Source organism: Clavibacter michiganensis (assembly GCF_021216655.1).
In the GTDB taxonomy this organism is placed as follows: Bacteria; Actinomycetota; Actinomycetes; order Actinomycetales; family Microbacteriaceae; genus Clavibacter; species Clavibacter michiganensis.
The window spans coordinates 2,993,531-3,103,697 of the sequence record NZ_CP080437.1 but is presented as its reverse complement, the minus strand read 5'-3'; the positions used below and the strand labels follow the sequence as shown (position 1 = coordinate 3,103,697).

The following is a 110,167-nucleotide window of genomic DNA, read 5'->3' as shown; positions in this document are numbered from 1 at the left end:
CGCCGACCTCTCCGAGGCCGACTACCGCTCTTCGTCGCCGCGCTTCGCGGAGGAGGCGTTCGCGCAGAACATGCGCATCGTCGACGCCGTCAAGGACGTCGCCGGCGAGCTCGACGCGACGCCCGCGCAGGTCGCGCTCGCGTGGATCCTCGCGCAGGGCGACGACATCGCCGTGATCCCCGGCACCAAGCGCGTGACGCGCCTCGACGAGAACGTGGCGGCCGACGCCGTGAGGCTCTCCGCCGACCAGCTCGCGCGCCTGTCCTCGCTGCCGACGCCCGTCGGCGACCGCTACGCGGACATGGGTCCCGTCGGGCGCTGATCCCGTCGCATGAGAGTGCGGGCCCGGTCGCCTCGGCGGCCGGGCCCGCGTCGTGTCAGCGGTGGATGCGGATCAGACCGCCTGCTCGAGCCCCCGGCGCCGGTTCGCGAGCACGGGCAGCGTGCCCCGCGCGGACTCGACCGCCGACGGGTCGATGTCGACGACGAACAGCTCCTCCTCGTCGCCGAGGCGGTGCAGCACCTCGCCGAGCGGGGATATCACCGCGCTGCGGCCGATGCCCGTGGGCGCGCCGCTCGCGGGGTCGTGGCCGCGGGATCCGGCGGGCAGCGTCGCGGGGTCGCCCTGGCCGACCGCGACCACGAAGGTCGTGGAGTCGAGCGCGCGGGCGCGGAGCAGCAGGTCCCACTGGTCGGCCTTGCCGGGGCCGGCGCCCCAGCTCGCGCACACGATGCTGACGGTGGCGCCCCGGTCGGCGCCCGCGAGGAACAGCGCCGGGAAGCGCACGTCGTAGCAGGTGGCGAGGGAGGCGCGGGTGCCGCCGACCTCGATCACGGCGACGCGCTCCCCCGGGTCGACGGCGTCGGACTCGCGGAAGCCGAACGCGTCGAAGAGGTGGATCTTGTCGTACGAGTCGGCGCCCGCGGCCTCCCGCCCGGACGGCCGGGCGACCAGCAGCGTGTTGCGCACGCGGCCGTCGGCACCGGGCGTGAACATCCCGGCGACGATCACCACGCCGAGCCGTTCAGCCACCGCCCGCACGCCCGAGGCCCACGGCCCGTCGAGCGGCTCCGCGACCTCCGGCAGCGGGTTCCCGAACGCGCGCTGCGCCGCCTCCGGGAACACCACGAGCTCGGCGCCCTGCCGCGCGGCGTCCTCCGCGAAGGCGGTGATCCGTGCGAGGTTCTCCGCGGGATCCGGCGAGCTGATGATCTGTGCGAGCGCGATCTTCATGGTCCTCCTCGTGATGTATACATAGCGTATGCGAGAACGGGCGGGCGATCCAGGCACCTCGGCGAGCGCCCTCTCCGGCCGCGAGCGGGCCTACGAGTTCCTGCATGCGCACGTCCTCACCGACCCGGACCAGCAGGGCGCCTTCCTCAACGAGCAGGAGCTCGCGGAGCGCATCGGCGTCTCCCGCACGCCCGTCCGCGAGGCACTGCTGCTGCTCGCCGCCGACGACCTGGTGGAGATGATCCCCAAGCGCGGCGCGCGGATCCCCGTCATCACCGGCCGCCAGATCGCCGAGCTGATGGAGCTGCGCGGCGTGCTCGAGCGGCACGCGGCCACGAGCGCGGTGGAGAACGACCGCACCCCGCTCGACGCGATGCGCGAGGTGCTCGAGCAGCAGCGCGCCATGGTCACGACGCCGCCGCGCGAGAGCGGGCGACAGTTCATCGAGCACGACCGCCGGTTCCACCAGCTCCTCGTCGACGCCGCGGGCAGCGAGCTCATGAGCCGCACCTACGCGAAGCTCCGCGCCCGGCAGATCCTCGTCGGCGTCGAGGCGCTCTACCGCGCGACCGACCGGCAGGACCGCGTGTGCGAGGAGCACGCCGGCATCGTCGACGCGCTGGCCGCGGGCGACGCCGAGGCGGCACGCGACGCGATCGACCGGCACCTCGCCGTCACGCTCGACGTGCTGCTGCGCGCCTGACGCGGACGGCGGACGCGACGACGCCCGGACCCCCGCTGCGGGGATCCGGGCGTCGGCAGGTCGCGGAGGGCGTCAGACGCGCGCCGCCGCCACGCCCTCGGCACCCGTGCGCACGTACTCCTCGTCCTCGGAGACGTCCGAGTCGCGGCCCATCGCGAGGCCCACGAGCGTGAGCACGACGGCGGCCGTGAGGTACAGCGCGATGCCGACCCAGCTGCCGGTCTCCTCGTAGATGATCGTGAACATCAGCGGCGCGATGGCCCCGCCGATCACGCCGGCGATCGTGTACGCGAGCGAGGCGCCCGTGTAGCGGAGCCGGGGCGAGAACTGCTCGATGATGTACGCCGCCTGCGGCCCGTACATGAAGGAGTGGAAGAACAGCCCGAGCACGATGCCCACGCCGAGCACGAAGGTCGACGAGCCGTCGGTGATCGCGAAGAACGCGTACGCCCAGACGGCCGCGCCGACCGCGGCGGCCGCGTAGAGGGCCCGGCGGTTGATCCGGTCGCTCACGGCGCCCGCGAACGGGATCGTGAACAGCTGCACGGCGGATCCCACGAGCACCGCCACGAGCACCTGCGAGCGCTCGAAGCCGAGCGAGTTGACGCCGTAGGTGAGCGTGAAGACCGTGAAGAGCGCGTAGAGGACGTCGGGTCCGACACGGCTGAGGATCGCCGCGACGAGCGGCCGCAGCTGCGTGCGGAACACCTCGGACACGGGCGCGCTCGGCCGGTCGCCGCGCTCCTGCAGCGCCTTGAACACGGGGGTGTCCTCGAGCTTCAGGCGGATCCAGAGGCCGAACGCCACGAGCAGCGCGGAGAGCAGGAAGGCCACGCGCCAGCCCCAGTCGAGGAAGTCGTCCTCGGTGAGCAGCACGGTGAGCAGCGCGAGCGCGCCGTTGGCGAGCAGGTTGCCCGCGGGCGGGCCGACCTGCGCGGCCGACGACCAGAAGCCCCTCTTCCGTGGATCCCCGAACTCGCTCGAGAGCAGCACCGCGCCGCCCCACTCGCCGCCGACGCCCACGCCCTGCGCGAAGCGGAGGAGCACCAGGATGATCGGCGCCGCGAGCCCGATGGTCGCGTACCCCGGGAGCACGCCGATGAGGAAGGTCGCGATGCCGATGAGCAGCAGCGTGAGCACGAGGACGGGCTTGCGGCCGATCTTGTCGCCGAGCCGCCCGAAGACGAAGCCGCCGACGGGACGCGAGACGTAGCCGACGGCGTAGGTGGAGAACGCGAGGATCGTCGCCGTGTACGGATCCGACGACGGGAAGAAGACGACGGGGAACACGACGGCGCTGGCCGCCGAGTAGACGGCGAAGTCGTACCACTCGAGCGAGGTGCCGGTGAGGCTCGCGGTGAACGCCTTGACGAGCTCGCGGCGGGTGGGCTTCTCGGTCGCGGCGGGTGCCGCGTGCGCGCCGGATGCGGGCGCGGTCGTCGCCGCGGAGGCGGTGGGGTCGTCGGCCATGGGGCTCCTCGGGTGAGGGAGCCGGGCCACGGATCCGGCGATCGGATCCCGCCCGGCGTCCGGTCGGTGTGCTGTATACAGTAGGCATACCGGAGACCCGGCACCATGGTCGAGACGCACCGGAACGCATTTCTTCACACGCCCGAAACACCACCGGAGGATCGATGACCACCCTGCGCTTCCAGCTGCCCGACGGATCCACCCCGAGCGTCGAGGTCGTGTCGCTCCTCAACGCCGGCTACGCGGGCCGCGACCAGGCCGAGGTGCAGGCGCACATCGACGAGCTGGCCGAGCTCGGCGTGCCCGGACCCGAGACCACGCCCGCGCTCTACCCCGTCGCGCCGTACCTCGCGTCGCAGGCCGACACGGTGCCCGCGCAGCACGGCCGCACCTCGGGCGAGGCCGAGTGGGCCATCGTGATCACCGACGACGACGTGCTCCTCACGGTCGCGTGCGACCACACCGACCGCGCGCTCGAGGTGCACGGCGTCGCGTGGAGCAAGAACGCCGGACCCGACGTGCTCGGCCGGAAGGCCTGGCGCCTCTCCGACGTGCGCGACCGCCTCGACGCGATCCGCCTGCGCGGCTGGGTCGGCGAGGAGGGCGCCGAGGAGCTCATCCAGGACTCGACGCTCGCCGCGCTCCTCACCCCCGACCACTGGCTCGAGGTGCTCGAGCGGCGCGGCCTCCGGGTCCCCGGCACGGTGCTCATCTCGGGCACGGTGGCGATGGTCCCGGGCGTCGACCAGTTCGCGTCGCGCTGGCGCGTGCAGCTCGAGGATCCCGCCACGGGCGAGACCATCGACGCCGCCTACCGCGTGGAGCTGCTGCCCGAGGCGATCGGCTGATCCCCTCGCACGCCCGTCCCACGACAGACCCGCGCCCGCCCCGCCGGCCCATCCCGGCGGGGCGCGGCCGTCCGGTACGCTGAGCGCATCCACCCGCCTCCAGGAATCCGGAGTCCCATCGTGCCCACGATCGTCGTCGAAGTGATGCCCAAGGCCGAGCTGCTCGACCCCCAGGGGAAGGCCGTGGCCGGCGCCCTGGCCCGCCTCGGCAAGGACCGCTTCACCGGCGTCCGCATCGGCAAGCGCTTCGAGCTCACCGTCGAGGGCGAGGTGGACGACGCGCTGCTCGCCGACGTCCAGTCGCTCGCCGCCGACATGCTCTCCAACTCCGTCATCGAGGACGTCATCAGCGTCCACGTCGCCGGGCTCGACGGCTTCGGCATCAGCGCCGAGGCCGACATGGCCACCGGCAACGTCACGGACGACCACACGGTCGCCGAGGGCGGCACGGCGGAGACGAACGCCGCCGCGCACCCGCTCCCCCACGGTTCCGCCGCGGCGGAGCAGCGCTGATGCGCGTCGGGGTCATCACCTTCCCGGGATCCCTCGACGACCGCGACGCGCAGCGCGCCGTCCGTCTCGCGGGCGCCACGCCCGTCGCGCTCTGGCACGGCGACCACGACCTCCAGGGCGTCGACGCGATCGTGCTCCCCGGCGGCTTCAGCTACGGCGACTACCTCCGCGCGGGCGCCATCGCGGCGTTCGCGCCGATCATGCGCGAGGTCGTGGACGCCGCGGAGCGCGGCGTCCCCGTGCTCGGCATCTGCAACGGCTTCCAGATGCTCACCGAGGCGCACCTGCTGCCCGGCGGGCTGATCCGCAACGAGGCCGGCAACTTCGTCTGCCGCGACCAGCGCCTCCGCGTCGAGGCCACGGGCACCGCATGGACGAACGCGTTCACCGAGGGCGAGGAGATCACCATCCCGCTCAAGAACGGCGAGGGCGGCTTCATCGCCGACGCCGACACGCTCGACCGCCTCGAGGGCGAGGGCCACGTGGCCTTCCGCTACCTCGGCGGCAACCCGAACGGATCCCTCCGCGACATCGCCGGGATCACCAACGCCCGCGGCAACGTCGTCGGCCTCATGCCCCACCCCGAGCACGCCGTCGAGGAGGGCTTCGGACCGGACACCCCGGCCGCCATGCGCTCCGGTGTCGACGGCCTCCGTCTCTTCACGTCCGTCCTCGAAGGAGTCCTCGCGCAGTGAGCGTCCACCCCGATCCCGCTTCCGTCCCCACCGACACCCCCGCGGGAGAGGGACGCAGCGCACGCCGCCACGTCGCCGACACCGTCGAGATGGCCGAGCGCACCCCCGAGAAGGAGCAGCCGTACGCGGCACTCGGGCTCACCGAGGGCGAGTACCTGAGGATCCGCGAGATCCTCGGCCGCCGCCCCACGAGCGGCGAGCTTGCCATGTACTCGGTCATGTGGAGCGAGCACTGCTCCTACAAGTCCTCGAAGAAGTACCTGCGCCAGTTCGGCCAGAAGGTCTCCGAGCCCATGAAGAAGGACCTGATGGTCGGCATGGGCGAGAACGCCGGCGTCGTCGACGTGGGCGAGGGCTGGGCCGTCACCTTCAAGATCGAGAGCCACAACCACCCCTCCTACATCGAGCCGTTCCAGGGCGCGGCCACGGGCGTCGGCGGCATCGTCCGCGACATCATCTCGATGGGCGCACGCCCCGTCGCCGTGATGGATGCGCTGCGCTTCGGCGACATCGACGACCCCGACACCGCGCGCGTCGTGCACGGCGTGGTCGCGGGCATCAGCTTCTACGGCAACTGCCTGGGGCTGCCGAACATCGGCGGCGAGACGTACTTCGACCGCGTGTACCAGGGCAACCCGCTCGTCAACGCGCTCGCGGTCGGCGTCCTCCGCCACGAGGACCTCCACCTCGCCAACGCGCGCGGCGTGGGCAACAAGGTCGTCCTGTTCGGCGCGCGCACGGGCGGCGACGGCATCGGCGGCGCCTCCATCCTCGCGAGCGACACCTTCGCCGACGGCGGCCCGACCAAGCGCCCCGCGGTGCAGGTCGGCGACCCGTTCGCCGAGAAGGTGCTCATCGAGTGCTGCCTCGAGCTGTTCGCGAAGGACCTCGTCGAGGGGATCCAGGACCTCGGAGCCGCGGGCATCTCCTGCGCCACGAGCGAGCTCGCGTCCAACGGCGACGGCGGCATGCACATCCGGCTCGAGGAGGTGCTGCTGCGCGACCCGTCGCTCACGGCCGAGGAGATCCTCATGTCGGAGAGCCAGGAGCGCATGATGGCGGTCGTGCAGCCGGAGAAGCTCGAGGGCTTCCTCGAGGTCGTCCGCAAGTGGGACGTCGAGACGAGCGTGCTCGGCGAGGTCACCGACACCGGCCGCCTCGTCATCGACCACCACGGCGAGCGCATCGTCGACGTCGAGCCGCGCACGGTCGCGGTCGACGGCCCCGTCTACGACCGTCCCGTCTCCTACCCCACGTGGATCGACGCCCTCCAGGCCGACTCCGCGTCGCGCCTCGCGCGGCCCACCGCGCCCGACGAGATCAAGGACCAGTTCCTGCAGCTGCTCGGCAGCCCGAACCTCGCCGACGCGTCGTGGATCACCGACCAGTACGACCGCTACGTCATGGGCAACACGGCCCTGTCGTTCCCCGACGACGCCGGCATGGTCCGCGTCGACGAGGAGAGCGGGCTCGGCTTCTCGGTCGCCACCGACGCGAACGGCCGCTTCTGCCAGCTCGACCCGTACCGCGGCGCGCAGCTCGCCCTCGCGGAGGCGTACCGCAACGTCGCCGCGTCCGGCGCCACGCCCGTCGCCGTGAGCGACTGCCTCAACTTCGGCAGCCCCGAGGACCCGGAGGTCATGTGGCAGTTCAGCCGCACGGTCGAGGGCCTGGCGGACGGCTGCCTGGAGCTCGAGATCCCCGTCACGGGCGGCAACGTCTCCCTCTACAACCAGACGGGCACGCAGGCCATCCACCCGACGCCCGTCGTGGGCGTGCTCGGCGTGATCGACGACGTCGCGCGCCGCATCCCGTCCGGCTGGCAGGACGAGGGCGACAACATCTACCTGCTCGGCGTCACGCGCGAGGAGCTCGACGGATCCGCGTGGGCCGGCACCGTGCACGACCACCTCGGCGGCGTCCCGCCCGTCGTCGACCTCGCCGCCGAGAAGGACCTCGCGTCCCTCGTCGCCGCCGGCGCCACGCAGTCGCTCATCGCGAGCGCGCACGACCTCTCGGACGGCGGCCTCGGCCAGGCGCTCGCGGAGTCCGTGATGCGCTTCGGCGTCGGCGCCCGCGTGTGGCTCGACGGCATCGTCCAGCGCGACGGCGTCGATGCGGCCACCGCCCTCTTCTCGGAGTCCACCGGCCGCATGCTCGTCACGGTGCCGCGCGAGGACGACGTCAAGTTCCAGGGCCTCTGCGAGGGCCGAGGCTACCCCGTGCTGCGCATCGGCGTCACGGACGCGCAGGCGCCCGGCCTCGAGCTGCAGGGTCTCTTCACCCTGTCCGTGGACGAGCTGCGCGGGATCCACCGCGCCACGCTCCCCGCCCGCTTCGGCACCGCCGTGGAGGCATGAGCATGACCGACCCCGCATCGGCCCCCGTCTGGTCGCCGTCCCTCGCCGAGCTCACGGAGCGCGTGCCGCTGCCCGCGGGCGCCGACATCCGGATGGGCCCCGTGCTCTACGACCACGAGGGCACCGAGCTCGAGGGGCTCCTCGCCCGCGACGCCGCGCAGAGCGGCCGACGCCCGGCCGTGCTCGTGATCCATGACTGGTTCGGCGTCGGCGGGCACGTGGCCGCGCGCATCGAGATGCTCGCGCGCCTCGGCTACGTCGCGTTCGCCGCCGACGTCTACGGCCGCGACGTGCGCCCCGGCCCGGCCGAGGCCGGCCAGGTGGCGGGCTCCTTCTACGCCGACCTCCCGCTCATGCGCGCCCGCGTGCAGGCCGGCATCGACCGCCTGGCGGCCGAGCCCGACGTCGACCCGTCGCGCATCGCCGTCATGGGCTACTGCTTCGGCGGCAGCGCGTCGCTCGAGGTGGCCCGCGCGGGCGCCGACATCAAGGCCGCGATCTCCCTGCACGGCAACCTGGTGGTGCACGAGCCCGCCGACGTCGCCGACGTGAAGGCCGCGATCCTCGTCCTCACGGGCGCGGACGACCCGATCGTCCCCGACGAGAAGGTCGCCGCGTTCCAGGCCGAGATGCGCACGCGTCCCGCGATCGACTGGCAGGTCGTCACCTACAGCGGCGCCATGCACGCGTTCTCCGTGCCGGGCGTCGACTCGCCGGACCACGGCGCGCAGTACCAGGACCGCGCCGAGCGCCGCTCGTGGCGGGCGCTCACCGACTTCCTCGCCGAGCACCTGGGCTGACCGCCCCCTCCTGCGTCGCATCTCGCCCCGTCGGCATCCGCCGGCGGGGCGCGCGTCTGCCAGCGGGCCATGCGCCGGCTGGCGGATCCCTCCGGGCCGGGCCGACACGCCGCCCCCGGGTTGCCATCCCCGCACCCCTCGCGTAGACCTGTCCGTGCAGTTCACGCATCCGCCATGCGCCGTTGGTCCCCTCAGGGGTCCCGTCGCGCAGGCTGATCATGCGAGACACGTGCGACCCGAGGAGATCTCCATGATGGCCAGCGGCGGATTCAGCCGACGCGACCTGTTCGACGGTGCCGGATCCTCCGATCCCGTCGGGCGGCCCACCCGCGGTTCCGGCACGGCGCTCCTCGAGCGCCCGCGTGCGGACGAGACGACCACCACGACGGACGGCCCGGACGGCACCGCGGAGGCCGACCCCCCTCCGTCTCGGCCGGCGGCAGCGACGCAGCTCGCTCCCGCCCCGCCCCAGCAGGCGACCATCGGCTCCGCCGAGGGCGACCTCGTGCACGTCATGACCTGCAACATCCGCCTGGCCCGCCCCACCACCGAGCCGGGCGATCCCGACCACTGGGCCGACCGCGAGCCCGTGCTCGCCCGCTTCCTCCAGCTCGAGCAGCCCACCGTCCTCGGCGTGCAGGAGGCCCTCTCGGCCCAGCTGCCCGCCATCGCCCGGGCGCTCCCCCACCACCGCATGCTCGGCTACGGCCGCGACGGCGGATCCGGCGGCGAGTACAGCGCGATCTTCTACGACGAGCGCCGCCTCGACGTCGTCGCGTGGGACCAGTTCTGGCTCTCCGACCTGCCGGAGCTCATCGGATCCCGCTCCTGGGGCTGCAGCACCACCCGCATCGCGACGTGGGCGCGCTTCCGCGACCGCCGCAGCGGCGCGGAGTTCGTGCACCTGAACACCCACCTCGACCACGAGTCCGAGCTCGCGCGCGTGAAGAGCGCCGACCTCATCACCGAGCGGCTGCAGGAGGTCGCGTCCGGCGCGCCCGTCGTCGTCACCGGCGACTTCAACGCGCCGGCCGAGGAGTCGGCGGCGTACGACATCCTCACGCGCGACGCGGGCCTCGCCGACACCTGGACCACGGCCGCGCACCACGCGACCCCCGGCATCGGCACGTTCACGGCCTACGGCGACCCGGTGCCCGAGGGCGAGCGCATCGACTGGATCCTCGCGGGCAGCGGCGTCGAGGTGGTCGACTCGGCCATCAACCCCTACACGTTCGAGGGCCGCTCCCCCTCCGATCACGCCGCCGTCCAGGCGCTCGTGCGCCTCGCGCGCACCGCCTGACCCGCGCCGATCCGAGGCCCGGCCACCCGCCGGCCGGGGACCCGATCACGCCCTCCGCGGATCGGCGGCGCGCCACGCCGCCACCGGGACGATGGAAACCGCATGCCACAATGGTTTCCGAGCGGCCCCGTGATCGCAGCGGCTGACGGGGTCACCGGCTCGCCGCTGCCGCGGACCCCTCCACGATCGGATGAACACCTATGCCCGCACGTCGCATGGCCCGGGGCGCCGTCAGCGCCCTCGCCGCCGTCCTCCTGCTCGCCGGGTGCACCAGCGCGCCGCAGCCCGCCCCCACCGCGACCGAGGGCGAGGCCGCGCCGAGCGCGCCCGCCACGACCGCGCCCGAGGACATGACCCGCATCGTCGTCATGGGCGACTCGAACACGAACGGCTTCGTCGGCACGCTGCCCCAGGGCATCGACCAGGGCATGGCCTACGTCGACTACGTCGTGGGCGACCCGCTGACCTTCGCGGGCGGCTGGGGCACCGACGGTGCGACGAGCACCGTGATGGCGGCCAACACGCCGACCGTCGAGGACGTCGACGTGGCGCTCATCATGATCGGCACGAACAACCGCATCGCAGGCGTGCCGGACACGCAGCTCGACGCGGACATCCTCCAGACGGTCGAGAAGCTCGCGCCCAAGGAGACGGTGATCCTCGGCATCCCGCCCCAGAACGCCTCGCCCGAGACGCCGCCCGAGGTCAACGCGCACCTCGAGCAGTTCGCCGACGCGCAGGGGTACCACTTCTTCAACCCGTGGGTGAACCTCACGAACAAGGACATGAAGTGGCGGACCGAGTTCTTCCGCGACGGGATCCACACCAACATGACGGGCTACAAGCTCATGGGCGCCGAGGTGCGCAAGTTCGTGCGCACCGAGGTCCTCGACGAGAGCGCCCAGAAGTAGGGGCAATCCCCCACCTTCCCGCGCGCAGCCCGGCGGTTAGGGTCGAAGCGGTGCCTCGGGAGCGTCGCGCCCGCACCAGAGGAGAGCCCGCGTGACCAGCACCGTGACAGTGAAGAGCGAGACCGGTCGGAAGATCGAGTTCCTCGAGGCGGTCCGCGGCGTCGCGTCGTTCATCGTGGTGCTGCAGCACCTCATCGCCGCGGAGTACCCGGCGTTCGAGGACTTCAGCCGCCAGTGGATCGACGCGGGGCGCGTGGGCGTGGTCGCGTTCTTCCTCGTCAGCGGCTACGTCATCCCCCTGAGCCTGCAGCGGCAGGACACCCGCACCTTCCTGGTGCGCCGCCTCTACCGCCTCTTCCCGCTCTACTGGCTCGTGCTCGGCCTCATGATGCTGTGGATCGGGACCACGGGCGACGGCGAGCTCGGCGGGCCCCTCGTGATCATGGCGAACGTCCTCATGGTGCAGGGCGCCGTGGGCATCTACACGATCGTGCCGACGGCCTGGACCCTCGGCATCGAGCTGATCTTCTACGGCCAGTCCCTCGTCGCGAAGCTCATCGGCCGCCTCGACCGCAGCGTGGTCATGGGCTACATCTGGCTCGCGGGCTTCGTCGCCGCGGCCGTCGCCGGCCGGGTGCTCGAGCGCGAGCTGCCGTGGACGCTGCCGCTGCTGCTCTACACGGCGTCGCTCGGGCACGCGATCCACCTGCGCGACCGCGACGGATCCACCGCCTGGCGCGGCCTGCTCGTCGCGGGCGTCGTGGGCGTGCCGCTGTTCACCTACCTCAACGGCGGGCAGGACGCCGCGTGGCCGCCGTTCGACTACGCGGTGTCGTTCCTGCTCGGCCTCGGCCTGTTCTTCGCGTTCTACGCGTCGCGCCGTGCGGCCCACTCACGCGTGCTCATCTGGCTCGGCGCGATCTCCTACGCCGCGTACCTCCTGCACCCGCTCGCGTACCGCGTGGTGCGCGCCGTCAACGTGCCCGAGGGGATCGTGCGGGTGGTCGCGGCCATCGCCGTCACGCTCGTCGTCTCCTGGCTCGTGCACCGGTTCGTGGAGGTGCCGTTCATCGGCGTCGCACGCCGCCTCACGAGCCGCTCGTCGGCCGCGAAGGCGCCGCGGGGCTGATCCCCGGATCCACCCTCCCCCGAGCGCGCTGACCGCGTCCAGAGCGCTGGCGGCCCGTGGGCGGGCAACGAGTAGGCGGGCGGAGGTCGTCCGCACGCGCCGCACGACGCCTGCGCCGCCGGGCGCACGACGACGGGCGCCCCTCCCGGAGGAGGAGCGCCCGTCGTGGCGTGCGGTGGTGCGGGCCGGTCAGCCGGCGGCCGGGGCCAGGAGGCCGAGCGTCGCGAGCTCGTCCGACATGATCGGCGCGAGGTCCTGCGACTGGCGGGCCGTGAGGTGCGACGTGTCGCCGCGCACGGGGATCCCGTTGACGAACGCCGGGCACGTGCCCTGGCTGCAGAACCAGCCCTGCGTGTTGATGAACTGGACCGGCGCGCCGACCTCCGTCGCCGCCGCCTCCATGGTGCGCGCGTGGCTGATGAACGAGGGCGACACCGTGGACTGGCAGTCGTTCGGCGAGCTCGTCGGCGTCTTGCACTCCACGAGGGCCGTGGCTGCCGGCGGGCGGGACAGGACGATCACGTTGGACGCCGCGGTCTTCAGCGAGTTCATCGTGGTGAGCGCGCCGGCCTGCCACTCGCGGTCGGCGGCGCCGCCCGTGGCCTTGCTCGACAGGTAGGAGTTGTCGACGGCCTCGCTCATCAGGACGAGCGCGGGCTTCGTGGCGTTCATCTCGCCGAGCGCCCAGTTGCGGAAGTCCGTGCACTCCGTGTACTCGGAGCCGTCGGTGTCCGTGCTCGTGACGGTGGACGCGGGGCAGCGCGCCATGGTGAGCACGCGCACCTTCCAGTCGTCGCCGAGGCTCGAGCGGAGCATGGGCGCGTAGCTGATCGCGAGCGAGTCACCGAAGATGACCGCGGTCTTCTCCGGACCGGCGGCGGCGTTGCCGTACACGCAGTGCTCGGTGTTCTGGATCGCGTCCTTCTCCTTGGCGAGGTCGGCGCCGAGGCAGCCGTCCTTCGCCCACTCGGGCGCGATCACGTCGCGGCCGAAGTCGCCGAACGACTCGACGGCGGGATCCAGGGCCGGCCACTCGTCCGTGGCGAGCGCCGCGGTGACCTGCTCCGAGCGGGTCGCGAGCGCGGTCCCGGTCGCCTCGATGGGAGCGTTCGTGCCTCCCGTGCTCGGCGTCCCGTTCCCGAGCTGGCTCTGGCCGGTGGGCTCATCGCGCACGACGGCCACGGCGACGACGCCGACCACGGCGACCGCGACGACGGAGAGCGCCGCGACGGTCATCTTCAGCTGCGCACCAGACGACCGGCGGCCGGCCTTCTTCGGGTCGAGCCAGCTGGAGCGGCGGATCGGGTCCTCGACGAGGTGGAACGAGGCGATGGCGAGCACGAGCGTCGCGCCGATCGCGGCGCCGTAGTACTCGAGGGTGCCGGTGCCGAGCAGCGACGCCAGCAGGATGATCGCCGGGAAGTGCCAGAGGTACAGCGAGAACGACAGCCGGCCGATGTAGGTGGTGACCGGGTTCGTGATCGGCACCATGGCCTTCGACACCCCGCCGATGCCCGACGCGATGACGAGCGCGGTCGCGACGACCGGCAGCAGGCCGAAGGGCACCGGGAACGCGTTGTCGCCGGAGACGACGAAGAAGGAGGCGATGATCCCCGCGAGGCCGACGTAGCCGAGCACCGGGCGGATCGCGGCGGGCAGCGTGGCGAGCCGCGCCGCGAAGATCGCGAGGAGCGCGCCGATGCCGAGCTCCCACGCGCGGGAGAACGTGGAGAAGTACGCGACGGTCGGGCGGGCCGAGGTCTCGTAGAAGCCCCACGCGAGCGACGCGACGATGAGGACGCCGACCGTGATGCCGATCGTCTGCGTGAAGAGGCGGGCGCGCTTGACGCGGTTCTTGGGGGTGCGGCGGCGCGCGAACGTGATGACGAGGAAGATCAGCACGGGCCAGACGAGGTAGAACTGCTCCTCGACCGACAGCGACCAGTAGTGGCGGAACGGCGAGATGGGGCCGTCGGACGCGAAGTAGTCGGTGCCGGCGCTGGCGAAGTGCCAGTTGGAGACGAAGAGGGCCGACCAGACGGCGTCCCACAGGCTGGCCTGGGCGCGCACCACGTTGAAGACGAGGAACGAGACCGCCGTCGAGACCACGAGCACGAGCAGCGCGGCCGGCATGATGCGGCGGACGCGGCGCTTGTAGAAGTCGAGGAACGAGATCGTCTTGGTGCGCTCGTACTCCTTGAGCAGCAGGCCCGTGATGAGGAAGCCGCTGATGACGAAGAAGACGTCGACGCCCACGAAGCCGCCGGAGGGCCAGTCGAAGAGGTGGTCGACGATGACGGCCACCACCGCGAGGGCGCGCAGGCCCTCGACGTCCGGGCGGAAGCCGCGGTTCACCGTCGGCGAATCCCCCTCAGATGGTGGGTTCTTGTCGTCCGGCGCGGAGCGGAGCTCCGACGGATCCGGGAGCGCGGGCGTGCCCCGGCGAAATGTCTGCGAGCTCATGGCCCAGGTCCCTACTCACTCGTGTACCGCCGTGCAGCACTGCTGTCTGAGCGACCCTAACAGGGCGTCACAGGGCCTACCATGCCCCGGACGGGGGCGTTCCGTGCTGCTAGCACCACTCGTGAGCTGTGTGATGATAGACAGCCGAGGCTGTGGATATCCCACGTATGCGGACACTCCGCGCCTGTGTGCTTTTGGGGAAGGGTTCTAAGTTATGGCGCTCCGTGACTTCATTCGGATGCTGCGTAGGGGCGCGGTGCTGATCATCCTGACGCTCCTGGTGGGGGTGGGTGCCGCAGCGGCCTTCTCGCTCCTCCAGACCCCCGAGTACGAGGCGTCCACCAAGATGTACGTCGCCCAGAGCAGCTCCTCCAACGTGCAGGACCTGCAGCAGGGCAACAACTTCATCACCCAGGCGGTGAAGAGCTACGCGGACGTCGTCACGACCCGCGCCGTGCTCCAGCCCGTCATCGACCAGTTCGGGCTCGACGTCTCGTCGCGCGAGCTGGCCGAGTCGGTCCGCGCCTCGGCGCCGCTCGACACGACGATCATCGACATCACGGTCAAGGACCAGTCCCGCCAGGACGCCGCGACGCTCGCGGACGCCATCGGCGAGAGCCTCAAGACGGTCGTCGGCACGCTCGTCCCCGAGACCATCGAGGGCACGCCGCAGGTGCAGATCACGCAGCTCGAGCAGGCGGAGATCCCCGAGTCGCCGTCCTCGCCGAATCTGCCCGTCAACATCATCGTGGGCGCGCTCATCGGCCTGCTGATCGGCGTGGGCGTCAGCCTCCTCCGCGAGACGCTCGACAACCGCATCCGCGGCGAGCGCGACGTGGAGCTGGTCACGACCAAGCCGATCCTCGGTGGCATCGCGTACGACCCGAAGGCGACCGAGCGCCCCCTCATCGTCCAGGACGACCCGCGGAGCCCCCGCGCCGAGTCCTTCCGCAGCCTCCGCACGAACCTCCAGTTCCTGGAGTTCGGCGGCCGCTCGCGCAGCTTCGTCATCACCTCCTCCATCCAGGGCGAGGGCAAGTCGACGACCAGCTCGAACCTCGCGCTGGCGCTGGCCGACTCCGGCATCAAGGTCGTCCTCATCGACGCCGACCTCCGCCGCCCGCGCCTGGCCTCCTACATGGGCCTCGAGGGCGCCGTGGGCCTCACCGACATCCTCATCGGCCGCGCCGAGATCGAGGACGTCATCCAGCCCTGGGGCTCGGGCATGCTCTCGATCCTCCCCGCCGGCCAGATCCCGCCGAACCCGTCCGAGCTCCTCGGCTCGCAGGGCATGGCGCGACTGCTGCAGGACCTCGAGGCGCGCTACGACGTGGTGCTCATCGACGCCCCGCCGCTGCTCCCCGTCACCGACGCGGCGATCCTGTCCAAGAACGCCGGCGGCGCGATCGTCGTCGTCGCGGCGGGCCGCACGCACCGCACGCAGCTGAAGAGCGCCATCGCCAACCTCACCAACGTGGGCGCGGACGTGCTCGGCCTCGTGATCACCATGCTCCCCACCAAGGGCCCGGACGCGTACGGCTACGGCCACTACGGCTACGGGTACGGGTACACGGAGGACGAGGACGGCAACAAGTCCAAGGCGCCCATCGAGAAGATCAAGGCGTAGCTCCCCTCCATGTCGGAACTCCCCCCCACGAGCCGCAGGGCCGCACGCGCGGCCCTCGGCGACGCATCCTCCGAGGGCGTCGACGACGGCTCGTTCCGCGTCCTGTTCGTCTGCTCGGGCAACATCTGCCGCTCCGCCCTCGCCGAGCAGGTCCTCCGGGCCCGTGTCCGGGCGATCTTCGGCGGCCACGCCGCCGAGGCCGACTCGGTCGTGCGCTTCTCCAGCGCCGGCACGATCGCGGCCGAGGGGCAGCGCATGCCCGAGCAGGCGGCCGAGCTGTCCGTCCGCTACGGCGGGGACCCGAGCGAGCACCAGGCGAGGTTCCTCACGCCCGGCATCATCCAGGGCGTCGACCTGGTGCTCACCATGGCGCGCGAGCACCGCAGCGCCGTCGTGCGCGCGGTGCCCCGCGCCAATCGCTTCACCTTCACGATCCGCGAGTTCGCCGCGCTCTTCGAGCACCTCGTCGAGGTGACCGGGGACGAGAAGCACATCGCCTGCGACGGCGACGTGCCGGAGCAGCTGCGGGCGCTCATCCCGCTCGTGGCTGCCCAGCGCGGCGTGACCCTGCCCCCCGCGCACGAGGACGACTACGACGTGGTCGACCCGTACCGCCGGTCGCAGGCCACCTACGACGCCTCGGGCGAGCAGGCCGGGGGCGCCATCGAGTCGATCCTCGAGTCGGTGCGGGCCGTGACCCGCACCGACGCGCCCCGCCTCCGGGGCTGACCCGACCAGCCCGCCACCGCACACACGAGCGCACGCCGCTCCATCAGACACCACCGGCTCCCGCGCGGAGCCGCCTGCCCCGGGGGACCAGTGGACACGCAACAGACACGACGCACGGACGAGGCCCAGGAGGGGTCGCGGTGGCGGGTCGTCTACGCCCGGCGCCTGGCGCTGAGCGACGCGATCGTCATCATCCTCACGACCTTCGGCGTGCAGTTCCTGTGGTTCGGCACCACGGCGGGCACGGTCGACCTCGGCGGCAACGCCCAGGGCGTGGCCGTGACCTACACGATGGTCTCGGTCGTGCTGATCCTCGCGTGGCTGTTCGTCCTCACGGTCTACAGCACGCGCGACTACCGCATCGTCGGCACGGGCACGCAGGAGTACAAGCAGGTCGCGGACGCGACGCTGCGGCTCTTCGGGATCATCGCCATCGTCGCCTTCCTCGTGAAGATCGACCTGGCGCGCGGCTACATCGTCACGGGCCTGCCTCTCGGCCTCGTCCTCCTGCTGCTCTCGCGCACGCTCTGGCGCGTGTGGCTCTCGGCCCAGCGTCGCCGCGGCGAGTTCTCCTCGCTGATCCTGCTGGTCGGGTCCCTCGAGAGCACGACCCACACCGCCACGACCCTCGCCCGCGCCCCCAAGGCCGGCTACCGCGTGGTCGGCGCGTGCCTCACGGGCGACGCGCGGCCCTCGCGCCTGCCGGGGCTCGACGTGCCCGTGGTCGGCAACGCGGACGACGCGCTCGTGGAGCTGGAGCGCCTGGGCGCCGACACCCTCGTGCTCACGTCGAGCGACGAGCTGCCGCCCGAGCGGATCCGCGAGCTCAGCTGGTCGCTCGAGCCCGGCCGCCACCACCTCGTCATGGCTCCGGGGCTCACCGACATCGGCGGCCCGCGCATCCACACCCGCCCGGTCGCCGGCCTCCCGCTCATCCACGTGGAGACGCCGCGCTTCGAGGGGCGCAAGCTCCTCTCCAAGCGCCTGTTCGACATCGTCGTCTCCGGCATCACGCTCATCGTGCTGAGCCCCGTCTTCCTGATCCTCGCGATCCTCATCAAGGCCACGAGCAAGGGCGACGTCTTCTACAAGCAGGAGCGCATCGGCCTGAACGGCGAGCCGTTCCACATGCTCAAGTTCCGCTCGATGCGCATGAACGCCGACGCCGAGCTGTTCGCGCTGCTGGAGCAGCAGGGCACGGCAGACACCCCGCTGTTCAAGGTGACGGACGACCCGCGCATCACGAAGGTGGGCGGGGTGCTCCGCCGCTACTCGCTCGACGAGCTGCCGCAGTTCCTCAACGTGCTGCTGGGATCCATGAGCCTCATCGGCCCGCGGCCGCAGCGCGAGGGCGAGGTCGCGCTCTACGACAGCGCCGCCCGCCGCCGCCTCCTCATCAAGCCCGGCATGTCCGGCCTGTGGCAGGTCTCCGGCCGGTCGTCGCTCTCGTGGGAGGACGCCATCCGCCTCGACCTCTACTACGTGGAGAACTGGTCGCTCACGGGCGACATCATCATCCTGGCGCGCACGTTCAAGGCCGTCTTCGGCGCGGACGGGGCCGTCTGATGGGCGGTCTGCTGGTCCAGGAGTGGATCGAGAAGTCGGGCGGATCCGAGAAGGTGTTCGACGCGTTCGCGCACGCCTTCCCCGACGCCGACCTCTTCACGCTCTGGAACGACGACCCGGGCCGCTTCGGCGACCGCCCGGTGCGGGAGAGCTGGATCGCCCGCACGCCGCTGCGGAAGCGCAAGCCGCTGGCCCTTCCGTTCATGCCGCTCACGTGGAGCTCGCTCGACCTCGACGCGTACGAGTGGACCCTCTCGAGCTCGCACCTGTTCGCGCACCACCTCGGCCACGGTGATCGCGCGACCCGCCAGCACGTCTACGTGCACAGCCCGGCGCGCTACCTCTGGACGCCCGACCTCGACCAGCGCGGCGCCAACCCGCTCGTGAAGGCCGCCGCTCCCCCGCTCCGCGCGCTCGACCGGCGCCGCGCGCAGGCGTCGCACGCGGAGTTCGCCGCGAACAGCGCGTTCGTGCGGGCGCGCATCCGCAAGGCGTGGGATGTGGACGCGCGCGTGATCCACCCGCCCGTCGACGCGACCGCGATCCGCGACACCGCGTCGTGGGAGGGCGAGCTGACCGGATCCGACGCCGAGCTCGCCGCGTCGCTGCCCGACCGCTTCCTCCTGGGCGCCAGCCGCTTCGTCCCGTACAAGCGGCTCGACCTCGTGATCCGCGCGGGCGAGGCCGCCGACGTGCCCGTCGTGCTCGCCGGATCCGGCCCGCTCGCCGAGGAGCTGCGGGCGCAGGCCGACGCCGCGCGCGTGCCCGTCACGATCGTCCCGCGCCCCTCGGACGCCCTGCTCTACACGCTGTACCAGCGCTCGCTCGCGTACGTGTTCCCCGCGGTCGAGGACTTCGGGATCATGCCCGTCGAGGCGATGGCCGCCGGCGCCCGCGTGCTCGTGAGCGACGTCGGCGGCGCGACCGAGAGCGTCGTCGACGGCGTCACGGGCGTGCACGTGCACGACTGGGAGGGCGCCGGCCTCGCCGACGCGGTCGCGCGCGCCGCCGCGCTGGACCCGGCGGACAGCGTCCGCCGCTCCGCCGACTTCGACGCGGCCGTCTTCGAGCGCAGCATCGCCTCCTGGGTCCGCCACGACGGCGCGCGCCTCGACGGAGCGGTCGCGTGATGCGCCGGCTCGTCGTCAACGAGGCGTACGCGGGGCAGCGGGTCACCGGCCAGCAGCGCTACGCGACGGAGATCGCCCGCGCGCTCGAGGGCAAGCACGGCGTGACGCGCGCCACGCCGTCGGCGGGCATCGCGTCGTCCGGCGCGCGCAGCTGGCTCTGGGTGCAGACGACCCTGCCGTGGATCACGCGCCAGGACGTGCTCCTGTCCCTCACGAGCCGCGCGCCGCTCGTCCACCGCCGGCACATCGTGGTCGTGCACGACCTCTTCGTGCTCACGAACCCCGAGTGGTACAGCCGCGAGTACGTCGTGACCCACGTGCCCCTGCTCCGCGCGAACCTGCGCGACGCGCGCGTCATCGTCACCGTGAGCGAGCCCGTCGCCGAGCAGGTGCGCGAGCTCGGGCTCTCCAGCGCGCCCGTCGTGGTCGCGCCCAACGCGCCGAGCCCCGTGTTCGGCGAGCCGCGCGGCGCGGAGGAGCGCGCCCGCGTGCTCGAGCGGTTCGGCGTGACCGACGGCGGGTACCTGCTCGCGGTCGGCAGCATGGATCCGCGCAAGAACCTGAAGCGCCTCACCGAGGCGTACCTCGAGCTGCCCGCCGAGACCCGCGCGGCGGCCCCGCTCGTGCTCGTGGGCGCGAAGAGCGCCGTGTTCGGCGACGTGGACATGGCCGAGTCGGACGACATCAAGCTGGCCGGCTACGTCACAGACGACGAGCTCGCCGTGCTCTACGCGGCCTCCCGCGGCGTGGTCTTCCCGAGCCTCGCGGAGGGCTTCGGCCTGCCGCTCGTCGAGGCGATGGTCGCGGGCGCGCGCCTCGCCGTCTCCGACATCGACGTCTTCCACTGGATCTGCGGGGACGACGCCACGTACTTCTCGCCCGCCGACACGTCCGCCATCACGCAGGCGCTCGCCCGGCTCGCGGCGGCCGACCCGCTCGAGGAGGAGGAGGCCGCGCGCATCCGCCGCGCCGTCACCTGCCGCTTCGACTGGCGCACCTCCGCGCAGACCGTCCACGACGCCTACCAGAGCATCGGGACGCGATGATCCGGCGGATCGGGCTGCTGCTCCCCACGGGAGCCGCAGGGCTCACGCGCGTGCTCCAGCTGGTGCTGCTCGTGGTCCTCACGCGCCTGTCCGAGGGGTCGGCGCAGAGCGCGCTCGTCACCGGGTTCGCGCTGCTCAGCTCGTTCGCGATCATCACCGACTCGGGCGCCGCGAACTTCCTGCTCTCGCTGCCGCGCACGCGCCTCACCCGGAGCGTGCACGCACGCGCGGTCGCCTTCCACGCGGGGCTCGGCTCGCTGGGCGCCGCCGTCGCGGTGCTCATCACCGTCGCCGCCGCCTCGTCCATGCCCGGCGAGGCCGTGCTGCTGCTCGTCGCGCTCGGCGTCAGCCAGGTGCTCGACTCGCTCACCCGCACGATCCGCGCGCCCCTGCTCGTCGGCCGCCGCGACGCCTCCTACGCGTTCCCCGACCTCGCGCTCGTGGTGCTCAAGGCCGTCCCGCTCGTGATCGCGCTCGTCGTGCCGGAGATCCTCGTGCTGCTCGCCTTCCCCGTCGTGTCGCTGATCGTCACCGCGGGCACCTGGATCGCCGTCCGCCGCGACCTCGCCACGACCAGCGACGAGCCCGTGCGCGTGTTCCCGCAGATCCTCGAGTTCGGCCTCTCCGGATCCCTCAGCGCGCTCTACTCGCAGGCGCCGCTCGTGCTCGGCACGGCGATCCTCGGGGCAGACGCCGTCGTGCCGCTCGCGCTCGCCTACCGCATCGTGCAGCCGCTCGAGGTCCTGCCCGCGACGCTCTCGCAGCAGCTGATCCCGCGGATCCGCGCCGCCGCCCGCCCCGCGCGCGCCTACTGGTGGCGGTTCGCGCTCGGCGGCCTCGTGCTGGCCGGGATCCTCGCGCTGATCCGCGAGCCCGTCGAGCAGGTCTTCGGCGGCGACGCGTTCGACCAGGCGATCTTCCTCGTGATCCTCCTCTCGGTCGCCCCCAAGTTCGGCAACTACGCGCTCATGGCCTACGCGATGGGATCCGGCCTCGTGCGCGTGCGGCTCACCGCGACCGTCGTCACGGGCGTCGTCGCCGTGGTCCTCACGCTCGCCGCCGCGCTCACGGCCGGCCCCGCCCTCCTCGCCGGCGTGACGCTCGCCGCCGAGCTCGTCCTGAGCGCCGCCATCGCCGCGCTCCTCATCCGCCACCGCCACCGCACCGTCAGGAAGGAGGACGCATGAGGACCCTCATCGTCTCCGCCGACCGCACCCTCGCGTCCGGCCACCCGCAGAACCTCGGGGACGCCTTCCTCACCGACGCGCTCTCGGAGCGCCTCCGCCGGGCGGGCCACGAGACCGTGGTCGCCGACTTCGGGCAGACCGCGCGCCTCGCCTCCACCGAGGAGCGCGTCCGCGTCTCCGGCGTGCGCGCGCTGGGCGACCTGGTGCGCCAGGTCGACGCGGTCGTCGTCGGCGGCGGCACGCTCCTCGCCGACGACCAGCCGGGCCGCCCCTTCGCGGGCCTCCCCCGCCTCATGGCCGTCACCGGGCTCATCGCGCGCACCGGCCGCACGCCGCTCGCCGTGTTCGGCGTGGGCGCGGATCCCGTCACCCGCCGCCGCGCGCGCCTCGCCCTCCGCGCGGGCCTCGACGGCGCCCGCGTCTGGACCCGCGACCCCGACTCCGCCGGCCGCGCCGCCGGGTACTCGAAGCTCCCCGTCGAGGTCGCCGCCGACGTCAGCCTCTTCGCCGCCCCCGAGCTCGCGGCGATGGCCGCGCCCGCCGACCGCCGCCGCGGCGCCGTGGTCGCGCTCAACGCGAAGCACTCCCCCGAGGTCACCCTCGCGCACGTGCAGGCCCTCGAGGAGCGCTTCGGCGAGGTCGTCTTCGTGTCGATGGACCAGGGCGACGACTCCGACGCCGGCGCCCTGTCCGCCGAGGTCCGCGCCCGGCTCACGACCGAGCCAGGCGACCACGGCTGGCGCCGCGCGGCCGAGCTCATGGCCGACCGCGAGGTCGTCATCGCCTCTCGCATGCACGCCATGTACCTCGGTACGATGCTGACGACGCCCGTGGTCGCCGTCGGTGGCGCCACCAAGGTCGGGGCGTTCACGACCGAGTTCGGCACGCGCACGGAGCCCGCGTTCGACCGGGCGGTCCGCACCGCCATCGCAGCGCCGGCCGACGCCGACGCCGCATCCACCACCGCGGCGGCTCTCGTCGCCGCCACCGCCCGCCTGGACGCGGCTTTCGAGGAGATGACCACATGGGTCCGACGTACCGCCTAGCGACCCCGGCGGTCTTCGCGGCCGCCGTGGTCCTCACCGTCCTCGCCGCGCTCGGCGGCGTGGCCCTGCTCGGCAACGAGCTGTCCTACCCGTTCATGATCGCGGTGCTCGCGATCCTGCTCGTCGGCGTGCTCGTGAAGGAGACGGTATCCAACGGGGATCCGATCACCCCCGGCGGCATCGTCGCGTTCACGGGCCTGCTCCTGTTCGTGCTGCGCCCGCTCACGGTCGCCAACAGCATGGAGACGAGCCCCGGCGCCATCGCCGACACGCGCTTCTTCTCCCCCACGCTGCAGCTCGCCGCGAGCTCGGCGCTCATCGAGGCGCTGATCTTCTTCTCGGCCTTCTTCGTCGTCTACTACTACTCGGTGGCCCGCGAGGCCCGCCGCATCAGGCGCGGCGGCGAGGACGCGAAGGCCCTGGAGGACAACGCCATCGCCGGCGGTCCCGCCGTCGTCGACCCCGACACGCAGGTCCGCTGGCAGCGCGTGTTCAACACGTCGGTGGCGCAGGCGCTCGTGGTCATCTCCTCGGTCGTGGCCCTCGGGCTCCTCGTGTACCTGGTGCTCTCCTCCGGCGGCATCCAGGCGTACACGACGGGCCTCGCCAACCGGAGCGACTTCCTCTCCGGCAAGTCGTTCATCGGCCTCTCCTACATCCCCGTGCAGATCGCGATCGTCTACAACGTGCTCGCGCGCCGGCAGAAGGGCCTCGAGGGCTGGAACTGGGTCAACCTGGTCGCCGTCCTCGTGCTCGTGGTCTGCGCCGGATCCGCCGGCGGTCGCGGCCCGCTCATCATCGGCGTCTTCCTCCCGTTCCTGATCCTCAAGCAGATCGGCCCGAAGCCCTTCCGCTTCCGCACCATCGCCCTCATCGGCGGTGTCACGGCCGTGGTCGCGATGGTCTACTCGATCGTCATCCGCGAGTCCACGTTCGACAACGGCCGCTCGCTCGACCGCCTCACGCAGGACCCGCTCGGCGTCCTCCTCGACCGCCTCACCAGCGGCATCGAGACCCGCCCGTTCGACGTGCTCATCCGCCTCAACGAGGTCGCGTCGCTGCCCGACTTCGTCTACCAGTGGGGCGCCACGTACGCCGCGGTGCCGGCCTGGTTCGTGCCCCGCGGGCTCTGGGAGGACAAGCCGTTCGGCGGCGGCAACACGTGGTTCACCTCGACGTACGTGCCCCGGTTCTACGGCGTCAACCGCGTCGAGACGAGCCTGTCGGCCATCGGCGAGGCGTTCGCGAACTTCGGGATCCCCGGGGTCGTCGCCGTCGGTGCGCTCCTCGGCCTCGTGGCCGGCCTCTTCATCCGCGCCCGCATGCGCCGCCGCGGGCTCCTCGGCGCGGCCATCGCGGTCGTCGTCACGCCGTACCTCTTCTCCCTGATCCGCGGCGACGCGTACCAGGGCATGTCGACGAGCATCGCGTCGCTCGTGATCCTCCTCGCGTTCTTCTGGATCTCCTCCACCCGCAAGCAGGTCACCGGCCCCGTCAGCGCGCCCGTGCCGCTGCTCGACGAGACCGCGCCCGCGGCCGTCCGCGAGCAGGCGCTCATCGGGGCGGGGGTCGCCGGCCTCGGTGCCGTCGGTGGATCCGCCCAGGCGTCCGCTGACGCCCGTCCCGCGGTCGGCAACGGCCGCGCCTTCCCGGCCGGCAAGCCGGCCGTGAACTGGACGCCCGACCGGTGAGCGGCATCGACGGCATCCTGCCCCCGGCCGACGGACCGGACGGATCCGACGGATCGACCGGCCGCCGCAGCCGCCGCGCCGACCGCGCGGAGCGCGACGCCACCCGCCGGCCCCTGTGGAAGCGCAAGCGCCTCTGGATCCCGGTCGGCGTCATCGGCGTCCTCGTCATCGGCACCGCGATCTCGGCCGCGCTGATCCTCCCCCGCGTCGACACCGTCCAGGCCGAGCTCCGCGACGCGCTCCCGCTCTCCGACCAGGTGCAGACCGCGCTCCTCGCGGGCGACATCGACACCGCGAAGGCCGGCGCCGCCGAGCTCCGCGACCACACGGCGAAGGCCGCGGAGGCCGCGGACGACGGCGTGCTCGGCGCCTACGAGTGGATCCCCTTCGTCGGCCCGAACCTCCACGCCGCCCGCGTGCTGGCCGCCACGAGCGACCGGCTCGCGACCGACGTCGTCACGCCCGCCACCGAGGTCTCCCTCTCGGCGTTCACGCCCGTGCTCGGCCGCATCGACCTCGACGGGATCCGCTCGCTCGGGCAGACCGTGCAGACCGCGAGCGACGGCCTCACGGGCGCCCGCGCCGAGCTCGACACCATCGACCGCGACAGCCTCTGGGCGCAGGTCGCCGACGACGTCGACCTCATGGACGACACCCTCACGAGCACGGAGGACACCGCGAGCACCTTCCGCGAGGTCACCGGGGTCCTCCCCGACCTCCTCGGGGCCGACGGCGCGCGCAACTACCTGCTGATGTTCCAGAACAACGCGGAGGTCCGCTCCACCGGCGGCAACCCGGCCGCGCTCGTGCTGCTGACCGTCGAGGACGGCACCGTGCGGATCGCGAAGCAGGCGTCGAGCAACGACTTCCCGCGGAACGTCCGCCAGGGCGACGTGCCCGACGAGACCGTGCGCCTCATCGAGCCGCGCTCGGACCGCTTCGAGCAGAACATCACGATGTTCCCCGACTTCCCCACGTCGGGCGCCCTCGCGAAGTCGTACTGGGAGGCCAACATCGGCGACCGGGTCGACGGCGTGCTGTCGTTCGACCCCATCGCGCTCAGCTACCTGCTGGAGGCGACCGGGCCGATCACGCTCGCCACGGGCGACGAGCTGAACGCGGAGAACGCGGTGCCCACGCTCCTCGGCGCCGTGTACAGCCAGTACCCCGACTACCTCGCGCAGGACCGCTACTTCGCGAGCGCGGCCAGCACGATCTTCGCGAAGCTCGTCACCGACACTCCGCCCGTCGTGCCGCTGGTCACCGCGATCGACCGGGCCATCGACGAGCGCCGCCTGCTGCTGTGGAGCACGGTGCCCGAGGAGCAGACGCTCATCGAGGGCGGGCCGCTGAGCGGCGCGCTGCCGGACGACAACACCGAGCAGACCGCGATCGGCCTGTACTTCAACGACATCGGCTCGGGATCCAAGATGAGCTACTACCTGCGCTCCGCATCTCGGATCCAGGCGGAGACCTGCGGCGACACCACCACGTACACGGTGTCCGTCGACATGACGAGCATCGCGCCGGCGGACGCCGCGACGAGCCTGCCGCGCTACGTCACGGGCCTCGACGGCAAGGCCAAGGGCCGCCAGTTCGACGACCTGCTCGTCTACGGCCCCGTCGGATCCACCGTCACCGGCTGGAAGACCGACGCCGACCTCACCACGGAGGAGGCGCGCGGCACCGACATGGGGCGCGGCATGATCCGCATCCGCACCGAGCTCGCGCCGCAGGACACCAAGACCGTCGACGTCACGTTCACCATGCCGACGCCCGACGACCAGGGCCCGCTCGAGGTCCGCCACACGCCGCTCGTGCGCCCGCTCGAGTCCGACATCACGCAGGTCCCCTGCTCCACGGGCGGCTGATCCACCGCCCGCCGCCACGACGCCGCACCGCCCGCCCCGGATGGGGGCTTCGCGACCGTCACGCGCTCCCCATAGGCTCGACGAGCCGCCGGGGGACGCCACCGCCCCCGCACGCCCGCACGCCGCCCCCGCGGATCCTCCAGGCCGAGAGCACACGTTGACACCCAGCACCACCACCACGACGCCCCGCCGGGCGCACCGCGTCCGTCGCTGGATCGTGCGCACCCTCCTGGCGCTCCTCGTGCTCCTCCTCGCCTGGCTCCTGGCCGGCATCCCCCTCTTCGTCTTCCCCCCGGCGAGCCAGCCCGACAAGGCCGACGTGATCTACGTCATCGGGCCGCCCAACCCCACGCGCCGCGACCTCGCGGCGAAGCTGGTGGACGAGGGCTTCTCCGACACGGTCGTCTTCTCGGTGCCGCCCACCGGCCCGCAGTCGGCCGCGGAGCTCGCAGCCTGCAACGGCGAGTTCCCCTACGCCGTCACGTGCGACACCCCGTCGCCGTTCACGACGCAGGGCGAGGCGCGATACCTCAAGGAGAAGTCCGAGGAGAACGGCTGGACGAGCGCCATCGTCATCACCTGGACCCCGCACGTCACCCGCACGCAGCTGATCTTCTCGCGCTGCTTCACGGGCGACCTCATGGTGGTCGAGGACCCGGTGGACTTCAGCCTCCGCCAGTGGGTCTCGCAGTACACGTACCAGACCGGCGCCTTCGTCAAGGCGCTCGTCACGCCGGGCTGCTGACCGCCGCTCTCGACGCGATCGACCCTGCGTGGCCAGGCGGTCAGCCGCACGGGGTTGAATGGTCGTCATGACCCCCGCGATCGGCCCGACGACCGGCGACGACATCCACCTGATCTCGCTCAACGTGCGCATGCCCTGGCACGGCACCCGCGAGGGCGAGGCCGACCACTGGCCCGAGCGCCAGGAGGTGCTCACGCGCTTCCTGCAGCAGGAGCGGCCCACGGTGCTCGGCGTGCAGGAGGCGCTGTGGCCGCAGATCCAGGCCATCGAGAAGGCGCTGCCGCCGTCGTACCGCATGATCGGGCAGGGCCGCGAGGGCGGCAGCCACGGCGAGCACGGCGCGATCTTCTACCAGGCGTCACGCCTCACCCTCCTCGAGCACGACGTGATGTGGCTCTCGGACACCCCCGACGTGATCGGCAGCATGACGTGGGGCAACCCCATGCCGCGGATCCTCACGTGGGCCCGCTTCCAGGACGAGGCCACCGGCCACCCGCTCGTCGTGCTCGACACGCACCTCGACCACGACGTGGCCGAGGCCCGCGACCGCGCCGCCGAGGCCATCGCGGAGCTCGTGCGCACGCGCTTCGCCGGGCTGCCGCTCGTGCTCATGGGCGACTTCAACGCGCCCGTCGACTCGTTCCCCTACGACGCCCTCACCCGCCGGGCCGGCCTCCGCGACTCCTGGCTCGACACCGCCCGACAGGCGACCCCCGCGTTCGGCACGTTCCCCGACTACCGGCCGCCCGTCGTCGACGGCCCGCGCATCGACTGGATCCTGGTGAGCGACCGCGTGGACGTGCGCGCCGCCGCGGTCAACGACTTCGCCTGGCGCGGCCGCATGATGAGCGACCACCTGCCCGTGCAGGCGCTCGTGCGCCTGAGCTGACGCCGCCGGTCGAGCTGATGCCGCCGGCTGGGCTGACGCCCGCCGTCACGCGTGCGTCCGCCGCCCCGCGCGCCTCGTAGCCTGGGGGGATGACCACCGCACCGAAGGTATTCGCCATCCACGAGAACCCCGAGTGGTTCGGCCCGTTCGCCGCCGCGCTCGACGCGCGCGGCGTCCCCTACGAGGAGTGGCTCCTCACCGACGGCGTGCTCGAGATCGACGAGGCGCCGCCCGAGGGGATCTTCTGGTCGAGGATCAGCGCATCGGCGCACACGCGCGACCACGCGCTCTCCAAGGACTACACGCGCGCGCTCATGAGCTGGCTGGAGGCGCACGGCCGCCGCACGGTCAACGGCCGCCGCACGATCGAGCTCGAGGTGAGCAAGGTCGACCAGCTGACGGCGTTGCGCGCCGCCGGGATCGAGGTGCCGCGCACGCGGGCCGTGATCGGCAGCCACCGCATCGTCGAGGCGGCGCGCGGACTGCCGACCCCGTTCATCACCAAGCACAACCAGGGCGGCAAAGGACTCGGGGTCCGCAGGTTCGACAGCGTCGAGGAGCTGGCCGCCTACGTGGAGGGGCCCGACTTCGAGGAGCCGCAGGACGGGATCACGCTGCTGCAGGAGTTCCTCGAGGCCGCGACGCCGCGGGTCACGCGGGTGGAGATCGTGGGCGGGCGCTTCGTCTACGCGATCCAGGCCGACACCGCGCGCGGCGGGTACCAGCTGTGCCCAGCGGACGCGTGCGCGATCGACCCGACGACGGGCGCGCTCGTGATGCCGCCCGGCGCGACCATCGCGCAGGAGCCCGGCGACACGATCTTCTCGCTGCGTGAGGACATCACCGCGGAGCACCCGCTCGTGGAGCGGTACGTCGCGTTCCTCGCGGGGCTCGGGGTCGAGGTGGCCGGGATCGAGTTCATCGAGACCGCGGACGGCAGGCTCGTGACCTACGACGTGAACACGAACACGAACTACAACGCGGGCGTCGAGGCGGTCGCGGAGGCGTCCGGGCCGGGCGCGGTGGCGGAGCTCCTGGAGCGCGTGCTGCGGGAGACGTACCCGGAGGGCTGACGTCGCGCGCGGCCCGACCTGGCGGGCCGCGCGCCCGGCGGCGTCAGGCCGCCGGGCCGCCGTCCTCGGGAGCGACCGCGGAGGCGGCCGCGCCCTGGTCCTCGGCGATGCGCGTGTGGTGGTGGATGACCTCCGCGACGATGAAGTTCAGGAACTTCTCCGCGAAGGCCGGGTCGAGCCGCGACTCCTCGGCGAGGGCGCGGAGGCGGAGGATCTGGCGGCGCTCGCGCTCGGGATCCGCCGCGGGGAGCCCGTGCGCGGCCTTCAGCCGGCCGACCGACTGCGTGAACTTGAAGCGCTCGGCGAGCAGGTGCACGAGGGCGGCGTCGATGTTGTCGATGCTCCCGCGGATCTCCCCCAGCTCCTCGAGGGCGGCACGGGCGTCGTCGTCGAGGGGCGCCCCTGCGGGGCCGGTGTTCTCAGGCATGCGATGACCCTACCCATCCGCGCCTGGACGACGGAGGCGGGCGTCCCCGATGGGGACGCCCGCCTCGGATCGCACGGGGCGATCAGTCGACGATGGTGACCTTCACGTCGATGTTGCCGCGCGTGGCGTTGGAGTACGGGCAGACCTGGTGGGCCGCGTCCGCGATCTCCTGGCGGCGCTCGGGCGCCACGTTGGGGAGGTAGACGTCGAGCTCGACCGCGAGGCCGAAGCCGCCCTGGCCGTTGTCGCCGATGGAGACGCTGGCGGAGACGCCCGCGTCCTTCGTGTCGACGCCGGCGTTCTTGCCGACGAGGTGGGTGGCGCCGAGGAAGCAGGCGCTGTACCCGGCGGCGAAGAGCTGCTCGGGGTTCGTGCCCTCGCCGGAGCCGCCCATCTCCTTGGGGGGACGGGTGTCGAAGTCGATGCGGTCGTCCTCGCTGCGGACGTGTCCGTCGCGCCCTCCGCCGGAGGCGTGCGCGATAGCGGTGTAGATGGGTTCCATGGATCCATCAGACCACGACGAGCCTGGGAGCACTCGTCGCGGCACGTGGACGTTCGCGGCACGGACGGTGGATCGCGGGCGAACGCGCCGGGACGCCCGAGTGGGGTCCGCGAGCAGCCCGGGCGCGTCGTGGCCGGCGCTCCGGCGGCCCCGACGACGGCTGCGCCGCGGCCGTCCGCCGGTCAGGGCAGCAGGCCCGAGCGGTAGCCCCACACGACGGTCTGCAGGCGGTCGCGGGTGCCGAGCTTGGTCATGATCCGGGTGAGGTGCGACTTCACGGTGCTCGTCTCGATCACGAGCCGGCCGCCGATCTCGTCGTTGGAGAGGCCGTCGCCGAGTAGCCGCACGATGTCCTGCTCGCGCGGCGTGAGCACCTCCGTGCCCGGGTGCACGGCTGAGGCAGCCCGGCGGCGGGTGAACTCGGCCATCACGCGGCGGGTGGTGACGCCGTCGAGGGCGGCGCGGCCCTCGGCGAGCGCCCGCACGGCCTGGATGAACTCCTCGGGCTCCGCGTCCTTGAGGACGAAGCCGCGGGCGCCTGCCTCGAGCGCGCCGAAGACGTACTCGTCGAGGTCGAAGGTGGTGGCGACGAGGACGGCGGGACCCGGCCGGTCGTCGCCGGGCCGGCGGTCGGAGGCGTCCGCGTCCGCTCCCGTGATCGCGCGGGTCGCCTCGATGCCGTCGCCGCCGGGCATGCGCACGTCCATCACCACGACGTCGGGCGCGAGGCGACGCACGAGCTCCACGGCCTCGCGGCCGCCCGCGGCCTCGCCGACCACCTCGATCCCGCCTGCCGTCTCCAGCACGACCCGGAAGCCGGCGCGGACGATGGACTGGTCGTCGACCAGCACCACGCGGATCACGCGTCGGCCCTCGGCGCCGGCACGTGCTCGACCGGCATCGGCTCCACGGGCAGCTCGAGGCGCACGCGCCAGGTGCCGGATCCGGTGGGTCCCGCCTCGAGGCGGCCGCCGACGAGCGCGGCCCGCTCGCGCATGCCGACCAGGCCGTAGCCGGGCGCGGTCGCGGGGGCGGCGGCGGGCAGCGCGTTCTCGATGGTGAGGGCGATGCGCGCGGGGCCGGATGCCGTCGTGAGGGTGACCGCGGATCCGGGCGCGTGCCGCCGCGCGTTGGCGAGCGACTCCTGCACGGTGCGGTACGCGGTGACGTCGGCGAGCGGCGCGAGCGCGGGCGCCTCGCCGGTCGTGCGCTCCTGGACCTCGGTGCCCGACGTGCGGGCGGCCGCCACGAGCCCGGGCAGGTCGGCGAGGCCCGGCACGGGGGCGGTGCCCGCCTCGCCGCCGCCCTCGCCGTCGGAGCCCTGGCGGAGGATCCCGACGATGGAGCGCAGCGCGTCGAGCGTCTCGCGGCCCTGGCGGCGGATCCCGCGGAGGGAGTCCTTGGCGCGCTCCGGGTCGAGGTCGACCAGGCGCTCGGCGGCGCCCGCCTGCACGACGAGCGCCGTCAGGTGGTGCGCGGCCACGTCGTGCAGCTCGCGGGCCATGCGCGTGCGCTCGGCGGCGACCGCGGCCCGGCTGAGCGTCGCCTGGTGCTCCAGGCTCTCGGCCGCCCGCGCGAGCACGTCGCGGTCGTGGCGGCGGCGGAGCGCGACCCAGGATCCGACGGCGGCGCCGGCCGCGGCGATGAGGAGGCCGCTGACGAGGATCGACGCGGCCGCGATGACCGTGTCGACGCTGAGCCGCACGTCCACGGTCGTGGGCACGAGCAGCCCGCGGACCTGGCCGGTGGCGGCGAGGTACGCGCCGACGGCCTCGATCCCCACGGCCGCCGCCACGACGCGCACCGCGGACGCCGGCGCGAGCTGCGCCCCGACCGTGTACGCCGCGACGACGGGCGCGGCCGCCCAGAACCCGAAGTGCGGCGGGAGCACCGCGACGAGCGCGCCCTGCAGGAGCGAGACCGCCAGGAGCGTCGACCGCGGGTGCCGGCGGCGGAAGGCGAGGGGCGCGCACTGGACGACCGCGAGGATCCCGATGAGCGCGCCCTGCGCCGGCGACATGCTGCGCGAGGTGCCGTCCGCCCAGACGAGCGCGGCGAGGACGCCGAGGAGGAGGACCGTGAGGACCGCCCAGGCCGCGGCGGCGGCCGCGTCCCGTGCGGCGTCCGTGCGGATGCCGACGCGGGCGAGGCCGGCGCGGACCCCGTCGGCGATCGCTCCGCGCGGACGGGCGACGACGCGGGCGCTCGCGGCGGCATCGTCGAGCGTCGGCTGGGTCACGCTCCGAGCATGGCAGCCGGGACGGCCGCCGCCCGCGCCCGCGTCGTCGCGCATCAGTAGCTCACGCTCGGCGCGAGCAGGCGGAAGCCGACCGCGAAGGCGGCGACGGCGATCAGCGCGAGGACCACGAGGACCCGCCCGGCGACGATCCAGGCACCGCGCCGCGTCCGCACGGCCTGCCACGCGGCGAGCGCGGCGGGGATCACCGCGAGGGCGCCGAGGAGCTGCAGCGCCTGCAGGGTGCGGAGCGCGCCGGCGGGGACGTCGACGAACGAGAGCGCCTGCACGGCCGCGGCCGACCAGCCGACGAGCGCCACGAGGGTCACGGCCTGGCCGATGCGGGAGAGCAGGTGGGCGCGGCTGCGGCGGGGTCGCGGGACGGTGCTCACGGCGGCATCGTCGCGGTCGGCACGGGCGGCCCGGCGTCGGCCGATCCCGGCGAGCGCGGTGGCCGGCCACACGATCACCGACACGAGCAGCACGGCCACGGACGCGAGCAGCAGCGGCATCACCACGGACGCGACCTGCCACGGCTCCGCCCGCAGCATCGTGAAGGAGGCGCCCCACGAGATCGCGTCGACCGGTCCGCCGTCCGCGGATGCGCGGGTCGCGAGCACGGCGTCGCCGCCCACCTCGCGCCACAGGTCGTCGCCGGCCTTCTCGTAGACGCCCGTCGTGACGCCGAGCGGCTTCGGGGTCACCGCGATGGTGCCGTCGGCGCGCGGGACGATCTCGGTCTGGCCGCTGAGGGCGAGCAGCGCGCCGGGGTTCGAGAACGGGGAGCGGGAGGAGAGCCAGGTGCCGGCGAGGTCGGCCGCGGCCTCGGGGTCACCCACGGGCGCGGCGGCGGATGCGGTGCCGTCGTCCTCGCGCAGGTACCGGTCGGCGAAGCCCTGCAGCACGGTCGTGCGGAGCTCGAGGGTGTCGACCGCGTCGCGGCCGTTGCCGTTGAAGGTCACGAAGATGCCGGCGTCGCTGTCCGGGAACATGCGCATGGCCGTGTGGAAGACGTTGGTGTCGCCGTCGTGGCCGAAGGCGGGGACGCCGGGCGTGCTGTCGTCGAAGAAGGCGAGGTCCATGCGCTGGCCGACCGCGAGGGTGCCGAGCTGGTCGGCGCCGAGGGCGGGACGGTGCATCTCGTCGAGGGTGGCGGGATCCAGGAGCGCCTGCTCGTCGGGCAGGTCGCCGAGGTGGCCGAGCATGAAGCGGGCCATGTCGGATGCGGTCGCCGAGAGCGCGCCGGCCGGGGCCGCGTTGACGACCTCCGTCGGGTAGGAGGGCTGCGCGTCGTCCGGGTAGCCCTTCGCGAGGCGCGCGTCCAGGTCGGCGGGCAGCGGCTGCGCGAAGGACGACGAGGTCATCCCGGCGCGGTCGAGCACCTCCTGCTGCACGAGGTCGACGAACGGCGTCCCGGCCACGCGCTCGGCGACGTAGCCCGCGAGGCTCGCGCCGTAGTTCGAGTAGGCGGGCGTGGTGCCGGGGACGAAGACCTGCTCAGGCGGATCCGTCCTCATCACGTCGCCGAGGTCGCGCTCGCTGCCGGCGACGCCGATGAGGCCCGTGATGACCTCCTCGAACCCGGACGTGTGGGTGAGGAGGTGGCGCAGCGTGACCGCGCCCTTCGGGGTGTCGAGGTCGAAGTCGAGGTGCTGCTGCACGTCGGCGTCGAGATCGAGGCGGCCCTCTTCCACGAGCTGCATGACGGCCGTCGCGGAGACCACCTTCGAGACGGAGCCGACGCGGAAGAGCGTCTCGTCGGGATCCACCCGGCGGGCGGGGCTCCCCTCGGTGCCGGTGTCGGCGAGGCCGTAGCCGCGGGAGGTGAGCACCTGCCCGTCGGCGACGACGGAGACGGCGGCGCCGGGGATCCCCGTGGTCTGCAGCGCGGAGCCGACGACGCCGTCGAGCCAGGTGTCCACGTCGGCCCGCGTGAGGTCGTGGCCGCCGGGCTGGTGCTGCGGCGGGGCAGGGGGCGGTGGATCCGCGGGGGTCGCGGCGGTGGCGGCACCCGCGGCGAGCGGGATGGCGAGGGCCAGGGCGAGCGCGCCGACGGTCGCGGCGAGGCGCCGGGGGCGGCGGCCGCGGGTCGGGGCGGCGGGGGTGGAGCGGGGTGTCGTGTCCATGCCTGCAACGCTCCCGGCTGGGGCGCTCCCGCACAGGGCGCGGGAGTCGGCACCCGGGTTGCGACTCGAGTCGCAGGCGCGGGGGCGACCGGCGTCGACGGCCGGGCGGCTACGCGTCCGCGACGAGCTCGATCTTGAACCGCTCGCCGTCCTCCAGGAACGCGGCGCGGTGGTCGGGCCCGCCGGCGAACGGGTGGCGGTCCGCGTAGAGGCGCGCCCAGCCGTGGTCGGGCGCCTCGGCCCAGAGCCGCTCGACGTCCGCGGCGGATCCCGCGTGGAACGCGAGGTGGCTGAGGCCCGCAGCGCGCCGGTCGTGCGGGGCGTCGCGCGGGGCCCGGGCGATCACGAGGTACGCGTCGCCGAGGCGGAGGCTCCGGCCGTCGGCCCAGCCGGCGTCCTCGACGTAGCCGAGCTCGCCGAGGATCCAGCCCCAGGACGCCAGCGCCGCGTCGAGGTCGCGCACCTGCAGCTCTACGTGGTGGAGGGATCCGCGGGCCGTCACGCGGGGCCGCGACGCGCGACGGCGTGCTCCGCGAGGAACGCGGCGGACCGCAGCGTCAGACGCGGCTCGGCCCGGCGCAGCAGCCGCGCGCGCGGATCCTCCCGGTCGCCGAGGATCGCGGCCGCCCACCTGCTCTGCATCGTGCGTCTCCCGTCGTCGCGTCGTCCCTCCACGGTACGGAGGAGCGCCACCGGCCGCGTCCGCCGTGCGGGGGACGCGGCCGGGCGGGGCGGCGCGCGGGGACGGGGGCGCTGCCCGCGCGCCCCGCGGCCGGACGCCGTATGGTGAGCCCGTCGCCCCGCATCGCCGGGGCCGAACGACGCGCCGACCCGACGTCCCCTTTCGTCACGTGCGCGAGATGGTCCACGATGCACGCGCCGCCGCCGACACCGGCCCGACGCGCCGCCCCCGCAGGACCGGGCACGGTTTCCCGGCCGGTCCCGACGCTGCGTCCCGACACACCGACGTGCACCGCCCGGAGGCACTCCATCCCCCACCCCCGCTGCTACCCCGCCGACGACGCCTCGCGCGTCCACGCCAGCGCACCCCCGCCGCCCGGGGACGCCGACCCCGGCAGCCGCAGCTACCTCGACTTCGCCGTCGTCGCCGAGCACGACGGCCCGCACTCCGTCGCCGTCACCTACGACCACTGCGGATCCACCCCGCTCGCCCTCGGCTTCGCCCTGGACCGCGCGCAGACCCGCACCGTGCGCTACCCGCCGCTCGCCGAGGGCGCCACCCGGCGGACGCTGGTGCTCGCCGTGCAGATGCGCCGCGGACCCGGCGTGATCCGCGTGGCCGAGGGGCCCGCAGACGCCCGGCTGAACGTGCACTCGCTCCGCGTCACGCGGATCCACCCCGGCGAGGAGGCGGACGAAGGCGTCCCCACCCCGCCCACGACCGGCACGCTCGTGGCGGAGGACGCCGTGCAGGCGGACGCCGCGTAGACCTCCAGCCCGCGACGCGGGACGACGGGCGCGGGGCCTCGCGCGGTAGCAGCGCCCCCGAATGGGTCCACCCCTGGTATTCCCTCACCCGAGGGGCTATGTTCGCACCAGTCCCGAATGATTACCCGTCGCTGGGGACGTCGTGTGGCATTGCCGGAACGCGACGGTCCGGCAATGCGACAGCGATCACACCAGGCGCCCGCCCGATCCGGGCACCTGGGAGCAGGGCCCGACGAGCGGTCGCGCGTTCGTCGGGCTCGGGCTCCGTGACCCTCTCCTCCCCCTACCCCTCGGCCTGCTCGGTGGGGCATCGGATCAGCTCGCGCACGTGCCCGCCCGCCGACGTACGACGATCCAGGAGACGCCCATGACCGCGGAGGCCCCCGTCCCGCTCGGCAGCCGCTCGATGCGACGCGAGGACATCGAGCTCATGGTCGCGATCGCCTGGAACGCCGAGGGCCAGCAGCGTGGACTCCGCCCGCTGGCGTGGGAGCTCGGCGACGCGGACTTCGTGCACTTCATCGGCAGCGCCGACGCGTACTCGCTCCCGGCGCGACGGGAGATCATCGAGGACTGGATCGCGGAGCTCGGCCTCGCCGACGTCATCGACTCCACCGCTCCCCCGCTCCACCGCGTCGGCGGCGACATGGTGTGGACCGGCAGCATCGACTCCGTCGGCATGCAGTTCCACTACCCCGTCGAGGCCGGCGACGCGGATCCGTACGCCGACTGAGCCGCCGGCGTCCCCGCGCTCGTCGCCCGTCGCCTCAGGCCGCGGGCGTGCGGAACAGGACCGGTCGCCCCTCCTGCGCCGCGATGCGCGCATCGAGGCCGGCGCGGACGGCGGGCCACTCGTCGGCGAGGATCGAGTGGATCGCGGCGTCGCGCCAGGTGCCGTCGGCGCGGAGCTGGTCGCGGCGGCACACGCCCTCGAAGGTCGCGCCGAGCTTGAGGATGGCGGCGCGCGAGTGCGCGTTGCGGGCGTCGGCCTGCAGCTTGACCCGCCCGAAGCCCGCGTCGAACGCGAGGCCGAGCAGGAGGCGCTTGGCCTCCGCGTTGACGACCGTGCCCCAGACGCGCGGGTCGTACGCGGTCCAGCCGAGGTGCGCGCGCTCGCGGCGCGTGTCGAGCTCGGTGAGGCTCGTGGTGCCGACGAGCTCGCCGTCGTGCGGGCCGCCGACGAGGATCACGGCGCACGGCAGGTCGTCCCAGCGGAAGTAGCCGCGCGCCCACGCGTCGAACTCGGCCGGGTCGGTGCGGAGGCCTGCCGACCCGCCGCCGAAGCCGCCCGCGAAGACGGCCGGGTGGGCGATGGCGGCGCGGAGGGCCGGGAGGTGATCCGGGGTGAGCGGGTCGAGCCGGACGTGGGTGCCGATGAGCGGGGCGGGCGCGGGGACGGTGGCGGTCACCCGGCCATGGTGGCAGACGCGCGGCCGGGGCCCGCGGTGGTCGCGGGCCCCGGCCGGGCGGTGGATCCGGTCTAGCTGCCGGACGTGGACGTCGGCGCGGGCGTCGTGGCGGGAGCGCCGCCCGACGTCGAGCCCTCGGAGGATCCGGGCGTCGTGGCGGGAGCCGCGGGGCCGGCGGGCGGGGTGGGCGCCTTGCCGTCCGCGCCGACGGGCGGTGCGGGCGGGGCGCAGCCGTCCGCGGGCGGCGCGGGCGGGGTCGCGGGCGTCCCGTCGGCGTTCGTCGGCGGGGTGGGCGGCGTCGCGGGCGTGCCGTCCGCGTTCGTGGGCGGGGTGGGCGGCGTCGGAGGCGTCGCGGGCGTGCCGTCCGCGTTCGTCGGGGGCGCCGGCACCGTGGCCGTGGATCCGTCCGCGTTCGTCGGCGGCGTCGGAGGCGTGGGCGGCGTCGCCGGCGTGCCGTCCGCGTTCGTCGGCGGGGCCGGGGGCGTGGATCCGTCGGGCAGCGTCACGGGTGCCGGCGGCGTCGTGCCGTCGGGCAGCGCGGGCGGGGCGGGGCAGGTCGCGGAGGTGCCGCTCCCGGATCCGGCCTGGCCGCTCGTGTCGCCGCCGTTCCCGTCGGCGAAGGCCGGCGAGGAGAACAGCGCCACGAGGCCGAGGGAGGCCCCCGCGATGCCGACGGCGATGCCCGTGCGGCGCTTCCGCGGCGCCGGGGTCGGCGCACCGGGCTTCCGCGCGCCCGACCCCTTCTCGAAGACGGTGATGGTGTCGTCCATGGTGGTCCTTCCGTGTCCGCCGCGGCGCGGGGTGCACCGGCGGTCGTGGATCCAGGTTCGGCAGCGGATCTGAAGTCCTCCTTAAGTTCGGCGCCCCGAGCGGACATGCGGCCGGGAGCGCCCATCCGCGGCTCCTACAGTCGGGGCATGCTCCCTCCCGCACGCGTCCTCGTGGTCGAGGACGACGCCGCCATCCGCGCCGCCGTCGTCTCCACCCTCACCGCCGAGCGCTTCGTCGTCCGCGGCCTCGCGTCCGGCGTCGACCTCGAGGAGGAGGTCAAGGGCTTCCTGCCCGACCTCGTGGTGCTCGACTGGATGCTCCCCGGCCCGAGCGGGATCCAGCTGGCCGAGCGGATCCGCCGCTGGAGCGACGCGAGCGTCATCATGCTCACCGCCCGCGACGCCGTCGAGGACCGCCTGCGCGGCTTCGGCCAGGGCGTCGACGACTACATCGTGAAGCCGTTCGCGCTCGCGGAGCTCGTGGCGCGCGTCGGCGCGGTGCTCCGGCGGCGCGGGCGGCTCGCGAGCGTGGTGGAGATCGGCGACCTGCTCGTGGATCCCAACTCCGGCCTCGCGAGGCGCGGCGGCGAGCAGCTCGAGCTGACCTCGATCGAGTTCCAGCTCCTCGCCTACCTCGCGGCGCACCGCGGCCGCACGCTCTCCAAGACGCAGCTGCTCACGCAGGTGTGGGGGTACGACCAGACCGACCCGAACCTCGTCGAGGTCCACATCAGCGCGCTGCGCAAGAAGATGGAGGCACGGGGGCCGCGGCTCCTGCACACGGTCCGCGGGCTCGGCTACCGGGTGGAGGCGTGAGCGCGATCACCCGCGCGCGTCGCCTCGTGCCCGGGCGCCAGGCGGCGACCGCGCCGGACGCGCCGCTGCGCACCGGATCCCTCCGCACCCGCACGGTCCTCGCGGTGCTCGCGCTCCTCGCGGTGCTGCTCGTGGCGCTGTCGCTCACGGTGCAGGCGATCCTCGGGGCGCAGCTCCGGCAGCAGATCCAGGACCGGCTCGCCGACCGCGCATCCGCCGCCGCCGCGCTCGTGGGCGTGCTCGACGACGACGCGCTGGCCGAGCGGCTCAGCGCGCAGGGCGTGGCCGTGCAGATCACGAGCCCGGACGGCGGCGCGGTCTCGGTGCGGCCGTCACGCGATCCGCTCGGCGCGACGCTGCCGGGGCCGGATCCGCTGGGCACCCCTCCCGGCTCCGCCACGACCGCGACGCCCACGACGGGCGGCGACACGGTGACCGTCGCCTCCAGCGCCGTCAGCTCGTCGGACGGCTCCCTCACCCTCCGCTCCGACCTCAGCGACGGCACGGTGCTCGTGCTCTCGGCGGGCACCGGATCCGTGGACGGCACGCTCGCCTCCCTCCGCGGGATCCTCGCGGTCGCCTCCGTCGGGTTCCTGCTGCTCGCGGCGGTCGCGCTGGTCGTCGTGGTGCGCCGGACGCTGCAGCCGCTGGAGGACATGACGGGCGTCGCCCGCTCCATCGGCCGCGGCGACCGCGGCCGCCGACTCCGCCCCACCCGACCCGCGACGGAGCTCGGCCGCACCGCGACCGCGTTCGACGAGATGCTCGACGACCTCGAGCACGCGGAGCACCAGGCCCTCGCCGCAGAGGCCCGCATGCGCGCGTTCGTGGCGGATGCGGCGCACGAGCTGCGGACGCCCGTCGCCGGGATCCGCGCCTCCGCCGACGCGCTCGTGCGCACGGACCCGAGCGCCGAGGAGCGCGAACGGCTCGCGGTGCACGTGGTGCGCGAGGCGATCCGCGCCGGCCGCCTGGTCGACGACATGCTCATGATGGCGCGGCTCGACGAGGGCCTCTCGGTAGACGGCCGGCCCGTGCGCGTGCCGCCCGTGGTGGAGGCCGCGGTCGCTCAGCAGCAGGCGCGCACGCCCGGCACGCGCGTCGTCGCCGACGTCCGCGGGGCTCCTCCGGCGGTGCGCGCGGATCCCGACCGGCTCGCGCAGATCCTCGACAACCTCCTGCAGAACGCGGCCCGCTACGCCTCGTCCGAGGTGCGCGTCGAGGCCGAGGGCGAGGGCGCCGACGACGGATCCGTGCGCATCACGGTCGCCGACGACGGCCCCGGCGTCCCCGACGCCGACCGCGAGCGGATCTTCGACCGCCTCGTGCGCCTCGACGACGGCCGCGACCGCCAGCACGGCGGCGCGGGCCTCGGCCTGTCCATCGCCCGCGCGCTCGCCCGCGCCCAGGGCGGCGACCTCGTGTGCCTGCCTGCGGCGCTCGGCGCGGGCGCGCGGTTCCTGCTGACGCTGCCGGTGGTGGATGCGGGCGACTGAGTGTTGCGCGGTCTCCGCAGATGGTGTTGATTGTCGATAACATCGAGCATCGATAAGGGGACGCCATGGCGAGCACGGGGATCATCGAGAGCCGACCGGTGCGCGAGCGGCCGCGCGTGCTGCGGATCACCCGCTTCGTGCTGCTGCTGGTCATGACGTGGACGGTGATCGCGGACACCGGCCGAGCCATCGGCACGCTGACGGGCAGGACGATCGCGCTCTTCGGGAGCGCACCTTCCGATCTCCCGCTGACCTTCCTGCCCCAGATCACGCGAGCCGAGCCCGCCGTGGGTGGGACGGGATCCCTCGCCGACGCGGACCTCCTGCTGCGCATCCTCGCGGCAGCACCGCCCCTCATCCACGCCGTGACCGTGGTCCTGGCCGTGGCGTGGCTGCTGCGAGCCATCCGCGGCGTGGCGCAAGGCCAGCCGTTCCACGGGTTCGTGATCGTCAACTGGCGCCGGCTCGCGATGACCCTCCTCGCAGGAGGGCTCGCGCAGGGGTGCATGGACACGGTCGCCTACGCCTACCTCACGGCGCACCTCGGCTTCATCGCCCGCAGCGGTACGGGAACGGGAGCCGATCCCACGCAGTCGTTCCTGGGTTCGCGCTACGACGAGATCGCCACGCAGCTTCCCGCCTGGCCCGTCGACCTCCTCCTCGCCGGACTCGTCGCCCTGTCGCTCACGGCCGCGTTCCGCGCCGGCGCGCGCCTCGCCGAGGACGCCGATGGCGTCGTCTGACCCGCGTCGTCGCGGCGCCGTGGATCCGGCCCCCTCCGACGACGACGCCTCCCCCGCCACCCCGCACCGCATCGTCTGCCACCTCGACGCGGTGCTCCGGGCGCGCGGGATGACCCTCACCGAGCTGTCGGCGCGCACGGGGATCACCATGGCCAACCTGTCGATCCTCAAGAACGACCGCGCCAAGGCCATCCGCTTCACCACCCTCACCCTCATCTGCGACGCGACGGGCGCGACCCCGCAGGAGCTGTTCTCGATCCGCCCGGCGCGCTGACGCCGCCGGTCACGACGCCACCCCCGGCCTACGCTGACGGGATGAGCACCGACGCCCGCGCCCCGCGCACCCTGTCCGAGCACCGGCCCGAGGACGCGGAGGACCTCACGATCGAGGTGCCGGCGGCGCGGCTGTCGGCCGTGCGCGTGCCCGCCCGCACCGGGGATCCGGCGACCGCGCCCGTCGCGCTGCTCGTGCCCGGCTTCACGGGATCCAAGGAGGACTTCTTCCCGGTGCTCGGCCCGATCGCCGACCGCGGCTTCACGGTCGTGGCGTTCTCGCAGCGCGGGCAGTGGGGATCCACCGGCCCTGGCCAGGCCGAGCCGCCCGTCGACGCGTCGGGCTACGAGCTGGAGACCCTCGGCCAGGACGTGCACCACGTCGTCGACGCGCTCGCGGGCCGCGGCGGATCCGGCGGCCGTCACGTCGCGACCGACGTGACACCGGCCGCGCCCCTCGGCCCCGTGCACCTCCTCGGCCACAGCTTCGGCGGCGTCGTCGGGCTCCAGGCCGTCATCCGCGACCCCGGCCGCTTCGCCAGCTACACGCACTGGAACTCGGGCCCCCGCAGCCGCGGCGAGCGCTCCGAGCAGCTCGCCGCCGTCCGCGCGTCGGGCAGCGCCGGGCTCTGGCCGCTGTGGTTCCTGCCCGAGCAGCTCGACGGCGAGGACCCCGAGGTCGCGTGGTTCCGCACGCGCCTGTTCGGCACGGCGTCCGCGCAGCTGCTCGGCGCGCTGGAGATCATGCAGGCGCAGACCGACCGCGTCGACGACCTGCGCGCCACCGGGATCCCGACGCTCGTCTCCCACGGCGACGCCGACGACGCCTGGCCGCAGGACTGGCAGCGCGACATGGCCGAGCGCGCGGGCGCCCGCTATCAAGTCGTCGCCGACGCCGGCCACTCGGCCCAGGTCGACCAGCCGGAGGCGAGCGCGGATCTCCTCGCGGGCTTCTGGCGGAGCGCGGCGCCCGCCTCCTGATCGCCTAGGCGGTTCGCCACCCGCGGGACCGGGCCTGTCAGGACAGCCGGCCCGTGTCCTCCTGGAACCACCGGATCAGCTCGAGGAGCGCGGGCCGGATGGCGTCGTCCGGGCGCTCGCCCTGCAGGTCGTCGAACGTGTCGCGGTAGCCGGGGATCCGCTCGGCCACGCGGGCGTCGTACTTCGCCATGCCCATCGTCCAGTCGGGGAACTGCCGCTCGGCGATGCGCTCCTCCATCAGCGTGGAGATGCGACCGTGGCGGTCGTCGGCGAGGATCGCCGCCATGCGCTCCCGGACGTCGGCGTCCTCGCCCTCGATGAGCTGGAGGAAGCGCCCCTGCCGGTGGACGAGCAGGCCGGTGAGACCGTGGGCCTCGTTGGTCGCGCGGCTCTGCGCGAGGAGCTGGGCGAGGTCGATGTCGTCGAAGGACCGCTCGGCCGTGCTGGAGTAGACGATGCAGAGCATGGTGTCCTTCCGCGCGCGCGGGGGCGCGTCATCGGGCTGGGCCGGATCCCCGCCGCCCCTCCAGCCTGGTCCTCCGTCCGACCGCCGACCAGGGCGACCCGGGATCCATCGCCCGGCCGATGCCGTCGGCGCGGCGTCCGCGATAGCTTCCGGCCATGATCATCTGGCTGAACGGGACGCACGGGGCGGGCAAGACGACGACGGCGCGGCTCCTGCAGGAGCGGATCCCCGACAGCCGCGTCCTCGACGCCGAGAAGGTCGGCGAGGTGCTCATGGACATCCGGCCGCCGCTCCCGCAGCTGGACGACTTCCAGCACTGGACCCCGTGGCGGCCGCTCGTCGTCGAGACGGCCCGTCGCGTGCTCGACTACGCGGGCGGCACGCTCGTGATGCCGATGACCGTGCTCGTCGAGGCGTACTGGCGCGAGATCAGCGGGGGCCTCGCCGGGCACGGCATCCCGATCCGCCACTTCGTGCTGCACGCGGACACCGCGACGCTCCGCGACCGCATCCAGAACGACCAGGACCTCGGCCCGTCCGCCTTCCGCTTCTCCCGCGTCGAGCCCTACGCGGAGGCGGCGCGCACCTGGCTGCACGCGGAGGCGGAGGTGGTCGACACGTCGCGCATCACGCCCGCCGAGGCGGCGGATCGCATCGCGGGGGCGGTCCTCGCGGGAGCGCCTGGCGCCTCACCCTCAGGGACGCCGGGGGACAGCCGTCGGCACGGCGCGTGGGAGGACCAGGCCTGCGTCGACGACCACTCGATCCCCCACCGGTTCCGCGAGCGAGACGGTGAACGGGGTGGCGGGGCCCCCAGGGCACGTCGCGAACTCCCCGCCCTGGGGGCGGACCCCGAGCACCACCGCGATGCGTCCCTCCGATTCCTCGAGCGACACGACCGCGATGCGCCCCGCCGCGCCCTCGCCGGAATTGCAGGCGTGCTCGTCGACCAGGAATTCGAGGTCGCGCGACGCGGGGTCCGGCGCGTCCGCGAGCGCCACCGTCGCCATGCCGAGCCCGCCGAGATCGAGCCGGAGCGCGCACGGAGACGACGACCAGGAGTGCCAGGACCTACCCGTGCCGTCCATGTCCACCAGCTCGATGGCGAGGTACTCGTGGTCGGAGGGGATCCCCCCGGTCCCGAGGTCCTCGAGCTCTTCGAGCTCCCGGAACGCCTCGACCCTCGTGGCGGACTCCGCCAGGGTGAACCAGCCCGCGCTGTCGGAGAGGTCCATCTCCCGCCCCTCGGCCCGTGCCGCCTCCGCGAGAGCGGTCCGGGCGGAGCCGCTCAGAGGTGCGCGTCCCTCGTAGGCTGCGCGGTCGACGGTGCGGCCATTGCAGTCGTACTCCGTCGCGTCGTCGCGCGACCGGGGCGCATCCGACGCGCACGCGGACAGCAGCACGAGCGCGGCCAGCGCGGCGGTGGCGAGCGGCGTGCGACGCATGCGATGACCCCACGTGATCCGGTCGGCCCAGCTTGCAGCCCCCTCCGCGCTCGCACCACCCCGCGCTCGGGGGTCTCAGGCCTTGTCGTGCAGCGTCACGTGGTAGCCGTCCGGGTCCGCGAACGCGAACGTGCGGCCGAACGGGCCGTCGAACGGCGCGGTCACGATGCGGTGCCCGTCGGCCACCAGCGCGTCGTGGATCCCCTGCACGTCCGTCGCGTGCAGCCAGAGGGCCGCGCCGATGCCGGGCTGCGGGGTGCCCGCGATGTCGGTGCCGGGGACCACGCCGCGGAGCGCGAACGCGATGGGCGTCGTGGTGAAGACGACGGCGTGCGGGGGTCCGGCGGGCGAGCGGACGAGGCCGAGGAAGCGCTCGTAGAAGACTCGCGAGGCGTCGAGGTCGGTGACCTGGAGCGAGATGAAGTCGGGGCCGGTGACGGGCATGGTGCCTCCTGCGATCGATGTCAGATGCCTGACATGAAGGAGCGTATGTCAGACTGCTGACATGAGTCAAGGCGACGACGGCATCGACCTCCCGACCTCGCTCGGCTACCTGCTCAAGGAGGCCGCGAGCGCGCTGCGCGCCGCCATGGAGGAGGCCCTGCGCCCGCTCGGCATGACGATCACGCACTACTCGTGCCTGGAGCTCCTCGCGCAGCGGCCCGGATCCTCGAACTCCGACCTCGCCCGCGGCGCCTTCGTGACGCGCCAGTCGATGAACGTTCTCCTGCAGACCCTCGAGCGCGACGGCATCGTCACGCGACCGGCCGGAGAGGCGGTCGGCCGGGTGCAGCCCACGCGGCTCACGGCCGCGGGCCGCCGGCAGCTGGCGAAGGCGAGCGCGGCCGTGCGCGCGGTGGAGCTGCGGATGCTGGCCGACCTCAGCGACGCCGACCAGGAGGCGGCCACGCGGATCCTCCGCGGCATGGTGCGGTCGCTGCGCGCGGACGGCGCGTGACCCGCTAGCGCATCACCGCTCGACGACCAGCCGACGCAGCTCCGCCGACGACACGTACCCGAAGCGGTGCAGCTCGCGCCAGGCCGCCACATACTGCTCTTGGCCCATGTCGAGATCCGCCTGCAGGCGCGCGCGGTTCATGGTGCGGGCGTCGGCGCGGCTGAGGAAGCGCGCGAGGTCCGACGCGTCCGTGCCGAGGCGGGCGTCGTCGGCCCAGCCGTCGTGGATCAGGGTCAGGCCTCGAGGAGGTCGTGCAGCACGACGACCTGCTCGCGCTCCGGGCCCACGCCGATGGCGGAGATGCGGGCGCCGCTCATGCGCTCGATGGCCGTGACGTAGTCCTGCGCGTTCTTGGGCAGGTCCTCGAAGCGGCGGCAGCCGGTGATGTCCTCCTGCCAGCCCGGGAACTCCTCGTAGATGGGGGTCGCGTGGTGGAAGTCGGACTGCGAGACGGGCACCTCGTCGTGGCGCACGCCGTCGACATCGTAGGCGACGCAGACCGGGATGGTCGCGAGGCCCGAGAGCACGTCGAGCTTGGTGAGCACGAAGTCGGTGACGCCGTTGATGCGGGCCGTGTAGCGCGCGATGGGCGCGTCGTACCAGCCGCAGCGGCGCGGGCGGCCGGTGGTGGTGCCGAACTCGAAGCCCTTGGCGCGCAGGTACTCGCCCGACTCGTCGTTCAGCTCCGTGGGGAACGGGCCGGCGCCGACGCGGGTCGTGTACGCCTTGACGACCGCGATGATCCGCTCGAGGCGGTTCGGCGCGACGCCGGATCCCGTGGCCGCGCCGCCGGACGTGGCGCTCGAGGACGTGACGAACGGGTACGTGCCGTGGTCGATGTCGAGCATGGTGGCCTGACCCGCCTCGAACAGGACGGTCTTGCCCGCGTCGAGCGCGGCGTTCAGCTCGAGCGACGCGTCGCCGACCATCGGGCGCAGGCGCTCCACGTAGGAGAGCAGGCTCTCGACGATCTCCTCGGCCGAAATGGCGCGGCGGTTGTAGATCTTCACGAGCATGTGGTTCTTGGCGTCGAGGGCCGCCTCCACCTTCTGGCGCAGGATGTTCTCGTCGAAGAGGTCCTGGATCCGGATGCCGACGCGGTTGATCTTGTCCGCGTACGTGGGCCCGATGCCGCGGCCGGTGGTGCCGATCTGGCGCTTGCCGAGGAAGCGCTCCGTGACCTTGTCGATGGTGCGGTGGTAGTGCGTGATCACGTGCGCGTTGGCGCTCACGCGGAGCTTCGAGACGTCGACGCCGCGGGCGGCGAGCGCGTCCAGCTCGTGGAACAGCACCTCGATGTCGACGACGACGCCGTTGCCGATGACGGGCACGACGCCCGGCGTGAGGATGCCCGACGGCAGCAGGTGCAGCGCGTACTTCTCGTCGCCGACGACGACCGTGTGGCCGGCGTTGTTGCCGCCGTTGAACTTCACGACGTAGTCGACGCGGCTGCCGAGGAGGTCGGTCGCGCGTCCCTTGCCCTCGTCACCCCACTGGGCTCCGATGATCACTACTGCGGGCATGGCTCACTCCTCGTCGGGGGCGGGTCGGTCGGGGTGGTTCGGGTGGCGTGCGGTGGTGCGGGCGGAGGTGTGGAGCGGTGGGTCAGTCCTGGCCGCGGATGACGATGGCCTCCGTGGGCGGGAGCGCCCCGGCCGTCATCGCCTCGATGTGGCCGGCCGCCGTGGGATCCGCATCGCGCAGGAAGGCGCTGAGGCGCGAGACCTCGTCCTCCTCGCCGATGGCGGCGGCCGCGCGACGCAGCGCGTAGAGGGAGCGGAGGACGCCGCGGTTGGGCTCGTGGCTCCACGGCACGGGGCCCTGGCCCTTCCAGCCGGACTTCCGCAGCGAGTCGAGGCCGCGGTGGTAGCCGACGCGGGCGAAGGCGTAGGAGGCGATGCGGTCGCCCTGGACGTACGCGGAGTCCGACAGGAGCGCCCATACGAGCGACGACTGCGGGTGGTCGGCGGCGATGGCGCCGAGGGTGTCGTGGTGGCCGTCGGCATCCTGGATGCGGGCGGCGACCTCGGGCTCGTCAGCCAGGCGCGTCTCGGGCACGCCGAGCAGGTTCTCTCCAGTCACACTCGATCCTACCAAGGCGGTCCTGCGGGTCCCGAGGGCGGGCGGATCCCGTCGCGGGTGTCCGCCGAGCGCGCCTGGGGAGGGGATCCCGGGATCCGGGGCATGCGCGGGCCGCGCACGACGTTGGCGGAGGGGTACCTACGAGAGGACATCCCCATGAAGACGTGGTTCATCACCGGCGCGTCCAAGGGCTTCGGCCGCGAGTGGGCGGAGGCGGCGCTCGAGCGCGGCGACCGCGTCGCCGCGACGGCCCGGGACACCTCCGCCCTCGACGCGCTCGTCGAGCGGCACGGCGACGCCGTGCTCCCCCTCCGGCTCGACGTCACCGACCGCGACGCCGGCATCGCCGCCGTGCAGCAGGCGGCGGAGCGCTTCGGCTCGCTCGACGTCGTCGTCAACAACGCGGGCTTCGGCCAGTTCGGCGCGATCGAGGAGATCACCGAGGACGAGGCGCGCGGCCAGTTCGAGACCAACGTGTTCGGCGCGCTCTGGATCACGCAGGCCGCAGTCGCGATCATGCGCGAGCAGGGATCCGGGCACATCGTGCAGGTCTCGAGCATCGGCGGCATCAGCGCGTTCACCACCACCGGCATCTACCACGCGTCGAAGTGGGCGCTCGAGGGCCTCAGCCAGTCGCTGTCGCTCGAGGTGGCGGAGTTCGGGATCCACGTGACGCTCGTCGAGCCCGCCGGGTACAGCACCGACTGGTCGGGCGCGTCGGCCAAGCGCAGCGAGCCGATCGCGGCCTACGACGGCATGCGGGAGCGCCGGGCCGAGGGATACAAGAACACGACGCCGGGCGACCCGACGGCGACGCGCGACGCGATCCTCGCGATCGTCGACGCGGAGGAGCCGCCGCTGCGGATCTTCCTCGGCGACGGCCCGCTCGCCATCGCGGAGCAGGACTACGCGTCGCGCCTCGCGACGTGGCGGGAGTGGGAGGACGTGTCGGTCGCGGCGCACGGGAAGACGGGGTCCTCCGCCGACGAGGACTGACGCGCGGCGCGGGCCCGACGCGGCGCAGGTCGCGTCAGGCCCCCGGCAGCCCGTCGAACACGCCGAGCCGGGTGACGGCGTCCGCGGTGAGGAAGAGGCCGAGCAGGAACAGGATCGTGAGGATCAGGCCGCGTCCCGCCTGGCGCATGGAGTCGGCCCGCTTCGCGGCCCACTCGCGCGCGCCCTCACGGGAGGCCGTGGCCAGCCCGATCAGCAGGATGAGCACGACGGGCAGGACCACGACGGCGCTGTAGGCGACCAGCCACGCGACCCACTGCACCGGCGGGAGATCGGCGCTCGTGAGGATCCCGACGGCCGCCAGGTACGGCAGCGCGCTCGACAGCTCCACGACCGTGACGCCGAGCCCCAGCACGAACAGGCGCCCCGCGCCCCGGTCGAGGTCGAGCGGGCGGCGCGCCCGCTTCGGCTTGGCGGGCGTCAGCGCCCCGATGAGCAGGATGATCACCCCGACCACGAGCTGCGCGACGTCGAGGGCGCGCTCGGGCACGTCGCGGAGGACCTGGTCGATCAGGACCCGCAGCCCGAGCATGAGGGCGACGCCCACGCCCACCATGGCGACCGTGATGCCGGCGGCGTAGGCGAGCAGGGAGGCGGCCATGCGCCGACGGTCGTCGAACCGCGCGACCACGATGAGCAGCGACACGACGATGGCGGACGGGTTGAGGCTGTCGAGCAGGGCGAGGCCGAGCACGGAGAGCGTCACGCCGCCGCCCCCTCGCGCCGCGGCGCGTCGGCGCCCGGCAGGACCGGGGACTCGGCGCGTCCCCGGGAGGGCTCGCGCGCCGAGCCCTCCCGCACCGGCTCACGGTCGTCGACGGGCTCCAGCACGGAGAGGGGAGGCGTGACGACCTCGAGGACAGGCTCGAACCCCGTCACGCCCGATGCCCGGGGATCCCGGAGCGCGCGAGGTCGATGCCGACGTCCATGTCACTCCTCCTGCAGGGCCGTGACGGGATCCATCCTCGCCGCGCGGCGCGCGGGGACGACGGCCGCGACGACCGCGAGGCCGACGACGATGGCGGCGATCACGAGCAGCGCGCCCGGCGAGGCGACGAAGAGCGAGAAGCCGGGGAGGTCGAGCCCCATGCCGCGCGCGACCGACGGGGCGAGCGACCACCCGAGGCCGACGGCGAGGGCCATCGCGGACAGACCCCCGATGAGCGCCGTCAGGAGCGACTCGGTCGTCGTGATGACCGCCAGCGCGGCCCGGGATCCGCCGAGCGCGCGGAACAGCCCGATGGTGCGGGTGCGCTGCTGCACCGACGTCAGCATGGAGTTCACGATCCCGAAGCCCGCCGAGAGCAGGGCGAGCGCGGAGAACGCGCCGAGCACGAGCACGGCGACGTCGACGACGTCGCGGAACGACCCGAGCTGGTCGGAGACCGTCTGGGCGGCGAAGCCGCGGTCCTGCATGTCGGCGATGGTCTCCGGGACCGCCGTCGACGTGAGCACCGCTCCCGAGTACGAGACGGGGCTCCCGTCGGGCAGTCCCGTGCGCTGGATGTCGAGCATCGCGCGGCTGAGGGCGAAGTTCGGGCGGATGGCATCCCCCGTGATGGTCTTCTCGACCACGCCCGCGATCTCGGCGTCCACTGTGCGGGTCTGCCCGTCTGCCGACACGATCCCGAAGGTCACGGACCGGCCCACGGCGTCGCTCGGCTCGGCGAACGACGAATCCCGGACGGCGGAGAGCGGGAGGAGGATCTCCGGCTCGGCGCCCTCGACGTCGAGCTGCTCGCCGGCCACCACGTCGAATCGCATGCCCGGCACGGCGTCGGCCATGGGGGCGACGAAGCGCTCGTCCTCGATCCGCACGAACTCCGGGCTGGCGGGTGCCACGGGCTCGACCCGCTCCACGCCGGCTGCGTCGCCCATCGCGCGGATGTCGTCCTCGGAGATCGCCGCGGACCCGGCCGCCTCGCTGCTGTAGGGCGTCAGGCCGCCCTCGCCGAGCCCGGCCGGCGTCACGATGACGACGTCCTCGGCCCCGATGGAGCGTTCCTGCGCGGCGATGTACTGGTTGACGCCGGCCCCGATGCCGCTCGTGAGGGTGAGGGTGAAGGCGCCCACGGCGACGGCGCTGGCGCTGAGCACCGTGCGGAGGGGCCGTTCGCGCAGATGCGACACGGCCTCGGAGATGACGAACCCGGCCCTCATCGCGCCACCGCCTCGGCGAGGTCGGCGAGCCGACCGTCCTGGACGCGGATCACCCGTGAGCAGCGTCGCGCGAGCGCGTCGTCATGGGTCACGAGGACCAGGGCGGTGTCGCCCTCGTCGGGGTAGGCGAGCAGGGTCTCCGCCACCACCTCCGCGTTCTGCGAGTCGAGGCTGCCGGTCGGCTCGTCCGCGAACAGGATCTGCGGCTCGTTGGCGAGAGCACGTGCGATCGCGACGCGCTGCTTCTGTCCGCCGGACAGGTCGCCGGCACGACGCGCGGCGAGCGCCGCCAGTCCGAAGCGATCCAGGAGATCCAGGGATCGGCGTCGGGCGGCGGCTCGACTCTTCCCGGCGATCCGGAGCGGCAGGCTCACGTTGTCGGCGACCGACTGGCGGTGGTCGAGCTGGAAGTTCTGGAACACGAACCCGAAGCGCTCGTTCCGCACGCGGTCCTTCTGCCGCTCCGACATGCCGCTCGCGGGCTGCCCCGCGACCCGCACGTCCCCGGACGTGGGCGAGTGGAGCAGGCTCAGCACGTGCATGAGCGTGGACTTGCCGCTCCCGCTGCGGCCGGTGATCGCGAGCCGGTCGCCGGCGCGCACCTCCAGGGAGACGTCGTCGAGCGCCGTGGAGGTCGTGCTGCGCGTGCTGTACGTCTTGCCCACCCCGTGGGCGGACAGGAGCTCGTCATTCATGGCTTTCCCTTTCTCGTGATGCGTCCTCGGGAGACCCGGGCGCGTGGACGGCATGTCTGGCGTGCCGGAGGATGTCGACGAGCCCGGCCATGGCACCCGTCGTGGGACCTCCGTCGTCCAGGGAGACCCCGGCGATGGTCGGCACCACGAAGATCCCGTCCGCCGCGAGCGACCGGAGGTTCCGCACCACCGGCGGGAAGCGGGAGGTCCCCTCAGGGAGGGACGGCGCGACCACCACGGGCGCGGACGTGTCCATGGCGCAGGCCAGGGCGAGGCTGTCGGGCTGACCGTGGGCCAGCTTGCCGATGAAGGCGGTCGTCGCGGGGGCGACGATCACGAGGTCGGGCCACGACGCGAGGTCCCGGTGCGGCACCCGACCGGTCGACGTGTCCCAGTCGGGGCCGGCGACCGCGTGACCGCTGGCCACGGCGAGCGCGCCCGGCGCGACCAGGCGGACGGCGGAGTGGGTCACGCAGGTGCGGACGTCCACCCCGTACCAACGCCGCAGCGCGACGATCCACTGCGGCAGCTGGGTGACCCCGAACGCGCCCGTGCCGATGAGCAGCAGTCGCCCCCGGGCGAGCGGCAGGTCGCGCGGTCGGCTGAACGTCTCCGGCGCCGGCGTCATGGCGCCTCGTTCAGGGGCGGGACGTCCGCGCGGCCGACCGGCACCCGCACGAGGGTCACCCGGCCGAGTCCGGCGCGGGCCACGGCGTCGCGGAGCACGGGTGCGGGATCGCCCCCGTCTCCGACCGTGAGGACCTCGCAGGATCCGCCGACCGAGGGGAGCAGCGCCTCGATGAGCGACCCCCGGGTGAAGTCCGACGCGAGACCCGCAGCCCGCGCCTGGCTGTCGAGCCAGCCGTAGCCGCCGTCGTCGAGGATCACGTACAGCAGCGGCATCGGGCGCCGGGCGAAGAGGCCGAGGTCGGGCAGGAGAGTCGAGAAGGCGCCGTCGCCGCAGATGCACACCGTGAGGGGTGCGCCGCCCAGCGCGATGCCCGCGGCTGCGGCGACGCCGGATCCGAGCGTCGTCAGCTCGGAGGGTGCCACCGCCGTGCAGCCGTCGGGCAGCCGGAAGACGGGCGCGAGGTAGCTCCAGATGTCGCGGAGCCCGTTCTCGTGGACCACCACGGTGCCCTCGGGGAGCGCATCCGCGAGCGACCGCAGCACGGCGGCCAGCGGGGATCCCCGGTAGCGCTCGGAGCGCACGGCTGCGGGGATGGCCGAGGCGACGCGTCGTCGCCAGGCGGCATGCGTCGTCCGCGCCTCCGGCAGCGCCTCCGCGAGCGCCCGCAGGGCGTCGCCCGCGTCGGCGATGACGTGACCGCCCGCGCGCCCACGGTCGATGCCCGAGACGGCGGCGTCGACCTGCAGCACGGGGGTGTCGCCGGGGAGGCCCGTGACCGCGGTCTCCTCCAACCGGGTGCCGACCGCGAGCACGACGGTCGCGTCGCGCACGACGGCCGCGCTCTCCTCGGGGAGGTAGAGCCCGGCGACGCCGAGGAACGTGGACGCGCCCTCCGAGGCCGCGCCGCGACCGGACGCGGTCACCGCCACGCCCGCCCCGGCCCTGTCGGCCAGCTCGTGGAGAGCGGCCGGCGGGACCGCCCCGCGGGCGCCGCCGCCCACGAGGATCACCGGACGCTCGGCGGCGAGGAACGCCGACAGGAGCTCCGGCAGCTCCATCCTCGTGCTCGGGCGGCGCACCTCCCCCTCCACCGTCAGACCGTCCGGGATCTCGAGCAGCACCGGTCCGCCCGGCACGGCCCCGGCCCGGGCGAGCGCCTCGGCGATCGCCCCCGGGAGCGCCGCCCCCGTCTCGACGCGTTCCGCCCAGACGGTGACCGGCGCCGCCAGCGCCAGCGTCGGGGCGTCCTGGAACGCACGGTCGCGGAGCCTGGCCGACGCCGTGCCCGACGCGAGGACCAGCACGGGGGCGTGCGCGGCGAGCGCCTCGAGGAGGGACGGCACCGTCGCGGCGACTCCCGGACCGCGGCCCACGACCACGACGGCGGGACGTCGGGACGCGATCGCCTGCCCTGCGGCGGCGGACACGGCCGTCCGCTGGCTGCTCATCCAGACGAAGTCGATGCCCGCGGTGCGGAACGCGGCCAGCGAGGCCATGTCGTCGTCGGGCAGGCCGAGGACCTGACGGACGCCGTGCTCCAAGAGGGTCCGCGCGACCACGGCCCACGGATCCGACGTCGCCGCGTCGGGCGGGATCGCGCGCTCCCCCGCCGCGGGATCCGGGTGCCCTAATGCCCCGCTCATCCGACGGCCCGGAGCAGCAGGCTCGCGTTGTGCCCACCGAACCCGAACGAGTTGGAGAGCACGGCCCGGACCTCCTGCCGTCGCGTCGTCGTCACGATGTCGTAGTCCGGGAACTCGTTGTCCTCGAGGTTGATGGTGGGCGGGATGACGCCGCGGTTCACGGTCAGGGCGGCGATGGCCGCCTCGAGGACCCCGGTGGCGCCCAGCAGGTGCCCGGTCATCGACTTCGTCGCCGTGATCGGCAGTCGCGTCGCCCGCGGACCGAACACCTCCCGGATCGCCCCGAGCTCCGTGGCGTCGTTCATCTGCGTGCTCGTGCCGTGCGCGTTCACGTGGTCGATCCCGTCGGGGGACTCGCCGCCGTCGGCAAGGGCCGCGCGCATCGCCGCGACGGCGCCCGCGCCCGTGGGCTCCGGCGCGGTCATGTGGTGGGCGTCGGTCGTGACCCCGTAGCCGGCGAGCTCGGCGATCCCGACCCGGCCGTGCCGACGCGCGGACTCCTCGGACTCCAGCAGCATCGCCGTGGCCCCCGACGACATCACGAACCCGGACCTCCGCCGGTCGAACGGACGGCTCGCGCGCGACGGATCGTCGTTCCACTCGGCCGTGAGCGCACGGGTGTTGGCCGTCGCCGAGATGTCCTGCCGGTTCAGGGGGTGCTCCGCGCCGACCACGAGGACGGCCGAGAGGTAGCCGTGCCGGATGGCGCGCATCGCCTCGCCCAGCGCGATGGCCCCCGTGGCGCACGCGGCGGAGAGCGCGTAGCTCGCCCCCCGCAGCCCGTGGGCGATGCTGATGTGCGCGCCGAGCACGTCCGGGGAGCCGTACACCGCGAGGTACGGCGAGACGGCGCGGGGGCCGTTCGCATCGAGGACGCGCGTCCCGTCCTGGTTGAGCTTGGACGCCCCGTACCCGGTGGCGGTGGTCACCCCGGTGGTCGCCTGGTCGATGCCCATCGCCCCGTCGCGCAGGCAGCCGGAGGTGAGGAGCGCCTCCTCGGCCGCGGCGATGCCGTACCAGGCGTAGGGGTCGTGGCGGCGGAGGTCCGCGTGGCTGAGGTGCAGGCCCGGGTCGAAGTCCGCGACCTCCCCGCCGATCCGGACGCGGAGGTCGTCGGCCGGGATGCCCTGCAGGCGGTCGATCCCGCTCCTCCCCTCCAGGAGGCGGTCCCAGGTGGTGGTCATTGTCGGGCCGAGCGGCGTCACGGCGCCGATCCCGGTCACGAGGACACGGTGCGTGCTCATGTCGCGATCCTTCCGGTGGGGGTCGTCGTGCGGTCCCCGTGGAGCGCGGTGGGGAGGTGGATGGGGCCGTTCTGCCGGCGACCGCCCGAGAGGACGAAGCCGGATGACGCGCCCGCCCCGCCGAACGGCTCGTAGCCGCGCGTCGCTCCCGCGAGCGGGCGGTCGACCGCGACGGTGTAGCTGCCCACGAGAGCGCGCGCGTGTCGGTCCTCGACGCCGTAGAGGGTCACGCCCATGGCGTTCTCGGGGTACGGGGCGGTCGTCAGCAGGAGCTCGACGACGCGCTCGACGTCGTCGTGCTCCACGACGGTGATGATCGGGGCGAAGTGCTCCTCGGGTCCGGGGAACGCGTCGAGGTCGAATCGCACCACCGCCGGGGAGATGGTGTGGCGGCGCCAGAGCGGCTCACCGCCGTGCGCGACGCGGTCCGCGTGCCGTGCGAGGTAGTCGAGCGCGCCCGAGAGCGTCCTGCGCCGCAGGAGAGGGGGCAGCGGAGACCGCCGGTCGGCACCTGCGGTCACCGACTCGACGAGCGCGGCCGAGAACGCGTCCGCCACGCGCCTGTCGACGAACACGACGTCCGGTGCCAGGCAGTCCTGGCCCCAGGCATGCAGCCGAGCGGTCACCACCTCCTCGGCGGCCCGGGCGATGTCCGCGTCGGGGCCGACGATCACGGGGTTGTGCCCGGAGCCGAAGAAGACCAGGGAACGGGCCCGCCCGATCGTCGTCGCCACCTCGTCCGCCGTGCTCCGCCGGCCGCTCAGGACGACGTCCGCCTGCGCGGCGCGGGCTCGGGCCAGGAAGGGCGTCCTGTCCGAGCCGTCCACCTCCACGCCCGGCAGGAGGTCGGCGAACTCCGCGACGACGGCGAGGAAGACGTCCTCGATGGCGCGCGCGGGACGCACGACGACGCGCCGCCCCTGGATCAGGGGGACGATGCAGAAGAGGGCGAACGACTCCAGCACGGCGTTGGACGGCAGCATGACGAAGACGGGCGCCCGCGCGTCATCGTCCGGGCCCGTGCCCGGCGCCCCAGGGGGTGCGTCGACGTAGGCGTCGACGAGGACGTCGAGGAAGGACTCGAGCTCCGTCTCGGCGCTGGCCCGGTCGCCCGCCGCGGTGAGGATGTCGAGGAGCCGGTCGCCGCGGTCGCGGGCCCGCAGGATCAGGTGGTCGAGCAGCTCGGCGTCGTCCGCCGGCGCGGCGCCGTCCGACATGCGGACGGCGCGTCCGCGCTCCAGCCGGCGAGCCATCGCGCGCACGCGGTCCCTCCCGACCTTGTCGGCCGCTGTCCGCGGCAGCTTGCCGACGACCTCGATGTGGTTCGGCTGCGCCTCGGCGGGCAGGACGTGTTCGACGATGCCCCGCCAGAAGGGCACCGCCCGCCGCAGCTCGTCCTCCACGAACAGCCACACGCGCGGCTCGCCCTCGCCCTCGATCGCGACCGCCGCCGCCGGCACCCCGTGGCTGAGGAGACGGAGCTCCATCGCGGCCAGGTCGAGGAGGTAGCCGTTGCGCTGGGTGACGCCGAAGCGGCCGTGGACCCGGAGCCGACCGTCGACGACGCTCGCGTAGTCCCCGGTGTCGGCCCAGCCGTCGCCCGCGTCGGGCAGCCGGCCGTGCGCCATCGGACGCCCGTCGGTCCGGCGGACGAGCAGCCGACCGGCCATCGCGTCCGTGTCCGAGTCCGTCTCCGAGTCCGTGTCGGAGTGCGAGTGCGCGTCCGTGACGGGCGCGATCCTCGTGCGGTACGTGTCGACGGGCTCGAGTCCCGGTCCCCCATCGGGGGAGAAGGCCACGTTGCCGAGCTGCGTGGACCCGTAGCCGTCGATGAGGGGCCGGCCGACCGCTGCCCGGAAGTCGCGGAGCAGGCCGGGGCCGACCGGTGAGCCGCCCACGCCCCAGACGCGCACGGAGGCCAGCCCGGGCAGCGCGTCGGGATGCGCGCGGATCCAGGAGAGCAGGCCCTCGTGGACGCGCGGGCTCGCGTCGACCGCGGTGACCGCGTGCCGCTCCGCGGTGCGCACGGCCTCGCCCATGCGCAGCCGGCAGGTGAGCACCAGCTCACCGCCCGCGACGATCGCGGTGAGCACGACGCTGCCCCCGTACTGGCCCCGCAGGGGGAGCAGCGGCATGAAGACGTCGCCCTCGCCGTATCCGACGGCCCTGATGGTGGCGCGCACGTTCTCGAGGATCTCCGCGCCGGACTTGACGACGACGACCGGCGTCCCGCTCGTGCCCGAGGTCAGGACGCCCAGGGCTTCCTCCCGGAGGAACCAGCGGCCGAGGTCGACGGGCACGCGGAGGCTGTCCAGACCCGCGTCGGGCCGGGAACGGCAGGCGGCGCGGACCTCGTCGCTCACGTCGACGACGCGCTCGGGACCGCTCGCGCGGTCGCGCACGCCGCGACGGTCGGTGACGACGACCCACGCGGCTCCGACGGCCGACGACGACGCCGTCGCGACGTCGTCCACGAGGACGACCGTCACGTCGCTGTTGATCAGGGCGAGCCACGCGATCACGGTGCGCGGGGAGTCGTCCGAGACGAGCGCGACGCGGTCGTCGGGACGGATGCCCCGGGCCTGGAGCAGACCCGACATGCTGCCGACGACGCCCTCGAGCGCGGGGGCCGGCAGCGAGATGCCGTGGCCGTGCAGGGCCCGCAGCCCGCCGAACCCGGCTGTCATCGCAGCCAGGATGCGTTCGGGGTGCCGGACAGGTAGGAGGCGAGGGCCGCCCGGGCCTTGGCCTTGGCCTCGGGAGGGACCGCCGGCGCGAACGGCGCGGCTCCGAAGGGGTCCCCCTGGTCGATCGCGGCGAAGTACTCGGGTCGGATCAGGGACCACACGGTCGCGTCGTGGTACTCGCCGTCGATGTAGAAGTAGTCGCGCAGCACGCCCTCGATCGTGAGACGCAGGCGTGCGAAGGCGGGGATCGTGTACGGGTTGTACGACGCGGTCGTGATCTCGACCCGCCACGCGTCGAGCTGCTGGAACAGATGGTCGATGAGGCGCACGAAGGCCTCTGCGCCGTACCCGCTCTGCCAGTGGGACTCCTCCCCGAGCACGATGGCGATCGCGTAGGCGCGCGAGTGCCCGCGGTGCCCCCAGTTGACCAGGCCGACGGCGCCGAGGCCGGGCACGTCGATCATGAGGTAGTTCACGGCCCCGGAGACGTGCAGCTCGCGGATCCGTTCCGGGGAGACGTTCTCCCCCACGTCGCCGGTGTACGCGGCGCCGGCGGAGTCGGCGGAGATCCAACGGGAGATGAGGGGGAAGTCCTCGTCGCGGGGAGGACGGAGGCGGAGGCGTTCGCGGGGCATCGGGATCTTCTTCGGTCGGGGGTGGACCCGGTCGCGGCCCGTGGACGGGCCGCGACCGGGCGTCGGTCGTCAGCAGCTCGTGCTGGCGGTGCTCGCGGCGAGCATCATCGAGTCGTCCGCGTTGGAGACCTCGATCTCCTGCATGGCGTCGATCGTCATTAGTTCACCTCCTCGGCGTGGATGGGGCGGATCCTCGATCGAGTCGACCGAAGCGCTGAGGAAGGGGAGCAGCCGGGTCGTCGCGTCGTCCATGCAGTGCAGGACGTGCGCGACGCCGACGGCGCCCGTTCCGAGATCGGAGGAGAGGCGGAACCCCTGGGCGCCGGGCACCTGGAGGTCGTCTCCCGACGGGAGGAGGTGCCAGGCGAGTCGACGGCGGTGCATGCGGAGCAGCTCCGACGCGCGCGGTGCGCCCGCGCCGCCGGAACGGGCCACGTCCGTGAGGGCCAGCATGAGACCGGCCCTGCCCATGAGGAGGCCCGGTTCCGCCACGTACTCCGAGGCGAGCGCCTCCAGCAGCTCCGGGAACTCCGCGCCGCGTCCGAGGCGGTGCGCCACCAGCACCAGTCCGGCGCTGCCGGACTCCAGGTAGGCGAGCGTCCGACGGCCGGGCTCGACGGACTGCCGGGATCCGGACTCCGTGACGGTCGTGGAGCGGAGATCCCGCTCGAACGCCACGTGGGCTGCGTGCCGGAGGTCCTCGCGGTCGAAGCGGTCCGCGCACTCGGCCAGGAACAGGGCCGCACCGCTCGTGCCGCGCATGAGGCCCGCGAGGCCCGCGTGCTCCTCGACCCCGAGGACGACGCGGCGCGCGAGGTCGAGGATGGTCGTGGGATCCACCGCGGTCCGCGGGAGCGCGAGGAGGGTCAGGCCCACCCCGGAGAGGCCCGCCCAGACGTCGATGTTCGACACGCGCTCAGCGGCGGCGGCGGTCAGGGCGACCTCCTCGCGCAGCCGGGGCAGGTCGTCGAGCGCGGCGAGGAGGGGCAGGGTGCCCGCACGCCCCATCGCGAACCCGGGACGGAGCGCGTCCGGCCCCTTCGACGCCCGGACCACGTGGTCGACGAGCCGGCCCTCGATCGGGAGGCCCCGGCTCAGGCGGGCCCAGAGGATGCCCGCGGTCCCGAACGCGAAGCAGGCGCCCGCGTGCTCGAAGCGGCGGATGTCCCCGGGGAACGGACCGTCGGGATCGTCCGGGTCCTCGGACGCCTCGACGCCACGCCACAGCCTGTCCGTCGTCGTCGTCGCCGGATCGCGCCGGGCGTCGGCAGGGGCATCGGCGGCATCGGCGGCGGGCGGCCGCACGGGCGCGTCCGCGGAGATCAGGCGGACGGCGTCCTCGAGGTATCCCGGGTCGACGCCGAAGGCCTCCACGGCGTCCGCGGCGATCTGCCCGGCCAGCGCGGGACGATGCGCCCACGAGGCGTTGAGCGGGAGCAGCATCCACAGGCGGAGGGCGGCGAGCGCGTGCCGGTCCGTGTCGACGCCGCTCGCGGGCGTGGCGGGCACGAAGCCCAGGCCGCCCATCGCGCGGCGCGGCGCGGCGGCATCCGTGCCGCTGCGGGCGACCTCGAAGTCGATGAGACGCGCCTCGTCGTCGTCCGTGGCGAGGATGTTGCCGGGATGGAGGTCGCCGTGGGTCACGCCCCGCCGGTGCATCTCGGCGACGAGCCGCTCCACGGAGCGCGTGAGCCGCATGGCCCGGCGCGCGAACTCCGCGCGCTCGTCTGCGGTGGATCCGGGGCGGATGAGCGGGTTCACCTTCCCCTGCCACTGCCAGAGCATGTCGCCGTCGAGGCGCGTGGTGGCGAGGTAGCGGTGCCCGTCGACCTCGGTCGTCTCCACGATGCTCGGCACGCCCGCCATCCCGTCGAGACGGCCCAGGGCCGCGGCCTCGCGCTCGCTCCGCACGACGGCGTCATCCCCGTCCACGTCGATGCCCGCACCGGGCCGCGACTCCTTCACGACGAGGGCGCGACCGTCGGCTCCCTCGGCGCTGTACACCCCGCCGGCGTTGGAGAAGTGGAGCGCTCCCGTGATGCTGTAGCCGGCCTCGAGCGCCCCGGACCCGCGGCGTCGTCGCTCCAGCCAGTCGGGCACCTCGACGCCCTCGGGGACGTGCGCGCCCGGCATCCGGCGATCGGGGACCACGCCGCGGCCGGGCAGGTCCAGCCCGCGGAAGAGCTCGCCATCGGCGCCGAGCCCCCAGCGGTCCGTGAATGCGCCGAAACGCGCGAACACGGGTGCGCGGGATATCCGGATGTCCGAGAGCACCCGCGGGCCGGGATATCCTACGAGCGCCTGTTCGAGCTCGTCGACGAATCTCTCGAATTCGCCCCCGGATTGGGGCGGATACGCGACGAAGGCCTTCCCGCTGCCCCCGCGCGGCGTGTACTTGGAATTCATGACGAGATGCATCCGCCGGTCCGCGAGCACCTTGAAGGGCACGCCGCGGTCCGCGCAGACCCCCGCGGCGGCGCGTGCCACGGGCTCGAAGGCGTCGGGCGTCGCCGACACGTGGACCTTCCAGCCGGAGGCCGGGAGCTCGGTCCCCTCCGGGGTCAGGGATTCCCAGATGCCGTCTGATCGGGAGATCCACCCGCCCCGGGCGACGATCGAGGCGACGATCGTCGCGATCCCGTCCGGGTGTCGCCAGTGCGCGGGCGACCGGTAGTAGGGCGACGGGCCCCACATGTGGAACTGGTAGCCGCCCACCCGCTCAACCCCGATCGCACGCTCCTCCACCATCGGCCTAGATCCGCCCGACGGGGCAGGGAAATCGGCACGGGAAGCGGCGAGGGATCATCGGGTCGCGGCGGTCTCGAGACGTCGGTGCGTGCATCGAAGCCCCCCATCGCCATGCCCGTGCTCCTCCATCGAAATGGATGACGAGCACGATCCCCCAGTACGTGCTTTGACTCTTGCATACATTTCCCCACCCGGTCAACGGATATCAGCGGAATTGATCCGGAGGTGCGGCGACGCCGTGTCGGCGCCCTCCGGTAGCGTGACGGGCACCGCCGCTCGCCCCGAGGAAGGACCCGCGTGCGCATCCTCCACACGAGCGACTGGCACCTCGGGCGCACCCTCCACGGCGAGGACCTGCACGAGCATCACGCCGCGTTCCTCGACCACCTCGTCGATGTCGTGCGCGAGCGGGAGGTCGACGTCGTGCTCGTCGCGGGCGACGTCTACGACCGCGCGGTGCCTGGCGTGCCGAGCGTGCGGCTGCTCGGGGACGCGCTCGCGCGGCTGAGCGCGCTCGCGACCGTCATCGTCACCCCCGGCAACCACGACTCGGCCGCGCGGCTCGGGTTCTCGTCGGCGCTGCTGCGGGACGGGCTGCGGATCCTGGCGTCGGCGGAGGCGCTCGACGCGCCCGTCGTGCTCGAGGACGCCGACGGGCCGGTCGCGTTCTACGGGGTGCCGTACCTGGATCCGGACGCCGTGCGCGCGACGCTCGCCGCACCCGGGTCGCCTCCTCTCCCCCGCTCGCACGAGGCCGTGCTGGGCACCGCGATGGATCGGGTGCGCGCCGACGCCGCCGGCCGGCCCGACGCGCGCGTGGTCGTCGTCGCGCACGCGTTCGTCACGGGAGCGGAGCCGAGCGAGAGCGAGCGGGACATCCGCGTGGGCGGGTTCGACCAGGTGCCTGCGTCGGCGTTCCGGGGCGCGGACTACGTGGCGCTCGGGCACCTGCACGGGGCGCAGGAGGTGCGGGCGGGCGGATCCGCGCGCCCGGTCGTCCGCTACTCCGGCTCGCCGCTCGCGTTCTCCTTCGGGGAGCGCACGCAGCGGAAGTCGAGCGCGCTCGTGGAGCTGGCGGCCGACGGATCCACGACGGTCGAGCTGATCCCGGCGCCCGTGCCCAGGCGGCTGGCGGAGGTGACGGGGACGCTCGCGGAGATCGTGGACGGGCGGCACGCCGACCTCGCCGACGCGTGGCTGCGCGTGCACGTCACGGATCCCGTGCACCCGGCGCACCTGGTGGCGCGTGTGCGGGAGGCGCTGCCGCACGCGCTCGTCGTGCTGCACGAGCCCGCGGGACGGGTCGAGGGCGTGCGGTCGCGCGTGGTCGACGCGACGACGGATCCGCTCGAGGTCGCCGCCGACTTCGTCGAGTACGCGACCGGCGCTCCGCCCACCGAGGCCGAGGCGCTCGTGCTCCGGCAGGCGTACGAGCACGCCCTCGCCGCGGACCGGAGCGCCTGATGGACCTGCACCGCCTCTCCGTCCAGGCCATCGGGCCGTTCGCCGGCGAGCACGTCATCGACTTCGCGGAGCTCGGGCGCTCGGGGCTCTTCCTGCTGGAGGGGCCGACCGGATCCGGCAAGTCGACGCTCATCGACGCCGTCGTGTTCGCGCTCTACGGGTCGCTCGCGAGCGAGGGCTCGAGCCGCGATCGGCTGCACAGCCACCACGCGGCGCCCGGCGTGGAGCCGTACGTGGAGCTGGTGTTCGAGACGGCCGCGGGGATCCACCGCGTGCGCCGCAGCCCGCAGCACCAGCGGCCCAAGGCCCGCGGCACGGGCACCACGAACCAGAACGCGGCGGCGACGCTCGTGCGGCTGTCGTCGCCGGACGCCGACGCGGGCGAGGTGATCGGCACCAGCACCCAGGAGGTGGGCACGGAGGTCGCGCGGATCGTGGGCCTCACGCGCGCCCAGTTCGTGCAGACGGTCGTGCTGCCCCAGGGCGAGTTCGCGGAGTTCCTGCGGTCGACCGGCGAGCAGCGGCGGCTCGTGCTGCAGTCGCTGTTCGGCACGGCCGTGTACGAGCGGACCGCCGCGCAGCTCGGCGAGATGCGCAAGGCCGCGAAGGCGCGCACCGACGCCGCGGACGCCAAGGTCGCCGAGGCGCTCACGGGGCTCCGCGAGGCGACGCGGGTGGATGCGCTGGAGATCGCCGACGCCCCCGACACCGTGCGGCTGCTGGCCGAGCTGGCGGACGCCGCGGAGACGGCGCGGGCGGACGAGGAGCGAACTCGACAGGGCGCGGCGACCGCGCTCGCCGACGCGGAGCGCGTCTCCCGCGCGCTCGACCGGCGGCGGGCGCTGATCGCGCGCGAGGAGGCCGTGCGCGCGGCGGCCGAGGAGATCGCCGGGCTGGCGCGGCGCGTCGGGGAGGCGCGGCGGGCGGCGGCGGTCGCGGGCCAGCTGGCCGCGCGCGACCGGGCGGATGCGGCGAGGACCGCGGCCGAGGTCGCCGACGACGACGCCCGCGCGGCGTGCCGGACGGAGCGGCCCGCCCTCGCGAGCGCGACCGCCCCGGCGCTGGCCGGGCGGCGCGACGCGCTCGTGGCCGAGCTGGCGACGCTCGCCGACGCGGAGGCGCGCGAGCGCGGGCTGCCCCGCCGTCGCGCCGACGTGCGGGCCGCCGAGGACGCGGTCGCGGCACGCGAGGCGGAGGCGGACGCGGCGGAGGCGCCGCTCGCGGGACGGCCGGCCGGGCGGATCCCGCTGGTCGAGGCCCGGGACGCGGCGGCTGCCGCTGCCGGCGGCGTCGACCAGGCGCGCGCGGCGGTCGCCGAGGCGGAGGCGACCCGGCGTCGCGTGGCCGAGCTCGAGGGGCTGGAGGCGCGGATCCGCGCGGCCCGGGATGCCCTCGACGCGCGCTCGGCCGCCGCGACGACCGCCGTGCGCCACGAGGCGGAGCTGCGGCAGCGGAAGATCCGCGGGCTCGCGGGCGAGCTGGCCGCGGAGCTGGAGGACGGCGTCCCGTGCCCGGTGTGCGGCGCGGTCGACCACCCGCATCCCGCGCCGAGCGCGCCCGGACATCCGGACGACGACGAGATCGAGCGGGCCGCGGACGCGCGCGCCCGGGCTGAGCGGGCGCAGGGTGACGCGGTGGCGGCGCTCTCGGCGGAGACCGCGCGGCACGAGGTGGCCGCGGCGGCGCTCGACGGGATCACGGCGGAGGCCGCCGACGCCGGGGTCGCCGCCCGCGCCGCGCGTCTCGCGGTGGCCGAGGCGGCGGGCGGCGCGCTCCGGGCTGCGGAAGCCGCGGTCGTCGCGCACGACGCGGAGACCGAGCGGATCCGCGCTCGCCGCGACGACGCCCGCGCGGCGCTCTCGGGGCTGCGCGAGCGGGTGATCCGGGCGCGCGAGCTCCTGACGGAGGACGAGGCGGCCGTGCGCGCGGCGCTCGCGGACCGGGACGGGGACGGCACCGCCGGCACCGCCCACACCGCCGACGACGACACCGCGCCCGTCCCCCGCGTCGCCGCCCTCGTCGCCGACCGCGCCGCGGAACGCGCCCTCGTCGACCGCCTCATCGCCCTCGGCACCGCGCGCGAGCGCACGGCCGCCGAGGCCGCCGCGCGCACCGCCGAGCTCGCCCAGGCGCTCGCGGACCGGGCGTTCGCGACCGAGGAGGAGGCGCGCGCCGCCGCCCTCCCGCCGGCCGAGCTCGAGGCGGCCGCCGGGCGGGTCGCCGCGCACGAGCGCGAGCAGGCCGTCGTCGCGGAGGGTCTCGTGGATCCCGAGGTCGCGTCGCTCACGGGCGCCGAGGATCCGGATCCCGACGCCGCCCGCGCCGCCCTCGACGCCGCCCAGGCCGCGGCCCGCGCCAGCGCCGAGCGCGCCGCCCGCGCGCGCGACCGGGCCGACCGGAGCGCATCCGCCCTCGCCCGGCACGACGCCGCCCGCCGCGAGAGCGCCCGCGCGGGCGACCAGGCGCGCGCCGCGATCCGCATGGCCGAGGTCGCGAACGCCATCACCCCCGAGAACACGCGCGGCACGACGCTCGGCACCTACGTGCTGCTCCGCCGCTTCGAGGACGTCGTGCAGGCCGCCAACGCGCGCCTCAGGATCATGTCGAGCGGCCGCTACGAGCTGGAGGTGAGCGAGGAGAGGGAGGCGACGAGCAGGTCCCGGAAGACGGGTCTCGCCCTGCAGATCCGCGACCACGTCGTCGACCGCGTGCGCGAGCCCGCGAGCTTCTCCGGCGGCGAGACGTTCTACGCGTCGCTCGCCCTCGCGCTCGGCCTCGCCGACGTGGTCCAGGCGGAGGCGGGCGGGCTCCAGCTCGGCACGCTGTTCGTCGACGAGGGCTTCGGCACGCTGGATCCCGAGACCCTCGACGCCGTCATGTCCGAGCTCGGGCGGCTCTCCTCGGGCGGCCGCACCGTCGGCATCGTCAGCCACGTGGAGGAGCTGAAGCAGCGCGTGGCCGACCGGATCGAGGTGCGGCGGCGAGCCGACGGGTCGTCGACCCTCACCTCCACGGTCGCCGACCCGGCCTGACGGGTCGCGCGCCCTGGCGCGTCAGCTGAAGGGGTCGCGCCGCTTGGCCGCGAGGTGCCGGCGCCAGTAGAAGGTCGCGCCGCCGCCGAGGCCCGCGGCGAGCACGAACGCGACGACGCCCACGACGCCGAGCCCGCCTCCGGTCTGCACGGTGACGACGCCGAGGGCGACCATCACGAGGCACGAGCGCAGCAGGATGAAGGCCAGGGACCGGTCGCTCGTCATGCGGCGCCTCTCGGGAGTGCGGATGCGGCGGGGAAGCCGGCCGCGACACCCGAGCCTAGGCGGCCCGGCCGTGCGGATCCGGTGCGCGCCCAGGGCGCCCGCGGTGCGTCTCCCGGGCGCGGACGGGGCGCGCGCGGGGAGCCGGCGACCAGCGCCGTCGCAAGCGTCCGGGGGACGCGTCTTCGCTCAGCGGATATCCGCGGAGCGACGACCCGCTCTCCGACGGGGCCGCGCCGAAGGACCGTCATCTCCCGGGTCCCGGGAGGAGCCCCACCGTGAGTGCACGATGCATGATGAGCGGGAGGGCGGAGACGACCGACGCCCAGAGACCGCAGGAACCATGACCACCACGCTGCCCCCCATCGGGACGAGGGATGCCTCGCTCCGCCCCCGCACGCCGCACGCCGACCCCGCGGGGATCGAGGCAGCGCTCGTCGCGTCGCCGACCGCCGCGTCCGACGCCGCGTCGCTCCTCGCGCCGTCGCCGAGCGGCGGATCCTCGATCGCGTCCGCCTCCGACGCGACCCCCGACACCGCGTCGCTGGGCACCGGACCCCTCTCGCTCGTCGCCGGGGCCGGCGCGGCCGTGATGGGCATGGCCGCCGACTCCCGCGCCGCCGCCGCCGCGACGACCGCCATGCCCGCCGCGACGGACGCCGTCGCGGCGCCCGTCGACACCGCCACCGCCCCCGCTCCCGCCGCCGCGACGACCGAGCCGTTCCTGCGGGCCGTCATGGCCGGCGCCGACATCGACGAGGCCACCACGAGCTTCGGCTCGATCCTCGAGGGGATCCGCTTCGCACCGGACCGCCGCACGAAGGCCTTCTCCTACCGCTACGCGATCCTCGGCAGCGAGCGCGTCACCCTCCGCACATCGCGCATCGCCGGCACGCAGTGGGCCGAGAGCGGTCAGCTCCCGGAGCACGTGGTCACGTGGTTCCTCGAGGGGCAGATCACGGTCGACCGCGGATCCCGCGCCGTCACCTCCCGCGGCCAGCTCCCGTTCCTCCTCCCTACCGGCCGCCCGTTCCAGTACCAGGCGAGCTCCACGCGGCAGAACTGCGTCCACCTCGACGCCGGCTTCCTCGAGCAGACCGCGACCGAGTTCCACCACGGCCCCGCGCGTCCGCTGCTGTTCGAGCACCGCAGCGTGCCCAGCGCCGAGACGGCCGCCGTCTGGCGGCAGGCGGTCGCCGCAGCGGCCCCGATCATCACGGATCCGGACGCGTCGCCCCTGATGCGCCTCGAGGCCGACCTGTCCCTCGCCCGCGCGACCCTCCGCCTCTTCCCCTGGGACGACGTGGAGATGCCGGACGAGCTGCGCGCGCCGCGCATGGCCCACATCCGCGTGGCCGTGGAGTACCTGCACCACAACGCGCACCTGCCCATCACGCCCGCCGAGGCCGCGGCCGCCGCCGGAATCTCGACGCGCGTGCTCCAGCTCGCGCTCCGCCGCCACCACGGCCAGACGCCCACCGAGTACCTGCGCGGGATCCGCCTCCGCCGGGTGCGCGCGCAGCTCCTGGACGCGACGCCCAGCACCACGACCGTCCGCAGCGTCGCCGAGGAGTGGGGCTTCGCGCACCTGGGCCGGTTCGCGGCGTCGTACGCGGGCGCGTTCGGCGAGCTGCCGAGCGAGACGCTGCGGAGCTGATCCGGGCGGGCGCACGCACGCGGGACGGGTCGCGAGCTGGGAGCTCGCCGGACTAAGTTGCACACAGGTGTGCAGGATCACTACCCTGGTCGCATGACCTCCCTCGCCTCCGCGCGCGCGCCCCGCAAGGACGCCGCGACGAACCGCCAGGCCCTCGTGGACGCGGCCGTGGTCGCGCTCGACCGCGACCCGGACGCCTCCCTCGAGACCATCGCCGCCGCCGCCGGCCTCAGCCGCCGCGCCGTCTACGGGCACTTCGCCACGCGCGACGACCTCGTGCGCGAGGTGCTGCAGCGCGGTGCCCGGCGCGTGGTCGAGGCCCTGGCCGGGATCGCGCACGACGACAGCCGGATCCACATCGCCCTCATCGGCGCGCGCCTCTGGGCCGAGGTCGAGCAGGTGCGCGTGATGGCCCGGGTGGCCGTCCGCGGGCCGCACGCGCGCGAGGTCGGCGCCGAGCTGGCGCCGCTGCGCGCCGAGCTGCAGCGGGTGGTCGAGCGCGGCATCGCGGCGGGCGAGCTGCGCGGCGACATCCCCGCGCCCACGCTCGCGCGGCTGATCGAGGGCGGCGCGTTCGCGGTGCTCGACGAGGCGACCCGCAGCGACATCGGCCGAGCGGAGGGCCACTCGCTCGTGATCCTCACCTCGCTCGCCCTCTGCGGCCTCGACTGGCGCGCCGCCGGCGAGCTCATCGCCGCCACCCCCGAGCTCCGCGAGTGCACGCCCCACGTCGCCGCCGCGCCCGCCACCGCGGCCCGCACGGAGGCCGCGTCATGATCGTCGCCCTGAGCGACGCGCGCGTCGGCGACGGCCCCGCGCCCGCCCTGCCCGCGATCTCCCTCTCCTACGGGGGCCCGGATCCCGTGATCGCGATCGCCGAGACCGAGCTGCGCCCCACCGTCCTCTCCCTCGTCGCCTCCGGGCGCATGCGCGTCGACGGCGGATCGCTCGCCCTCGACGGCGACGACTCCGCCGGCGTGGCCGTGCGCGTCGCCGAGCGGGTCGCGCTCGTCGACACCCCGCGGATCAACGAGCCCGCCGACGACGTCACGCTCCGCGCGGTCGTCGCCGAGGAGCTGGCCCTCGCCGGCCACCGCTCCGGCCGACACGAGGTCGGCGTGATCCTCGACGACCAGGGCCTCGCCGACCTCGCCCGCGCGCCCTTCTCGGCGGTCCCCGCGGTCGCGCGGATCCGCCTCCTCACCACGCTCGCCGCCTCGCGCGACGGCGTCGAGGCCGTCGTCGTCACCTCGCCCGAGCGGCACGGCGGCGCGGTCGCCGCGTGGATGCGCGTCCTCCGCGACCTCGCCCGCTCCGGCACCGGCGTCCTCGTCGTCACGAGCGAAGCCGCCGCCGAGGCGATCGCCGCGCTCCCCGCCGACGACGCGGTCGCCGCCCTCGACTCCCCCACACCCTCGAACGACGGAACGCAGACCCGATGAGACTCATCCCCCTGGTGCGCGCCGAGCTGACGCGCCTCACCGCCACCACCATGTCCAAGGTCGCGCTCGTCGCGCTCGTGCTGGTGCCCGTGCTCTACGGCGGCCTGTACCTCTGGGCGAACCAGGATCCGTACAGCAGCCTCGACAAGGTCCCCGCCGCGCTCGTCGTGGCCGACCAGGGCGCCACGGTCGACGGGAAGCCGGTCGACTACGGCACCGACGTCGCGAAGGACGTGCTCGACGACGCCTCGTTCGATTGGCACGAGGTCTCCTCCGCCGAGGCGCGCACGGGCCTCGAGGACGGCACGTACGACTTCACGCTGACCATCCCGTCCGGCTTCTCCGCGGCGCTCTCGTCGTCCTCGGGCACGGATCCGCAGCAGGCCCGCGTGGTCATGGCCACCGACGACGCGAACAGCTACCTCGCCACCACCATCGCGCAGCAGGCCGGCGCGCGGATCACGAAGTCGGTCGCCTCGCGCGTCGGCACCGAGGCCGCGGGCAAGCTCCTGCTCGGCCTCGCGGACGTGCGCTCGAGCCTCGGCGACGCGGCCTCGGGCGCACAGCAGCTCGTGGACGGGACGGCCACCGCGCGCTCCGGCGCCGACGACCTGGCGGCCGGGAACGGGAAGCTCGCGACCGGCGCCGACACGCTCTCCTCCGGCCTCGGCCAGCTCCGCACGGGCACGGCGCAGCTCCCCGCGCAGACGAAGCAGCTCGCCAAGGGTGCCGACCAGGTCGCGTCCGGCGCGGCCACGCTCTCCTCCGGCGCGACCGAGCTGTCGACCGGCGCGGCGGCGCTCACGCCGGGCGCGCAGCAGACCGCGGCGGGCGCGCGCGAGGTCGCCGACGGCAACGCGCAGATCGCGGCCCTCGGATCGCCCGCCACCGCGAGCGTGGACCAGCTCGCCGGGAGGGTCCCGGCGCTCCGGACCGCCATCCAGGACCGCATGGCGAAGGCGGGCATCCCGCAGGCCGACATCGACGCGGCCCTCGCGAAGCTCGACGTGCTCGGCACCGACATCACGGGCGCCGCCGCGAAGGCCGACGGCCTCAACACCCAGCTCCAGCGGCTCGCGACCGGCAGTGAGCAGGTCGCCCAGGGCAGCGCGCAGGTCGCCGCCGGCGCCGCGAAGCTGCAGACCGGATCCGCCGCGCTCGCCCAGGGCGCGGGCACGCTCGCGTCCGGCAGCTCGCAGGTCGCGACGGGCGCCGACGCGCTCGCGAAGGCCTCCCCCGCCCTCGCGGACGGCATCGCGCAGGCCGCCGACGGCAGCGCGACCCTCGCCACGGGCGCGCACTCCGCGTCCGACGGCGCGACCTCGCTCGCGACCGGACTCGGCACGCTGCAGGACGGCACCACGAAGCTCCGCGACGGCCTCGACTCGGGGCTCGACCAGATCCCCGCGTCCACCGAGGCCCAGCGCGGCGCGCAGGCCGACACGATCGGCGACCCGGTCGCGCTCCGCCAGGACGCCGTGACGCAGGCCGGCGAGTACGGCGCCGGGCTCGCGCCGTTCTTCATCAGCCTCGCCGCGTGGATCGGGATCTACGCGCTGTTCCTCATCGTGAAGCCGCTGTCGCGCCGGGCGATCACGGCCCGCAAGGCGCCGCTCAGGATCACGCTCGCGGGCTGGCTCACGCCCGCGCTCCTCGGCGTCGTGCAGATGGCGGGCCTCTACGCGATCGTCGCCGGGGCGCTCGGCTTCCGCATCGCCCACCCGCTCGCGATGTACGGGACGATGGTGCTCGCCTCCATCACGTTCGCGGCGATCATCCTCGCCCTCAACGTGCTGCTCGGCAGCGTCGGCCAGTTCCTCGGGCTCGTGCTCATGGTCGTGCAGCTCGTCACCGCGGGCGGCACGTTCCCCTGGCAGACGCTGCCGGGGCCGCTCGCGGCGCTGCACCACGTGCTGCCGATGAGCTTCGCGGTGGATGCGCTGCGCCAGCTCATGTACGGCGGCGACCTCGGGCAGGCCGCCCAGGATGCGGGCGTGCTCGCGCTGTGGCTGGTCGCGGGGCTCGCGGTCGCGCTGGCCGGGGCGATCCGCATCACGTCGCACCGCACGCTGCGCGATCTGCGGCCGTCGCTCATCGGCTGATCCGCTGATCGCGCGCTCGGCCCGCCGCCCGCCCGCCTGCTAGACAGGTCGGGCGGGCGCGCCGGCCTCCGCGGAGAGGGCGGATCGTGTCATTCCTCGAGGACCGGGCGCCCTGGGGCTCGCCCGTCGTGCCGGGCATCCCGCTGCCGCCCTTCGCCGACGAGGCGGAGCACACGCGCTACGTGCGCATGCTGCAGACGCACCTCGCGCTCGTCGACGGCGGTGGGCCCGAGCTGCCGACCGTCGCGCTGGCCGTGGCGCTCGAGCGCCCGCGGTTCCCCACCCCGGGATCCGATCCCCGCCGCCTCACGCCGCTCGAGCTCTCGGTGAGCCTCACGTCGTGGTTCCCCGCGCCGTGGACGCCCGAGGCCCTCGCGGACGCCCTCGTCGACGCCCCCTACGGCGGCCCGGGACGCACGCGCGACGGCTGGCGCTGGATGGGCGATCCCGACTTCGCTGCGGCCCCCGCTCGCGGCGGCGGGTGGACCGTGACCCGCCACGAGCGCGGCGACGTCGACACGACGCACCTCGCCGACGACCGCGACCTCGTGGTGCTCTGGCTGTCGCACCACCGCGGCCGGTACGGCTACCCGCTCGCGCACGCGCACGACGACGCCGATGTCTTCGCCCTCTCCCCCGCCTCCCTCGCGGTCATCCGCAGCGACGCGGTCGACGCCGCGTTCCCGTACCGCGCGATCTGGCGCGACGAGCGCGACCGGGCGCTGGAAGCGGCGCGCGCCGCCGAGGACGGCGCCCGCTAGGACGCGTCGGGCTCGTGCCGCGCGCGACGGCCGCCCACGCGGATCCCTGTCCAGAACGCGAGCCCCACGAGGCCGAGGGCGAGCACGCCGGCGGCGACGAGGGATCCCGAGGCGAGGATGTGGACGCCGGGCGTCGTGAAGGTCTCGCCCGACTCGGGCGCGTAGGCGAAGAAGCCCAGCGAGACCGGCTGCAGGAGCGACCACACGAGCGCCAGCGCCCCGCCCACCACGGCGAGCGCGGCGACCGCGAGCAGCGCGGTCATGCGGATCCGGCCGCTCATCCGAGCCGCTCCAGCGGGTTCTCCGCGAGCTTCCGCACGAGGCCTCCGTCGACGAGGCGGCGGGCGGCCGTGTCGGGCTTCCGCTCCGCCTGGTCGCGCACGCACGCGCCGAACTCGGCGGCGAGCGCCCCGCGCGGGTGGGCGGCCAGCACCTCGCGGAGGAACTCCTCGGGCAGCGCATCGGGCCGCGCGCCGGAGATGTCGAGGCCGGTCCCGACCTCCAGGAGGTGCCCCTCGACGTCGAGCTCCGGATCCACCGACGGCCAGTTGTGCCGCACGATCGCGTCGAGCACGCGCTGTCGCCGCGCGGCGGGCCAGCCGGCGCCGGCCGTGAGCGCGACGCCGACGTGCCCGCCCGCGTGCTCGTACGAGACGGTGTGGTTGTCGAACTCGGTGACCGTGCCGATGTCGTGCAGCACGGCGGAGACGTAGAGGATCTCGTGGTCCACCTCCGCGAGCCCCTCGACCACGGCGAACGCCTCCGCCCACAGCCACGAGCGGATCCCGTGGGCCGTGATGGCGGCGGACTGGTACGAGGTCGCGAGCTCGATGGCTCCGCGGGCGGCGACCGTGTCGGGCACGGGGAAGTCGGCGATGCGCATGGCCCATGCTGGCATGCCGCCGGCCGGCTCCGGGCCGCGGCGCAGGGTGTTGACGCGCTCCTACGCTGGGGGCATGACCCCCGCCCATCGCGTCCGCCGGCTGCGCGTCGTCGCCGTCGTCGCCCTCGTGTTGGCCGCGTGCGCGGTGCCGGTCGCGTTCCTCCCGGCCTGGGGATCCGCGGGCGGGCGCCTGCTGCCGCTGGCCGTCATCCCGCTCGGCGGCATCGCGGCGGTCGCGCTCGCGGTGCGGCTGCTCATCGGATCCGCCCGGCGCGGCGAGCGTCCGGCCCGGCCGGACGTCGCGCTGCTCCTTGCGGGCGCCTTCGCGGCGCTGGGCGCGGTGCCGGCGCTGCTCGCGTCCGTGCTCCTCGTCGCGGGGCCCTGACCGGATCCCGCGCTAGGCCGGCGTCGGCGCGAACAGCGCCACGCCGGACTCGGCGGTGATGGAGTCCGCGGTCGGCGGGGGCAGGAAGCCCATCGGGTCGGCGTCGCGGGACTGCATCACCCCAGGCTGACGCCCATCACCGCTCCCGGCAACGCCCACGCCCCCGCCGCCACCCGTCCACCGCGGTGCCGCGTCGCGTTCACCCGCCGGGCCTACCGTCGTCGTCCGTGACCCAGGACCCGACGACGCCTCCCTCCTCCGCGCTCTCCCGACGCGGCTTCCTCATCACGAGCGGCGCGGCCGGCGCGCTCGGCGTGGCCGGCCTCGGCGGGGCGCTGCCCGCGGTGGCCGCGACCGCATCCGACGACGCGCTAGACGCCAGCGCCGTGAAGGCGCCCGCCGCGCAGCAGGGATCCGGCGCACGCTGGAAGCCCGACACCGCATCGCCCCGCTTCACGATCGCCGTGCTGCCGGACACGCAGTACCTCTTCGACGGGGCGTCGATCCACCCCGAGCCGCTGGAGACGTCGCTGCGCTACGTGCTCGCCGAGCGCGACCGGCACAACATCGTCTTCCTCGCGCACCTCGGCGACGTGACCCAGAACGGCGCCGCGAACGAGATCCAGGCCGCCAGCGCGCAGTTCACGCTCCTCGACAAGGCCGGCGCGGCGTGGAGCGTGCTGGCCGGCAACCACGACGTCGACGGATCCACCGACGACCAGCGCGGCCGCACGCCCTACCTCGACGCGTTCGGGCCGAAGCGCTTCCGGAAGTCGCCGAGCTACCGCGGATCCAGCCCGGACGGCTACAACTCGTTCCACACCTTCACGGCGGGCGGCCGCGACTGGCTCGTCCTCGCGCTCGACTGGCGCACCAGCGCCCGCGGCGTCGAGTGGGCGCGCGGCGTGCTCGCGGCGCACCCGACGCTGCCGGTGATACTCACGGCGCACGACATCGTCGACTCGAAGCCCGACGGATCCGCCGTGCTCGACGACTACGGCCAGGGCCTCTGGGACTCCTTCATCAGCCAGCACGACCAGATCTTCCTCACCCTCAACGGGCACTACTGGAAGCCCGGCCGCACCACGATGACTAACCGCGCGGGCCACGACGTCGCCATGCACCTCGTGAACTACCAGGACCGCTACTACGGCGGCGCCGCGATGATCCGGCTGTACCACGTGGACCTCGAGCGGAACGCGATCGACGTCGAGACCCTCTCGCCGTTCATCCTCGGCGGCGGCCTCGGCACGGGCAACGAGCTCGCGGACGGGGAGGCTGCCCTCTCCGGCGACGTCGACCGCTTCACGGTCCGCGTCGACTTCGAGCAGCGCTTCGCCGGGTTCGCGCCCGTCCCGGCGCGGGCCGCCCGTCCGGCCGCGCAGATGCTCGTGCCCGGCACGGTCGCGTACTGGCGCTTCGACGGGCAGGCGGACGGATCCGCGCTCGGCACGACCACGCGCATCCGGGACGCCTCCGGCCGCGGCAACGACCTCGTGGTGGCGAACAGGGCGGGCGCGGCACCCGGATCCCTCCGCTTCGCGTCCGCGCACCACGACGACCAGCCCGGGTTCGGCAGCCTCGCCCTCACGGGCGGCAAGAAGTCGGGCGACTACCTCCGGACCGTCGACGGGGCCCCGCTCGACTCCGCGACCTTCCGCCAGGGCTACACGGTCGAGGCGTTCGTCCTCATCCCCGCCGACTTCGACGGCGACGCCGACGGCTTCAGCGCGATCCTCTCCCGCGCCGCCTCCGCGAAGGACGCGGGCAAGACGCCGGGCGACGCGGGCGACCCCGACGAGCCCGCCGCGACCCTCAGCGTGTCCGGCAGCCGCGAGGTCCAGTGGTGCGTGTACCCGACGACGCAGCAGGGATCCCTCACCAACTGGTCGCACGAGCTGCCGGCCGCCGAGTGGTGGCACGTGGCGGTCGTCAACGACAGCCAGCACACGACGATGTACGTCGACGGCTGCCCGGTGGTGCGGAACCCGTCGACGACGAACCGCGGGCTCGCGGCGGCGTCGCCCGCGACCTCGTGGCTCCTCGGTGCGAACCTCTACGCCGGGAAGCTCGACCACGTGCTGCCGGCGTCGATCGGCGACGTGCGGATCGTGGAGCGGGCGCTCAAGCCGTCGGAGTTCATGATCGCGTGACGCGGCGCCGCGTGAGCGGCGGACGGCCGCCCGGCGTCAGAGCTCCGGGTGGTCGTCCTCGAGCAGGTGGAAGCGGCGGTCGCGGTAGACGAGCGGCGGGGCGGGCTCGCCGAGGATCACGTCGAGGACCTCGGCGACGACCAGCACGGATCCACCGACCGGCACGGTCTGGATGGTGCGGCAGCGCAGGGCGGCGCGCGCGTCGGCGAGCAGCGGCTCCCCGGTCGGCAGCTCCTGGAAGCCCTGCTCCTCGGTGAAGCGCGGCGACCCGGAGACGGCGAACGCGCGAGCGAGCGCGGCGTGCTGCCCCGCGAGCAGGTGCACGACGTAGCTGTCGGCGGAGAGGATCGCGCCGGCGGATCCGGTGGCGCGCGTCACCGAGAACGAGAGCGCGGGCGGATCCACCGAGAGCGACGCGACGCTCGACGCGGTGAGGCCCGACGGCCCGTCCGCGGTGCTCGCGGTGATCAGCGCGACGCCGGCCGGGTGACCGCGGAACGCGGCCTTGAAGAGGTCGGGGTCGGCGCTCACGCCTGCTCGCCCTGGCGCGGGACGGCGGCCACCACCGGGTGGTCGTACGCCACGGTGCCGACCTTGACGGCGCCGCCGGGCGATCCCATCTCGGCGAAGAACTCGACGTTCGCGGTGTAGTAGTCCGACCACTTCTCGGGAAGGTCGTCCTCGTAGTAGATCGCCTCGACCGGGCAGACCGGCTCGCAGGCGCCGCAGTCGACGCACTCGTCGGGGTGGATGTAGAGGGAGCGCTCGCCCTCGTAGATGCAGTCGACGGGGCACTCGTCGATGCAGGCGCGGTCCTTCACGTCGACGCACGGCAGGGCGATCACGTAGGTCACAGGGCGTCTCCACGGGTGGGGGCCGTCGTGACGGCGGGGCGGGTCATGCGCATGGTGTCCACGTTAGAACCTCACGTACCCTTGAGGTCAATCGGGAGGGGACGTCGTGGCGGATGCGCAGGAGCCGACGGTCGCTGCGACGCCGCCGCGGCACGCGCCCGGCGAGCTGCTCACGGTCGGCGAGATGACCCGCCGCACGGGCGTCGCCGCGTCCGCCCTCCGCTTCTACGAGGACCTCGGCCTCATCGCCGCCGAGCGCACCGCGGGCAACCAGCGCCGCTACGCCCGGCACATGCTCCGTCGGGTGTCGTTGATCACGGTGGCCAAGCGCCTCGGGATCCCGCTCGCCGACGTGCAGTCCACCTTCGACGACGTGCCCCTCGACCGGCCGCCGAGCCACGCCGACTGGCAGCGCGCATCCCGCCGCTGGAAGCGCCTGCTGGAGGAGCGGCGCCGGGGCATCGAGCGACTGGAGCGCGAGCTCACGGGCTGCATCGGCTGCGGCTGCCTGTCGATGAAGGCGTGCGGGCTGCTCAACCCGGACGACGCGCTGGGCGATCGCGGGGCGGGGCCGCGGCGGGTGCAGCTCGACTGAACCGCGGGATGCGCCGGGGCGCGGCCGCACGGTGGCACGGCGGCACGCGCTCAGCCGCGGTCGAAGCGCATCCCGCACGCGCGCGCGTCCGCGTCCGCCGCGACCTCGCCCGTGCGCGCGAAGTCGGCCCAGACCTGCCGCACGGCAAGGCCGCGCGCGGCGACCTCGGGCCACGCCTCCGGCGGGACCAGCCGCATCCGGGTCCACGCCTCGCGGGTGCCGAGGATCAGGGGGACGTCGGACGTGTGGCCCGCGCCGATCGGGCTCGATGCCGGCGCCGCACGGAGGACGTAGCGCACGGCCCGGCCGCCCGCGGCGCGGTGCCGGGCGGCGAACGCCCGGACGGGCCGCGCGTAGACGCGGCGGGTGGTGGGCCGGACGACCGCGCGCGTGAGGATCGCGCGCAGGCCGCGGCCGAGCACGGGTACGCGGAGGAGCGGCGCGATCACCGGCAGCGCCGGCAGGTACATCGCGGTCTCGTCGCGCGTCGTGCCGATGAGGAGGTCGACCTCGGGGGCGACGGCCCGCCAGGCGGCGTCGCGGTCGGCCTCCGCGGGCAGCGGCGCGTGCCCGTAGCGCGGTCCCCAGGGCAGGCCCGCGCGGATCCCCGACGCCCACGACGCGCGCTCGGCCCGAGCCTGGCCGCGCAGGACGGCGTCGAGCGGCGCGTCGGCCGGGAGCGAGCGCGTCACGCGCGCCATCGCCCGGAACATGCGCTCGCGCCCGCCCGTGATCCCCACCGGCGGGCTCTGCACGATCGCCCGCCGGAACAGGCCGCGCGCGCCGTCGCTGATCATGAGGTGCAGGATCGCGTCGCCACCGGCCGACTGGCCCATCGCGGTGACGGATCCCGGGTCGCCCCCGAACGCGGCGATCGAGTCGCGGACCCAGCGCAGCGCCTCCAGCTGGTCGAGGAGGCCGAGGTTAGCGGGCGGGGCGCCCGATGCGCCGCGACCGGATCCGCCGCCGCCGAACCCGAGGTACCCGAGCCGCGCGGTCACGGCCACCACGATCACGCGCTGCTCCACGACGAGCGCGCGCGGGTCGTGGATCGCGAGGTCGCCCGCGCCCGTCGTGTAGCCGCCGCCGTGGAACCACACGATCACGGGCAGCGTCTCGTCGGGCGCGCGGTCCGCGGGCAGCGTGATCGACAGCGCCTGGCAGTCCTCCGAGCGGGCGATCCCGTCGAGGGCGCCCCGCGTGAGCGTGTCGAGGATCCGCGACGACGGCTGCGGGCACGCGGGCGCGGGCTGCACGGCCGCCAGCACCGCGGGCGACCCGTCGGATCCGATCCGGGCGGCAGCGGGCACGGGCGGCTCGCCGCGGGCCCCGGTGGCGTAGGGGATGCCGAGGTAGCGGATCACGTCGCCGTCGCGGACTCCCGTCACGGGCCCGGATCGCGTCGGGGTCGGGCCGGGGACGGAGGATGCGGGCATCCCGCCACGCTATCCGGCGGCGGCCGGGCGGCCCGCGCCGGTTCGAGGATCCGCCCCCGCAGGCGTACCGTCGAGGGGTACCGCATCCGAAGAGGGCGCGGCCGGATCGACCCGATCCCTCCCCTCCCCCACCGGTCAGCACAAGGAGAACCCATGCGCACCGTCAACGCCTACGCGGCCACGTCCGCCACCGATCCCATCACCAAGACCACCATCGAGCGCCGCGACGTCGGCCCGAAGGACGTCTCCATCGACATCGCCTACTCGGGCGTCTGCCACTCCGACATCCACACCGTCCGCGGCGAGTGGGGCCCCATCGCCTACCCGCAGGTCGTCGGCCACGAGATCGTCGGCCGCGTCACCGAGGTCGGCTCCGAGGTCTCCAAGCACGAGGTCGGCGACCTCGTCGGCGTCGGCTGCATGGTCAACTCCTGCAAGGAGTGCGAGCAGTGCAAGGCCGGTCAGGAGCAGTACTGCCTGAAGGGCAACATGCAGACCTACGGCGGCACCGACCCGGCCGACGGCACCATCACGCAGGGCGGCTACTCCGAGGCCGTCGTCGTCGACGAGGACTTCGTGCTCCGCGTCCCCGAGTCCCTCGACATCGAGAAGGTCGCGCCGCTGCTCTGCGCCGGCATCACCACCTACTCGCCGCTCCGCCACTGGAACGCGGGCCCCGGCACGAAGGTCGCCGTAGTCGGCATGGGCGGCCTCGGCCACATGGCCGTGAAGATCGCGCACGCCATGGGCGCCGAGGTCACCGTGCTCTCGCAGACGCTCTCCAAGAAGGAGGACGGCCTCCGCCTCGGAGCCGACCGCTACTTCGCGACGAGCGACGACGCCACGTTCACCGAGCTCGCCAGCTCGTTCGACCTGATCATCAACACGGTCTCCGCGAAGCTCGACATGTCGAAGTACATCGGCCTGCTCGCGATCGACGGCACGCTCGTCAACGTCGGTGCCCCGTCGGAGCCGCTCGAGATCCCCGCGTTCGCGCTCATCCCCGCGCGCCGCAGCTGGGCCGGATCCATGATCGGCGGCATCGCCGAGACGCAGGAGATGCTCGACTTCTGCGCCGAGCACGGCATCGTGCCCGAGACCGAGCTCATCTCGGCCGAGCAGATCAACGAGGCCTACGAGCGCGTCCTCAAGTCGGACGTGCGCTACCGCTTCGTGATCGACGCGAAGACGTTCGCGTAAGCAGCATCCACGTCGAAGGGCCCCGCGGATCGTCGGATCCGCGGGGCCCTTCCGCGTCCGGGGCCGCGAGTGTCGGCGTCAGGCGCCGTCAGTCCCGCGCACGAGCGCGTGCAGCGACCGCGTCATGCGGGCGACGAACGCCTCCCGCGTCGCCTCGTCGACGAGGTCGAGCGAGAGGTACGGGTTGAGGTCCTCCAGCTCGACGAGCAGCAGCTCGCCCTCCCGGCTGCGGCAGGCATCGACCCGCTGGATGCCGTGCTCGACGTCGTTCCAGTCGACGAAGCGCTGCGCGAAGTCCCAGTCCTCGGCGCTGGCGGTGTACGGCTCGAGCCGCCAACGCGCGGCGGGATCCGGGGCGTACAGCGCGTACTGCGGCGTCCGGTCGACGAAGCAGAACGAGATCTCGTGCGCGAAGTCGATGCGGGGCTGCAGGAGCCGGCCCCCGAGGTCGAGCGTCGCGAGGTCGTCGCGCGTGACGAACTCGAGGCCCAGGGAGTCGGCGCCGAAGCGGGGCTTGACCACGAGCTCGTCGACGGCGGGCAGCCGATCGAGGTGGTCGAGGTCGTCGACGGTAGGGATCACGGGGTAGCCGGCGGCGAAGAGGTCGAGCAGGTACTGCTTGCCGACCTGGTCGGCCTTGCCGCGGAGGTCGGTGAACACCGGGACGCCGCCCTCCCGCGCCGCCGCCCGGAACGCCTCGTACCCGGCCATGTCGTGGATCACCGGCCCGCTGTTGCGGACCACGACGACGTCGAAGCTGTCCATGAGCCGGCAGGCGGCCGAAGGGTTGCAGATCGCGACGTCGAAGTCCCGGCCGAGGCGCGCGGACAGGTCGATGTCCTCGTCGCAGTAGCGGCGGCCCTTCGCCTGGTAGCCCAGGTCGCTGACGTAGAGGAGGCGGGGGCGGGTCGCGGCGGCGGGCATCCCGGCACCGTAACGGACCGGCGCACGGTGACGGCCGACCGCCTCCCAGCGCGCCGGTGCACGATGCTCCCGTGAGGTGCTCCTCACCCGGGGCGGCTCGCCGGAGCGCCACGGCCGTCGACTCCCCGATGGGCGGGATCCCGTGGACCACACCACCACCGTGCACCTCTCCGACCCGACGCGCTCCTTCGTCGAGCACTACCCCGACCTCGTCTACGCGCAGTACCAGGACGGGCACCTCCTCCCCGGCGGACGGAAGCTGCGCTTCGACCTGCTGAAGCCGGTGTCCGCATCCCCCACGCCGCTGGTGGTGTTCATCAAGGGCGGCGGATTCCGCGACGTCCACCGCGTCCGCTACCTCCCCGCCCTGGTGCGGCTCGCGGAGCGCGGCGTCGCGGTCGCCAGCGTCGACTACCGGACGAGCAACGAGGCGCGCTTCCCCGCGCCGGTCGACGACGTCCGCGAGGCCCTCCGGTACCTGCGCGCGCATGCGTCCGAGCTCAACCTCGATCCCGCGGCCGTCGCGCTGTGGGGGAACTCGGCGGGCGCGACCATCGCCACCATCGTCGGCGCCGCCGAGTCCGAGCGGATCTGCGCCGTGGCCAGCTGGTACGGCATGCACGACCCGCTGATCTCCGCCGGTCTCCGCGCCTCGGGCTCGCCGCTCCGTGCCGCGCTCGGCGCACCCGACGAGGAGGGCGGGCGGTGGTTCCGGCCGGGCGACCACATCACCCCCGGCTCGCCGCCGACGTTCCTCCTGCACGGCACGGACGACCGGGTCGTCCCGGTCGAGCAGAGCCTGTCGCTCGCCGCGACCCTCGCGGAGCAGGGCGTGCCGCACGAGCTCGTGCTCGTCGAGGGAGGTCGACACGACTTCGCCGAGATGAGCACCCGCACCGACGCCCTCGAGCGCACCGCGGACTTCGTGCACGGGCACCTCCTGCGGGCGGCGGGGCGCCAGGACGACGCGTCGTCGAGCGACCGGTCCGGGCGGTGAGGGCGAGGGACCGGGACGTGATCGGCGGCGAGGGCCGGCCGCGCGACGGACGCGCCGGCAGCACGGCCGGTTCCGGCGTCGCCGTAGGGACCGGATGCCGGCTCGCGCTCAGGAGAAGCGGAACACGGGCCCCTTCGGGCGGAAGGGCAGGCTCGCACCCACGGGGATCAGGAACGCGTGGGCTCGGCGGATCCGCAGCACGTCGATCGTGCCGTCCGTGATGATCAGGATCGGGCCGTCCTCGGGGAAGTCCGCGGCGTGCTCGAGCGCGTGGACGCCCGGCTGCAGCACCGTGCCGCCGCGACCCCGCACGCGGACGCGGCCGGCGATGTCGTCGACGTCGAGGTAGCCGGCGTCGTAGGCCGCCGCGTCGCAGAACACGACCCGGGCGGCGGGCACGTCGTGGGCCCGCGCGTACGACGCGATGGCGCCGAGCGCCTTCCCGAGGAGTCGGGCGTCCATGGACCCCGAGGTGTCGAGGACGACGCCGAAGGTCCGACGGACGGTCGGCACCTCGGGCGTGAGCCAGCCGGGCGTCGGGATGTCGGGCGTCGCGGCCTGCCTCCGGGAGGGACGGGCGTACGTGCGCACGGGGTCCAGCGCGGGGAACATCTCCTCGAACCACCGCGCGAGCTCGACGTCCCAGCGGAGCGGAGGCTGCGCCAGCGCGCGGATCTCCGACACCAGCGCGGACGGCAGGTGGCCGCGCCCCTCGCCCAGGTGGAGGTCGAGCCCCGTCCCGAGCGACCGCCGGAGGACCTCGTCGAGATCGACGGATGCGCCGGCGCTCGGCATCCGACCGCCGGAGTCGAGGACGTCGGGCTGCGCGCGCCCGCGCAGGGTGGACAGCTTGCGGTACCGGCGCGCGTCGGTCGCGATCCGGTCGTACACCTCCTCGCTCGACTGCCCGGCGAACCGCGGGTCGTGGAGGAGGCCAGCGGGCATCTCCCCCACGCCCATCTCGAGCAGCCAGCCGTTGATGACGAAGTCCGTCGCGAGGTTGAAGAGGTACGGGTCGCGCCCACCGGTGCGCGTGTGGTGGGCGAGCGCGGCGTGCAGGGACTCGTGCGCGAGGACGAACCGCCACTCCCGCTCGGTGAGCACCGCGAGCGGGTTCACGTACAGCTCCCCGGCCACCGGATCGACCGCCGCGATCGGGATGTCCCAGCCGCGGGCGATCTCCGCGTCGGCGACCAGGGTGAGCGCGGACACGGTCGCGCCGAGCAGCGGGTAGGCCGACAGGAACCACCGCCTGGCGCGCTCCCACACCGGCAGGGGCGCGGACCGGTCGCTGAGCGAGAGCCGCGCCCCGCCGGCCACGTCCATGGCGGCCGACACCGCGTCGGTGAGGCCGTAGGCGAAGAGCTGGCGCCAGTCGGGAGGGCCGCTGTACGAGCGCCGGCCCTGCGTCACGCACGAGGCCGAACCCGCGGTGCCGCACGTCTCGAACCCGGCCGGGACGCCCGTGAGCCGCCACTCGGCGACGAGGCGCTCGGGGGATCCGACGGGCCAGATCACGGGCAGCGCGAACGGGCTCCTGCCGAACCTGAGGGATGCGAGGAAGCGGTCCACCTCGATGTCGGCCGCCGTGGCCTCCACCCGGGACGAGGACGGCGGGCGCGGATCGAGGTGGCCGAACCCCAGGTGCAGCACCAGGTGCGCGAACACCCAGGCCCACTCCTCCGGGCTGGCCCGACGGACGGGGTCGACGACGATGTCGCACGTCTCGGAGTCCACCTGCGCCCACCCGTCGTCCGGGCGGATCCCGTCGCGCCGGATCACGTCCAGCTCCTCCGCGACGTGGGAGAACATCGGGTGCCGGCGCACGCTGCTCCAGCCGAGCACGACCGCCGCGAGCCCCGGGTCCTTCGGTCCCGTCGCGTTCCTCCGGGGCGTCACGCCGAGCGCTTCTCCGCGAGCCGGGGCACGTCCCGCACGAGCTCGACCAGGAACCACGCCGGCAGGACAGGCGCGCCCGTGTCGTCGGGGGCCACCACGATCTGCCCGATCTCCAGCGAGATGTCGGCCAGCTCGATCAGGAGGTCCTTGGCGCGGACCGCGAACTGCCGTCCGGCCGGCGACGCGTGCCGGATGTCGGCGGGCAGCTCCTTCGCGAGCCGGGCGCGCAGGGAGAGGGCGTGGAAGTGCAGGAGGTCGCGGTCGGCGACCTCGGCCGGCCAGCGCAGGTCGCCGCGGATGATGGCGTCCAGGTCGTACGCCCGTTCGCGCATCTTGTACCAGGCGGCGAACGAGGCGGCGTGCGAGGCCGAGACGCAGCCCGCGGCGAGCATCGCGACGACGTCCACGTCCGGATCCGCGCCCCAGGAGGTCAGCGCGTCGGCGAGCGCGTGCCACGACCGGGGCGTCGAGAACGCCTCCTCGGTCTTCGGCGGCTCGACGTGGAGGTGGTCGGGACGCTGGGTGATGTACTCGACCACCGTCGGGTGGATCTGCGCGTCGACGGCCCAGGCGAGCCAGTCGTCCACCGACGAGCGCAGGTGCACGTGCACGAACCGGTTGACGAGGGGAGCCGGTGATCCCCGACCCGGCCCGTGAGGACCAGCGAGTACAGCGACTTCTGCACCTCGGGCCGCGCGCCGTTCAGCTCGTCGAGGAAGAGCACGAACGGCTCCGTGCGCACGAGCATCTCGGGAGGGGCGAACCGGGAGAAGGTCACGCCGTCCGCGCGCGTGATCAGCTGGGGCACGCCCGCGACGTCCTCGGGCGCGAGCTGCGTCGCCATGAGCGTGACGCAGTCCATGCCGAGGTCCCGTGCGAACGCCTCGACCATGGTCGACTTCCCGATCCCCGGCGCACCCCAGAGGTGGACGGGTCGCGCGAGGGCGACACGGAGCAGGACGTCCGGCAGCTGGGCCGGGGTGATGGGGTGGAGGGCGCGCACGGGTCATCCTCCCGTGTCGCGCGCTCGCGACCCGGGCCGAGTGCACATGGGCTCCGCGCTACCGTCGGGGCATGCGCCTGATCCTGATCCGCCACGGCCAGACCAGCTCCAACGTGGCGGGCGTCCTCGACACCCGCATCCCCGGCCCCGGGCTCACGGACCTCGGGCGAGCGCAGGCGGCGCGGCTGCCCGAGACCCTGCGCGGTGAGGCGATCGGCGCGCTGCACGTCTCGACGATGGTCCGCACCCACGAGACGGCCGCGCCGCTCGCCCGGGCGCTCGGCCTCGCTCCCGTCGAGCGCGCCGGCATCCGCGAGATCGCCGCGGGCGGGCTGGAGATGCGCGGCGACCGGGATGCGGTCGTGGAGTACCTGGAGACGATGATCCGCTGGGTCGCCGGCGAGGACGAGCTGCAGCTCGCGGGCGGCGAGACGGGGCGCGAGTTCGCGGCGCGGTTCGACGCCGTCGTCGCGGAGGCGGAGGGGTCGGGCCACGGCACGGTCGCGCTCGTCAGCCACGGCGCCGCCATCCGCTGCTGGGCGGGGATGCGGGCCCGAGGCCTCGACGCGGCCTTCGTCGCCGACCACGCCCTGGAGAACACCGGCGTCGTGGTGCTCGAGGGAGCCGGCCGCGACTGGACCCTCGAGTCCTGGGAGGGCGAGCCCGCGAGCGGCGTGGGCGAGGACGCCCCGTCCGGCCCGACGGGCGGGCCGACGGCCTAGACGGGCTCGGGCGCCGCCGGCCGCCGCCCGATCGACGACTGGAACCGCACGAGGTACCCGTCGGGATCCTGCACGAGGAACTGCCGCACGCCCGTCTCCTCGTCGCCGATCCGGTACCAGGTGGTCTCCGGCTCGAGGAAGAGCGCCACGCCCGACACGGCGAGCGCCTCCGCCACGACGTCGGCGTCCTCGACGGCGATCTGGAAGTTGATCCCCCGCCCGAACGGCCGCTCCAGCGGGCCCGTCACCCAGTTCCGGATGATGCCGGTCTGCTCCAGCATGAGGTGCGCGCCGCCGCGGGCGATGTACGCGAAGCCCTCCGCCGGGCGGTCGTAGAGCACGGCGAATCCGCAGAGGTCGCGCCAGAACGCGAGGCTCGCGGCGAGGTCGGTGACCAGCAGCTCGGGGACGAGGTCGGGCTCGGCGTCGGGATCCATGCGGCCATGCTCGCAGACGGGTCGCGGGCCTCGGCCGCCCCTCGACCTCAGCCCGCGTCGCGGAAGCCCGCGTCGCGGAAGCGGGCCGGGACGAAGCCAGGGAAGTCCTCGCCGATCCCGCCCGCCTCGGAGAAGCCCTCCACGAACGCGGTCGCTTCCGCGATCAGCTGCTCGGGCGTGAGCGGCGCTCCGCCGACCGCGAACCCGTAGGTGCCGTCCGCCGGCCCGTCCAGCCAGTCGAGGTCGTAGGCCGGGGTCGCTCCCATCGGTTCGCGCTCGGCGATGCGCCACCGCTCCCCGAGCACCGTGACCTCGAACGCCTCCATCCCCCGAGCCTACGAGCGGCCGCCCGCTCCGGGTCCGACCCGGCGGGCACCCCACCCCCGCCCGTTACCGTGGACGGATGATCTCCACGCTCCCGCCCACCGCCGAGCTGCACCTGCACGTCGAGGGGACCCTCGAACCGGAGCTGGTGTTCGAGCTCGCCGAGCGCAACGGCGTCGAGCTGCCGTACCAGGGCATCGAGGACCTCCGCTCGCGCTACGCGTTCACCGACCTGCAGTCGTTCCTCGACCTCTACTACGCGTGCACCGCCGTCCTCCGCACGCGCCGCGACTTCCACGACCTCGCCGCCGCGTACCTCGAGCGGGCGGCGGCCGACGGGATCCGGCACGTGGAGATGTCGTTCGACCCGCAGGCGCACACGACGCGCGGCGTGCCCGTCGACGACGTGGTCGACGGCCTGCTCGACGCCCTCCGCGACGCGCGCGTCCGCCACGGCATCTCGGGCGGCCTGATCCTCAGCTTCCTCCGCGACCGTCCGGTTGATGAGGCGATGGCGACCCTCGAGTCCGTCGCCGGCCGCGCGCACGAGCTGCTCGCCGTCGGGCTCGACTCGGCCGAGGTCGGGTATCCGCCGTCCCTGTTCGTCGACGTCTTCGCGCGCGCCCGCGAGCTCGGCCTGCACGCGGTCGCGCACGCGGGCGAGGAGGGTCCGCCCGCCTACATCCACGAGGCGCTCGACCTGCTGCGCGTGGAGCGGGTGGATCACGGGGTGCGCTGCCTCGAGGATCCCGCGCTCGTCGACCGGCTCGTCGCCGACCGGATCCCGCTCACCGTCTGCCCGCTCTCGAACGTGCGCCTCGGCGTGAACGAGTCGCTCGACGAGCACGCGCTGCCCGAGCTCCTCGCGCGCGGCGTGCTCGCGACCGTGAACAGCGACGATCCCGCGTACTTCGGCGGCTACCTGGGCGAGAACCTCCGGCAGCTGCGTCAGGCTCATGCCTTCGACGACGACGCCGTCGCGCTCCTCGCCCGCAACTCCTTCGAGGCGTCGTTCCTGTCGGACGAGCGCCGCGCGGAGCTGCTCGCCGCGGTGGACGCCTGGCGCGCGTCCGCGCTCTGACCCCGGCCCGGCACGCGGTCAGTCGACGACGGCCGCGACGGCCTCGACCTCCACGAGCTGGTCGTCGTAGCCGAGCACGGTGACGCCGAACAGCGTGCTCGGCGGATCGTGCGGCGCGAGGGCGTCGCGGACGACCTCCCAGGCGGCCACGAGGTCGGCCTGCCTGCTCGAGGCGACCAGCACGCGCGTGCTCACGAGGTCGGCGAGGGTCGCGCCAGCCGCCTCCAACGCGACCCGCAGGTTCTCGACGCACCGCGCGGCCTGCGCGGCGTGGTCGCCGACGCCGACCGTGCGGCCGTCCGCGTCGAGCGGGCAGGATCCCGCGAGGAAGACGAGCCGCGCGTCGGCGGGCGCGGTCGCGGCGTAGGCGTACTCGGCGGCGTCCGCGAGGGCGGCGGAGCGGATCAGGGTCACGGCGGTCATGGGTCTCCCGTCTCGCGCGGGCAGCACCCGCGGCGCCCCCAGCCTCCCATCCGCGCTCGCCCGCCGGATGTCCGCGGAGCGCGCGCGGATGTCCGCCCAGCGCGGCCCGCTATCCACTTCGCCCCCCCCCGCGAGGTCGGATCCGCAGCAGCCGTCCCTAGCATCGCCGCGTGCCCGACTACGTCCGCTTCCAGAGCGCCGCGCCCAACCGCCGCGGCACCTTCCCCGGCGTCTTCGCGCTGGCGAACGGGTTGCGCCTGAGCGGCATGCTCTCCGCGGAGGAGGGCGAGTGGATGGACGCCGCCAACGCGCGGGCCGCCGAGTCCTACGCGGATCCGCGCTCCGTCGACCCCGACTGCCACGACCGCGTGCGGAACCCCGGCGCCCGCGCCTGGTTCCTCGCCGACGCCACCGACCTCCTGTCCTTCACGGCCGACTACCTCGCGCTGCTCGACCGGCACGACGTGCCGTGGCAGGAGCTGCGCTCCCGGACGCCCGGACGCATCGTCTACGCCGACCCCGTGCAGGTCATCGCGGTGCCGCACACGGTCGACGACTGGCCCTTCCGCTAGCGCGCTGCCCGCGCCCGGGCGAGGATCCCCTGGATCACCGCGGTCTTCGCGTCCGCGTAGGCGTCCATCGTCTCCCACCGCCGGGTCATGAGCTCCCGCTTCGTGCGCTCGTAGAGGTCGCGGTCGGCCGGATCGGCGCGGAGCCGGTCGCGGAGCAGCAGGTACGCCTCCACGGCGGGATCACCGTGCTCGTAGACGTGCACGTGGACGTCCCGCGCCGGCGTGCGCACCAGGCGGTGCCCGGGCTCGCGGACACGCAGGTCGTAGCCCGCGGCGACGAGACGCTCGACGTGGTCCTCCTCCGCCGTGATGTCCGCGACCACGACCACGACGTCCACGATGGGCTTCGCGGCGAGCCCCGGGACGGACGTGGATCCGATGTGCTCGACGGCGAGCGCGGCGTCGCCCACGGCCTCGAGGATCCGGCGCCGGTGCGCGAGGTACGAGTCCGCCCAGCCGTGGTCGTGCTCCTGCAGTCCGATGGTGAGCGGCGGCTGCCCGCCCACGACGTCCACGCTCGTCACGTCGGGTCGGCGGCGGTCGCGGTCGTCCATCACCGGGACATCCTGCCAGGCGAGGCGTCGCGCGTCAGGCGAACGACACGTGCTGCATCACCCACGCGTGCATCACGACCGCGGCCGCCGCCGACGCGTTGATGGAGCGGGTGGAGCCGAACTGCGAGATCGCGACGGTCATGTCGGCCGCGGCCACCGCCTCGTCGCTGAGGCCAGGGCCCTCCTGGCCGAATACGAGCACGCAGCGCTCGGGGAGGCGCGTGGTCTCGAGCAGCACGGATCCGTCGACGTTGTCGATCGCGATGATCGGCAGGCCCTCGCCGCGCGCCCACTCCACGAGGTCGGCGATGGTCGCGTGGTGCACGACGTGCTGGTACCGGTCGGTGACCATCGCGCCGCGCTTGTTCCAGCGGCGCCGGCCGACGATGTGCACGGTGTCGGCCGCGAACGCGTTGGCGCTCCGCACGATCGACCCGATGTTCATGTCGTGCTGCCAGTTCTCGATGGCCACGTGGAACGGGTGCCGGTGCTGGTCGAGGTCGGCGACGATCGCGTCCATGCGCCAGTAGCGGTAGCGGTCGATGACGTTGCGACTGTCGCCGCGCTCGAGCAGCTCCGGATCCAGGTGCGGCTCGTCGGGCCACGCCTCGGGGCCGCCGGGCCAGGGTCCGACGCCGTGCGTGCTGTGCTCGACGGTCGGTGCCGGCTCGGCGCCCTCCGGTGCGGTCGGCATCAGATGTAGATCCCGGGATCCACGAAGAAGGCCGGATCCACGTGCGCGTCCGGCGCGCGCCCCGCCCGCTTCCCGGTCTCGACCGCGGGGATGCCCGTGAGCACGGATCCCGCGGGCGCGTCCTTCACGACCACGGCGTTCGCGCCGATGACGCTGCCCGCGCCGACCGTGATGGGCCCGAGCAGCTTCGCGCCGGCCCCGATGGTGACGCCGTCGCCGACCGTCGGGTGCCGCTTGCCGTGCACGAGGCTCTTCCCGCCGAGGGTGACGCCGTGGTACATCAGCACGTCGTCGCCGACCTCGGCCGTCGCGCCGATGACGACGCCCATGCCGTGGTCGATGAAGAGCCGCCGCCCGATGCGCGCGCCCGGGTGGATCTCCACCCCGGTCAGCGCCCGCCCGGCCTGCGCGAGCAGCCGCGCCGCCAAGCGCAGACGCCGACGCCACAGCGCGTGCGACACCCGGTGCAGCCACACGGCGTGCAGGCCCGGGTAGCCGAGCACCATCTCCAGGTACCCGCGCGCTGCCGGATCGTGGGCGCGCGCGGTGCGGAGGTCCTCGACGACCCGGGCGACGATCCCCACGCCTAGTCGCGCAGGTCGTCGAACAGCACGGTGGAGAGGTACCGCTCGCCGTAGTCGCACACGATCGCGACGATGGTCTTGCCCTTGCTCTCCGGCCGCTTCGCGATCTCGAGCGCGGCCCACACGATGGATCCGGAGGAGATGCCGCAGAGGATCCCCTCGTCGGTCGCGAGCGCGCGCGAGACGCGGATGGAGTCCTCGAGCGAGACGTCGACGACCTCGTCGTAGACCTCCGTGTCCAGGATCTCGGGCACGGAGTTCGCGCCGATGCCCTGGATCTTGTGCGGGCCGGGCTTGCCGCCGTTGAGGATGGGCGAGTCGAGCGGCTCGACCGCGACGATCTGGACGCCCGGCTTCCGCTCCTTGAGCACCTGGCCGACACCCGTGATGGTGCCGCCCGTGCCGACGCCCGCGATGAACACGTCGACGCCGCCGTCGGTGTCCGCCCAGACCTCCTCGGCCGTGGTCTCGCGGTGCTTCTGCGGGTTCGCGGCATTCGCGAACTGCTGCGCCCAGATGGCGTTCGGGGTCTCCTCCACGATCTGCTTGGCCCGGTCGACCGCGCCGCGCATGCCCTCGGGGCCGGGGGTCAGCACGATCTCGGCGCCGTACGCGCGCAGCACCAGCCGGCGCTCGACGCTCATGGTCTCGGGCATCGTGAGGACGACCTTGTACCCCCGCGCCGCGCCGACCATCGCGAGCGCGATGCCCGTGTTGCCGCTCGTGCCCTCGACGATGGTGCCGCCGGGCTCCAGCGCGCCGGCAGCCTCGGCCGCGTCGATGATGGCGACGCCGATGCGGTCCTTCACGCTGGATGCGGGGTTGTGCGACTCGAGCTTCACGAGCACGGTCGCGTCGAGCCCCTCGGTGAGCCGGTTGAGCCGGACGAGCGGCGTGCCGCCGACCAGCTGGGTGATGTCGTCGTAGACGCGACCTGCCATGGGTTCCACCTTCGTCGTGATCCTGGTCGGTGCGGGGCGCTGCCGCGCGCACCTGCTCGACTTCGAGCCTATGGGAGCCCAACCGCGCGTGTCGCGGCGGCATTCCTGCAGGCTGGACCCATGAGCGCGCGCATCGAGGTGGAGGGGCCAGGCGGCCCCGAGGTCATGACCCTGACGGACGGGCCGGTGCCCGATCCGGGGCCCGGCGAGGTGCGGATCCGCGTGCACGCCGCGGGCGTCAACTTCATCGACACGTACCGGCGCAGCGGCGTCTACCCGATGGCGCACCCGTACGTCCCGGGATCCGAGGCGGCGGGCGTCATCGAGGCGCTCGGCGACGGCGTGAGCGGCGTGCACGTGGGCGACCGCGTCGCGACCGCCGAGGCGACAGGCACCTACGCCGAGCACGCGCTCGTCCGCGCCGAGACGCTGCTGCCCGTGCCGGACGGCGTCGACATGGAGGTCGCCGCGGCGCTCCCGCTCCAGGGCCTCACCGCCCACTACCTCGCGACGAGCTCGTACCCGGCCGGCCCCGGGGATCGCGCGCTCGTGCACGCGGGCGCCGGCGGCGTGGGGCTCCTGCTCACGCAGCTGCTCGTGGATCGCGGCGTCGAGGTGATCACCACGGTGTCGACCGAGGAGAAGGCCGCCCTCTCGCGCGCGGCGGGCGCGACGCACGTGCTCGGCTACGACGACGTGCCCGTGCGCGTCCGCGAGCTCACCGCCGGCCGGGGCGTCGACGTCGTCTACGACGGGGTCGGCCGCGACACGTTCGACGGCTCGCTCGCCTCCCTGCGCATCCGCGGGACCCTCGTGCTCTTCGGCGGCGCGAGCGGCCAGGTCCCGCCGTTCGACCTGCAGCGCCTCAACTCCGGCGGATCCCTCTCGGTCACGCGCCCCACGCTCGCGCACTTCCTGCTCGACGCGGAGGAGCGGCGGTGGCGCGCGGGCGAGCTGTTCGCGGCGGTGCTCGACGGATCCCTCGACGTGCGCGTCGGCGCGACCTACCCGCTCGCCGACGCGGCGCGCGCCCACGAGGATCTGGAGGCCAGGCGCACGACGGGGTCGATCGTGCTCATCCCCTGAGGCCGGGTCGGCGCACTCGCATCGGCACCGCCTACCCTCGTCGCATGCCCGCACCCGGATCCGCGCCGACGCGCCTCGGCTTCCTCACCACCGGCCCGTTCCATCCGGCCGATCCCGCCGTCGGCCTCGAGGAGGCGCTCCGGCTGGTTGAGCTCGGCGACGCGCTCGGCCTCGACACCGCGTGGCTCCGGCCCGACCACCTCCGCCACGCGATCTCCTCCCCCGTCGCGATGCTCGCCGCCGCCTCGCAGCGCACGCGCCGCATCGCGCTCGGCACCGCCTCCATCCCGGTCCGCGCCGAGAACCCGCTCCGCCTCGCGGAGGACCTCGCGACCGTCGACCTCCTCTCCGGCGGCCGCCTGCGCCCCGGCCTCTCGGTCGGCAGCCCGAAGCGCGTGGCCGCGGTCGACCGGGCCGTGCACCCGACGACGGCCGAGCACGAGGAGCCGGGGCGCGAGCGGCTCCTGCGCTTCCGCGACCTGCTGCGCGGCGGACGGGTGCCGGGCGCGGACGAGCGGCCCGACGGATCCGACGACGAGCACGACGACGACGCCCTCACCCCCACGGTGCAGCCGGCGTCCCCCGGCCTCGCCGACCGGCTCGGCTACGGCGCGGCGACGCTCCGCACCGCGGCCTGGGCGGGATCGCACGGCTTCCGCCTGCTCGCCTCCGACGTGACCGAGCGCGCATCCGGCGCCGGCGGCCGCGGCTTCGCGGCCGACCAGCGCGACCTCATCGACGCCTACCGCGCCGCGCATCCGGACCCGGCCGCCGCGCACGTCACGCTCGCCCTCGTCGTGGTGCCGACCGACGGCGCGACGGCCGAGCAGCGGGCGCGGTACGCGGCCGACGCGGCGGCGCGCGCCGAGCGGGCCCGGCGCACCGACCAGTCGGAGGACGCGGCGGCCGCGTCGAGCATGGTCCGCGCGCCCGACCTCGTGGGCCCGTCCGACGAGCTCGCCGCCGCGCTCCTCGCGCACCCGGCCGTGCAGGCCGCCGACGAGCTCGCGATCGCGCTGCCCGCCGGCCTCCCCGCGGGCGACCTCGCGCGGATCCTCACCGACGTCGCCGAGCGCCTCGGCCCGGCGCTCGGCTGGGCGCCCGCGACCACCTGATCCGCGGCCGCCGGGTTGTGCGCCGCCCCGACCGCGAAGGCGGAGGGGCGCCGCGGCACCGCCCGCCTACCATCGGTCCATGCCCGCATCCGGTACCCCGCTCGCCCGCCTCGGCTTCCTCACCATCGGCACGTTCGACCCGGCGGATCCCGCCGAGGGCCACGAGGCCACCCTCCGGATCATCGAGAGGGGCGAGCAGCTCGGCCTCGACAGCGCGTGGCTCCGGCACCGCCACCTGCAGCACGGGATCTCCTCCCCCGTCGCCGTGATGGCCGCGGCCTCACAGCGCACGCGCCGCATCGACCTCGGCACGGCCGTCACGCCCATCGGCGCCGAGAACCCGTTCCGCCTCGCCGAGGACCTCGCGACCGTCGACCTCCTCACCGGCGGCCGCCTCCAGCCGGGCTTCTCGATCGGCACGCCCATGCGCTTCGACACGTACCGCGACGCGATCTACCCGACGACCGCCGACCTCGAGGACCTCGGCTACGACCGCCTCCTCCGCTTCCGCGACCTCGTGCACGGCCGGACCGTCAGCGACGCCGCCGCCCGCGAGGGACAGGAGGAGTACGCCTCCACCGTGCAGCCGCACGCCGCGGGACTCGCCGAGCGGATCTGGTACGGCGCCGCGAGCACGCGCTCCGCGGTCTGGGCCGGCGAGAACGGCTTCCGCCTCCTCACGTCGAGCGTGATCCAGGGCGAGCTCGGGCCGGACTTCGGCGCGAACCAGCGCGCGCAGATCGACGCGTACCGGGCAGCCCATCCGACCGGCGCCGACGCCCGGGTGTCGCAGGGCCTCGTCGTGATCCCCACCGACCGCGCGACCCCCGAGCAGCGCGCCCGCTACGAGGCGTACGCGGCGTCCCGGGCGCATCGGGTGGGCGTCCCGCAGGGTCCGCGGGGGCTGCTCTTCGCCGAGGACCTCGTGGGCACCTCGGAGGAGATCGCCGCGCGCCTGCACGCCGACCCCGCGTACCAGGCCGTCGACGAGGTCGCGTTCGCCCTGCCGTTCACCCTCGGCGAGGCCGACCTCGAGCAGATCCTCACCGACATCGCCGAGCTCCTCGGCCCGGCCCTCGGCTGGTCGCCCGCCGTCTGACCCGGCCCGCGCACGACGACGCCCCTCCCGCCCGACCATGAGGGTCGGTGCGGGAGGGGCGTCGTCCTTCGCCCTAGTCGCGACTTCGGCGCCGGCGGCGCTTCTGGAAGGACACGGAGACCAGGTACGTGACGCCGAACATGAGCACAGCGACCACGCTCGCGGGCACGGCCTGCGTGGCAGGGGAACGCCCGTCGAGCAGAGGCACGATCACCAACTGCGAGAAGAGGAAGAACGCGACGACGATGGACGACGATGCGAGGGCACGGCTTCGATCTGCTCGGTGGTCCTCCGGTTCAATCACGACGGCACTGTACTTCCAACGTCGGAAGGTAGATCCGCATATTCCGGTTGCGTGTGCAGACGCCATGGGCTGTGGCTACCGCGACGATGGTCGCTCCCACCCCGACGCCGACTGCGCACCCGAGGCCACCGCTCTCCGGGCCGAGTGCCGCACAGATCAGCAAGCCCAGCGTGCCCGCCGCGCCAGCCGCTTGCTCGGAGGGGTCGAGGCTGACGTACGGGAACGGATCCGCCCCGGCTCGTACGAGAGAACTACCCAGCTCCTCCTGTGTCGGTGACCCGACCACCGGCGCTCCTCCCGGTGAGTAGGTGTAGGTGATGGTCACTCCGTCGCCGATGCGGTACGTCACGCGCTGGCCGAATGCGGTACTGACGGCGTCCCGCGGAACCGCGCTCTCGCGGAGCTCGATACCGGCTCTCTCGATGCGCTCCGTGGATGGAACAGCGTCGGAGACGTCCGCCGTTCGAGCAGGCCCGGAGGAGAATGAGGCGCTGATGCGGCTCAAGGGAGTCCTCGTCGGCGTCGCCGAGGCGCTGGACGCGAAGGAAAGCGTCGACAGTGCGACGGCTGCGATGCCCCCCATGATGGGGATCGGATGAATGCGCATGGTTGCTCCTAGCTAGTCGGAGTGCTTCGGGGGAGGTTCGCAGGTCGCGCACTTGCGCGAGCGAAGCGCACACACCCCGGCGGAGGCGGAGGTCAGCGCGACTTCATGTGCCGACCCGGCCGGGAGGCGACGACGCCCCTCCCGCGCGATGCGGGAGGGGCGTCGTCGCGCGATCCGGCGCGGGATCAGTGCATGCTGACGGCCTCGGTCGAGGCGCCCTCGCGGAAGCGCTCGAGCGGGACGCGCACCATCGACCAGGAGATGATCGATGCGCAGGCCACGCCGATCGCCGCGGCGAGGAACACCACGTGGTACCCGTCGACCTGCTGCTGCAGCGGGTTCGCCACGCCGTCGGTGACCGACGCGGTGACGGCGGAGGCGAACAGGGCCGTGAAGACGGCCGTGCCGATGGATCCGCCGATCTGCTGCGTGCCCGTGAGCGCCGCGCCCGCGACGCCCGCGTCCCGCGGCTCGATGCCGGAGAGCGCGACGTTCTGCATGGGCACGAACACGAACGCGAGCCCGATGCCGAGGAGGATCTGGCCGGGCAGCACCTGCACGACGTACGCGCCGTCGACCGTGATCCGGCTGAACCACAGGAGCCCCGCGGCCGCGAGGAGCGGGCCGATCGTCATGAGGACGCGCGGGCCGACCTTCGGGAGGAGGCGGGCGACCTGCGGGGCCGTGAGCATGATGGTCGCGGCCATCGGCAGCGACGCGAGGCCCGAGATCAACGGCGACATGCCGAGCACGATCTGGAAGTGCAGCGTGAGGTAGAGCAGCCCGCCGAGGAGCGCCGCGCCCACCATCACCGAGGTGAGGTACGCGCCGCCGCGGGTGCGGTCGGCCACCACGCGGAGCGGCAGCAGCGGGTTGCGCGCCCGCGACTCCCACCACACGAAGGCGACCATGATCCCCACGCCGAGCGCGAGGAAGCCGATGGTGTCGGGCTGCGTCCAGCCGTTCTCCGCGCGGGAGAAGCCGTAGACGATGGATGCGAGGCCGAGGGTGACGAGGAGGGCGCCGGGCACGTCGTAGCTGCGGTCGCCGTCGGCGCGGCTCTCCTTCACGAGCGGGATGCCGGCGACGATCGCGACGATCGCGATGGGCACGTTGACGAGCAGGCACCAGTGCCAGCTGAGGTACTCGGTGAGCACGCCGCCGAGCAGCAGGCCGACGGCCGCACCGGATCCGGCGATGGTGCCGTAGACCGCGAACGCCTTGACGCGGTCGGGGCCGGACGGGAACGTCACCGACAGGAGCGCGAGCGCGGCGGGCGCGAGGAGCGCGGCGAAGACGCCCTGGAGGCCGCGCGCGATGAGGAGCGTCTCGCTCGAGACGGCGAACCCGCCGATCGCGCTGGCCGCCGCGAAGCCGACCATGCCGAGGAGGAAGGAGCGCTTGCGGCCCCAGTAGTCGGCGATGCGGCCGCCGAGCAGGAGGAGCGAGCCGAAGGCGAGCGCGTAGACGGTGACGACCCACGTGCGGTCGGCGTCGGTCATGCCGAGGTCGCGCTGGGCGGCGGGCAGGGCGATGTTCACGATGGTGCCGTCGAGCACGACCATCAGCTGGGCGAGGGCGACGACGGCGAGGAGGATCCACTTGCTGCGGGCGGACGGCGCGGCCGGAGCGGCGGGGCCGGTGGGTGCGGCGGGGCCGGCGAGCGATGCGGAGGACGTGGACGGCGGTGCGTCCTCAGGGGTGCGTGCGTGCGAGATCTGGTGCTCCTGGATGGTCGTGCGGCGCCCGGGCGGGCGAGGACGGTCCAATCTAGGGCGGCATCGTGGACGGAGTCAAACGAACCGGTTCGTTTGACATACGCTGTTCACATGGCAGAGACGACGGGGTCCGCCCGACCGACCGACGAGAAGCAGGACGACGTCCGGCACCGCATCCTCCTGGCCGCGCGCGAGGAGTTCGCCGCCCACGGGCTGGCGGGCGCGCGGGTCGACCGCATCGCCCGCTCGGGCCGCGCGAGCAAGGAGCGGCTGTACGCGCACTTCACCGACAAGGAGTCGCTGTTCCACGCGGTGCTGAAGCTCAACGGCGTGGAGTTCTTCTCCGCCGTGACGCTGGATCCCGCCGACCTCCCCGGCTTCGTCGGCCAGCTCTTCGACCACGCATACGAGCACCCGCAGCACCGCCGCATGCTCGCGTGGGCGCGGCTCGACGGCCTGGAGCTCGACGTGCCGCACAGCGCGACGTCGCCGTCGGCCAAGGTGCAGGCGGTCCGCCGCGGGCAGGAGGAGGGCCACATCGACCCGTCGTGGGATCCGCAGCGCCTCCTCACGATGCTGTTCGCGCTCGCGCAGGCGTGGGTGCAGTCGCCCTACCCGGCGATGCACGCGGACTCGCCCCGGGCGCGCGCCGCGGACCGCGCGGCCGTCGTCGAGGCGGCCCGGCGGATCACGGCGCCGGCCGCGAGCTGACGCTCCGCCGCTGACGACGGCGCCCGGCCCCTGGTCGACACGTCATCCTGCGGATTCCCCGGATGAGGGAGACGCTTCCCAGGCCCCGCCCGTAGCGTGAGACCATGTCCGACACCCTGACCCGCGAGTACGAGGCGGGCTCCAGCCACGCGCATCCGCTCCGGCGGTTCCTGCGCCGATGCCGGGCCTGGATCGAGCTGCACCCCAAGGCCCGCTGGCTCTACCGGATCCTCGTGGGGCTCCTCGGCATCGCCATCGTCCTCGTCGGCATCGTGCTCATCCCGCTGCCCGGCCCCGGTTGGCTCATCGTCTTCCTCGGGATCGCCGTGCTCGGCACCGAGTTCCCCGCCGCGCATCGCGTGAACGTGTTCCTCAAGCGCCAGCTGCACCGCTTCTGGGACGCGTGGCGCCGGTGGCGCGCCTCCCGCGCCGAGCGTCGCGCGGCCCGCACCGCGCGCTGACCCGCGCGCCCATCTCCCCCTTCCGGTCGATCCGGCGGGCGCGCCGCGCTCCGTAGGGTCGGGGCATGCCCTCCCCCACGCTCGTCCCCCGCATCGGGCCCGCCCGCCTTGCCCGTGCGATCGGCCGGGAGGCGGCCCTCGTGGCGCTGTCGCTCGTGGTGGGCGCGCTCTCGTTCGGTGCCATGCTCACGTTCGTGGACGAGGCAGGTGCGACCGGGATCCGGATCGAGCTCCTGCTCCTTCTCGACGCGGCCGCCGGGCTGCTCGGCATCGCGATCCTGCCGCTGCGCCGGTTCGCGCCCCTCGCGGTCGCGGCGGTGCTGGGCGTCATCGCAGCCGTGTCGAGCATCGGGCTCCTCGCCTCAGGCATCGCACTCGTGTCGCTCGCGATCCGCCGCCGGCCGAAGGAGATCGCCGCCGCCGCCGCCGTCTGGATCGCGGCCGTCGGAACGTGGGAGGTCGCCGGCCTCTCCTACCTGCCCGTGACGCCGGAGGAGCTGCCGCTCACGGCGGCGCTGATCCTCGTGGTGCTCGGTCTCCTCATCCTCCTCGGGCTCTACCTCGGCGGCCGCCGCGAGCTGCTGGCGTCGCTCCGGGAGCGCGCCCGGCTCGCGGAGGAGGAGCAGGCCCTCCGATCCGCGCAGGCGGCGGACCGCGAGCGCACCCGGATCGCCCGGGAGATGCACGACGTGCTCGCCCACCGGCTGTCGCTCGTCGCCCTGCACGCGGGGGCGCTGGAGTACCGCGACGACCTCGACGCGGCAGAGGTCCGCGCGACCGCCGGCGTGGTGCGCGACAACGCCCGCACGGCCCTCACCGAGCTGCGCGGCGTGCTGGGGGTGCTGCGCGATCCGTCGGGCGCGCCCGCCACGCTGCCCCCGCAACCGACGCTCGCCGACCTCCCCGCGCTCCTCGACGAGGCCCGCGCCCTCGGCGTCGAGGTGCACGCGGACGTCGACCCCGGCACCCGCGACGACCTGCCGCGGCTGCCCGCGACCACCTCGCGGCACGCCTACCGCGCCATCCAGGAGTGCCTGACGAACGCGCGGCGGCATGCGCCGGGCGCGCCGGTCGAGGTGTCGCTCGACGGCCGCCCCGGCGGACGCCTGCGCATCGTCGTGCGGAACCCGGCACCCCCGCCCGCCGCGTCCGAGCCACCCGCCTCGACCCGCGGCCACGGCCTCGCCGGGATCGCCGAGCGCGCCCACGCCGTGGACGGCACGCTCGACGTCTCCCGACGCGATGGTCAGCACATCGTCGAGGCGGTGCTCCCGTGGACGGCGTGAGCGGCGACGCCATGAGCGCGAGCGGCACCCTCCCCACCGGCGCCGGCCTGCCGGGCGTCGTGCCCGCGGGCGGCCCGCCGATCCGCGTCGTGATCGTCGACGACGACGCGCTCGTCCGCGCGGGCCTCGCGATGCTGCTGGGCGGCGGGCACGGCCTCGAGGTGGTGGGCGAGGCGGCCGACGGGCTCGCGGCCGGCACCGTGATCGCGCGCACCGCGCCCGACGTCGTGCTGATGGACATCCGCATGCCGGTCTGCGACGGGATCACCGCCACGGCCCGCGAGGTCGCCCGCCGCCCCGACCTGCCGGTCATCGTCCTCACGACCTTCGACGCCGACGAGCTCGTGCTGGGGGCGCTCCGGGCGGGCGCGCGCGGCTTCCTGCTCAAGGACACGCCGCCGGTGGACCTCGTCCACGCGGTGCGTCAGGTGGCGGCGGGCCGATCGATCCTCTCGCCGTCCGTGCTCGACACCGTGATCGGCGTGGCCGCGCAGCGCGATCGCGCCGACCGCACGGCCGAGCGGGAGCGCTTCCAGACGCTGACCGAGCGCGAGCAGGAGGTCGCGCTCGCGATCGCGCGCGGCTGGTCGAACGCGCGCATCGCCGCCGACCTCTACCTCGGCGTCGCGACCGTCAAGACCCACGTGGGGCACGTGCTCGACAAGCTCGGCGTCGAGGGCCGCGTGCAGGTCGCCGTGCTCGTGCACGAGGCCGGGCTCGCCCCGTCGGGGTGAGCCCGGCCTCGGGCGGTGCCGGCCGGAGCCGGTCAGGCGATGCGGATCAGCTCGCGAGCGCCGGGTAGTCGGTGTAGCCCTCGGCACCGGGGCCGTAGAACGTGGCCGGGTTCGGCTCGTTCGTCTCCGCGCCGGACTCCCAGCGCTCGACGAGGTCGGGGTTGGCGATGACCATGCGGCCGACGGCCACGACGTCGGCCGCGCCCTCCTCGACCAGCTGGATCGCCTCGTCGCGCTCGGTCTGCACGCCGAAGCCGCTGTTGATCATGAGCGGCCCGCCGAACGTCTTCCGGAGGCCCTGCACGAGGTCGCCCGCGGGCTCCGCGTGCAGGATGCTCACGTAGGCGAGGCCGAGCGGCGCGATGCCGGACAGCAGCGCCTCGTAGGTGGCGCGGGTCTCGTCGGCGTCCTCCTCGAGCACGTCCTGGATGTTGTGCGACGGCGAGATGCGGATGCCGACGCGCTCGGCGCCGATCTCGCGGGAGACCGCGTGCGCCACGTCGATGCCGAGCTTCGCGCGGTTCTCCGGCGATCCGCCGTAGGCGTCCGTGCGCACGTTCGAGACGGGCGAGAGGAACTCGTGCAGCAGGTAGCCGTTGGCGGAGTGGATCTCGACGCCGTCGAACCCGGCGTCGACCGCGTTGCGGGCGGCGACCGTCAGCTCGTCGACGATGAGGGGGACCTCGTCGGTCGCCGGCTCGCTCGGCACGGGGTACGGCGCCTTGCCGGTGGGCGTGTGCACCTCGCCCTGGATCGCGATGGCGCTCGGCGCGAGCAGCGGCAGGCCGCCCGTGATCTCCTCGTGCGAGACGCGGCCGCCGTGCATGAGCTGCATGACGATGCGGCCGCCGGCCTCGTGCACCGCGTCGGTGACCCGACGCCAGCCGGCGATCTGCTCGTCCGTGACGATGCCGGGCTGGCCCGGGTACGCCTTGCTGCGCTCGCTCGTGAACACGCCCTCGGAGACGATGAGGCCGGTGGACGCGCGCTGCCGGTAGTACTCGACGACGATGTCGCCGGGCACGCCGTGCTCGTCGGAGCGCATGCGGGTCAGGGGCGCCATGGCGACGCGGTTGGGGAGCTCGAGGGCGCCGAGGGCGACGGGGGAGAACAGCTTCACGTGGTGGATCCTTCGTCTCGCGGGTGGCCGGCGCGCACCGCGACGGATCGCGTCGGGGAGGGCGGCGGGGCCAGCGGCCCGTGCGGACCGCCTTGGGGCAACCCGATCCGCCCGGGGCGGCATTCCGCGGCCGATCCTTCTCCCAGGCCCTCGTCAGGCTCCCCGCGCCCCGGGCGCGTCCGACGCCGCCGTCAGTAGGAGGGGAAGGCCTCCGCGCGGCGGGCGAGCACGACGTCGTCGGCGGCGAGGTCGTGCCAGCCGCGGAGGAGGTGCCGCGAGTCCCAGCCGACGGACGCGTAGGGCAGCCAGACCGTGAACAGCCAGCCGAGGACGAACCCGTTCTGCACCACGCCGCGGAGGAGGGCCCGGCCGAAGCCGAGCGTGCCGGGCTCCGAGAAGCGCTGGACGCGGATCCCGACCATCGCCTTGCCGGGCGTCGTGCCCTTCCAGCCGAGCCACCACGTGGCGATGAGCAGGTACGCGACCATGCTGATGAGGAAGCCGAGCATGGCGCCGCCGAAGTAGGAGTCCATCATGTCGTCGGCGGCCTCGCCGAACAGCTGCAGGTCGTCGATCCGCTGCCGGGCGATGCCCTGCAGCGGGACGATGAAGGCCCCGGCCGAGAGCCCGCCGACGAGCCCGAAGACGACCTGGTCGAGGATCCGGCCGGCCGCCCGGCGGCCGACGCCCGCGAGGCGCCAGGCGGGATCGATGTGCGGGGGCAGCGGGCGCTGCGCGTGCGGCAGCAGGACCATGCCGTAGCCGGGCGGCGGCACGGCACCCCCGTACCCGCCGGGGTACGGGCCGCCGGGGTACGGGCCGCCGGAGTGCGGGCCGCCGGAGTGCGGGCCGCCCGGATACGCGGCGGGCGGATAGGCGGCGGGTGGATAGGGCTGGGGCGCGTACGGCCCGGCCGCGTGCGCCGGCTCCGCCGCCGCGTCGGCCTGGGCCCTCGCCTGCCCGTCGTCCGTGTCCGGCCGGCGGTCGTCGTGCGTGTCGCTCATCGCGTCTCCCCTGGATCGCTGCGCCCCGCGGCGCGGATCCAGCGTATCCAGCAGGTGGGGGAACCACGACGCGGGAGGGCCCGGCACCCTCGCGGATGCCGGGCCCTCCCGGTCGTGTTTGTGACGCCGGCGTCAGCCCTGGATCTCCCCGCGGGAGACGGCCTCGGCGTACTTGCGGAGGTCCGGCCCCGGCTCGAAGTCGATGAACCGGCCCTTGAGCTGCTCGAAGAGGCGCTGGTACACGGTCTCCCAGTCCTCGCCCTCGAGCTCCTTCGCCGCGGTGAGCACGGCCTCCTGGAGCACGCGGTCGCTGTCCGTGAGGATCTTGTCGCGCGCCTCCTGGTTCCAGACGATCTCGGAGGTGTCCATGATCAGGCCTGGACGTCCCCGCGCCAGGCGCCGTCCTCGGCGCCGCGCTTCTCGATGAACTCCTTGAAGTTCTTGAGGTCGGCCTTGATGACGTGGTCGTCCACGCCGATCGCCGCGCCGACCTTCTCGACGAGGCCCTTCGCCTCCCAGTCCAGCTGGACGGTGACGCGGGTCTCGGTGTCGCTGAGCTTGTGGAACGTGACGACGCCGGCGTGGTCCTCGTCGCCGCCCGTGGAGTTCCAGGCGACGCGCTCGTCGGGGTGCTGCTCGGTGATGTTGGCCTCGAACGTGCGCTCGATGCCGCCGATCTTGACCTTCCACTCGGTGAGCGTGTCGGTGACCTGCGTGATCGACTCCACGTAGCTGAGGAAGTTCGGGAACGACTCGAACTGGGTCCACTGGTTGTAGGCGGTGCTGACGGGGACGTTGACGTCGACGGTCTCGATTACTCGGGGCATTGCTTCTCCTCGTTCGGATTCGGTGCGTGGGGTCGGGTCGTCGTGCGATCCGAGAGCCCGGGCGTCGATGTGGGCACCGGCGCGGGCACGACTCCGACGTTACGCCGGGGCCCCACCGGGTATCCGGCACCCGAGGAATGCACAGGGAACGTTCAAGCGCAGGTCACGCCTCCGCGGTGCGCGGCGGCTCGAGCATCCGCCGGACGAAGGCGCGCGACCACGCCGCGTAGACGCGGGACGCCTGGGCGGCGTCCGGATCGCCGAGGTCGATGACGCTCTCGCCGGGGAAGTGCACGGCGTCCACGCAGGCGCGGGACACGACGATCTCGGCCGTCACGCGGTTGAGCAGCCGCGCGTGACGGGCGGCGACCGCGCGCCACGGGGAGGGGATCCCGACGCTCTCGTTGAGCGGCGGCACCTCGGGGATGAGCACGCGCGCGCCCTCGGGCAGCCCGCGCGTCAGGTCGTCGATGGCCGCGCAGAGCAGCCACCGCCACGTGCGCTGCGGCGTGAGGCGGATGCTGTCGCCGACGCCCACCATGAGGAGCACGACGTCGACGCCCGCGAGGAGCGGGCGGTCGCGGACGGTGCCGGCGGCGGTGTGGATCGTGAGGTCGGAGAACGGGCGCGTGGCCCACTCGACGCCGCGGCCCGTGCGACGGGCGAGCTGCCGGGAGAAGTGGCCGGCCATGCCGAGCTCGTGCGAGAGGACGCCCATGCCGACGGCCGTCGCCTCCCCGATGACGAGCACGCGGTGCGGATCCTCGCCCGGCACGACGCCGGACGCCGCGTCACGCGGGAAGACCGTGCCCTGGAGGCCCGCGCGCAGGGCGACGTACTGCACGAAGATCGCCGGCCGGGCCACGGCCTGCGCGACGCGCCGCATGCGCCCCGTCATGCGTCGCACCCCCCGGTCATGGACGCGCCCCGCGTGGTCGGCGGGTCAGACGCCGCGGTTGCGGAGGAACGGCATGGGCGAGGTCGCGACGCCGCCCTGCCGGATCTCGAAGTGGAGGTGGCAGCCGGTGCTGAGGCCCGCGCTGCCGACCGCGCCGATCTGCTGGCCCGCCTGCACGGTCTGGCCCGTGCGGACCATCACGCCGTACGAGTACATGTGGCCGTACACGCTCGTGACGCCGCCGCCGTGGTTCAGGGTGATCGCGTTGCCGAAGCCGCTGGATCCGCCCGCGAACTGCACCGTGCCGGCCGCCGTCGCGTAGATGGGGGTGCCGCAGCCCGCGCCGAAGTCGTCGCCCGCGTGCAGGCGCCAGTAGCCGAGGATCGGGTGCAGGCGCATGCCGTAGGACTGGTACGACCCGTAGCTGCGGATGGGCATGGTCCAGCCGGACGACGAGGGCTGGCCACCCGAGGACGGCGGGCGGGGGGCGTTGGCCGGCGGTCGCGCGGCGGCGTTCGCGGCGGCGGCAGCAGCTGCGGCCGCGGCACGCGCGTCGGCCTGGCGGCGGGCCTCGGCGGCCGCCTCCTCCTGGCGCTTCCGCTCGCCGATCGCGAAGCCCTCCTCGACGGAGATGCGGGAGTCGCGGAGCGTGGTGAGCTGCGCCTGGAGCTCCGAGCTGCGGGCCTCCTGCTCGGCGAGCGCCTGATCCGCGCGGGCCTGCGCCGCGGACGCCTCCTGCAGCTTGGCCTCGGCGTCGGCGGCGAGGACGGCGAGCGCCTCCTTCGCGACGGACGCCTGCTTGCCGAGCGACGCGGCCGTGCGGGCCGAGGTGACGGCGGCGGTGAACGCGGTGTCCTGCCGGTCGGCGAGCTTGGTGGCCGTGCCCATGCGGGCGAGGAGGGCGTCCGCGTCCTCGCCGCCGCTCGTGAAGAGGCGCAGGGAGACGTCGCCGCCTCCGCCGCTGCGGGCGAGCTGCGCGACGAGCTGGCCGACCTGGCGCTTCGCCTCGTCCGCGTCGGCCTGCGCCCTCTCCGCCTTGGACTCGAGGGCCTGGAGCTCGCCGGTGGCCTCGTCGAGCGCATCCACCGCGGCGGCGTGCTCGTCGGCGCGCTGGAGGGCGAGGGCCGTGGCGGCCTCGACCTCGGCGGAGAGGCCGGAGATGAGGGAGGTGATGCGCGTGACCTGGTCGGCGGTGGCCTGCTCGCTCGAGCGCGCGGCCTGCACCTCGGACCAGGTGGGGTATTCCTCCGCGGCCTGCGCGGACGGGACGCCGAGGCCGAGCAGGAGGGCGCATGCGGCCAGCACGGCGGCCAGTCGCAGGCGCGGCGCGGTCGCGTTCCGCGGGCGTCCGGGGACGGGGCGGGAGGTGCGTGCGGTGCGGGAGATGGCGGGCCTCGTCGAGGTCGGTGGAGCGCGGATCTTTCGACGGTAGCCGAAATGCAGTCGAACATCACCATTCCCTTCTATTTCTGCGGGTGAGGAGATCCACTGGGCGATGACGGACCGGCGCGGAGGCGACCCTAGGATCGGGCGGCAGGACGACCGGCGTCCGGTCGGGAGCGCGCATGACGGCCATCGAGGTGCCCGGCGGCCGGGCGCAGGCGCGCGGAGCCGGGATCGCCACCGCCGTCGTCGGGTTCGCCGGCACGTCGGCCGTCGTGCTCACCGGCCTCACCGCGGTGGGGGCGTCGCCGTCCCAGGCCGCGTCCGGGCTGCTCGCGCTGTGCGTCACGCAGGGGCTCGGCACCGTGCTCCTCGCGCACCGCTTCCGCCGTCCGATCACGCTCTCCTGGTCGACGCCCGGGGCGGCGCTGCTCATCGGATCCGGCGCGGTCGAGGGCGGGTGGGCCGCCGCGGTGGGGGCGTTCCTCGTCTGCGGGATCCTCGTGCTCGCCACCGCGCTCTGGCCGCTGCTCGGCCGGCTCGTGCGCCTGATCCCGCCGAGCGTGGCCGCCGCGATGCTCGCGGGCGTGCTCCTCCCCCTCTGCGTCGCGACCGTGACGGCGGCGGTCGCCTCCCCTCTCGTCGTGCTGCCCGTGGTCCTCGCCTGGCTCGTCGCCGCCCGCCTCGCTCCGCGCTGGGCGGCCCCGACCGCGTTGGCCGCCGCGCTCGTGGTGGTCGGGATCTCGCTCGCGGTCGCGGGGCCCGCACCCGGGGCGTCGCTCGACCTCGCCCACCTCGTGCCGCGGATCGAGCTGACGGCGCCCGTCTTCACGGTGGCGGCGGCGGTCGCGCTCGGGATCCCCCTCTTCGTCGTGACGATGGCCTCGCAGAACCTGCCGGGTGTCGCTGTGCTCGCGAGCTTCGGCTACGAGACGCCGTGGCGCGCGGCGATGACGACGACCGCGGCGGCCACGCTCGTGAGCGCGCCGTTCGGCGGGCACGCCGTGAACCTCGCCGCCCTGTCGGCCGCGCTCTCCGCCGCGCCCTCCGCGCATCCGGATCCGGACGAGCGGTGGCGCGCCGCCAGCGCGGCGGGGTGGACCAACCTCGTGCTCGGGCTGGCGTCGGCGGCGCTCGCGGCCGTGATCGTCGCGGGTCCGGCGGGCGTGGTCGCGGCGGCCGCCGGGCTCGCGCTCGCGCCGTCGCTCGCGTCGAGCCTGGCGTCCGCCATGCGGGAGCCGGGGGCGCACCTGCCCGCGATCGCGACGTTCGTGGTGGCGGCGTCCGGCATCACGGTCGGCGGGCTCGGCGCCGCGTTCTGCGCGCTCGTGGCCGGCGTCCTGGTGCACCTCGCGCTCCGGAGGCGCGCGACCCGGAGTGACAGACTCGATCGACACGAGGAGCGCGACGCCGCATGAGCCACGACACCACCCCCGCATCACCCGGAGCCGACGCCGCCGTCGCGCCCCGCGACCCCGAGCTGCAGAGCACGACCTGGACGCTGGTGCTCGCCCTGAGCGCCGAGCAGGTCTCGGGCGACGGCACGAGGTCCGCCCGCCTGGCCGAGGCGCAGGCGGCGTTCGAGCGCCTGCTGCCCGCCGACCACGTCGTCGTCCGCTGGACGCGCGAGGTCGGCCGCATGATGACCGAGGAGGCGCGCCTCTGGACCCGGTGGGAGCTGTTCACGCCGACGGTCGCGACGCCGCTGAAGCTGTGGTCGGAGGGCTACGTCGACGAGACGTGGTTCGCCGAGCGGCTGGAGGACGACCCGTTCGTCCCCGTCGTGATGAAGGCGCCCGCCGACGTCGCCGAGGACGGGGCCGTGTCGTGAAGGTCCTCGTCACCGGATCCCGCGGCAAGGTCGGCCGCGCCGCCGTCGAGGCGCTCGTCGCCGCCGGCCACGATGTCACGGGCGTCGACCTCGTCCGTCCCGTCTTCGACGCCGGCGTCGTGGTGCCCGGCCGCTACGTGATGGCCGACCTCACCGACGCCGGATCCGCCTTCGCGCTCGTCGCCGGCATGGACGCGGTCGTGCACGTCGCCGCGATCCCGCAGCCCACCGGCAACCCCGCGCACGTCGTGCTGCAGACCAACCTCATGTCGACCTTCCACATGATCGAGGCAGCCGTGCGCTTCGGCGTCCCGCGCTTCGTGAACATCTCGAGCGAGAGCATCGTCGGCAACTTCTTCCCGGAGCGGCCCTTCCTCCCGGACTACGCGCCCGTCGACGAGGAGCACCCGCTCCGCCCGCAGGATCCGTACGCCCTCTCCAAGGCCTTCGGCGAGCAGCTGATGGACGCGGCCGTGCGCCGCTCCGACATCCGCGTGATCTCGCTGCGCCCGAGCACCGTGCACAACGACGACAACTACGCGTCGAACCTCGGCGAGCAGGTGCGGGACGCCTCGGTGCTCACGGCGAACCTCTGGAGCTACATCGACGCGGACGACCTGGCCGACGCGATCGTGCTCTCGGTCGCCTCCGACCTGCCCGGCCACGAGGTCTTCTACATCGCGGCCGCCGACAACGCGGGCGGGCACGACTTCGCCGCGGAGCTCAGGCGACACTACGGCGACGCCATCGAGCTGCGCGCGATCGAGCGCGTGGACTCCTCGGGCATCTCGACCGCGAAGGCCCGCCGCCTCCTCGGCTGGGAGCCGAAGCGCAGCTGGCGCGACCATCTCGACGCCGACGGGAACGCGCTGCCCCGCTAGGCGGATCCGCCTCCCGCTGAGCGACGGACCCGCGGTCGGCCGTTCGGGGGCGTGCGCCTCCGGACGGCCGGTCGCTAGCCTCCGGGGATGCCCGCCTACGTCCGCCCCGCCATCGACGCGCCGCCCGCGATCGCCGACGACGGCGTCCCGTACGGATCGCGTCGGGACGCCACCGGCACCCCGGCCGAGGACGCCTACACTCGCGTGTCGCGCCTCGAGCGGTTCGCGCCGCTGCACGCGGTGGCCGTCCGCTCCGTCCGGCTCGCGCCGCGGGACGTGAACGGCCGGACGCTCACGCTGGAGTACACGGCGTTCCCCGGCGTGCTGCTGCACAGCGGCGGGCGCATCGCCGAGGCGTTCCCGCAGTGCGGCTGCGACGCGTGCGACGACCGGTGGGAGGACGTGGCCGACTCCCTGGAGGAGGCGGTCCTCCTCGCCGCGGGCCAGCTGCCGCCGCCGCGCGAGCCTTTCGGCGATCTCGTCCGCTGATCCGCCGCGCGGCCGCCGCGCCCCCGGCCCGGCCGCCGCGCCCCCGCGTCGGTACGCTCGCGAGGTGACCAGCCCCGGGGACCCCGCCGACCCCGCGGGCGCGCACCCGGGATCCGGTACCGGCAGCACCCCGGCCGGCGTCGAGGCCGCGGTCGTCGACGCGACGGGATCCGCTGAGGCCGCCGCGCCGGGCGCCCGCGCCACCGCCGCGGGCGCCGCGCTCCAGGTCGGCACGATCGTGAGCGTCAGCCTCGGGTCGTCGCTCGCCGGGCTCGTGATCCCCGCGGTCGGCCCCGTCCTCGTCGTCGCCGCGCGACAGATCATGATGGCGGCGCTCGTGCTGCCCGTGGCCCGCCCCCGCATCCACCGCATGACGCGCGCGCAGCTCGTGCCCGCCGTGATGCTCGGCCTCGCGCTGTCGCTGATGAACCTCTCCTACTACGCGGCCGTCGACCGGCTGGGCCTCGGCATCGCCGCGACCATCGAGTTCCTCGGCCCGCTGTCGATCGCGCTGCTCGCGTCCCGCCGGCTGCTCGACGCGGCGTGCGCGCTCGTGGCGGCCGCGGGCGTCGTCGTGCTGACGGGACTCGAGGGCCGGATCGACCTGTTCGGCCTCGTCTGCGGCGCCACCGCGGCCGTCACCTGGGCCGGCTACATCGTCTTCACGCGGCGGGTCGCCGAGCGGCTGCCGGGCTTCCAGGGGATCGCGGTCGCCAGCATCGTGAGCCTGGTCGTGCTGGTGCCGTGGGCGCTCCTCACGCTCGACGTCGGCGCACTCGACGGGCGCATCCTCGGCCTGCTCGTGGCGATCGGCCTGCTGTCGTCCGCCGTGCCGTACTCGCTCGACACCGTGATCCTCCGCCGCATCACCCCGCGCCTGTTCGCCGTGCTCACGAGCCTCAGCCCGGTGGTCGCGGCGATCCTCGGCGTGATCGTGCTGGGCGAGACGCTGTCGCCCGTGCAGCTCGGCGCGATCGTGGTCGTGTGCGTCGCCGCGGGCGTGGCCATCGCGACGCGCGCGCCCACACCGGCGCCGCGCCGTTCCGAGGAGCGCTGAGGCGCTCGACCGATGGCTCAGGAGGCGCGGTGCCCCTCGTACACGCCGGCGCCCTCGAGGTACCAGACCTCGCCCGGGCTCGCCTGCCAGGTCAGCTTCGGGAGGAGGTACCCCTGTCGGCAGTTGTTGACGACGATCAGCTTCGCGCCGGAGCCGCTCCTCGTCCAGTGCTGCAGGGGGATGGCATTCCACCCGTGGGAGAGGGGGATGCAGTAGTCGGCCCCGTGGGAGAACGTCTGAACGCGCAGACCGTGCTTGCCCTCGATGAGGGGATTGACGTAGAGGTCGAAGCCATCCCAGTCGCCGCTGTGCGGCAAGGGCTCGGGCCGGGCCCCGGCGGGCTGGGCGACCCCGAAGCAGACGACGGCGATCACCGCGGCAGCGGCCGCCAGGGCGGCAGGACGGCGGCGCGCCGGGCGGGGGTACAGGCGTCCGGGCATGGGATGTCTCACTTCGGGTAGCGGGTCCGCGCGGCGGACGCGTCGATCGGGATCCGGACACGATATCGAGCCCGCCGACGCAGCCGACCGCTCCGTCCACAGCCCGGCGCGGCCTGTCCCGGAGACGCTCGCAGCCGCTCAGCTGCGCGTCATCGTGGCCGTGTCCGTGTCCGTCGCCACCGGGAGCATCCCTCGGGAGGCGCGCTCCACGGATCGCCCGTCGCACGGACGCCCACGGGGAGCGGCGGAGCTGGCGCTAGTGGCATTGGCCGGTCGGCCCACCGGCATGGACGACGCATCGGACGACGTCGCCGTCGATGTGCCAGTGCTCGCCGGGCTTGACCGAGAACACCGTGTTCGGGACGCTCGCTCCGGTGGAGCCGCCCTCGCATCCGGTCGCGCCGGAGAGCTCCGCGCCGGACCCGGCGGCGGTCGCGTGCTCGATCCCCACGGCGTTCCAGCCCTTCTGCAGCGGGACGCAGTAGATGTGCCCGTGCGCGTAGGTGCGCACCTGCACGGCCCGGACCGAGCCACCGCTGACGAACACGTCGACTCCGTCCCAGGCGCCCTCGTGGGGGGCGGAGTCGACCGTCGCGGAACCCGCCGGGACGAGCACCTCGGCGCTCGCGGAGGGCGGTGTGGCCGGGGCGAGCGCAGCGAGACCGGTGAGGGTCAGGCACGAGATCACGAGGAGTGGACGCCGCCCTCGCGAGCGACGTGCGACGGGAATGAGGGCAGACGCGATGGCGGACATGGCTCTCGACCTTCGATCAGGGGAGGGGCGGCCACGAGGGCCGGGTCGGGCAAGCATACGGACGAGTCACGTCCACCCTCCGACTCCGTCCCCAACGACGACGTCGCGACCGCGGTCGTTTCAGCGGCCGGCGAGCTCCGCGAGCACCTCGGCGAGCTGGCCGACGGCCCAGACGAGGTCCTCCTCCTCCACCACGATGGGCGGCGCGAGCCGGATCGTCGAGCCGTGCGTGTCCTTCGCGAGCACGCCGCGCTCGGCCAGCCGCTCGCAGACCGCGCGGCCCGTGGCGAGCGCCGGGTCGATGTCGATGCCGGCCCACAGCCCGCGGCCGCGCACCTCGAGGACGCCGTGGCCCACCA

113 protein-coding genes and 3 pseudogenes (2 of these 116 cut by a window edge) are annotated in these 110,167 nt (G+C 74.2%); 59 read left to right on the top strand and 57 right to left on the bottom strand.

Going from position 1 to position 110,167, the window contains the following annotated elements:
• Positions 1-322 carry the final stretch of an aldo/keto reductase gene (locus K0V08_RS14795; RefSeq protein ID WP_079531851.1) on the top strand. 668 nt of this gene lie to the left of the window's left edge, so only the last 322 of its 990 coding nucleotides appear in the window; the start codon falls outside the window, past its left edge; it ends in the stop codon at positions 320-322.
• A gap of 72 nt (positions 323-394) precedes the next feature.
• Here K0V08_RS14795 and K0V08_RS14790 read toward each other — a convergent pair whose 3' ends face one another.
• Positions 395-1,234 carry a carbon-nitrogen hydrolase family protein gene (locus K0V08_RS14790; protein WP_079531848.1) on the bottom strand — a complete coding sequence of 280 codons (840 nt, stop codon included), beginning with the start codon at positions 1,232-1,234 and terminating at the stop codon, positions 395-397.
• A gap of 28 nt (positions 1,235-1,262) precedes the next feature.
• Between K0V08_RS14790 and K0V08_RS14785 the strand changes: the two genes are divergently transcribed.
• Complete coding sequence (locus K0V08_RS14785; protein ID WP_012037418.1) at positions 1,263-1,937, top strand: GntR family transcriptional regulator; 675 nt, start codon at positions 1,263-1,265, stop codon at positions 1,935-1,937.
• A 72-nt stretch (positions 1,938-2,009) separates the two neighbouring features.
• Here the strand turns inward: K0V08_RS14785 and K0V08_RS14780 are convergent, their stop codons facing one another.
• Positions 2,010-3,407 (bottom strand): MFS transporter, encoded by a 1,398-nt coding sequence (locus K0V08_RS14780; RefSeq protein ID WP_079531845.1) that lies wholly within the window; start codon positions 3,405-3,407, stop codon positions 2,010-2,012.
• A 164-nt stretch (positions 3,408-3,571) separates the two neighbouring features.
• Here K0V08_RS14780 and K0V08_RS14775 point away from each other — a divergent pair, with 164 nt between their 5' ends.
• From K0V08_RS14775 to K0V08_RS14740, 8 genes and pseudogenes are all read left to right on the top strand, one after another.
• On the top strand, positions 3,572-4,255 hold the full coding sequence (locus tag K0V08_RS14775) for a DUF2848 domain-containing protein (RefSeq protein WP_012037416.1): 684 nt from the start codon (positions 3,572-3,574) through the stop codon (positions 4,253-4,255).
• 120 nt (positions 4,256-4,375) lie between these two features.
• Positions 4,376-4,615: pseudogene (gene purS, locus K0V08_RS16140) on the top strand (phosphoribosylformylglycinamidine synthase subunit PurS); the annotation flags it as partial.
• 152 nt (positions 4,616-4,767) lie between these two features.
• Positions 4,768-5,463, top strand: coding sequence for a phosphoribosylformylglycinamidine synthase subunit PurQ (purQ, locus tag K0V08_RS14765; protein ID WP_079531843.1), 696 nt, complete (start codon positions 4,768-4,770; stop codon positions 5,461-5,463).
• Entirely contained in the window at positions 5,460-7,823 is a 2,364-nt protein-coding gene (gene purL / locus K0V08_RS14760) for a phosphoribosylformylglycinamidine synthase subunit PurL (RefSeq protein WP_079531840.1), read from the top strand. The genes purQ and purL overlap by 4 nt, the downstream gene beginning before the upstream one ends.
• A gap of 2 nt (positions 7,824-7,825) precedes the next feature.
• On the top strand, positions 7,826-8,623 hold the full coding sequence (locus tag K0V08_RS14755; protein WP_227267020.1) for a dienelactone hydrolase family protein: 798 nt from the start codon (positions 7,826-7,828) through the stop codon (positions 8,621-8,623).
• A 250-nt stretch (positions 8,624-8,873) separates the two neighbouring features.
• Complete coding sequence (locus tag K0V08_RS14750; RefSeq protein WP_079531834.1) at positions 8,874-9,923, top strand: endonuclease/exonuclease/phosphatase family protein; 1,050 nt, start codon at positions 8,874-8,876, stop codon at positions 9,921-9,923.
• Between the two features lie 200 nt (positions 9,924-10,123).
• On the top strand, positions 10,124-10,834 hold the full coding sequence (locus tag K0V08_RS14745; RefSeq protein WP_079531830.1) for an SGNH/GDSL hydrolase family protein: 711 nt from the start codon (positions 10,124-10,126) through the stop codon (positions 10,832-10,834).
• Positions 10,835-10,925: 91 nt separating this feature from the next.
• Positions 10,926-11,963, top strand: coding sequence for an acyltransferase family protein (locus tag K0V08_RS14740; RefSeq protein WP_079531827.1), 1,038 nt, complete (start codon positions 10,926-10,928; stop codon positions 11,961-11,963).
• Positions 11,964-12,152: 189 nt separating this feature from the next.
• Here the strand turns inward: K0V08_RS14740 and K0V08_RS14735 are convergent, their stop codons facing one another.
• Complete coding sequence (locus K0V08_RS14735; protein WP_079531825.1) at positions 12,153-14,426, bottom strand: acyltransferase family protein; 2,274 nt, start codon at positions 14,424-14,426, stop codon at positions 12,153-12,155.
• Between the two features lie 256 nt (positions 14,427-14,682).
• On the opposite strand from K0V08_RS14735, the gene K0V08_RS14730 reads away from it, so the two are divergent.
• From K0V08_RS14730 to K0V08_RS14675, 12 genes are all read left to right on the top strand, one after another.
• Positions 14,683-16,053 (top strand): tyrosine-protein kinase domain-containing protein, encoded by a 1,371-nt coding sequence (locus K0V08_RS14730; protein WP_231689086.1) that lies wholly within the window; start codon positions 14,683-14,685, stop codon positions 16,051-16,053.
• A gap of 9 nt (positions 16,054-16,062) precedes the next feature.
• Positions 16,063-16,782: an arsenate reductase/protein-tyrosine-phosphatase family protein gene (locus K0V08_RS14725; RefSeq protein WP_012037406.1), complete on the top strand. Its 720-nt coding sequence runs from the start codon at positions 16,063-16,065 to the stop codon at positions 16,780-16,782.
• Positions 16,783-16,872: 90 nt separating this feature from the next.
• Complete coding sequence (locus K0V08_RS14720) at positions 16,873-18,348, top strand: sugar transferase (RefSeq protein ID WP_012037405.1); 1,476 nt, start codon at positions 16,873-16,875, stop codon at positions 18,346-18,348.
• Positions 18,348-19,478, top strand: coding sequence for a glycosyltransferase (locus tag K0V08_RS14715; RefSeq protein ID WP_012037404.1), 1,131 nt, complete (start codon positions 18,348-18,350; stop codon positions 19,476-19,478). Before K0V08_RS14720 ends, K0V08_RS14715 begins: the two co-directional genes overlap by 1 nt.
• Positions 19,478-20,524, top strand: a complete 1,047-nt coding sequence (locus K0V08_RS14710) for a glycosyltransferase family 4 protein (protein WP_174239774.1) — start codon at positions 19,478-19,480, stop codon at positions 20,522-20,524. The genes K0V08_RS14715 and K0V08_RS14710 overlap by 1 nt, the downstream gene beginning before the upstream one ends.
• Complete coding sequence (locus tag K0V08_RS14705) at positions 20,521-21,711, top strand: hypothetical protein (RefSeq protein ID WP_012037402.1); 1,191 nt, start codon at positions 20,521-20,523, stop codon at positions 21,709-21,711. Before K0V08_RS14710 ends, K0V08_RS14705 begins: the two co-directional genes overlap by 4 nt.
• Positions 21,708-22,757, top strand: coding sequence for a polysaccharide pyruvyl transferase family protein (locus K0V08_RS14700; RefSeq protein WP_079531820.1), 1,050 nt, complete (start codon positions 21,708-21,710; stop codon positions 22,755-22,757). The genes K0V08_RS14705 and K0V08_RS14700 overlap by 4 nt, the downstream gene beginning before the upstream one ends.
• Positions 22,736-24,448, top strand: coding sequence for an O-antigen polymerase (locus tag K0V08_RS14695; protein ID WP_079531817.1), 1,713 nt, complete (start codon positions 22,736-22,738; stop codon positions 24,446-24,448). The genes K0V08_RS14700 and K0V08_RS14695 overlap by 22 nt, the downstream gene beginning before the upstream one ends.
• Positions 24,445-26,319, top strand: a complete 1,875-nt coding sequence (locus tag K0V08_RS14690) for a DUF4012 domain-containing protein (RefSeq protein WP_079531814.1) — start codon at positions 24,445-24,447, stop codon at positions 26,317-26,319. Before K0V08_RS14695 ends, K0V08_RS14690 begins: the two co-directional genes overlap by 4 nt.
• Positions 26,320-26,476: 157 nt before the next feature.
• Positions 26,477-27,064 carry a YdcF family protein gene (locus K0V08_RS14685; protein WP_011931933.1) on the top strand — a complete coding sequence of 196 codons (588 nt, stop codon included), beginning with the start codon at positions 26,477-26,479 and terminating at the stop codon, positions 27,062-27,064.
• 67 nt (positions 27,065-27,131) lie between these two features.
• Entirely contained in the window at positions 27,132-27,953 is an 822-nt protein-coding gene (locus tag K0V08_RS14680; protein ID WP_227267017.1) for an endonuclease/exonuclease/phosphatase family protein, read from the top strand.
• 89 nt (positions 27,954-28,042) lie between these two features.
• The gene (locus K0V08_RS14675; protein WP_079531809.1) at positions 28,043-29,026 is read left to right on the top strand and encodes an ATP-grasp domain-containing protein; all 984 of its coding nucleotides are present in this window, start codon (positions 28,043-28,045) and stop codon (positions 29,024-29,026) included.
• Positions 29,027-29,069: 43 nt separating this feature from the next.
• Here K0V08_RS14675 and K0V08_RS14670 read toward each other — a convergent pair whose 3' ends face one another.
• From K0V08_RS14670 to K0V08_RS14640, 7 genes are all read right to left on the bottom strand, one after another.
• Positions 29,070-29,453 (bottom strand): chorismate mutase, encoded by a 384-nt coding sequence (locus K0V08_RS14670; protein ID WP_011931930.1) that lies wholly within the window; start codon positions 29,451-29,453, stop codon positions 29,070-29,072.
• A gap of 82 nt (positions 29,454-29,535) precedes the next feature.
• Positions 29,536-29,955, bottom strand: a complete 420-nt coding sequence (locus K0V08_RS14665) for an organic hydroperoxide resistance protein (protein WP_011931929.1) — start codon at positions 29,953-29,955, stop codon at positions 29,536-29,538.
• Positions 29,956-30,137: 182 nt separating this feature from the next.
• Positions 30,138-30,818: a response regulator transcription factor gene (locus tag K0V08_RS14660; protein WP_079531808.1), complete on the bottom strand. Its 681-nt coding sequence runs from the start codon at positions 30,816-30,818 to the stop codon at positions 30,138-30,140.
• Positions 30,815-32,194, bottom strand: a complete 1,380-nt coding sequence (locus K0V08_RS14655; protein ID WP_079533666.1) for a sensor histidine kinase — start codon at positions 32,192-32,194, stop codon at positions 30,815-30,817. Before K0V08_RS14655 ends, K0V08_RS14660 begins: the two co-directional genes overlap by 4 nt.
• 53 nt (positions 32,195-32,247) lie before the next feature.
• Complete coding sequence (locus K0V08_RS14650) at positions 32,248-34,317, bottom strand: serine hydrolase domain-containing protein (protein WP_079531806.1); 2,070 nt, start codon at positions 34,315-34,317, stop codon at positions 32,248-32,250.
• Positions 34,318-34,426: 109 nt separating this feature from the next.
• Entirely contained in the window at positions 34,427-34,819 is a 393-nt protein-coding gene (locus K0V08_RS14645; protein WP_079531804.1) for a VOC family protein, read from the bottom strand.
• The gene (locus tag K0V08_RS14640) at positions 34,816-35,010 is read right to left on the bottom strand and encodes a hypothetical protein (protein ID WP_079531801.1); all 195 of its coding nucleotides are present in this window, start codon (positions 35,008-35,010) and stop codon (positions 34,816-34,818) included. Before K0V08_RS14640 ends, K0V08_RS14645 begins: the two co-directional genes overlap by 4 nt.
• A gap of 177 nt (positions 35,011-35,187) precedes the next feature.
• Between K0V08_RS14640 and K0V08_RS14635 the strand changes: the two genes are divergently transcribed.
• Both K0V08_RS14635 and K0V08_RS14630 read left to right on the top strand, forming a co-directional pair.
• On the top strand, positions 35,188-35,766 hold the full coding sequence (locus tag K0V08_RS14635) for a hypothetical protein (protein ID WP_227267014.1): 579 nt from the start codon (positions 35,188-35,190) through the stop codon (positions 35,764-35,766).
• Between the two features lie 367 nt (positions 35,767-36,133).
• Entirely contained in the window at positions 36,134-36,499 is a 366-nt protein-coding gene (locus K0V08_RS14630) for a hypothetical protein (protein WP_079531798.1), read from the top strand.
• A 34-nt stretch (positions 36,500-36,533) separates the two neighbouring features.
• On the opposite strand, the gene K0V08_RS14625 is transcribed toward K0V08_RS14630, so the two are convergent.
• A complete protein-coding gene (locus K0V08_RS14625) occupies positions 36,534-37,175 on the bottom strand; it encodes a GNAT family N-acetyltransferase (protein ID WP_011931922.1) in 642 nt (213 codons plus the stop codon).
• Between the two features lie 71 nt (positions 37,176-37,246).
• Complete coding sequence (locus K0V08_RS16100) at positions 37,247-37,945, bottom strand: hypothetical protein (protein WP_011931921.1); 699 nt, start codon at positions 37,943-37,945, stop codon at positions 37,247-37,249.
• A 147-nt stretch (positions 37,946-38,092) separates the two neighbouring features.
• Between K0V08_RS16100 and K0V08_RS14610 the strand changes: the two genes are divergently transcribed.
• The 5 genes from K0V08_RS14610 to K0V08_RS14590 all read left to right on the top strand — a co-directional run bounded on the left by K0V08_RS14610 (position 38,093) and on the right by K0V08_RS14590 (position 42,254).
• The gene (locus K0V08_RS14610; protein WP_079531796.1) at positions 38,093-38,761 is read left to right on the top strand and encodes a response regulator transcription factor; all 669 of its coding nucleotides are present in this window, start codon (positions 38,093-38,095) and stop codon (positions 38,759-38,761) included.
• Positions 38,758-40,257 carry a sensor histidine kinase gene (locus K0V08_RS14605; protein ID WP_079531793.1) on the top strand — a complete coding sequence of 500 codons (1,500 nt, stop codon included), beginning with the start codon at positions 38,758-38,760 and terminating at the stop codon, positions 40,255-40,257. Before K0V08_RS14610 ends, K0V08_RS14605 begins: the two co-directional genes overlap by 4 nt.
• A gap of 65 nt (positions 40,258-40,322) precedes the next feature.
• Entirely contained in the window at positions 40,323-41,000 is a 678-nt protein-coding gene (locus tag K0V08_RS14600) for a hypothetical protein (RefSeq protein ID WP_079531791.1), read from the top strand.
• Positions 40,987-41,274: a helix-turn-helix domain-containing protein gene (locus K0V08_RS14595; RefSeq protein WP_174239908.1), complete on the top strand. Its 288-nt coding sequence runs from the start codon at positions 40,987-40,989 to the stop codon at positions 41,272-41,274. Before K0V08_RS14600 ends, K0V08_RS14595 begins: the two co-directional genes overlap by 14 nt.
• Positions 41,275-41,315: 41 nt before the next feature.
• Entirely contained in the window at positions 41,316-42,254 is a 939-nt protein-coding gene (locus tag K0V08_RS14590) for an alpha/beta fold hydrolase (RefSeq protein WP_079531788.1), read from the top strand.
• A gap of 37 nt (positions 42,255-42,291) precedes the next feature.
• Here K0V08_RS14590 and K0V08_RS14585 read toward each other — a convergent pair whose 3' ends face one another.
• Positions 42,292-42,720 (bottom strand): BLUF domain-containing protein, encoded by a 429-nt coding sequence (locus tag K0V08_RS14585; RefSeq protein WP_079531785.1) that lies wholly within the window; start codon positions 42,718-42,720, stop codon positions 42,292-42,294.
• Between the two features lie 155 nt (positions 42,721-42,875).
• Between K0V08_RS14585 and K0V08_RS14580 the strand changes: the two are divergent.
• Positions 42,876-43,178: pseudogene (locus K0V08_RS14580) on the top strand (ATP-binding protein); the annotation flags it as partial.
• Between the two features lie 237 nt (positions 43,179-43,415).
• On the opposite strand, the gene K0V08_RS14575 reads toward K0V08_RS14580, so the two are convergent.
• On the bottom strand, positions 43,416-44,165 hold the full coding sequence (locus K0V08_RS14575) for a hypothetical protein (RefSeq protein WP_079531782.1): 750 nt from the start codon (positions 44,163-44,165) through the stop codon (positions 43,416-43,418).
• 75 nt (positions 44,166-44,240) lie between these two features.
• Complete coding sequence (locus tag K0V08_RS14570) at positions 44,241-44,609, bottom strand: VOC family protein (RefSeq protein WP_079531780.1); 369 nt, start codon at positions 44,607-44,609, stop codon at positions 44,241-44,243.
• Positions 44,610-44,670: 61 nt separating this feature from the next.
• Here K0V08_RS14570 and K0V08_RS14565 point away from each other — a divergent pair, with 61 nt between their 5' ends.
• Positions 44,671-45,123, top strand: a complete 453-nt coding sequence (locus K0V08_RS14565) for a MarR family winged helix-turn-helix transcriptional regulator (RefSeq protein WP_011931911.1) — start codon at positions 44,671-44,673, stop codon at positions 45,121-45,123.
• A 12-nt stretch (positions 45,124-45,135) separates the two neighbouring features.
• Here K0V08_RS14565 and K0V08_RS16095 read toward each other — a convergent pair whose 3' ends face one another.
• The 3 genes from K0V08_RS16095 to K0V08_RS14555 form a co-directional block, all read right to left on the bottom strand.
• A complete protein-coding gene (locus K0V08_RS16095; protein WP_255522714.1) occupies positions 45,136-45,264 on the bottom strand; it encodes a hypothetical protein in 129 nt (42 codons plus the stop codon).
• A gap of 92 nt (positions 45,265-45,356) precedes the next feature.
• Positions 45,357-46,646 carry an adenylosuccinate synthase gene (locus K0V08_RS14560; protein WP_011931909.1) on the bottom strand — a complete coding sequence of 430 codons (1,290 nt, stop codon included), beginning with the start codon at positions 46,644-46,646 and terminating at the stop codon, positions 45,357-45,359.
• Between the two features lie 82 nt (positions 46,647-46,728).
• Positions 46,729-47,205, bottom strand: coding sequence for a DUF3151 domain-containing protein (locus tag K0V08_RS14555; protein WP_011931908.1), 477 nt, complete (start codon positions 47,203-47,205; stop codon positions 46,729-46,731).
• A gap of 156 nt (positions 47,206-47,361) precedes the next feature.
• On the opposite strand from K0V08_RS14555, the gene K0V08_RS14550 reads away from it, so the two are divergent.
• Positions 47,362-48,201: an SDR family oxidoreductase gene (locus tag K0V08_RS14550; protein WP_011931907.1), complete on the top strand. Its 840-nt coding sequence runs from the start codon at positions 47,362-47,364 to the stop codon at positions 48,199-48,201.
• A 34-nt stretch (positions 48,202-48,235) separates the two neighbouring features.
• Here the strand turns inward: K0V08_RS14550 and K0V08_RS14545 are convergent, their stop codons facing one another.
• The 10 genes from K0V08_RS14545 to lanKC form a co-directional block, all read right to left on the bottom strand.
• On the bottom strand, positions 48,236-48,925 hold the full coding sequence (locus K0V08_RS14545; RefSeq protein WP_011931906.1) for a GAP family protein: 690 nt from the start codon (positions 48,923-48,925) through the stop codon (positions 48,236-48,238).
• Positions 48,922-49,098 (bottom strand): hypothetical protein, encoded by a 177-nt coding sequence (locus K0V08_RS14540; protein ID WP_157444676.1) that lies wholly within the window; start codon positions 49,096-49,098, stop codon positions 48,922-48,924. The genes K0V08_RS14545 and K0V08_RS14540 overlap by 4 nt, the downstream gene beginning before the upstream one ends.
• Before the next feature lie 51 nt (positions 49,099-49,149).
• Positions 49,150-50,379, bottom strand: coding sequence for an ABC transporter permease (locus K0V08_RS14535; protein WP_011931905.1), 1,230 nt, complete (start codon positions 50,377-50,379; stop codon positions 49,150-49,152).
• Positions 50,376-51,074, bottom strand: a complete 699-nt coding sequence (locus K0V08_RS14530) for an ABC transporter ATP-binding protein (RefSeq protein WP_011931904.1) — start codon at positions 51,072-51,074, stop codon at positions 50,376-50,378. The genes K0V08_RS14535 and K0V08_RS14530 overlap by 4 nt, the downstream gene beginning before the upstream one ends.
• The gene (locus K0V08_RS14525; RefSeq protein WP_011931903.1) at positions 51,067-51,702 is read right to left on the bottom strand and encodes a flavoprotein; all 636 of its coding nucleotides are present in this window, start codon (positions 51,700-51,702) and stop codon (positions 51,067-51,069) included. Before K0V08_RS14525 ends, K0V08_RS14530 begins: the two co-directional genes overlap by 8 nt.
• Positions 51,699-53,348 (bottom strand): thiamine pyrophosphate-binding protein, encoded by a 1,650-nt coding sequence (locus K0V08_RS14520; protein ID WP_079531777.1) that lies wholly within the window; start codon positions 53,346-53,348, stop codon positions 51,699-51,701. The genes K0V08_RS14525 and K0V08_RS14520 overlap by 4 nt, the downstream gene beginning before the upstream one ends.
• Positions 53,345-54,592, bottom strand: a complete 1,248-nt coding sequence (locus tag K0V08_RS14515) for a beta-ketoacyl-[acyl-carrier-protein] synthase family protein (RefSeq protein WP_079531775.1) — start codon at positions 54,590-54,592, stop codon at positions 53,345-53,347. The genes K0V08_RS14520 and K0V08_RS14515 overlap by 4 nt, the downstream gene beginning before the upstream one ends.
• On the bottom strand, positions 54,589-57,279 hold the full coding sequence (locus K0V08_RS14510; RefSeq protein ID WP_079531729.1) for an aldehyde dehydrogenase family protein: 2,691 nt from the start codon (positions 57,277-57,279) through the stop codon (positions 54,589-54,591). Before K0V08_RS14510 ends, K0V08_RS14515 begins: the two co-directional genes overlap by 4 nt.
• Positions 57,276-57,914 carry a GNAT family N-acetyltransferase gene (locus tag K0V08_RS14505; protein ID WP_011931899.1) on the bottom strand — a complete coding sequence of 213 codons (639 nt, stop codon included), beginning with the start codon at positions 57,912-57,914 and terminating at the stop codon, positions 57,276-57,278. Before K0V08_RS14505 ends, K0V08_RS14510 begins: the two co-directional genes overlap by 4 nt.
• 69 nt (positions 57,915-57,983) lie before the next feature.
• The gene (gene lanKC / locus K0V08_RS14500) at positions 57,984-60,662 is read right to left on the bottom strand and encodes a class III lanthionine synthetase LanKC (protein ID WP_079531724.1); all 2,679 of its coding nucleotides are present in this window, start codon (positions 60,660-60,662) and stop codon (positions 57,984-57,986) included.
• A 297-nt stretch (positions 60,663-60,959) separates the two neighbouring features.
• On the opposite strand from lanKC, the gene K0V08_RS14495 reads away from it, so the two are divergent.
• Together K0V08_RS14495 and K0V08_RS14490 are read left to right on the top strand one after the other, a co-directional pair.
• Complete coding sequence (locus K0V08_RS14495; RefSeq protein WP_079531721.1) at positions 60,960-62,126, top strand: exonuclease SbcCD subunit D; 1,167 nt, start codon at positions 60,960-60,962, stop codon at positions 62,124-62,126.
• Positions 62,126-65,158, top strand: a complete 3,033-nt coding sequence (locus K0V08_RS14490; RefSeq protein WP_079531718.1) for an AAA family ATPase — start codon at positions 62,126-62,128, stop codon at positions 65,156-65,158. Before K0V08_RS14495 ends, K0V08_RS14490 begins: the two co-directional genes overlap by 1 nt.
• Before the next feature lie 21 nt (positions 65,159-65,179).
• Here the strand turns inward: K0V08_RS14490 and K0V08_RS14485 are convergent, their stop codons facing one another.
• Positions 65,180-65,383 carry a hypothetical protein gene (locus K0V08_RS14485; RefSeq protein ID WP_011931895.1) on the bottom strand — a complete coding sequence of 68 codons (204 nt, stop codon included), beginning with the start codon at positions 65,381-65,383 and terminating at the stop codon, positions 65,180-65,182.
• Positions 65,384-65,723: 340 nt separating this feature from the next.
• Here K0V08_RS14485 and K0V08_RS14480 point away from each other — a divergent pair, with 340 nt between their 5' ends.
• From K0V08_RS14480 to K0V08_RS14460, 5 genes are all read left to right on the top strand, one after another.
• Positions 65,724-67,037, top strand: a complete 1,314-nt coding sequence (locus tag K0V08_RS14480; RefSeq protein ID WP_079531716.1) for an AraC family transcriptional regulator — start codon at positions 65,724-65,726, stop codon at positions 67,035-67,037.
• Between the two features lie 93 nt (positions 67,038-67,130).
• Positions 67,131-67,814, top strand: coding sequence for a TetR/AcrR family transcriptional regulator (locus tag K0V08_RS14475; protein ID WP_011931893.1), 684 nt, complete (start codon positions 67,131-67,133; stop codon positions 67,812-67,814).
• Positions 67,811-68,479: a hypothetical protein gene (locus tag K0V08_RS14470; RefSeq protein ID WP_011931892.1), complete on the top strand. Its 669-nt coding sequence runs from the start codon at positions 67,811-67,813 to the stop codon at positions 68,477-68,479. Before K0V08_RS14475 ends, K0V08_RS14470 begins: the two co-directional genes overlap by 4 nt.
• The gene (locus K0V08_RS14465) at positions 68,476-70,581 is read left to right on the top strand and encodes a YhgE/Pip family protein (protein WP_079531713.1); all 2,106 of its coding nucleotides are present in this window, start codon (positions 68,476-68,478) and stop codon (positions 70,579-70,581) included. Before K0V08_RS14470 ends, K0V08_RS14465 begins: the two co-directional genes overlap by 4 nt.
• A gap of 86 nt (positions 70,582-70,667) precedes the next feature.
• Positions 70,668-71,342 (top strand): hypothetical protein, encoded by a 675-nt coding sequence (locus tag K0V08_RS14460; RefSeq protein ID WP_011931890.1) that lies wholly within the window; start codon positions 70,668-70,670, stop codon positions 71,340-71,342.
• Here the strand turns inward: K0V08_RS14460 and K0V08_RS14455 are convergent.
• Positions 71,339-71,623: a hypothetical protein gene (locus K0V08_RS14455; RefSeq protein ID WP_079531711.1), complete on the bottom strand. Its 285-nt coding sequence runs from the start codon at positions 71,621-71,623 to the stop codon at positions 71,339-71,341. The two genes, K0V08_RS14460 and K0V08_RS14455, sit on opposite strands and share 4 nt — an antisense overlap.
• The gene (locus K0V08_RS14450) at positions 71,620-72,240 is read right to left on the bottom strand and encodes an HD domain-containing protein (RefSeq protein WP_172401794.1); all 621 of its coding nucleotides are present in this window, start codon (positions 72,238-72,240) and stop codon (positions 71,620-71,622) included. The genes K0V08_RS14455 and K0V08_RS14450 overlap by 4 nt, the downstream gene beginning before the upstream one ends.
• 58 nt (positions 72,241-72,298) lie before the next feature.
• Here K0V08_RS14450 and K0V08_RS14445 point away from each other — a divergent pair, with 58 nt between their 5' ends.
• Positions 72,299-72,610 (top strand): hypothetical protein, encoded by a 312-nt coding sequence (locus K0V08_RS14445; RefSeq protein WP_079531705.1) that lies wholly within the window; start codon positions 72,299-72,301, stop codon positions 72,608-72,610.
• 227 nt (positions 72,611-72,837) lie between these two features.
• Complete coding sequence (locus K0V08_RS14440) at positions 72,838-74,763, top strand: LamG-like jellyroll fold domain-containing protein (protein WP_079531703.1); 1,926 nt, start codon at positions 72,838-72,840, stop codon at positions 74,761-74,763.
• A 36-nt stretch (positions 74,764-74,799) separates the two neighbouring features.
• Here K0V08_RS14440 and K0V08_RS14435 read toward each other — a convergent pair whose 3' ends face one another.
• The gene (locus K0V08_RS14435) at positions 74,800-75,294 is read right to left on the bottom strand and encodes a flavin reductase family protein (RefSeq protein WP_079531700.1); all 495 of its coding nucleotides are present in this window, start codon (positions 75,292-75,294) and stop codon (positions 74,800-74,802) included.
• Positions 75,291-75,617, bottom strand: a complete 327-nt coding sequence (fdxA, locus tag K0V08_RS14430; protein ID WP_011931885.1) for a ferredoxin — start codon at positions 75,615-75,617, stop codon at positions 75,291-75,293. Before fdxA ends, K0V08_RS14435 begins: the two co-directional genes overlap by 4 nt.
• Before the next feature lie 184 nt (positions 75,618-75,801).
• Here fdxA and soxR point away from each other — a divergent pair, with 184 nt between their 5' ends.
• The gene (gene soxR / locus K0V08_RS14425; RefSeq protein WP_050976348.1) at positions 75,802-76,212 is read left to right on the top strand and encodes a redox-sensitive transcriptional activator SoxR; all 411 of its coding nucleotides are present in this window, start codon (positions 75,802-75,804) and stop codon (positions 76,210-76,212) included.
• 50 nt (positions 76,213-76,262) lie between these two features.
• On the opposite strand, the gene K0V08_RS14420 is transcribed toward soxR, so the two are convergent.
• Positions 76,263-77,648 carry a carboxylesterase family protein gene (locus tag K0V08_RS14420; protein ID WP_079531697.1) on the bottom strand — a complete coding sequence of 462 codons (1,386 nt, stop codon included), beginning with the start codon at positions 77,646-77,648 and terminating at the stop codon, positions 76,263-76,265.
• A 153-nt stretch (positions 77,649-77,801) separates the two neighbouring features.
• On the opposite strand from K0V08_RS14420, the gene K0V08_RS14415 reads away from it, so the two are divergent.
• Positions 77,802-78,848 (top strand): NAD(P)-dependent alcohol dehydrogenase, encoded by a 1,047-nt coding sequence (locus K0V08_RS14415; RefSeq protein ID WP_079531694.1) that lies wholly within the window; start codon positions 77,802-77,804, stop codon positions 78,846-78,848.
• Between the two features lie 78 nt (positions 78,849-78,926).
• On the opposite strand, the gene K0V08_RS14410 is transcribed toward K0V08_RS14415, so the two are convergent.
• Positions 78,927-79,772 (bottom strand): ATP-grasp domain-containing protein, encoded by an 846-nt coding sequence (locus K0V08_RS14410; protein WP_079531691.1) that lies wholly within the window; start codon positions 79,770-79,772, stop codon positions 78,927-78,929.
• A 142-nt stretch (positions 79,773-79,914) separates the two neighbouring features.
• Here K0V08_RS14410 and K0V08_RS14405 point away from each other — a divergent pair, with 142 nt between their 5' ends.
• Entirely contained in the window at positions 79,915-80,769 is an 855-nt protein-coding gene (locus K0V08_RS14405; protein WP_128516954.1) for an alpha/beta hydrolase, read from the top strand.
• 108 nt (positions 80,770-80,877) lie between these two features.
• Here the strand turns inward: K0V08_RS14405 and K0V08_RS14400 are convergent, their stop codons facing one another.
• The 3 genes and pseudogenes from K0V08_RS14400 to K0V08_RS16195 all read right to left on the bottom strand — a co-directional run.
• Complete coding sequence (locus tag K0V08_RS14400; RefSeq protein WP_197278536.1) at positions 80,878-82,668, bottom strand: vWA domain-containing protein; 1,791 nt, start codon at positions 82,666-82,668, stop codon at positions 80,878-80,880.
• A complete protein-coding gene (locus tag K0V08_RS14395; RefSeq protein WP_227267303.1) occupies positions 82,665-83,279 on the bottom strand; it encodes a hypothetical protein in 615 nt (204 codons plus the stop codon). The genes K0V08_RS14400 and K0V08_RS14395 overlap by 4 nt, the downstream gene beginning before the upstream one ends.
• Positions 83,280-83,386: 107 nt before the next feature.
• Positions 83,387-83,560: pseudogene (locus K0V08_RS16195) on the bottom strand (hypothetical protein); the annotation flags it as partial.
• 182 nt (positions 83,561-83,742) lie between these two features.
• Here K0V08_RS16195 and K0V08_RS14390 point away from each other — a divergent pair.
• A complete protein-coding gene (locus K0V08_RS14390) occupies positions 83,743-84,393 on the top strand; it encodes a histidine phosphatase family protein (RefSeq protein ID WP_079531686.1) in 651 nt (216 codons plus the stop codon).
• On the opposite strand, the gene K0V08_RS14385 is transcribed toward K0V08_RS14390, so the two are convergent.
• Entirely contained in the window at positions 84,390-84,830 is a 441-nt protein-coding gene (locus K0V08_RS14385; RefSeq protein ID WP_079531685.1) for a bleomycin resistance protein, read from the bottom strand. The two genes, K0V08_RS14390 and K0V08_RS14385, sit on opposite strands and share 4 nt — an antisense overlap.
• 47 nt (positions 84,831-84,877) lie before the next feature.
• Positions 84,878-85,156, bottom strand: a complete 279-nt coding sequence (locus tag K0V08_RS14380) for a hypothetical protein (protein ID WP_079531683.1) — start codon at positions 85,154-85,156, stop codon at positions 84,878-84,880.
• A 77-nt stretch (positions 85,157-85,233) separates the two neighbouring features.
• On the opposite strand from K0V08_RS14380, the gene K0V08_RS14375 reads away from it, so the two are divergent.
• Complete coding sequence (locus tag K0V08_RS14375; protein WP_011931879.1) at positions 85,234-86,235, top strand: adenosine deaminase; 1,002 nt, start codon at positions 85,234-85,236, stop codon at positions 86,233-86,235.
• Between the two features lie 18 nt (positions 86,236-86,253).
• Here K0V08_RS14375 and K0V08_RS14370 read toward each other — a convergent pair whose 3' ends face one another.
• The gene (locus tag K0V08_RS14370) at positions 86,254-86,658 is read right to left on the bottom strand and encodes a RidA family protein (RefSeq protein ID WP_079531681.1); all 405 of its coding nucleotides are present in this window, start codon (positions 86,656-86,658) and stop codon (positions 86,254-86,256) included.
• 170 nt (positions 86,659-86,828) lie between these two features.
• On the opposite strand from K0V08_RS14370, the gene K0V08_RS14365 reads away from it, so the two are divergent.
• Positions 86,829-87,230: a hypothetical protein gene (locus K0V08_RS14365; protein ID WP_079531678.1), complete on the top strand. Its 402-nt coding sequence runs from the start codon at positions 86,829-86,831 to the stop codon at positions 87,228-87,230.
• Here K0V08_RS14365 and K0V08_RS14360 read toward each other — a convergent pair.
• Genes K0V08_RS14360 through cysK form a run of 4 tightly spaced genes read right to left on the bottom strand, consistent with a single transcriptional unit; the run spans position 87,227 to position 90,003 of the window.
• Positions 87,227-87,784, bottom strand: coding sequence for a GrpB family protein (locus tag K0V08_RS14360; RefSeq protein ID WP_043560540.1), 558 nt, complete (start codon positions 87,782-87,784; stop codon positions 87,227-87,229). The genes K0V08_RS14365 and K0V08_RS14360 overlap by 4 nt on opposite strands.
• Before the next feature lie 34 nt (positions 87,785-87,818).
• On the bottom strand, positions 87,819-88,478 hold the full coding sequence (locus tag K0V08_RS14355; RefSeq protein ID WP_079531675.1) for a TrmH family RNA methyltransferase: 660 nt from the start codon (positions 88,476-88,478) through the stop codon (positions 87,819-87,821).
• Positions 88,478-89,062 carry a serine O-acetyltransferase EpsC gene (gene epsC, locus K0V08_RS14350; RefSeq protein WP_079531673.1) on the bottom strand — a complete coding sequence of 195 codons (585 nt, stop codon included), beginning with the start codon at positions 89,060-89,062 and terminating at the stop codon, positions 88,478-88,480. Before epsC ends, K0V08_RS14355 begins: the two co-directional genes overlap by 1 nt.
• A gap of 2 nt (positions 89,063-89,064) precedes the next feature.
• Complete coding sequence (gene cysK / locus K0V08_RS14345) at positions 89,065-90,003, bottom strand: cysteine synthase A (RefSeq protein WP_079531671.1); 939 nt, start codon at positions 90,001-90,003, stop codon at positions 89,065-89,067.
• 120 nt (positions 90,004-90,123) lie between these two features.
• Here cysK and K0V08_RS14340 point away from each other — a divergent pair, with 120 nt between their 5' ends.
• The 3 genes from K0V08_RS14340 to K0V08_RS14330 all read left to right on the top strand — a co-directional run bounded on the left by K0V08_RS14340 (position 90,124) and on the right by K0V08_RS14330 (position 93,303).
• Positions 90,124-91,089, top strand: a complete 966-nt coding sequence (locus K0V08_RS14340) for a quinone oxidoreductase family protein (RefSeq protein ID WP_079531668.1) — start codon at positions 90,124-90,126, stop codon at positions 91,087-91,089.
• A 44-nt stretch (positions 91,090-91,133) separates the two neighbouring features.
• A complete protein-coding gene (locus tag K0V08_RS14335) occupies positions 91,134-92,204 on the top strand; it encodes an LLM class flavin-dependent oxidoreductase (protein WP_079531665.1) in 1,071 nt (356 codons plus the stop codon).
• Positions 92,205-92,283: 79 nt separating this feature from the next.
• Positions 92,284-93,303, top strand: a complete 1,020-nt coding sequence (locus tag K0V08_RS14330; protein ID WP_011931870.1) for an LLM class flavin-dependent oxidoreductase — start codon at positions 92,284-92,286, stop codon at positions 93,301-93,303.
• A 73-nt stretch (positions 93,304-93,376) separates the two neighbouring features.
• Here K0V08_RS14330 and K0V08_RS14325 read toward each other — a convergent pair whose 3' ends face one another.
• From K0V08_RS14325 to K0V08_RS14315, 3 genes are all read right to left on the bottom strand, one after another.
• Positions 93,377-93,607 (bottom strand): hypothetical protein, encoded by a 231-nt coding sequence (locus K0V08_RS14325; RefSeq protein WP_104293620.1) that lies wholly within the window; start codon positions 93,605-93,607, stop codon positions 93,377-93,379.
• Entirely contained in the window at positions 93,600-94,214 is a 615-nt protein-coding gene (locus tag K0V08_RS14320; RefSeq protein ID WP_128516955.1) for a hypothetical protein, read from the bottom strand. The genes K0V08_RS14325 and K0V08_RS14320 overlap by 8 nt, the downstream gene beginning before the upstream one ends.
• 185 nt (positions 94,215-94,399) lie before the next feature.
• A complete protein-coding gene (locus tag K0V08_RS14315; protein WP_079531663.1) occupies positions 94,400-95,983 on the bottom strand; it encodes an MFS transporter in 1,584 nt (527 codons plus the stop codon).
• Positions 95,984-96,043: 60 nt separating this feature from the next.
• Between K0V08_RS14315 and K0V08_RS14310 the strand changes: the two genes are divergently transcribed.
• The 4 genes from K0V08_RS14310 to K0V08_RS14295 all read left to right on the top strand — a co-directional run bounded on the left by K0V08_RS14310 (position 96,044) and on the right by K0V08_RS14295 (position 99,124).
• The gene (locus tag K0V08_RS14310; protein ID WP_011931867.1) at positions 96,044-96,643 is read left to right on the top strand and encodes a TetR/AcrR family transcriptional regulator; all 600 of its coding nucleotides are present in this window, start codon (positions 96,044-96,046) and stop codon (positions 96,641-96,643) included.
• Between the two features lie 104 nt (positions 96,644-96,747).
• On the top strand, positions 96,748-97,104 hold the full coding sequence (locus tag K0V08_RS14305) for a TIGR02611 family protein (protein WP_011931866.1): 357 nt from the start codon (positions 96,748-96,750) through the stop codon (positions 97,102-97,104).
• Positions 97,105-97,169: 65 nt separating this feature from the next.
• A complete protein-coding gene (locus K0V08_RS14300) occupies positions 97,170-98,390 on the top strand; it encodes a sensor histidine kinase (protein ID WP_079531660.1) in 1,221 nt (406 codons plus the stop codon).
• Entirely contained in the window at positions 98,387-99,124 is a 738-nt protein-coding gene (locus tag K0V08_RS14295; RefSeq protein ID WP_011931864.1) for a response regulator, read from the top strand. The genes K0V08_RS14300 and K0V08_RS14295 overlap by 4 nt, the downstream gene beginning before the upstream one ends.
• A 46-nt stretch (positions 99,125-99,170) precedes the next feature.
• Here the strand turns inward: K0V08_RS14295 and K0V08_RS14290 are convergent, their stop codons facing one another.
• The 6 genes from K0V08_RS14290 to K0V08_RS14265 all read right to left on the bottom strand — a co-directional run bounded on the left by K0V08_RS14290 (position 99,171) and on the right by K0V08_RS14265 (position 104,278).
• Complete coding sequence (locus K0V08_RS14290) at positions 99,171-100,244, bottom strand: alkene reductase (RefSeq protein ID WP_079531657.1); 1,074 nt, start codon at positions 100,242-100,244, stop codon at positions 99,171-99,173.
• Positions 100,245-100,435: 191 nt separating this feature from the next.
• Positions 100,436-101,248, bottom strand: a complete 813-nt coding sequence (locus K0V08_RS14285) for an RDD family protein (protein ID WP_079531655.1) — start codon at positions 101,246-101,248, stop codon at positions 100,436-100,438.
• A 132-nt stretch (positions 101,249-101,380) separates the two neighbouring features.
• Positions 101,381-101,617, bottom strand: a complete 237-nt coding sequence (locus tag K0V08_RS14280) for a hypothetical protein (RefSeq protein WP_011931861.1) — start codon at positions 101,615-101,617, stop codon at positions 101,381-101,383.
• A 2-nt stretch (positions 101,618-101,619) separates the two neighbouring features.
• Positions 101,620-102,075, bottom strand: coding sequence for an SRPBCC family protein (locus tag K0V08_RS14275; RefSeq protein ID WP_011931860.1), 456 nt, complete (start codon positions 102,073-102,075; stop codon positions 101,620-101,622).
• Between the two features lie 163 nt (positions 102,076-102,238).
• Positions 102,239-102,973 carry an SGNH/GDSL hydrolase family protein gene (locus K0V08_RS14270; protein WP_228510777.1) on the bottom strand — a complete coding sequence of 245 codons (735 nt, stop codon included), beginning with the start codon at positions 102,971-102,973 and terminating at the stop codon, positions 102,239-102,241.
• Between the two features lie 45 nt (positions 102,974-103,018).
• Positions 103,019-104,278: a M23 family metallopeptidase gene (locus tag K0V08_RS14265; RefSeq protein WP_079531650.1), complete on the bottom strand. Its 1,260-nt coding sequence runs from the start codon at positions 104,276-104,278 to the stop codon at positions 103,019-103,021.
• 260 nt (positions 104,279-104,538) lie between these two features.
• On the opposite strand from K0V08_RS14265, the gene K0V08_RS14260 reads away from it, so the two are divergent.
• The 5 genes from K0V08_RS14260 (at position 104,539) to K0V08_RS14240 (ending at position 108,614) form a co-directional block, all read left to right on the top strand.
• Positions 104,539-105,774 carry a benzoate/H(+) symporter BenE family transporter gene (locus K0V08_RS14260; protein ID WP_079531647.1) on the top strand — a complete coding sequence of 412 codons (1,236 nt, stop codon included), beginning with the start codon at positions 104,539-104,541 and terminating at the stop codon, positions 105,772-105,774.
• A complete protein-coding gene (locus K0V08_RS14255) occupies positions 105,771-106,187 on the top strand; it encodes a hypothetical protein (RefSeq protein WP_079531642.1) in 417 nt (138 codons plus the stop codon). Before K0V08_RS14260 ends, K0V08_RS14255 begins: the two co-directional genes overlap by 4 nt.
• On the top strand, positions 106,184-107,068 hold the full coding sequence (locus K0V08_RS14250; RefSeq protein WP_079531639.1) for an NAD-dependent epimerase/dehydratase family protein: 885 nt from the start codon (positions 106,184-106,186) through the stop codon (positions 107,066-107,068). Before K0V08_RS14255 ends, K0V08_RS14250 begins: the two co-directional genes overlap by 4 nt.
• A gap of 87 nt (positions 107,069-107,155) precedes the next feature.
• Positions 107,156-107,557: a DUF6226 family protein gene (locus tag K0V08_RS14245; RefSeq protein WP_079531636.1), complete on the top strand. Its 402-nt coding sequence runs from the start codon at positions 107,156-107,158 to the stop codon at positions 107,555-107,557.
• A gap of 64 nt (positions 107,558-107,621) precedes the next feature.
• Positions 107,622-108,614, top strand: a complete 993-nt coding sequence (locus tag K0V08_RS14240; RefSeq protein ID WP_011931853.1) for an EamA family transporter — start codon at positions 107,622-107,624, stop codon at positions 108,612-108,614.
• A gap of 17 nt (positions 108,615-108,631) precedes the next feature.
• Here K0V08_RS14240 and K0V08_RS14235 read toward each other — a convergent pair whose 3' ends face one another.
• The 3 genes from K0V08_RS14235 to rocD all read right to left on the bottom strand — a co-directional run.
• Complete coding sequence (locus K0V08_RS14235; protein ID WP_079531633.1) at positions 108,632-109,054, bottom strand: hypothetical protein; 423 nt, start codon at positions 109,052-109,054, stop codon at positions 108,632-108,634.
• Between the two features lie 256 nt (positions 109,055-109,310).
• Positions 109,311-109,742, bottom strand: a complete 432-nt coding sequence (locus K0V08_RS14230; protein WP_079531631.1) for a hypothetical protein — start codon at positions 109,740-109,742, stop codon at positions 109,311-109,313.
• 186 nt (positions 109,743-109,928) lie between these two features.
• Positions 109,929-110,167, bottom strand: the end of a protein-coding gene (gene rocD, locus K0V08_RS14225) for an ornithine--oxo-acid transaminase (protein ID WP_079533658.1). 1,006 nt of this gene lie beyond the right edge of the window; the window shows 239 of its 1,245 coding nt (coding positions 1,007-1,245); its start codon lies off the right edge, out of view; the stop codon is at positions 109,929-109,931.

Bases quoted from the DNA above. Each gene is read 5' to 3' on its own strand.
- K0V08_RS14790 (WP_079531848.1), bottom strand. From the start codon at position 1,234: ATGAAGATCGCGCTCGCACAGATCATCAGCTCGCCGGATCCCGCGGAG.
- K0V08_RS14785 (WP_012037418.1), top strand. From the start codon at position 1,263: ATGCGAGAACGGGCGGGCGATCCAGGCACCTCGGCGAGCGCCCTCTCC.
- K0V08_RS14780 (WP_079531845.1), bottom strand. From the start codon at position 3,407: ATGGCCGACGACCCCACCGCCTCCGCGGCGACGACCGCGCCCGCATCC.
- K0V08_RS14775 (WP_012037416.1), top strand. From the start codon at position 3,572: ATGACCACCCTGCGCTTCCAGCTGCCCGACGGATCCACCCCGAGCGTC.
- purQ (WP_079531843.1), top strand. From the start codon at position 4,768: ATGCGCGTCGGGGTCATCACCTTCCCGGGATCCCTCGACGACCGCGAC.
- K0V08_RS14755 (WP_227267020.1), top strand. From the start codon at position 7,826: ATGACCGACCCCGCATCGGCCCCCGTCTGGTCGCCGTCCCTCGCCGAG.
- K0V08_RS14750 (WP_079531834.1), top strand. From the start codon at position 8,874: ATGATGGCCAGCGGCGGATTCAGCCGACGCGACCTGTTCGACGGTGCC.
- K0V08_RS14745 (WP_079531830.1), top strand. From the start codon at position 10,124: ATGCCCGCACGTCGCATGGCCCGGGGCGCCGTCAGCGCCCTCGCCGCC.
- K0V08_RS14735 (WP_079531825.1), bottom strand. From the start codon at position 14,426: ATGAGCTCGCAGACATTTCGCCGGGGCACGCCCGCGCTCCCGGATCCG.
- K0V08_RS14725 (WP_012037406.1), top strand. From the start codon at position 16,063: ATGTCGGAACTCCCCCCCACGAGCCGCAGGGCCGCACGCGCGGCCCTC.
- K0V08_RS14715 (WP_012037404.1), top strand. From the start codon at position 18,348: ATGGGCGGTCTGCTGGTCCAGGAGTGGATCGAGAAGTCGGGCGGATCC.
- K0V08_RS14710 (WP_174239774.1), top strand. From the start codon at position 19,478: ATGCGCCGGCTCGTCGTCAACGAGGCGTACGCGGGGCAGCGGGTCACC.
- K0V08_RS14705 (WP_012037402.1), top strand. From the start codon at position 20,521: ATGATCCGGCGGATCGGGCTGCTGCTCCCCACGGGAGCCGCAGGGCTC.
- K0V08_RS14700 (WP_079531820.1), top strand. From the start codon at position 21,708: ATGAGGACCCTCATCGTCTCCGCCGACCGCACCCTCGCGTCCGGCCAC.
- K0V08_RS14695 (WP_079531817.1), top strand. From the start codon at position 22,736: ATGGGTCCGACGTACCGCCTAGCGACCCCGGCGGTCTTCGCGGCCGCC.
- K0V08_RS14680 (WP_227267017.1), top strand. From the start codon at position 27,132: ATGACCCCCGCGATCGGCCCGACGACCGGCGACGACATCCACCTGATC.
- K0V08_RS14675 (WP_079531809.1), top strand. From the start codon at position 28,043: ATGACCACCGCACCGAAGGTATTCGCCATCCACGAGAACCCCGAGTGG.
- K0V08_RS14670 (WP_011931930.1), bottom strand. From the start codon at position 29,453: ATGCCTGAGAACACCGGCCCCGCAGGGGCGCCCCTCGACGACGACGCC.
- K0V08_RS14665 (WP_011931929.1), bottom strand. From the start codon at position 29,955: ATGGAACCCATCTACACCGCTATCGCGCACGCCTCCGGCGGAGGGCGC.
- K0V08_RS14650 (WP_079531806.1), bottom strand. From the start codon at position 34,317: ATGGACACGACACCCCGCTCCACCCCCGCCGCCCCGACCCGCGGCCGC.
- K0V08_RS14635 (WP_227267014.1), top strand. From the start codon at position 35,188: ATGCACGCGCCGCCGCCGACACCGGCCCGACGCGCCGCCCCCGCAGGA.
- K0V08_RS14630 (WP_079531798.1), top strand. From the start codon at position 36,134: ATGACCGCGGAGGCCCCCGTCCCGCTCGGCAGCCGCTCGATGCGACGC.
- K0V08_RS16100 (WP_011931921.1), bottom strand. From the start codon at position 37,945: ATGGACGACACCATCACCGTCTTCGAGAAGGGGTCGGGCGCGCGGAAG.
- K0V08_RS14610 (WP_079531796.1), top strand. From the start codon at position 38,093: ATGCTCCCTCCCGCACGCGTCCTCGTGGTCGAGGACGACGCCGCCATC.
- K0V08_RS14600 (WP_079531791.1), top strand. From the start codon at position 40,323: ATGGCGAGCACGGGGATCATCGAGAGCCGACCGGTGCGCGAGCGGCCG.
- K0V08_RS14595 (WP_174239908.1), top strand. From the start codon at position 40,987: ATGGCGTCGTCTGACCCGCGTCGTCGCGGCGCCGTGGATCCGGCCCCC.
- K0V08_RS14590 (WP_079531788.1), top strand. From the start codon at position 41,316: ATGAGCACCGACGCCCGCGCCCCGCGCACCCTGTCCGAGCACCGGCCC.
- K0V08_RS14585 (WP_079531785.1), bottom strand. From the start codon at position 42,720: ATGCTCTGCATCGTCTACTCCAGCACGGCCGAGCGGTCCTTCGACGAC.
- K0V08_RS14575 (WP_079531782.1), bottom strand. From the start codon at position 44,165: ATGCGTCGCACGCCGCTCGCCACCGCCGCGCTGGCCGCGCTCGTGCTG.
- K0V08_RS14570 (WP_079531780.1), bottom strand. From the start codon at position 44,609: ATGCCCGTCACCGGCCCCGACTTCATCTCGCTCCAGGTCACCGACCTC.
- K0V08_RS14565 (WP_011931911.1), top strand. From the start codon at position 44,671: ATGAGTCAAGGCGACGACGGCATCGACCTCCCGACCTCGCTCGGCTAC.
- K0V08_RS16095 (WP_255522714.1), bottom strand. From the start codon at position 45,264: ATGAACCGCGCGCGCCTGCAGGCGGATCTCGACATGGGCCAAGAGCAG.
- K0V08_RS14560 (WP_011931909.1), bottom strand. From the start codon at position 46,646: ATGCCCGCAGTAGTGATCATCGGAGCCCAGTGGGGTGACGAGGGCAAG.
- K0V08_RS14550 (WP_011931907.1), top strand. From the start codon at position 47,362: ATGAAGACGTGGTTCATCACCGGCGCGTCCAAGGGCTTCGGCCGCGAG.
- K0V08_RS14535 (WP_011931905.1), bottom strand. From the start codon at position 50,379: ATGAGGGCCGGGTTCGTCATCTCCGAGGCCGTGTCGCATCTGCGCGAA.
- K0V08_RS14530 (WP_011931904.1), bottom strand. From the start codon at position 51,074: ATGAATGACGAGCTCCTGTCCGCCCACGGGGTGGGCAAGACGTACAGC.
- K0V08_RS14525 (WP_011931903.1), bottom strand. From the start codon at position 51,702: ATGACGCCGGCGCCGGAGACGTTCAGCCGACCGCGCGACCTGCCGCTC.
- K0V08_RS14520 (WP_079531777.1), bottom strand. From the start codon at position 53,348: ATGAGCGGGGCATTAGGGCACCCGGATCCCGCGGCGGGGGAGCGCGCG.
- K0V08_RS14515 (WP_079531775.1), bottom strand. From the start codon at position 54,592: ATGAGCACGCACCGTGTCCTCGTGACCGGGATCGGCGCCGTGACGCCG.
- K0V08_RS14510 (WP_079531729.1), bottom strand. From the start codon at position 57,279: ATGACAGCCGGGTTCGGCGGGCTGCGGGCCCTGCACGGCCACGGCATC.
- K0V08_RS14505 (WP_011931899.1), bottom strand. From the start codon at position 57,914: ATGCCCCGCGAACGCCTCCGCCTCCGTCCTCCCCGCGACGAGGACTTC.
- lanKC (WP_079531724.1), bottom strand. From the start codon at position 60,662: ATGGTGGAGGAGCGTGCGATCGGGGTTGAGCGGGTGGGCGGCTACCAG.
- K0V08_RS14490 (WP_079531718.1), top strand. From the start codon at position 62,126: ATGGACCTGCACCGCCTCTCCGTCCAGGCCATCGGGCCGTTCGCCGGC.
- K0V08_RS14485 (WP_011931895.1), bottom strand. From the start codon at position 65,383: ATGACGAGCGACCGGTCCCTGGCCTTCATCCTGCTGCGCTCGTGCCTC.
- K0V08_RS14480 (WP_079531716.1), top strand. From the start codon at position 65,724: ATGACCACCACGCTGCCCCCCATCGGGACGAGGGATGCCTCGCTCCGC.
- K0V08_RS14475 (WP_011931893.1), top strand. From the start codon at position 67,131: ATGACCTCCCTCGCCTCCGCGCGCGCGCCCCGCAAGGACGCCGCGACG.
- K0V08_RS14470 (WP_011931892.1), top strand. From the start codon at position 67,811: ATGATCGTCGCCCTGAGCGACGCGCGCGTCGGCGACGGCCCCGCGCCC.
- K0V08_RS14465 (WP_079531713.1), top strand. From the start codon at position 68,476: ATGAGACTCATCCCCCTGGTGCGCGCCGAGCTGACGCGCCTCACCGCC.
- K0V08_RS14455 (WP_079531711.1), bottom strand. From the start codon at position 71,623: ATGAGCGGCCGGATCCGCATGACCGCGCTGCTCGCGGTCGCCGCGCTC.
- K0V08_RS14450 (WP_172401794.1), bottom strand. From the start codon at position 72,240: ATGCCAGCATGGGCCATGCGCATCGCCGACTTCCCCGTGCCCGACACG.
- K0V08_RS14445 (WP_079531705.1), top strand. From the start codon at position 72,299: ATGACCCCCGCCCATCGCGTCCGCCGGCTGCGCGTCGTCGCCGTCGTC.
- soxR (WP_050976348.1), top strand. From the start codon at position 75,802: ATGACCCGCCGCACGGGCGTCGCCGCGTCCGCCCTCCGCTTCTACGAG.
- K0V08_RS14420 (WP_079531697.1), bottom strand. From the start codon at position 77,648: ATGCCCGCATCCTCCGTCCCCGGCCCGACCCCGACGCGATCCGGGCCC.
- K0V08_RS14415 (WP_079531694.1), top strand. From the start codon at position 77,802: ATGCGCACCGTCAACGCCTACGCGGCCACGTCCGCCACCGATCCCATC.
- K0V08_RS14410 (WP_079531691.1), bottom strand. From the start codon at position 79,772: ATGCCCGCCGCCGCGACCCGCCCCCGCCTCCTCTACGTCAGCGACCTG.
- K0V08_RS14390 (WP_079531686.1), top strand. From the start codon at position 83,743: ATGCGCCTGATCCTGATCCGCCACGGCCAGACCAGCTCCAACGTGGCG.
- K0V08_RS14385 (WP_079531685.1), bottom strand. From the start codon at position 84,830: ATGGATCCCGACGCCGAGCCCGACCTCGTCCCCGAGCTGCTGGTCACC.
- K0V08_RS14380 (WP_079531683.1), bottom strand. From the start codon at position 85,156: ATGGAGGCGTTCGAGGTCACGGTGCTCGGGGAGCGGTGGCGCATCGCC.
- K0V08_RS14375 (WP_011931879.1), top strand. From the start codon at position 85,234: ATGATCTCCACGCTCCCGCCCACCGCCGAGCTGCACCTGCACGTCGAG.
- K0V08_RS14370 (WP_079531681.1), bottom strand. From the start codon at position 86,658: ATGACCGCCGTGACCCTGATCCGCTCCGCCGCCCTCGCGGACGCCGCC.
- K0V08_RS14360 (WP_043560540.1), bottom strand. From the start codon at position 87,784: ATGGACGACCGCGACCGCCGCCGACCCGACGTGACGAGCGTGGACGTC.
- K0V08_RS14355 (WP_079531675.1), bottom strand. From the start codon at position 88,478: ATGCCGACCGCACCGGAGGGCGCCGAGCCGGCACCGACCGTCGAGCAC.
- cysK (WP_079531671.1), bottom strand. From the start codon at position 90,003: ATGGCAGGTCGCGTCTACGACGACATCACCCAGCTGGTCGGCGGCACG.
- K0V08_RS14340 (WP_079531668.1), top strand. From the start codon at position 90,124: ATGAGCGCGCGCATCGAGGTGGAGGGGCCAGGCGGCCCCGAGGTCATG.
- K0V08_RS14335 (WP_079531665.1), top strand. From the start codon at position 91,134: ATGCCCGCACCCGGATCCGCGCCGACGCGCCTCGGCTTCCTCACCACC.
- K0V08_RS14330 (WP_011931870.1), top strand. From the start codon at position 92,284: ATGCCCGCATCCGGTACCCCGCTCGCCCGCCTCGGCTTCCTCACCATC.
- K0V08_RS14320 (WP_128516955.1), bottom strand. From the start codon at position 94,214: ATGCGCATTCATCCGATCCCCATCATGGGGGGCATCGCAGCCGTCGCA.
- K0V08_RS14310 (WP_011931867.1), top strand. From the start codon at position 96,044: ATGGCAGAGACGACGGGGTCCGCCCGACCGACCGACGAGAAGCAGGAC.
- K0V08_RS14305 (WP_011931866.1), top strand. From the start codon at position 96,748: ATGTCCGACACCCTGACCCGCGAGTACGAGGCGGGCTCCAGCCACGCG.
- K0V08_RS14300 (WP_079531660.1), top strand. From the start codon at position 97,170: ATGCCCTCCCCCACGCTCGTCCCCCGCATCGGGCCCGCCCGCCTTGCC.
- K0V08_RS14285 (WP_079531655.1), bottom strand. From the start codon at position 101,248: ATGAGCGACACGCACGACGACCGCCGGCCGGACACGGACGACGGGCAG.
- K0V08_RS14280 (WP_011931861.1), bottom strand. From the start codon at position 101,617: ATGGACACCTCCGAGATCGTCTGGAACCAGGAGGCGCGCGACAAGATC.
- K0V08_RS14275 (WP_011931860.1), bottom strand. From the start codon at position 102,075: ATGCCCCGAGTAATCGAGACCGTCGACGTCAACGTCCCCGTCAGCACC.
- K0V08_RS14270 (WP_228510777.1), bottom strand. From the start codon at position 102,973: ATGACGGGGCGCATGCGGCGCGTCGCGCAGGCCGTGGCCCGGCCGGCG.
- K0V08_RS14260 (WP_079531647.1), top strand. From the start codon at position 104,539: ATGACGGCCATCGAGGTGCCCGGCGGCCGGGCGCAGGCGCGCGGAGCC.
- K0V08_RS14255 (WP_079531642.1), top strand. From the start codon at position 105,771: ATGAGCCACGACACCACCCCCGCATCACCCGGAGCCGACGCCGCCGTC.
- K0V08_RS14245 (WP_079531636.1), top strand. From the start codon at position 107,156: ATGCCCGCCTACGTCCGCCCCGCCATCGACGCGCCGCCCGCGATCGCC.
- K0V08_RS14235 (WP_079531633.1), bottom strand. From the start codon at position 109,054: ATGCCCGGACGCCTGTACCCCCGCCCGGCGCGCCGCCGTCCTGCCGCC.